Annotated in this window: 71 protein-coding genes, 2 tRNA genes and 1 riboswitch; of the genes, 39 read left to right on the top strand and 34 right to left on the bottom strand. The window is 46.8% G+C overall.

Features of this window, described 5'->3' with window-relative positions:
• Nucleotides 1-280 precede the first annotated feature (280 nt).
• Entirely contained in the window at nt 281-469 is a 189-nt protein-coding gene (locus tag QUB25_RS16475; protein ID WP_333184274.1) for a hypothetical protein, read from the bottom strand.
• 515 nt (nt 470-984) lie between these two features.
• Here QUB25_RS16475 and QUB25_RS16470 point away from each other — a divergent pair.
• The 6 genes from QUB25_RS16470 (at nt 985) to QUB25_RS16445 (ending at nt 8658) form a co-directional block, all read left to right on the top strand.
• Nucleotides 985-1266, top strand: a complete 282-nt coding sequence (locus QUB25_RS16470; RefSeq protein WP_333063655.1) for a 4a-hydroxytetrahydrobiopterin dehydratase — start codon at nt 985-987, stop codon at nt 1264-1266.
• Nucleotides 1267-1425: 159 nt separating this feature from the next.
• Nucleotides 1426-3075 carry an HD domain-containing phosphohydrolase gene (locus QUB25_RS16465; RefSeq protein ID WP_333184271.1) on the top strand — a complete coding sequence of 550 codons (1650 nt, stop codon included), beginning with the start codon at nt 1426-1428 and terminating at the stop codon, nt 3073-3075.
• A 292-nt stretch (nt 3076-3367) separates the two neighbouring features.
• Nucleotides 3368-5566, top strand: coding sequence for an iron uptake porin (locus tag QUB25_RS16460; RefSeq protein ID WP_333184269.1), 2199 nt, complete (start codon nt 3368-3370; stop codon nt 5564-5566).
• A 401-nt stretch (nt 5567-5967) separates the two neighbouring features.
• Entirely contained in the window at nt 5968-6408 is a 441-nt protein-coding gene (locus QUB25_RS16455; protein WP_333040796.1) for an Rrf2 family transcriptional regulator, read from the top strand.
• Between the two features lie 58 nt (nt 6409-6466).
• Nucleotides 6467-7429: a cysteine synthase A gene (cysK, locus tag QUB25_RS16450; protein WP_333184265.1), complete on the top strand. Its 963-nt coding sequence runs from the start codon at nt 6467-6469 to the stop codon at nt 7427-7429.
• Nucleotides 7430-7977: 548 nt separating this feature from the next.
• The gene (locus QUB25_RS16445) at nt 7978-8658 is read left to right on the top strand and encodes a J domain-containing protein (protein ID WP_333184262.1); all 681 of its coding nucleotides are present in this window, start codon (nt 7978-7980) and stop codon (nt 8656-8658) included.
• Between the two features lie 105 nt (nt 8659-8763).
• Here the strand turns inward: QUB25_RS16445 and QUB25_RS16440 are convergent, their stop codons facing one another.
• Nucleotides 8764-10263, bottom strand: coding sequence for a cyclic nucleotide-binding domain-containing protein (locus QUB25_RS16440; protein ID WP_333184260.1), 1500 nt, complete (start codon nt 10261-10263; stop codon nt 8764-8766).
• A gap of 180 nt (nt 10264-10443) precedes the next feature.
• Complete coding sequence (locus tag QUB25_RS16435) at nt 10444-10578, bottom strand: hypothetical protein (protein WP_333184258.1); 135 nt, start codon at nt 10576-10578, stop codon at nt 10444-10446.
• 102 nt (nt 10579-10680) lie between these two features.
• Between QUB25_RS16435 and QUB25_RS16430 the strand changes: the two genes are divergently transcribed.
• The gene (locus QUB25_RS16430) at nt 10681-11553 is read left to right on the top strand and encodes a 6-carboxytetrahydropterin synthase (RefSeq protein ID WP_333184256.1); all 873 of its coding nucleotides are present in this window, start codon (nt 10681-10683) and stop codon (nt 11551-11553) included.
• A gap of 158 nt (nt 11554-11711) precedes the next feature.
• On the opposite strand, the gene QUB25_RS16425 is transcribed toward QUB25_RS16430, so the two are convergent.
• Nucleotides 11712-11837, bottom strand: coding sequence for a hypothetical protein (locus tag QUB25_RS16425; RefSeq protein ID WP_333184254.1), 126 nt, complete (start codon nt 11835-11837; stop codon nt 11712-11714).
• A gap of 31 nt (nt 11838-11868) precedes the next feature.
• On the opposite strand from QUB25_RS16425, the gene QUB25_RS16420 reads away from it, so the two are divergent.
• Together QUB25_RS16420 and QUB25_RS16415 are read left to right on the top strand one after the other, a co-directional pair.
• Nucleotides 11869-14142 carry a tetratricopeptide repeat protein gene (locus QUB25_RS16420; RefSeq protein ID WP_333184252.1) on the top strand — a complete coding sequence of 758 codons (2274 nt, stop codon included), beginning with the start codon at nt 11869-11871 and terminating at the stop codon, nt 14140-14142.
• 149 nt (nt 14143-14291) lie between these two features.
• On the top strand, nt 14292-17099 hold the full coding sequence (locus QUB25_RS16415; RefSeq protein ID WP_333184249.1) for a hypothetical protein: 2808 nt from the start codon (nt 14292-14294) through the stop codon (nt 17097-17099).
• 160 nt (nt 17100-17259) lie between these two features.
• Here QUB25_RS16415 and QUB25_RS16410 read toward each other — a convergent pair whose 3' ends face one another.
• Nucleotides 17260-17424: a DUF4058 family protein gene (locus QUB25_RS16410; protein WP_333184247.1), complete on the bottom strand. Its 165-nt coding sequence runs from the start codon at nt 17422-17424 to the stop codon at nt 17260-17262.
• A gap of 225 nt (nt 17425-17649) precedes the next feature.
• A riboswitch (TPP riboswitch) is annotated at nt 17650-17746 on the top strand.
• 7 nt (nt 17747-17753) lie between these two features.
• On the opposite strand from QUB25_RS16410, the gene thiC reads away from it, so the two are divergent.
• Both thiC and QUB25_RS16400 read left to right on the top strand, forming a co-directional pair.
• Nucleotides 17754-19127: a phosphomethylpyrimidine synthase ThiC gene (gene thiC / locus QUB25_RS16405; RefSeq protein WP_333184244.1), complete on the top strand. Its 1374-nt coding sequence runs from the start codon at nt 17754-17756 to the stop codon at nt 19125-19127.
• Between the two features lie 158 nt (nt 19128-19285).
• Nucleotides 19286-19879 carry a Uma2 family endonuclease gene (locus QUB25_RS16400; RefSeq protein ID WP_333184242.1) on the top strand — a complete coding sequence of 198 codons (594 nt, stop codon included), beginning with the start codon at nt 19286-19288 and terminating at the stop codon, nt 19877-19879.
• A 235-nt stretch (nt 19880-20114) separates the two neighbouring features.
• Here the strand turns inward: QUB25_RS16400 and QUB25_RS16395 are convergent, their stop codons facing one another.
• Together QUB25_RS16395 and pyrE are read right to left on the bottom strand one after the other, a co-directional pair.
• The gene (locus QUB25_RS16395; RefSeq protein ID WP_333184239.1) at nt 20115-20567 is read right to left on the bottom strand and encodes a hypothetical protein; all 453 of its coding nucleotides are present in this window, start codon (nt 20565-20567) and stop codon (nt 20115-20117) included.
• Nucleotides 20568-20959: 392 nt separating this feature from the next.
• On the bottom strand, nt 20960-21535 hold the full coding sequence (gene pyrE, locus QUB25_RS16390; protein ID WP_333184236.1) for an orotate phosphoribosyltransferase: 576 nt from the start codon (nt 21533-21535) through the stop codon (nt 20960-20962).
• Nucleotides 21536-21619: 84 nt separating this feature from the next.
• Between pyrE and QUB25_RS16385 the strand changes: the two genes are divergently transcribed.
• The gene (locus tag QUB25_RS16385; protein WP_333184234.1) at nt 21620-22147 is read left to right on the top strand and encodes a hypothetical protein; all 528 of its coding nucleotides are present in this window, start codon (nt 21620-21622) and stop codon (nt 22145-22147) included.
• A gap of 181 nt (nt 22148-22328) precedes the next feature.
• On the opposite strand, the gene QUB25_RS16380 is transcribed toward QUB25_RS16385, so the two are convergent.
• Complete coding sequence (locus QUB25_RS16380; protein ID WP_333184231.1) at nt 22329-23072, bottom strand: pentapeptide repeat-containing protein; 744 nt, start codon at nt 23070-23072, stop codon at nt 22329-22331.
• Nucleotides 23073-23092: 20 nt separating this feature from the next.
• Nucleotides 23093-23737 (bottom strand): hypothetical protein, encoded by a 645-nt coding sequence (locus QUB25_RS16375; RefSeq protein ID WP_333042577.1) that lies wholly within the window; start codon nt 23735-23737, stop codon nt 23093-23095.
• Between the two features lie 322 nt (nt 23738-24059).
• Here QUB25_RS16375 and QUB25_RS16370 point away from each other — a divergent pair, with 322 nt between their 5' ends.
• Nucleotides 24060-24371: a WGxxGxxG family protein gene (locus QUB25_RS16370; protein ID WP_333042574.1), complete on the top strand. Its 312-nt coding sequence runs from the start codon at nt 24060-24062 to the stop codon at nt 24369-24371.
• 398 nt (nt 24372-24769) lie between these two features.
• Here QUB25_RS16370 and QUB25_RS16365 read toward each other — a convergent pair whose 3' ends face one another.
• Nucleotides 24770-30124, bottom strand: coding sequence for a PAS domain S-box protein (locus QUB25_RS16365; RefSeq protein WP_333184228.1), 5355 nt, complete (start codon nt 30122-30124; stop codon nt 24770-24772).
• A 183-nt stretch (nt 30125-30307) separates the two neighbouring features.
• Here QUB25_RS16365 and QUB25_RS16360 point away from each other — a divergent pair, with 183 nt between their 5' ends.
• Together QUB25_RS16360 and QUB25_RS16355 are read left to right on the top strand one after the other, a co-directional pair.
• Nucleotides 30308-31111: a creatininase family protein gene (locus tag QUB25_RS16360; RefSeq protein WP_333184225.1), complete on the top strand. Its 804-nt coding sequence runs from the start codon at nt 30308-30310 to the stop codon at nt 31109-31111.
• Nucleotides 31112-31192: 81 nt separating this feature from the next.
• On the top strand, nt 31193-31948 hold the full coding sequence (locus tag QUB25_RS16355) for a DUF561 domain-containing protein (RefSeq protein ID WP_333184220.1): 756 nt from the start codon (nt 31193-31195) through the stop codon (nt 31946-31948).
• Nucleotides 31949-32231: 283 nt separating this feature from the next.
• On the opposite strand, the gene QUB25_RS16350 is transcribed toward QUB25_RS16355, so the two are convergent.
• Nucleotides 32232-32909 carry a calcium-binding protein gene (locus QUB25_RS16350; protein WP_333184218.1) on the bottom strand — a complete coding sequence of 226 codons (678 nt, stop codon included), beginning with the start codon at nt 32907-32909 and terminating at the stop codon, nt 32232-32234.
• Nucleotides 32910-32989: 80 nt separating this feature from the next.
• Between QUB25_RS16350 and QUB25_RS16345 the strand changes: the two genes are divergently transcribed.
• The 3 genes from QUB25_RS16345 to dprA all read left to right on the top strand — a co-directional run bounded on the left by QUB25_RS16345 (nt 32990) and on the right by dprA (nt 35813).
• Nucleotides 32990-33637 (top strand): DUF2301 domain-containing membrane protein, encoded by a 648-nt coding sequence (locus QUB25_RS16345; RefSeq protein WP_333184216.1) that lies wholly within the window; start codon nt 32990-32992, stop codon nt 33635-33637.
• 146 nt (nt 33638-33783) lie between these two features.
• Nucleotides 33784-34437, top strand: a complete 654-nt coding sequence (locus QUB25_RS16340) for a YdcF family protein (protein ID WP_333184213.1) — start codon at nt 33784-33786, stop codon at nt 34435-34437.
• Nucleotides 34438-34661: 224 nt separating this feature from the next.
• Complete coding sequence (gene dprA / locus QUB25_RS16335) at nt 34662-35813, top strand: DNA-processing protein DprA (RefSeq protein ID WP_333184211.1); 1152 nt, start codon at nt 34662-34664, stop codon at nt 35811-35813.
• A 168-nt stretch (nt 35814-35981) separates the two neighbouring features.
• Here dprA and QUB25_RS16330 read toward each other — a convergent pair whose 3' ends face one another.
• The 5 genes from QUB25_RS16330 to QUB25_RS16310 all read right to left on the bottom strand — a co-directional run bounded on the left by QUB25_RS16330 (nt 35982) and on the right by QUB25_RS16310 (nt 54837).
• Nucleotides 35982-42938 (bottom strand): DUF4347 domain-containing protein, encoded by a 6957-nt coding sequence (locus QUB25_RS16330; RefSeq protein WP_333184209.1) that lies wholly within the window; start codon nt 42936-42938, stop codon nt 35982-35984.
• Between the two features lie 500 nt (nt 42939-43438).
• On the bottom strand, nt 43439-51313 hold the full coding sequence (locus QUB25_RS16325; protein ID WP_333184207.1) for a DUF4347 domain-containing protein: 7875 nt from the start codon (nt 51311-51313) through the stop codon (nt 43439-43441).
• Between the two features lie 332 nt (nt 51314-51645).
• Nucleotides 51646-52524 carry an inositol monophosphatase family protein gene (locus tag QUB25_RS16320; RefSeq protein WP_333184205.1) on the bottom strand — a complete coding sequence of 293 codons (879 nt, stop codon included), beginning with the start codon at nt 52522-52524 and terminating at the stop codon, nt 51646-51648.
• A 98-nt stretch (nt 52525-52622) separates the two neighbouring features.
• On the bottom strand, nt 52623-53747 hold the full coding sequence (locus tag QUB25_RS16315; RefSeq protein WP_333184203.1) for a cupin-like domain-containing protein: 1125 nt from the start codon (nt 53745-53747) through the stop codon (nt 52623-52625).
• Nucleotides 53748-53979: 232 nt separating this feature from the next.
• On the bottom strand, nt 53980-54837 hold the full coding sequence (locus QUB25_RS16310) for a sugar kinase (RefSeq protein WP_333184201.1): 858 nt from the start codon (nt 54835-54837) through the stop codon (nt 53980-53982).
• Nucleotides 54838-54908: 71 nt separating this feature from the next.
• Between QUB25_RS16310 and rsmI the strand changes: the two genes are divergently transcribed.
• Nucleotides 54909-55760 carry a 16S rRNA (cytidine(1402)-2'-O)-methyltransferase gene (rsmI, locus tag QUB25_RS16305; protein ID WP_333184199.1) on the top strand — a complete coding sequence of 284 codons (852 nt, stop codon included), beginning with the start codon at nt 54909-54911 and terminating at the stop codon, nt 55758-55760.
• Nucleotides 55761-55889: 129 nt separating this feature from the next.
• Nucleotides 55890-57107 carry a glycosyltransferase gene (locus QUB25_RS16300; protein WP_333184196.1) on the top strand — a complete coding sequence of 406 codons (1218 nt, stop codon included), beginning with the start codon at nt 55890-55892 and terminating at the stop codon, nt 57105-57107.
• A 191-nt stretch (nt 57108-57298) separates the two neighbouring features.
• On the opposite strand, the gene QUB25_RS16295 is transcribed toward QUB25_RS16300, so the two are convergent.
• Nucleotides 57299-58282: a DNA cytosine methyltransferase gene (locus tag QUB25_RS16295; protein WP_333184194.1), complete on the bottom strand. Its 984-nt coding sequence runs from the start codon at nt 58280-58282 to the stop codon at nt 57299-57301.
• Between the two features lie 78 nt (nt 58283-58360).
• Between QUB25_RS16295 and QUB25_RS16290 the strand changes: the two genes are divergently transcribed.
• From QUB25_RS16290 to QUB25_RS16280, 3 genes are all read left to right on the top strand, one after another.
• A complete protein-coding gene (locus QUB25_RS16290; RefSeq protein ID WP_333184191.1) occupies nt 58361-59620 on the top strand; it encodes a folylpolyglutamate synthase/dihydrofolate synthase family protein in 1260 nt (419 codons plus the stop codon).
• A gap of 235 nt (nt 59621-59855) precedes the next feature.
• The gene (locus tag QUB25_RS16285; RefSeq protein WP_333184189.1) at nt 59856-60143 is read left to right on the top strand and encodes a hypothetical protein; all 288 of its coding nucleotides are present in this window, start codon (nt 59856-59858) and stop codon (nt 60141-60143) included.
• Nucleotides 60143-60595: an Imm30 family immunity protein gene (locus QUB25_RS16280; protein WP_333184186.1), complete on the top strand. Its 453-nt coding sequence runs from the start codon at nt 60143-60145 to the stop codon at nt 60593-60595. The genes QUB25_RS16285 and QUB25_RS16280 overlap by 1 nt, the downstream gene beginning before the upstream one ends.
• Before the next feature lie 158 nt (nt 60596-60753).
• Here QUB25_RS16280 and QUB25_RS16275 read toward each other — a convergent pair whose 3' ends face one another.
• Together QUB25_RS16275 and QUB25_RS16270 are read right to left on the bottom strand one after the other, a co-directional pair.
• On the bottom strand, nt 60754-61329 hold the full coding sequence (locus tag QUB25_RS16275; RefSeq protein ID WP_333184184.1) for a Uma2 family endonuclease: 576 nt from the start codon (nt 61327-61329) through the stop codon (nt 60754-60756).
• A 392-nt stretch (nt 61330-61721) separates the two neighbouring features.
• On the bottom strand, nt 61722-63005 hold the full coding sequence (locus QUB25_RS16270) for a sugar ABC transporter substrate-binding protein (protein ID WP_333184182.1): 1284 nt from the start codon (nt 63003-63005) through the stop codon (nt 61722-61724).
• A gap of 448 nt (nt 63006-63453) precedes the next feature.
• Here QUB25_RS16270 and pilM point away from each other — a divergent pair, with 448 nt between their 5' ends.
• From pilM to QUB25_RS16230, 8 genes are all read left to right on the top strand, one after another.
• Entirely contained in the window at nt 63454-64548 is a 1095-nt protein-coding gene (gene pilM, locus QUB25_RS16265; protein ID WP_333062549.1) for a type IV pilus assembly protein PilM, read from the top strand.
• 406 nt (nt 64549-64954) lie between these two features.
• Nucleotides 64955-65854: a PilN domain-containing protein gene (locus tag QUB25_RS16260; RefSeq protein ID WP_333184180.1), complete on the top strand. Its 900-nt coding sequence runs from the start codon at nt 64955-64957 to the stop codon at nt 65852-65854.
• Nucleotides 65851-66651 (top strand): pilus assembly protein PilO, encoded by an 801-nt coding sequence (locus QUB25_RS16255; RefSeq protein ID WP_333184178.1) that lies wholly within the window; start codon nt 65851-65853, stop codon nt 66649-66651. The genes QUB25_RS16260 and QUB25_RS16255 overlap by 4 nt, the downstream gene beginning before the upstream one ends.
• A gap of 370 nt (nt 66652-67021) precedes the next feature.
• Entirely contained in the window at nt 67022-69409 is a 2388-nt protein-coding gene (locus tag QUB25_RS16250) for an AMIN domain-containing protein (RefSeq protein WP_333184176.1), read from the top strand.
• A 715-nt stretch (nt 69410-70124) separates the two neighbouring features.
• Nucleotides 70125-70433 carry an HU family DNA-binding protein gene (locus QUB25_RS16245; RefSeq protein ID WP_278187376.1) on the top strand — a complete coding sequence of 103 codons (309 nt, stop codon included), beginning with the start codon at nt 70125-70127 and terminating at the stop codon, nt 70431-70433.
• 15 nt (nt 70434-70448) lie between these two features.
• The gene (locus tag QUB25_RS16240; protein ID WP_333184174.1) at nt 70449-71714 is read left to right on the top strand and encodes a threonine-phosphate decarboxylase; all 1266 of its coding nucleotides are present in this window, start codon (nt 70449-70451) and stop codon (nt 71712-71714) included.
• Nucleotides 71715-71880: 166 nt separating this feature from the next.
• On the top strand, nt 71881-73356 hold the full coding sequence (locus QUB25_RS16235; protein WP_333184171.1) for an NAD(P)/FAD-dependent oxidoreductase: 1476 nt from the start codon (nt 71881-71883) through the stop codon (nt 73354-73356).
• 621 nt (nt 73357-73977) lie between these two features.
• Nucleotides 73978-79452 (top strand): AAA family ATPase, encoded by a 5475-nt coding sequence (locus QUB25_RS16230; protein ID WP_333184169.1) that lies wholly within the window; start codon nt 73978-73980, stop codon nt 79450-79452.
• 410 nt (nt 79453-79862) lie between these two features.
• On the opposite strand, the gene QUB25_RS16225 is transcribed toward QUB25_RS16230, so the two are convergent.
• The 3 genes from QUB25_RS16225 to QUB25_RS16215 all read right to left on the bottom strand — a co-directional run bounded on the left by QUB25_RS16225 (nt 79863) and on the right by QUB25_RS16215 (nt 83310).
• Nucleotides 79863-79949: transfer RNA gene (locus QUB25_RS16225), tRNA-Ser, on the bottom strand.
• A gap of 60 nt (nt 79950-80009) precedes the next feature.
• Nucleotides 80010-82619, bottom strand: a complete 2610-nt coding sequence (locus tag QUB25_RS16220) for a ComEC/Rec2 family competence protein (protein WP_333184166.1) — start codon at nt 82617-82619, stop codon at nt 80010-80012.
• Between the two features lie 211 nt (nt 82620-82830).
• Nucleotides 82831-83310 carry a DUF4079 domain-containing protein gene (locus tag QUB25_RS16215; RefSeq protein WP_333041247.1) on the bottom strand — a complete coding sequence of 160 codons (480 nt, stop codon included), beginning with the start codon at nt 83308-83310 and terminating at the stop codon, nt 82831-82833.
• 253 nt (nt 83311-83563) lie between these two features.
• Between QUB25_RS16215 and QUB25_RS16210 the strand changes: the two genes are divergently transcribed.
• On the top strand, nt 83564-84610 hold the full coding sequence (locus QUB25_RS16210) for an endonuclease/exonuclease/phosphatase family protein (protein ID WP_333184162.1): 1047 nt from the start codon (nt 83564-83566) through the stop codon (nt 84608-84610).
• Nucleotides 84611-85439: 829 nt separating this feature from the next.
• Here the strand turns inward: QUB25_RS16210 and QUB25_RS16205 are convergent.
• The 4 genes from QUB25_RS16205 to QUB25_RS16190 form a co-directional block, all read right to left on the bottom strand.
• The gene (locus QUB25_RS16205) at nt 85440-85778 is read right to left on the bottom strand and encodes a DUF1815 family protein (RefSeq protein WP_015176985.1); all 339 of its coding nucleotides are present in this window, start codon (nt 85776-85778) and stop codon (nt 85440-85442) included.
• Between the two features lie 317 nt (nt 85779-86095).
• On the bottom strand, nt 86096-86827 hold the full coding sequence (gene radC / locus QUB25_RS16200) for a RadC family protein (protein ID WP_190736147.1): 732 nt from the start codon (nt 86825-86827) through the stop codon (nt 86096-86098).
• A gap of 122 nt (nt 86828-86949) precedes the next feature.
• On the bottom strand, nt 86950-87573 hold the full coding sequence (locus QUB25_RS16195) for an excalibur calcium-binding domain-containing protein (protein ID WP_333184161.1): 624 nt from the start codon (nt 87571-87573) through the stop codon (nt 86950-86952).
• Nucleotides 87574-88019: 446 nt separating this feature from the next.
• Nucleotides 88020-88262 (bottom strand): hypothetical protein, encoded by a 243-nt coding sequence (locus QUB25_RS16190; RefSeq protein ID WP_333041917.1) that lies wholly within the window; start codon nt 88260-88262, stop codon nt 88020-88022.
• Nucleotides 88263-88502: 240 nt separating this feature from the next.
• Between QUB25_RS16190 and QUB25_RS16185 the strand changes: the two genes are divergently transcribed.
• From QUB25_RS16185 to QUB25_RS16175, 3 genes are all read left to right on the top strand, one after another.
• Nucleotides 88503-89519 (top strand): succinate dehydrogenase/fumarate reductase iron-sulfur subunit, encoded by a 1017-nt coding sequence (locus QUB25_RS16185; protein ID WP_333184158.1) that lies wholly within the window; start codon nt 88503-88505, stop codon nt 89517-89519.
• A gap of 94 nt (nt 89520-89613) precedes the next feature.
• Nucleotides 89614-89802, top strand: a complete 189-nt coding sequence (locus QUB25_RS16180) for a chlorophyll a/b-binding protein (RefSeq protein WP_333062505.1) — start codon at nt 89614-89616, stop codon at nt 89800-89802.
• Between the two features lie 139 nt (nt 89803-89941).
• Nucleotides 89942-90796, top strand: a complete 855-nt coding sequence (locus QUB25_RS16175; RefSeq protein ID WP_333184156.1) for a leucine-rich repeat domain-containing protein — start codon at nt 89942-89944, stop codon at nt 90794-90796.
• A gap of 205 nt (nt 90797-91001) precedes the next feature.
• Here QUB25_RS16175 and QUB25_RS16170 read toward each other — a convergent pair whose 3' ends face one another.
• The 5 genes from QUB25_RS16170 to psbX form a co-directional block, all read right to left on the bottom strand.
• A complete protein-coding gene (locus QUB25_RS16170; RefSeq protein ID WP_333184154.1) occupies nt 91002-91619 on the bottom strand; it encodes a pre-peptidase C-terminal domain-containing protein in 618 nt (205 codons plus the stop codon).
• 132 nt (nt 91620-91751) lie between these two features.
• On the bottom strand, nt 91752-93203 hold the full coding sequence (locus QUB25_RS16165) for a DVUA0089 family protein (protein WP_333184152.1): 1452 nt from the start codon (nt 93201-93203) through the stop codon (nt 91752-91754).
• 109 nt (nt 93204-93312) lie between these two features.
• Nucleotides 93313-94437 (bottom strand): redoxin domain-containing protein, encoded by a 1125-nt coding sequence (locus QUB25_RS16160; RefSeq protein WP_333184150.1) that lies wholly within the window; start codon nt 94435-94437, stop codon nt 93313-93315.
• A 352-nt stretch (nt 94438-94789) separates the two neighbouring features.
• Nucleotides 94790-95599 (bottom strand): Ycf66 family protein, encoded by an 810-nt coding sequence (locus QUB25_RS16155; protein ID WP_333184148.1) that lies wholly within the window; start codon nt 95597-95599, stop codon nt 94790-94792.
• Between the two features lie 281 nt (nt 95600-95880).
• Entirely contained in the window at nt 95881-96000 is a 120-nt protein-coding gene (gene psbX, locus QUB25_RS16150) for a photosystem II reaction center X protein (RefSeq protein ID WP_333041933.1), read from the bottom strand.
• A 124-nt stretch (nt 96001-96124) separates the two neighbouring features.
• On the opposite strand from psbX, the gene QUB25_RS16145 reads away from it, so the two are divergent.
• The gene (locus QUB25_RS16145) at nt 96125-96409 is read left to right on the top strand and encodes a YggT family protein (RefSeq protein WP_006634856.1); all 285 of its coding nucleotides are present in this window, start codon (nt 96125-96127) and stop codon (nt 96407-96409) included.
• Nucleotides 96410-96513: 104 nt separating this feature from the next.
• Here QUB25_RS16145 and accC read toward each other — a convergent pair whose 3' ends face one another.
• Nucleotides 96514-97869, bottom strand: coding sequence for an acetyl-CoA carboxylase biotin carboxylase subunit (gene accC / locus QUB25_RS16140; RefSeq protein WP_333184145.1), 1356 nt, complete (start codon nt 97867-97869; stop codon nt 96514-96516).
• Between the two features lie 228 nt (nt 97870-98097).
• On the opposite strand from accC, the gene QUB25_RS16135 reads away from it, so the two are divergent.
• The 3 genes from QUB25_RS16135 (at nt 98098) to QUB25_RS16125 (ending at nt 98686) form a co-directional block, all read left to right on the top strand.
• A tRNA-Leu gene (locus tag QUB25_RS16135) sits at nt 98098-98181 on the top strand.
• Between the two features lie 84 nt (nt 98182-98265).
• Nucleotides 98266-98442 (top strand): hypothetical protein, encoded by a 177-nt coding sequence (locus tag QUB25_RS16130; protein ID WP_333184142.1) that lies wholly within the window; start codon nt 98266-98268, stop codon nt 98440-98442.
• 31 nt (nt 98443-98473) lie between these two features.
• A complete protein-coding gene (locus QUB25_RS16125) occupies nt 98474-98686 on the top strand; it encodes a helix-turn-helix transcriptional regulator (protein WP_333184139.1) in 213 nt (70 codons plus the stop codon).
• Nucleotides 98687-98754: 68 nt separating this feature from the next.
• On the opposite strand, the gene QUB25_RS16120 is transcribed toward QUB25_RS16125, so the two are convergent.
• Both QUB25_RS16120 and QUB25_RS16115 read right to left on the bottom strand, forming a co-directional pair.
• The gene (locus tag QUB25_RS16120) at nt 98755-100209 is read right to left on the bottom strand and encodes a hypothetical protein (protein ID WP_333184138.1); all 1455 of its coding nucleotides are present in this window, start codon (nt 100207-100209) and stop codon (nt 98755-98757) included.
• 53 nt (nt 100210-100262) lie between these two features.
• On the bottom strand, nt 100263-103249 hold a 2987-nt coding region (locus tag QUB25_RS16115), incomplete at its 5' end, for a CHAT domain-containing tetratricopeptide repeat protein (protein ID WP_333184136.1).

Here is a 103249-nt window from a genome sequence, read left to right as displayed (position 1 = left end):
CGTGCTTGGATGGCTCCTACGGACCAACCCCACGAAAACTTCATCTTCCCTGAAGAAGTTCTGCCTCGCGGTAACGCTCTCTAATCAGCGCGAAATATCAAAATTTCCAACATTTTAAAAGGGTAAGATAAAGCAGTTTAGGCTTTACCCTTAATTCTCAAAAAGCTCCCGCCACCAGGCAGGAGCTTTTTGTTTCCAGGATTCGATCGAATTAGCACCCTAAAAAAAGTTGATTTTGTACAAAAACCAACTCTGCCTGTAGCTAGAACAACTTGTGTCTTTATATCTGGCTAACTCTCCTATCTGGCAAGAAATCGTTCGGCCTTTCCCCGCCGCCAGAGTTTCCATGCACCTGATAACCGCACAGCCCGGATTCTGAAGAAAATATAGGCAAATGGCTGAAACTGCGATCGCCCGCTTGCTGTAGAGATCGATCGAAGACCTTGCAGCAGCAGTAATTTGCCATCATTTTACAAAAATCTCAATTTGCATCCCCCCACTTCTAATTCCTTGTGTTATTCTAATAATTGTGAATACTAGAATGATACTCAGAACGCAAGTTCTTCTGGTAATGCTGGCAATGGCTAGCGCACAAATCATCACCTTAAATCTTGTATTTAGGTGATGTGCGTTCCAATATTAAGCCATTTAGCTAAACTGGAGGTGATGCCCATGATAGAAAGTAGTAAACGCATGGGTCATCAGATTGGAAACTACCGGCTGTGCGCCGGGGCCGCTCACTAGCAGTCAGCCGTCGTCTCCAACGGGAAACGACTTCCACGGGGAACCAGGCTGAGCTAGGGATTCTCCCGGCAGTCAGGTTCTAATCTGAAGACCCGCTAGACCGCTCTCACCTCAAATAGTGTTAAATCTTGAGTGTTAAAACTTGAGGCTAAACGCTATTGGTGAGAGCGGATAGTTTTTGGTCAGGGTTTCTACACGTGGGCAGTTAATCTGCCATTGCTAATCCCAAAGAAAAAAATTATGGCTGAGCTAATTAACCATAGTGAAATTCAAGAGCGCGCCAGTCACTTGTCAGGTTGGACAATTGAAGGTAAAAAACTGCGCTCTACCCGTTTATTTAAAGATTTTATCGAAGCGATCGCCTTTGTAAATAAGTTGGTCGCTCCCTCAGAAGCCGCAGGACATCACCCCGACATAGAAATCTCCTACAACAAAGTAACAGTTAACTTGACAACCCACGATGCCGGAGGCTTAACTGAGAAAGACTTTGCCCTAGCCCAAGAGATTTCTGCGCTAGATTAAAAGAGTGCCAGTTGACCCAACAATAGTCCTGGATCTAGCCACAGTCCCCGATCGCGGAAAGCTCGCAAATAAAAAATCGACTTGGGGTTAAAATCGGGTGTGAAAAAGTCGAGAGGCCCAACGTTCAATGTATAAAAGGCTATTCCCCATCATCCGACCATGATCGTATTTGAAAAGCCAGAGTTCAGGAACGAGTCTGCAGCAGAAAAAACCGATCTTATAGAAAAGCTTTTAGATATTGGCGCGGCTCTGTCGAGCGCCCAAGATTTGGGCGACTTGTTAAACTTAATTTTATCCAAAAGTAGGGAAATTACCTACAGCGATGCTGGCAGCGTTTACTTAGTAGATCACAGCGACGAAACATCTAAGCTGCTGTTCAAGGTAGCCCAAAACGCTTCAAAACCGAGCCTGTCGTTTAAAGAGTTTGCTCTGCCCCTGACAGACAAAAGCTTGGCAGGATACGTGGCAATTACAGGTCAAAGTTTAAACCTGTCTGATGCCTACGACTTACCCCCCGGCGTACCCTATCGGCTAGATACCAGTTTTGACAGGGATATTGATTACCGCACTTGCTCGGTAATGGTACTGCCGATGCAAAACCGACAGGGGGATACAATAGGTGTACTGCAACTGATCAACCGCAAAACAAAGGCAGAGACGGTGCTGACAGCAGACAATGCCTGGGAATCAACGCAGCAATATTCGGAGTGGGAAGAAAGGATAGTTCGATCGCTCGCTTCTCAAGCAGCAATCTCGATCGAGCGCAATCAACTCCAAGATAGCATAGAAAATTTGTTCGAGGGCTTCGTGAAAGCCTCGGTGCAAGTCATAGAAGCCAGAGACCCCTGTACCTACGGCCATTCAGAACGAGTAGCAGCCCTGACAGTACGCCTTTCAGAAGAAGTAAACACCGTCAGCAGCGGACAACTGCGCTCTATTTACTTTAACAACCGCCAAATTCAAGAACTTCGCTACGCCGCCCTGCTGCACGATTTTGGCAAAATAGGAGTGCCCGAAGCAGTTTTGACCAAACAGAAAAAGCTCTACCCCGCACAGCTAGAAGTCATTCGCCACCGCTTTGGCTTAGCTCAACGGACGATGGAAATGGAATGCGTCCAGTCTAAATATAAATACTTGCTGGAGCATTCAGCCTACCGAAAACACTCGAGCCAGGAGCCAGAGTGCGCTCAATGCCAGGAAATCGAACAGCTAGACACTAAGCTAGCAGAGGCGAAAACCAGATTAGCAGAATACTGGGAAGTGCTGCTAGAGGCAAACGAGCCTCACATTTTGGCAGCAGAACCCCTAGCTCAACTGCGAGAAATTTCTCGACAAACTTACAGAGACATAGATGGGGCAAAGAAACCCCTGCTGAACCCAGACGAGATCGTGCAGTTGATGGTGTCCAGGGGCAACCTGACGGCGGAAGAACGATCGGCAATAGAATTTCACGTAACTCACACTTACGAGTTTCTAAAACAAATTCCTTGGACAAAGGATTTGAAAAATGTTCCAGACATTGCCTACGGACATCACGAAAAACTCGACGGCACAGGCTATCCGCGAGGCCTAAACAAGTCAGAAATTCCAATTCAAGCACAATTGATGACGATCGCGGATATTTACGACGCCCTGACAGCAGGCGATCGCCCCTACAAGCGAGCTCTGCGAACAGAGGCAGCGATGAAAATTTTGCGGCAAGAAGCAGCTCACAATAAAATCAACGCCGATTTGTTAGAACTGTTCGATTACCGCCAAGTCTTTAGCGTCCTGGGACACAGCTTGAGTGTTAAAGTCGAATCAGCCTAGACGAGTCGGGCGTGCTGTGCTAAAAAGTAAATAGGCAATCAGGCGCTATCAAGTCTCAGCAGTCAAATCAATTCACAGCCCAAGCCGGGTCTGGTTTTGAGGCAGTTGAGTACAGGTTGAAAAACAGGCTCTCTGCAGCCGTCAGTGACATCTATATACTCGGTCAGCCCAAAAGAATCAAAAGAAAAAGTGAATTTTAGGTCTCTTTTTAGAGTATGCTAGTTGAGCAACGACTGACCACATAGAAGACTAGAAAAGTTTCTCTGTAATCGGTGTGAGGATGAGAGTGAATATGTCGAAATTTTTGTGGAGTTACTTACTAATCAGCCCAGCAGTCTTAGGAGCTACCCTAGTAGTTTCTTCGAGCGCGATGGCAGCAGACGCTCAGCAGGCTGCTGATGCGGTCAATCCCGCTGTCGCAAAAGCTGAAACCGCTGAAACCTCCGAAGCGAAACTAAATGCTTTAGCTGCTGTTTCCGAAACAACCGCAGCCTCCGAGCCAGTAGAAGAAATTTCCCAAGTCGCTGGCAGCGAAACCCACGCAGCGATTGAAGATTTGGCTACGCCTGCAACTGAAAGTGCGATCGTGGGAGCCAACACAGCCCCTGCTGAGGCAGAGCCCCAAGCGGCATCACAACCTACAAGTGAATCTTTAGCCGCAGTTGAGCCAACAGTCGCTCAACCAGTAGAAAATTCGGCCCCGGCAGCCCAACTAGAAATTCCAGCCCCGGCAGCTACCGCTCTCCCAGAGCAAATCGGTGCAGTTCAATTAGAAACTCCAGCCCCGGCAGTGGCAGAGTCGCCAGAACAAAGTTTGCCACAACCGGCTGAATCTTTAGCCCAAACTGCCGCACCACAAGAGCAAAACCCAGCCGCCACATTAGAACAGCTCAACCAGTACACCACCGAAGGTACGGCCGGCAGCGAAACTGAAGGTCAAGTTACCTCAGTTTCCCAACTTTCCGACGTGCGGCCTACAGACTGGGCCTTCCAAGCACTGCAATCCCTAGTCGAGCGCTACGGCTGTATTGCTGGTTATCCCGACGGAACTTTCCGCGGCAACCGGGCAATGACCCGCTACGAATTCGCAGCCGGTTTAAATGCTTGCTTAGACAAGGTGAGCGAGCTAATTAGAGGCGGCACTGGCAACTTCGCTACGAGAGATGACTTGGCAGCCCTCCAACGGCTCCAAGAAGAATTTGCAGCGGAACTGGCAACCCTGCGCGGTCGCGTCGATGCTTTGGAAGCTCGGACAGCCGAACTCGAAGCCAACCAATTCTCCACCACTACCAAGCTGACTGGGGAAGCTATTTTCGCCCTCAGCGACGACTTTAGTAGCGACGTTAGCGTTTTTGGCAGAGACGGCGAAAGAATCGGCAGCAACAATAACGAAGCTGTCTTCCAACAGCGGGTGCGTCTCAATTTAAATACGAGCTTCACCGGCAGAGACTTGCTGCTGACCAGGCTTCAAGTCGGCAACGGTCAAAGATTTAACCTTGGGGCTACCAGCGAAGGCACTCAAACTTGGAATTTTGTCGGCAGAACCGACAATGTTGTTGCCCTCGACACCTTGCTGTACAAGTTCCCCGTCGGTCAGCGACTGAACGTTAGCCTGATAGCCAACGCTGGCGTTTGGGACGACATTCTGCCGACTGTCAACCCTTACTTTGAAGACTTTGACGGCGGCAACGGGTCATTGAGCACCTTTGGACAGCGGAACCCGATTTATCGCTTGGGCGGTGGGTCAGGTATCGGCTTTGACTATGCCTTCGGTGGCAGGGGCTTGCTGGGCGGCGTGTTCGGCCCCACTTCTCTGTCCTTCGGTTATTTGGCGTCAACAGCAGCCAGTCCCGCTAGGGGTGCAGGCTTGTTGAACGGCGACTACGCGGCGATGGGTCAGTTGACTTTTACCCCCGGACGCAACTTGCAAGTTGCTTTCAACTACAACCACGGTTACTTTAGCAGAGGTAACTTTGGGTTTGACAATGGTTTAGCGAATGGGCCAGACAGTCTCGGCGGTTTCACCGGTACGGGCGTGGCTAATTCTCTCAACGGCTTGAGCGAGGGTTTTGAGGGCTTCGGCGCTCGAAAAGTTGTCAGCAACTCCTACGGTGCTCAGGCTTCGTTGCGACTGAGCCCGAGGTTTATCCTTGGCGGCTGGGCTGGTTTAACTAATGCCCGCATTATCGGCATCGGCGATGCGAAAATCTGGAACTACGCTGTGACCTTGGCTTTGCCCGATTTAGGGAAAGAAGGCAACTTGCTAGGGTTCGTGGTAGGTCGTGAGCCTTACTTGGATAAACTTGAAGCTTCCAGGAGTTTGCGGAGCTTCCGCAACGATGATTCCTATCACGTTGAAGGGTTCTACAAGTTTCAGCTCTCGGACAACATTTCTGTTACTCCGGGCGTGATTTGGGTGACTAATCCTAATCAAGATGACCGTAATGATGACATCATCATTGGTACTCTGAGAACTACTTTCACGTTCTAAGAGCGGGTTAGACGAGGCAGGGGGGTCATACCCTCTCTGCTGGCAACTCTAGATGCCAAATTTAGCCCTGCCTGCTGCAGGGCTTTTTTTTGGGGGGACGAATTGGGCGCCCAGAATCTATTAAAAATTAAAAAATATTAGTCATAGACGCAGAAACCCAGTTTCTTGAGGTAAGGCAGTCGTGGAAGCGGAGGGAGTCGAAACTAACAACTGGGTTTCACACAAGCGAGAGTGCCGATCGTCCTAAAGATGAAGTGATGAAGTGATGAAAGTCGATTAAGTTCAGTGGAAAACCGGGGTATAATAAAAGGTAAAGTTAGGAGTTAGAGTTGGAAACTCAACATTGAGGAGAATTTTAACATCTGACTTCGGAGTTGATAATTCAGATATTTGAAGCAATTATGGTAGAACTCTCCTGTAAAAGCGAATACGCAATCTTAGCTTTGCTGGAGCTTGCCGATTGCTACGAAGAAGGCGAGCCTCTGCAAATTCGCCAGATAGCGGCTCAGCAAAATATTCCCGATCGATATTTAGAGCAGTTGCTGGCTACCATGAGACGCTGCGGGCTCATTCGCAGCCAGCGAGGAGCTAAGGGAGGTTATATCTTGGCGAGGGAACCATGGAAAATTACACTCCTAGAAATTATCAACTGTCTCGAAGGCTCAGAGTTCGATAGATCTGAAAAAGACTCGCCCGCTCAAACTGTAGAAAGTGCGGTGATTTGGGAAGTTTGGCAAGAAGCTCGATCGATTGCCAACTCAGTTTTGCACAAATACACGCTACAGGATCTGTGCGAAAAGCGCAATGGCAGACGGCAGCTCGATATCATGTATTACATCTAGTTAAAATATTGCCAACTAGGAATTAACATTTACTTTCAACCACAAACTGACAAAGATTATGCGTATTGCTGGCGACATTACAGAATTAGTAGGGCGGACCCCTCTGGTGCAACTCAACCGCATTCCCCAAGCCGAAGGCTGCGTGGCTCGGATTGTGGTAAAACTCGAAGGCATGAATCCGGCATCATCGGTGAAAGACCGCATCGGTGTCAATATGGTCAATCAAGCCGAGGCCGAAGGGCTGATTAGTCCCGGGAAAACGGTTTTAGTGGAACCGACTTCTGGCAATACCGGAATTGCTCTGGCAATGGTGGCGGCGGCTAAGGGCTACCAGTTGATTTTGACCATGCCGGATACGATGAGCACGGAACGCCGATCGATGCTGCGAGCTTACGGGGCCCAACTAGAACTGACTCCGGGAATAGAGGGCATGAGCGGCTGCATCCGCCGCGCTCAAGAGATTGTGGACACAACTCCCAATGCGTATATGTTGCAGCAGTTTCGGAACCCAGCGAACCCGCAGGTTCACCGTTCGACAACGGCTGAGGAAATTTGGGAAGATACAGAGGGCGAGGTGGATTTCCTGATTTCGGGAGTAGGCACGGGCGGTACGATTACAGGTGTCGCAGAGGTGATTAAGTCGCGGAAACCCGAGTTTAAGGCGATCGCCGTTGAGCCGGCCAATAGTCAGATACTGTCGGGCGGAAAGCCAGGGCCTCACAAAATTCAAGGTATCGGTGCTGGTTTTGTGCCGCCGGTTCTGAATGTGGATTCGATCGACGAAATTATAGTTGTTACGGATGACGAGGCGATCGCCTACAGCCGGCGCTTGGCCAGAGAAGAAGGAATTTTGTCCGGTATTTCCAGCGGTGCAGCACTATGTGCGGCGGTGAAAGTCGGCCAGCGTCCGGAAAATGCAGGGAAATTGATTGTGATGATTCAGCCTAGCTTCGGCGAACGCTATCTCAGCACTCCCTTGTTCCAAGATCCAGAACTCAATCTGGCGATGGCCCTCAACTAGGTCAGCCTCCGACCCAAGTCGCAGAAATAGAGAGCAGGGCGTAGACTGTACGCCCTGCTTGGCTTTTTAGTAGATTAAAGAATAGCGATATATTTTAGCTCCCTGGGTCGCGATCGATGGGGAAGTTGTCAAGGGCCTTTTTTTTTGAACGAACCGCTTTCAGCGCGTTAGGGAAAGGGCGCGTAAACGCTCTTGTCGGGAAGGAAGACAAGAGAAGGAGGTAACAATTGTTGGGAGAAGCGCTAGAGGAGTCTCAAATGAGTCGTAAATTTTTTACCCCACCCCAACCCTCCCCTGGGTAAGGGGAGGGAGTAAGAAATTCACAAATGATTTAGGATTGCTATATAAGAGTCCCCAATATCGATCGGCTTGCCACTTCAAAAGCCTCAATCTTTTTCTAAAATAGATTTATGATAATTTGAAAACTGACGTTTTCAACTTACACTTTTTGGCATTTATATCAGATAAATACCTAATAAATTAGCAAATAATGATATTTTTGTCAAGCTTTTTTTCGCAGATTATCCAGATTTCAAGGAAATAACAGCGTGTCTTCCGTTACCAATCACTACAAAACCTTAAAGATTAGCCCAACCGCAACACAAGCCGAGATTAAACAAGCATACCGCCGTTTAGTCAAAATATTTCATCCAGACAGCCACAGCTCCAAAGCCGATCATGAAGAGATTGTCCGCCTCAATGCAGCCTATGAAATATTAGGAGACGCCCAGCACAGACAATCTTACGATCGCCAATTTTCCGAGCACACCGAACAGCAATCACCAGTGGCACCAAACGTCAGCCGTCAGCAAACACAAACAGCACGGGACGCTGACGAACAAATGGAACAGTGGCTGATTAAAGTATACAAACCCGTCAATAAAATGCTCAACAGCATCTTGAAGCCGCTTAAAAAGGAAATAGACGAGTTGTCTGCAGATCCGTTTGATGACGAACTGATAGAAAAGTTTCAACTTTATATCGAAACCAGCCGCGAGTTTCTCAAAAAAGCTCATAACTTTCTTACATCGATGCCCAATCCCTCTAATGTAGCCGGAGTTGCGGCCTATCTCTACTACAGCATCAATCAAGTCGGAGACGGAATAGAAGAATTGCAGCTATTTACCCTCAATTATGACGATCGCCACTTGCACACAGGTCAAGAACTGTTTAGAATTGCCGCTAGACTGCGGCGGGAAGCGCAGGATGAATTAAAAATTAAAAGTTAAAAAAGCAGATTGTTCCCTCTTCCCTCTTCCTTCTTCCCTCTTCCTTCTTCTTTCTTTCCTCTTCCCTCTTCCTTCTTCCTTCTTCCTTCTTCCTTCTTCTTTCTTTCAAATTCCAAAAAGAACTTGAATTCGCTTGCGAATTTTAATAAAAGGAGTTTGTTCCAGAGAGTCGCCATCTAACAATCCCAAATCTCTCAAAGCTTGCTGGCGTTCCGACAATTTTTGAGCAATCTGATCGGCTAAATTGGGTTGTTCTCTTAAAAGTTTTTGCAAATCGTGACGTTCCACCACAAACAAAATTGCATCTTCGCTAGTTTTAACAGTCGCCGTTCTCGGAGTACCCAACAGCAAAGATATTTCCCCAAAAAACTCGCCCTCGTGAAGGGTAGCAATATACTGACCGGCTTTTTGAGAAAGAACTTCTACAGTACCTGAAAGAATAATATAAAAAGAATCGCCAGGGTCATTTTCCTTACATACAACCTGTCCCGCTGGAAACAGTTGTCGGTAGCCGTATTCAATTAACTGTCGCAGTTCTAAATCCGTACACTGTTCAAAATAAGTTACTCGCCGCAACAAATCTCGCAGCGTCCAATTATTGGGGGATTTAGGCGCTGGATTTTTAGGTTCAGAAACGGTAGAATTAGATTTTAACTCTGCTGAATGTTTGGCATTCTGCGGAAAAACTTTTCCGTTGGAATTCTCGTCTTTGTTATTGTGAAAAAGTTGAGTTAACTCTTGCGGGTTTCGCAGCCACAAATCCCGCTGGGGAAAGGGAATTTCGATATTTCGGTGGCGCAATTCGTAATCTATTAAAAAATTTACCGCGCTTTTAATAGCATCGCTTTCCTGCGGCTGGTCAATCCAAACTAAAAGTTCAAAATTTAAAGCGTTATCTCCAAAACCGTGAAACCATACTTTAGGAGAAGGATGGGACAAGACATTCGATTCCATCCGTGCCGCAATTAACAGCGCTTCCGTAACTATTACTGGGTCTGATCCGTAAGCAACACCGACGGGGATGTGGAGGCGACATCTGGGGTCTCTGTAACTCCAGTTAATAATGTTAGTTTCGACAAACTTAATATTTGGTATGATTACAAATAGACCGTCAATTGTTTTAATAATTGTAGAGCGGATAGAAATTGTTTCTACTGTTCCTAATAACTTGTCTATTTCAATAAAGTCTCCGACTCTAATTTGGTGTTCAAATAGCAGGGTGAGACCGCTGATAAAGTTGCTGGCGAGATTTTGCAAGCCGAAGCCGAAACCAATGCCAACAACCCCAGCTAAGACGGTGAGAGAAGTGAGGTTGATGCCGGAACCTTGCAGGACGAATATACAGCCAATACTGGCTAAAATATAGCTAATGATCGTAGAAATTGCTTCTCGACTGCCGCGATCCAATCCCATCCGAACTAGCAGGCTGCGCTTGATTCCTTCACTGATAATCTTAGCTATAATCAAGGCAAATATAGCTAAGATTATCAGTTTGACGATCGCACTGATGGACAGATGAGTGTCCCCGATATAAAATAGCGGGGTTGTCATCGCACCCGATAAATGTTCAAAAAAGCGATCGGCTCGTGCAGTAATCGAATTCATTAATATTGGGTAATGGGTAATTGGTGATTAGTTTTGAGCGCAACTGAACTGCCAACGGCTAACTATTGCAGAGCTTAGGCGAAAAACTCGAACTCTGGAGTGTCCTGTGTGGCAAAAAAGTCGATTCCCTTGGGAATAGCTCAGCTTCACCCACTCTCTCAAAGACTCGTAACTGATGGGTTAGTAACTGATGGCGAGAAACTGTTTTGTAGCGGTATTTTCTGCCGGATATCTGTGTTGTGGCGTAAAATGGGCCCGGCGGCGCGATCGAACAGCGACTTGTTGCCAATATCTGGAAAATTGGTATAAATTCATTTACAGCACCCCCAAATTATTGAAAAATTCCAGCAAAAATTAGTTTATCCTTAAGAAGTAAGTCCTTTACAGAACTTAACAAGCTTACCCTACTTGACTTTTATGCAGTGCATCATCAATCGTCGGGCACAGTTTTCGGCGAGTCACCGGTACTGGCTGCCGGAGTTAAGCGAAGCCGAGAACTTTGAGCGGTTTGGCCCAACTGCCCGCGCACCGGGACACGGACACAATTACGTCCTTTACGTTTCCATGATAGGCGAACTCGACGAGTACGGCATGGTGCTCAACCTGTCTGATGTCAAGCACGTCATCAAGCGGGAAGTTATCAAGGATCTCGATTTTTCCTTTCTTAACGAAGCGTGGCCGGAATTTGAGCAAACTCTGCCAACTACGGAAAACATAGCACGGCAAATTTGGCTGCGGCTAGCCCCTCATTTGCCTGTGAGCAAAATTCAATTGTTTGAACATCCCGAACTTTGGGCTGAATATTTAGGAAACGGAATGGAAGCTTATTTAACTTTGTCCACTCATTTTAGCGCGGCCCATCGGTTGGCTCGTCCCGATTTGAGCTTTGAAGAAAACTCGGAAATTTACGGCAAATGTGCTCGTCCCAACGGTCACGGTCACAACTATCATTTAGAGGTGACTGTTAAAGGGGAAATTGATGCGCGGACTGGCATGATTGCTGATTTGGGAGCTTTGCAAAAAGCCGTTGACGATTATGTTGTTGAACCCTTCGATCACACTTTTTTAAATAAGGATATTGCTTATTTTGAGAACGTTGTGCCGACTGCGGAGAATATTGCTGTTCGGATCGGGCAATTATTGCTTGCGCCCGTTCGGGAATTGGGCGCAGAGTTGCACAAGATTAAACTGATTGAAAGTCCGAATAATAGCTGTGAAATTTTCGGCGCTGATTTAGAGGAAGTGGCGGTTGAACATCAGCAGCCGGAAGCGATTTTAGCTAGGGTTTAGAGTTAAAAATCGGGTCGGTTGGAGGGGGTTCACCCGGAGAGTTGGCTAATCGTGCAGATTGGTGAACCCCGCCCTACCAGCCTAATGATGATTCCGAGAGTTATCCAACCGCATCAGGCGCGAGAATATATTCTTGCACCAAAGTTCCCCAGCCAGAATTACTGGCAGTTTTCCTGAAAAGTCAGACTCAGCGCGTATTTTGGAGATAGTAAGTCAGCATTCCTCATGTCAGCTATTCTAACTGCTGAGACGATGAGGTCGATCGCCCGATCGCTGACAACCAAGCACTAATTTCTCCTAAATGAGTTGACGTTTATGCGCGTCTCTAATCTAGCTCTCTTGACTCTGGCCGCCCTTGCATCCCAGAATTTAACTGCTAATACTAGCACCAATCCTGCTGCACCTTCTATTTCTCCTCAGACACCGCAAGCTAGCAACTTTGTTGATGCCGTAAATAATACTGAATCGCGTCCGGCTGAGTCAATTAGTGAGCCTGAGACGATCGCCCACGAACAATTTTCTCCAAATACTACCCTATCCCGTCGGGCTGAGTCAATTAGCGAGCCTGAGACGATCGCTCACGAACAATTTTCCCCCAATACTACCGTATCCCGTTGGGCTGAGTCAATTAGCGAGCCTGAAACGATCGCTCACGAACAATTTTCCCCGCGAATTGCTGTAAAATCGCCCACAGGTTTGCTGGTAGCGGCCGCTCAACCCGATTTATCTGCTAGTGCAAAAACCAAGGCGAATACTCCTGCTGCATACGGCGATGAACTAACAAAATCTTTACAAGAAACCTGGCTGGCTAAATTAATCGAAACCGGGGTTAAAAGCAATCCTCAAGTTCGCGAGGTTGTCGCTTTTATCTCCCCGTCTAGTGGCAGTTCTGAATCAGGATATGGTTTTAATAGTACCATAACTCTGCTCAATATTTTACTAATTCTTGGTACCGTATTTCCACCGGTGACAATTGCATTTTTTTGGATGATGCGACGGCTGATAATCAAACAGTTGGTTGCTGATGCCAATAAACGATTGCAGGGCATTGGTGTATTGGAATCCGAGCTCCTAAATTCTAGCCAACTGACTCAAAAGTTGAGGGATGAATTAGAAGCGCAAATGGGTGCAGCTAAACAATCTCTTGATTTTTTAACTAGAGAAACTGAACTTTCCAAATCTTCTGTCGAGCAAATTGAGACTCTCAAATCTCAATTTATCATGCACCTGCAAGTTTTGCTGAAAGAAGTTGACGAGAAAAAATCTCAAATTGTTCAAGAAATTTCCCAAGTTCCCGAAGTTGTTGCCAAAGAAGCTCTCAAAATCGCACCTCAATCGGCCTTAAACAATTCCCAAAATTCTAAAACTGCACCTGCTAGCAACGAAAATTTGATTGCTGACGATTATATCAAGCAAGCCGAAGGGCTTTATTTTCAAGGCAATTATGATGAGGCATTAGCCTGCTTGGAAAAAGCTATTTTAGCTAATAATAATTTGGATGAGGCTTGGTATTGGCGCGGAAATGTGTTAATAAAATTGCAGCGCCCGGAAGAAGCACTCGCCTGTTACGACCAAGCAATATCTATTAAACCGGATAACTACGAATTGTGGTATAATAAAGCGCATTTGCTAGGCAAATTGCAGAGGTACGAAGAGGCGATCGCTTGTTACGAGCGAGCAAGTTCGAGCGAATCTCGAAAATACGGTTGTTGGCACAGTATAGCGGCTTTGTTGGGTCAATTGCAGCATTACGAAGAAGCGATCGCCAGTTACGATCGCGCCCTCGCTATCAAAGCAACGGACAGCGAAATTTGGCACAACCGAGGTGCAATGCTGGCCAGAGTACAGCAGTACGCAGCAGCAGTTGATTCTTACGATCGCGCTCTTGAACTCAATCCCAAGAGATATGAAACTTGGTACAATCGAGGCAATGTGCTGTGGAGACTGCTCCGCTACAGTGATGCTATTGATTCTTACGATCGCGCGATCGGCATCCGGCCCGATAAATACGAAGTTTGGTACAATAGAGCCGCTGTGTTCGGAAAAATGCAGCGATATCAAGAATCGATCGAATCCTACGACAAAGCAATAGCCCTTAAACCGCAGGATTTTGAAGTGTGGCACAACCGAGGCGCAGCTTTCGACAAACTGTCGCAGCACGAAGCAGCAATTGCCTCTTACGAATCAGCAATTACCCTTAATTCCGAGTGTTACGAAGCTTGGTTTGGTAAAGGCGAATCTTTGGCCAAATTGCAGCGCCATGAAGAATCGATCGCAGCTTATGAGAAAGCGATTGCTATTAAGCCAGACTCCTACGATGCTTGGCGTCATCTGGGGATAGTTTTGTCTGAATTAAAGCGCTATGAGGAAGCAATGGCAGCTTACGATCGAGCTATTGCCATTAAACCAGAAAATGCCGAAGCTTGGCGCGATCGAGGCGCAATTGTATCAGAATTAAAGCACGATACAGACAAAATTGACTCCGGGGAAAAAGAGACTGAAGCTAAGCCAAATTCCGGGGAATCGTCTGCTATTTCAAAGACCTCTGATAGCAAGGTCGATCGACCTACTTCAACAGCTTCGATGTAAGCATTGATGATTACATAGCACTTTTGAGTAGAGTGAGGTACGCCTGGAAATTGGAATGCGATCCGGACGTAGCTCACTTACTTGAGAACCACTATATAAGTGTATTGAACGATTACAACAGAGTATTAGGATTTTAAGGGGGTAGTTAAATGATGCCAAGTACCGCGCCGTCGGAGTCAGGTGGTGATTCATCGAAGAAAGTCGCAATTATCGTAGTTCACGGTGTCTCTGATCAGCAACCTTATGATTCTGCCCGTAGCATCGCTAATCTTTTACTCCATACCAATAAAGAGCAGCCTCCACCCCCTACCAATGAGAAGCAGTCTCCACCCCATGCCAATGAGGAAGAGTCTCGATATGAAGAGCGTCGATATTCTGCTTGGCATGAACAACTTATCGGAATTCCCGTTCGACGAATCCCTCTATGTAAACCAACTGAGCTTTTGCAACATAAAGTTACTGGGAGCGAAGGGCTTTTGCGTCGGCTTTTTGATCTACTAGAGCTAGATGAACGAGGAAAACGCATTCGTCGTTACCTTGATTCAAAAGATACGAGTACCGCAAATCAAAATATTGAGGAAAGTATTGAGGAAAAAGCGCACGCTTTCACTTGTGATTTCTTCGATTCCTACAGTCCCAAAAAAGACCTGAAAGCCAGCTTTTATGAAACTATTTGTATTAAAGCCTGTCGAGACGATCAGTATGAGGTACATCTCTATGAAATGTACTGGGCAGATTTGTCTCGTGTAGGAAGAGGTTTCTTCCAAGTCTTCAGCGAGTTTTATCAGATTCTCTTTCATTTGAGCGCTTTGGGACGACATACGCTCGACATGGCAGCACTAGAACATCCGGAGAAATTCAAGTGGAGGTGTTATCCCAGCTTACATGGTTGGGCAGGAAGAATACTCTCCATTCCGATTCCTTTATTGAATCTCTTTCTACTGGTAGCTGCCTTGCTGAATCTAGTGGGTAATATTCCAGATTCTTACTCATCCTATTTGGCATCCGTCATCCTTAGTCTTTTGGTAATTTTCGTCCTTGGAAAATATATATGGAAGAATGCTATGAAGCTACCCTTACCTTGGCTATTTTTGCCTGGAATAGTGGCATTGGCAATTATAGGGTCTAGCTGGTGCAGGGAATTTAGGTATCTACTTTTGGCGTTTGAATGGCTCGTCGTGTTAGCTATCCTAGTTGGTATGCTTATTCACCAATATTCTCTGCGCCGCCCTGGTGCTGATAAGGTTGCGCTCGGATTAGGATTACTCTTGGCAGTTTTCCCCGGGTGGAATTTATTTTTTGAACTCGAAAATTCACCTGTGGGAATTACAAAACTCAGCTTTAAGCTGATTGAAGTGATTTATTCCCTTTTGGTCTTTTTCTGGCTCTTATTTTTTTTCCTCTACTTCGTTGTACTAATTTGGGGATGGTTTGCCCAATGGGGGCTGACTGATGCTCAAGCAAAAGAACGCGCCAAACGTGCAAGCTGGACAGCCATTGTTTCACTGTGGATTCCTAGCGTTTCGTTTAGTTCGGTCACCCTAACGCTGTGGGCTGTTTTTGCCAAAGTTGGTGAATCACTACTACCAAAAGACCATGGTCTGTATTGCGAGAAAGCATCATTACTACCAAACGATTATGGTCCGTATTGTCTAGCATCACCACTGCCAAAAGACTATCCGTATCGTCCAACTGACTGGTTCAGAAATTGGTTGTCACTTAAAGACACCTACGATGCCCCATCTGATTTTATTAATGAACTCATTGTCGATCCGGTCCTTGGCATGGCTATATGTTCGATTGTAATTGTACTCCTGCTAATGGCATGGTCGTTTTTGCCCTCGGTCTTGGCAGAAGTTCAACCGCCTGAGTCTACACCTCAAACAGACAAGTCTAACGCAGAAGTTCAACCGCCTGAGTCTACACCTCAAACAGACAAGCCTAACTCCGATGAAAAGTTGTCGCTTAAGTTTGGAATATGGCTAAACAACGGGTATAGAACAGTGCATTTTTTTTTACCGGCGATATCTGCACTTTTTATTATTTCGGTCATCGCATACTTGATCTCAATCCCTATCAAAAACCCATGGATTGCTAATAATATTGATCTCTCTCAATCCATCAAAAAAATCTTCTCCTTCATAGAAACGTTAGCAAAGTCTCTTGCAGTAATTTTAACCGCTTCTACTACTAGCATTTTGGTGCTTGGTAGGAGGCTGCAACAGCTTTCTTTGGGGATAGGAAACGTTATAGATGTCATTTTGGATGTAGACAACTACCTACGGCTGCACCCGAAGAAGGACAATCCACGTGCTCGCATCTTTTCTCGCTATTACTCCTTATTGCGTTATCTGTGCGAGCAGAAAGATTCGCAAAATCAACCTAAATACGATGCACTTATCCTTGTGGCACATAGCCAAGGAGCGGTGATTACAGCAGATTTACTTCGGTTTATTAAAAAGGAAGAACCCAAAGGTTTAGAGCGGCTATTCTCTTCTGACTCCCCAAAGAAACTTCCTGTCTACTTTTTCTCGATGGGCAATCCCCTGCGTCAACTGTACAGTGTTGGTTTTCCTCATCTTTACGAGTGGGTGATAAATTATAACGACCCCGATGCAAATGGACATAACGACTACGATGACAATGGGCTGGGCGATAAGCCAAAACCAGAAGATTTGGGATTAGAGCAGTGGGTCAATACATATAACAGTGGTGACTATGTGGGACGTTATCTCTGGCGAAAGAGCAAGAGCGAGGTTAACGAAAAGAAACGGGCTAGGGAAGAGAAACTATTTAAACCCAGCTCTTCTGTTGAAGATAAAGATAATATTTCAGAGAAGGGTAAATACCGGGAGTGTTGTTTAGGAGCAGGTGCACATACCCACTACTGGAATGCTACAACCAATCGAGTAGCAGATGAAATTAATCGGTTAATTGACAAAGCGACAACAAGTTAATCGGTTTAGCTGTGTAAACCGATTATTGAAAGTTGATAGGAAGCTGAGTAGCAGTGAAATGCAAGATTCGACATCCGACTCTTGCATAAGTTCTATTTGGAGGAAACAATGCTTTTACCAGAGAGAATTTCTTCTACGATTCCATCAACGATCGCACCCACTAAAAATCACCCTCACTCAACGGCGGAACAGGCTGCACTGAATAATCGATCGCAAAATCTAGAGTCGCCTCCAAATAAACTTGTCTCAAAATCTCAGATAAATTCACAACAGGTTCTTCATCTCCTGACATATCTTTAACTTTATCGTCTTGAAAAAGCTTCAAAACAAAAACAACGCGCCGATCGCCTAGCAGTCAAATTGCGCGAAATGGGGATTAATCCTGATGAGGTGTGATGGTTTTTAGATTGTTAAAGGGGGTACGATCGCACTTTTTAAACACCAGAAATATCAGAAGCCCCAAAAGGGCGATCGCTCCCCTCATCTATATCTCAATATTAAGATTTCCTTAGTTGCTGGCGTCGCGCACAGAAATCGGTGATACAATCAACAGCTTAGCTAGGGGTGCCCGAATATCCGGGCTGAGAAAACACCCTTAGAACCTGAGTCTGGGTAATACCAGCGGAGGGAAGCTGTTTATCAAGGAAATTAAATATGCGTACCGAATGGATCGCTAAGCGTAGCGGGCACACCAATGTATCTCAGATGCACTACGCCCGCCAAGGTGTAATTACTGAGGAAATGCACTTTGTTGCTAAGCGAGAAAATCTCCCGCCAGAACTTATCCGCGCCGAAGTAGCGCGGGGACGGATGATTATTCCCGCTAATATCAATCACACGAATTTAGAACCGATGGCGATCGGCATTGCGTCTAAATGCAAAGTCAATGCTAATATCGGTGCATCTCCCAACTCTTCCAATATGGAAGAAGAAGTTGACAAGCTTAAACTAGCAGTGAAATACGGCGCTGATACCGTGATGGACTTGTCCACCGGCGGCGGCAATTTGGATGAAATTCGCACTACGATTATCAAAGCTTCACCGGTGCCGATCGGTACTGTACCAATTTACCAAGCACTAGAAAGCGTTCACGGTAATATGGAAAGTCTGACGGCGAATGACTTTCTTCACATCATTGACAAACACGCTCAACAAGGTGTTGATTACCAAACAATTCACGCCGGAATTTTGATCGAGCATTTGCCGTTGGTGAGAAATCGGATTACGGGGATTGTCTCTCGCGGCGGCGGCATTTTGGCGCGGTGGATGCTGCATCACCACAAACAAAATCCTCTCTACACTCACTTTAACGACATCATTGAAATCTTCAAAAAATACGATGTTTCGTTTAGTTTGGGAGATTCTCTGCGCCCCGGTTGTACTCACGATGCCTCGGATGAAGCTCAATTAGCTGAACTCAAAACTTTGGGACAATTAACTCGCAAAGCTTGGGAACATGACGTGCAGGTAATGGTGGAAGGCCCAGGCCACGTGCCGATGGATCAAATTGAGTTTAATGTCAAGAAACAAATGGAGGAATGTTCCGAAGCACCCTTCTATGTTTTGGGGCCGTTGGTGACAGATATTGCGCCTGGGTACGACCACATTACCTCAGCAATTGGGGCGGCGATGGCTGGCTGGTACGGTACTGCAATGCTGTGTTACGTGACACCGAAGGAACACTTAGGATTGCCGAATGCCGAGGATGTCCGAAACGGGCTGATTGCTTACAAAATTGCGGCTCACGCTGCAGATATTGCGCGCCGGCGTCCGGGTGCGCGCGATCGCGATGATGAACTCTCGAAAGCGCGTTACAATTTCGATTGGAACCGTCAATTTGAGCTGTCATTAGATCCAGAACGGGCAAAGGAATATCACGACGAAACTTTGCCGGCGGATATCTACAAAACTGCTGAATTCTGTTCAATGTGCGGGCCTAAGTTCTGTCCGATGCAGACTAAGGTTGATGCCGATGCTTTGACGGAACTAGAGAAGTTTTTGGCTAAGGAACCTGTAGCCCAAAGCTAATAGGATTAATTCGTAGGGTGCTGATAGCGCACCTTACTTAATCCTAAAGCTGTTTCGTTTCTTGGGGGGCGGGCATCCTGCTCGCCCAAAACTATGGTGCTGATGGCGTACTTTACTTAAGGTTATATTAAAAGGAGTTTCCAAAAAGGAGAATTGCGATGTCCGTTCAACTTCAAAAACGCCTTTTTACGGTGAAAGAATATCATTTAATGGGTGAGACAGGGATTCTTTCTGAAGCTGAGCGCGTCGAACTCATTGAAGGAGAAATTATTCAAATGGCTGCTATTGGAACTCGTCACGCAACTGCTGTGAGACGACTTAACCGACTTTTTCACCGATTACCAGAAGATAGAGTTATTGTTGATGTCCAAAACCCTGTTCAGTTAAGCGAACGTACTGAACCGCAACCTGATGTAGTATTGCTCCAATTTCGCGATGATGATTACGAGACAGCACATCCAGTTCCCTCAGAAGTGTTGCTTTTGGTAGAAGTCGCTGACAGTACAGTGGATAATGACAGAAATGTCAAAATTCCTATTTATGCCCGATCGCTCATTCAAGAGGTTTGGCTGGTTAATTTGGTGGAAAACAGCTTGGAAGTTTACCGCCAGCCAACACCAAACGGTTATAGTTTAATACTAAACTTGTACCCTGGTCAAGAGGTGGCACCGATCGCATTTCCTAATTTTACAGTCAGTGTGGATTTGATATTGAGTGCGGGCGATCGTACTTCCTCAACCGCAGAACAATAAATTTGCTGCTTGATGCTGATTAAACTGCATTTTTCAAAGGCCTTTGCTTTGCAGAGGATAAACACTTCTGGATTACTTCTAGACCAACAGCTTCAACTACATTAATACTTAAATACTCACCTAGATATTTATTACCATGCTCTGCCTGGTAACGAGAAATTTTCAATTTGTAGGGTGCGTTAACGCCGTGTAACGCACCGCCAGCCTAATGCACCATTTGAGCTAGGTAAAAGATTTACCTGGATATGTTAGCTCGCCCTGTCTGTTGGCACGTTGAAAGAATGCGCCGATCGTTTGAGCTAATTGTGCGAATAGAGTGCAGATTGGTTAGCTGAGTATTGATTTCAAGTATTTGAATTTTTCCGGCTGAGATTGCCTTCCCGGATAGTGTATTTCCCTGTATTTTACCAGTGAAGCACGCAAAGTCCGATCGCGGCGCGTAAATTGCACCAACGACGCGATCGTTCTGGCGTTGAAACACGATATAGTTTTGAAGAACTTGGTTGGGCTGTGGCGAATCTCCGTACAGGTAAATACCATCTGGCAAAGCAGCAACATTAGTCTTAGATGGATTTTGTTGTGCTTGAAGCGGTTGTTGCTGAATCCCAACACCAATTAGTGTCAGAGGACAAATAAAGGCTGTTGCCAGTAGTTTCCATTTCTGTTTAATAGATGCAGGTAAAATCATTACTGCTTCTCCTTGCGCCAGGTCATCTAATCATATTAAAACAGTCTTCTCTAGTTAATACCTCACTCAGGTTATAAATTCGCTCTGCTAAAATCTGCCTATTGGTAGAGGCTCTGAAGCTGAAGCTTGCGCTTGCTTAACACCGAAAACTTTATTTGCCATTGTCCTCCAATTACCTGAGCTGATTTTGCTAAAATTAGAGCGGGCATCGTTTCTAATCCCACCCAAAAAAACACCGATTTCCTTTAGCAAATGGAGGCATATCCTCTAGATATTCATTACCAGGCAGAGCCTGGTAACGAGAAAAAAACATCTTGAAAACTCTTGTGGAAGAAGCCCGAAAGCCGGTTCAGGAAAATGGTAATCTTCGGTCAGTTAGATCGCACTTTTCCCTATTTTTTGCTAGCCATCCACTTTTGAAGATCGTTAATCGTAAAAACTGTTTCAAAGTTTAATCCAACAGAGCGATAAAACTCCGCACCACCTTGCTCTCTGTCAATCAGCGACAACACGCGATCTACTTTATAACCCGCACCTCGCAACCGTTCCACCGCCTGCATCGCCGACTTACCCGTCGTCACCACATCCTCCAAAACCGCCACATTCGTCCCCTCTGGCAACAGCGGCCCCTCAATATAGGCCATTGTCCCGTGTCCCTTCGTCTCCTTTCTGACAATTAGCGCCGGAATCGATCGACCTTCCAGAGCCGAAACCACACTCACCGCAGTTACAATCGGGTCAGCACCCAAAGTCAAACCGCCCACAGCTTGCACCTCCGAAGACAACATCGACAACAACAAACGTCCCGTTGCCAAAGCACCTTCAGCGTGCAGCGTCACCGGTTTGCAGTTAATGTAATAAGAACTTTTCTGCCCCGAAGACAGCACAAAATCGCCTTCACGATAGGCAAACTGGCACAACAAATCTAGAAGTCGATCGCGCAACACCTTTAAATCCGCAGCATTCATAACTCACACCGTGTAAAAAACACAAATAATCCGTCGATAATCAGTTTATATTGGAATCGGAATTAATTAAGGAGGCCCAAATATATGAGTCACAAGTTAAAAAGCCTGAGCGGCGCGTTGATTCTCGCTGTCGCCTCTGCCGCAATGGCATCCGTCAAACCAGCTCAAGCACAAACAGAGCGATTTCACCCAATTGCCGACGACTTCAACCGACAATTTTTTCAAGCTTCAGGAGACTTTTACCACAACGTCAGCTTGCAAGGTTACTTGGGCGACTATTTAGGCATCGGTTCCCCCAGCGGCGTCGTTGCCTTTCCCGAAAAAGAAATTGAGCGGGATGCCAGTCGCGTCAACGGCTTCTACCGACGAGTAATGCAGCGGCAAGTTTCCAGCGACCCGATTCTCCGCGTCCCAGATGCAGTTAATCCCTTCGATGCCTCAGTCATGGCACTGCCTCCAGCTTGTCAGCTAGGACCTCAACCAAGCGGCTGTTTCCCCAGTCCCGCCGGACTCCAAGATCAGTATACGCTTCCAACACAGCAGGAAGGTTCACCGACTGATGCAGGGCCCGTTAGAGGACTTTATCAAGTATCGCCCCCTGGCCAAAATTAATCGATCGACAGTTGCGAGTTTTGAGCCTAGGCGGGTTTACTCAATCTCTGATTTGTATTCAAGAGAAAGCCTCAACCCGCCGCAAAAGCTCATATTTGGGCAATCGTTGCGGTAAACGCGCAACTGACTTTTTTGTAACTATTGCGGTTATTTTACAGGAATAAATATTATCCAGTATTTATCAAACAATGCTGCCGTCAGGCATGATTGTTCCTTTCAAAATAGCTTCGCCCAGATTAGCTCCCCCCAATTTCGCTCCCCTGAGATTTGCCCCGGTCAAATTCGCCCCTCTCAAATCAGCTTTGCCAAGGTTTGCCCACCGGAAATCTGCCGCGCTCAACTCTGCAAAACTGAGATTTGCCCTAAAAAGATATGCTGCAGTGAAGTGAGCTTCCGCGAGGTTAGCTTTAGAGAAATTGGCTGCATAGCAATGTGCTTCAATCAATTCGGCTTGAGTGAGATTGCCTTGACTGAGATTAGCAAAATTGAGGTTCGCGCCCATCGCATTAACTCCAGACATCACCGCACCGATTAAATTCGCATCACCGAAATCGGTTTGTTGGAGATTAGCAGCGGTGAGGTCAGATCCAATTAAATTAGCACCGCTCAAATCAGCTCCCTTGAGGTCGGCCGCTCGGAGGTTTGTTCCAGTTAAATTAGCTTTAATTAAATTAGTTTCGAGCAGTTGCGCTCCCGCAAGATTTGCTAAACTAAAATTAGATTCGGCGAGGTTTGCCGAAATTAATTTAGCCTTAAACAAGTCTGTTTTAAAAAGGTTTGATCGCCAAAGATGCGCGCCTCTGAGATTTGCTTCCACGAGGTTAGCTTCGCTGAGATCCGGTTCTATATTTGGGTTGAGACTTCTCCATTCAATCCAAGTAACTGCACCTTTTTTTAACAGCGCTAAATGATGTGTATTTGCCATAATTGCATCTCCTTTAACGGCTATTCCTTGCGACCAAAAATTGTTGGATTTTCTCGACCCGTCACGTTTTCCACCGCCGCAATTGCTGCCTGGGAACCTGCTATAATATCTCGTTCTGCGCCGCCGAGGTAAAGCCGTCCGAAACTGCCTACAGCCTGAACCTCTAAGATGTTAATAGATGCGCCTTTTTCTGCTTCATTGGCCGCCAGCGCTGCATAAGCAGCGGGTTCTACTTCTAAAACGTAAAGCGTTTGTCCCGCCAGCAGCAACTGTCCGCGGCGGGTGCGGTTGATTAATTGTGTTTGGTGAGGGTCAATGTTGCGAATAATTTGACTGGAAATCACTCGCGGTTTGATACCTTCTTCTCTGCGGACTCCCATAAATTCTAGAATTGCTTTGCCTGCTGCCCGCGTTTCCCCCTGCTGACCCGAGTGTACTTCCAGAAGGCCGTACAAGCGTTCGACTATTTGCACTCCCGGGCGCACGGAGGCAGATTTGAGGGCGACATCGGTAATTCGGTTAATTTCGATACCGGGGGAGATTTCTATCCACAGCGACGCATCCCCTGGCAGCGGCAAGAATCCGGCGGCGATGGTGCCGATGTATGCTGCGTGCTGCGGCTGCAAGTTGTCTAGAAATACGTAGCTGCGTAGCTCTATACCCAAAAGTTTTTATCTCCGTCGATCGAGTTTAAACACTTATCTGTGCAATATCTGAGTTTACCTTTTTTTGTCAGCAACACCTTGTCTATTGTCGAGAGTGCCGGAGTGCCTCACAACCGAGTCAGGTGTCAGACCCGCGATTTCTAGTGCTGGAGTGCCTCTGCGAGCAATCTTTAATTTTGTGCGCCTGCTAAAAATTTGATATCAATCTCTAGTTATAGGTGGAACATAACCCTCTTTACTGCTAGAGGTGGATTTAATTTTAAAAGCCAATCGATATAGTTTTGATAGTTAAAGATTTTAGCCAACAGAGAGCATTTGAATTATGAAACGTTCTGATTTATCCAAAGCAATCGGTGCAGGTATTATAGCTGCTGGGTTAGCCCTAGCACCAGCTCATCTGCCTGCTTCAGCTCAGACAGATACAACTGGCGGTACTAACAACACTACAACCACCACCACTCCTCGCTCCGATGTCTACAATGCTGAGACCGATCGCGATTTTGATTGGGGATGGTTGGGATTGCTAGGCTTGTCTGGTTTGTTGGGCTTGATTCCCCGCAAACGCGAAGAAAATGTCCGCTATACAACTACAACGAGTGATCGAGAGCCCGCTGTGCGTAGTGACTACCGCTAAGAATTGAGTCTTAGGGCTGTGGGCATCATGCAGGGACAGGATGTTTTAACCTGTCCGGTCAGCACCAATAATCATCAAAAAACCTCCATATGTGAGGTTTTTTTATTGGACATGATGCGCGATCGAACGACAATAAAATTGGTTACATCTAATATCTTGTACCATTTTCCTGAATAGGCTTTCCGGCCTGCTCCAAAACAGACGAATTTTATTGTGCGCCATTGCTCCTACCCCGTCAATAAAACGCTGATTGAAAAGGGTGCAATATCTCAGATGTAACCGGAATTGAGATGATTAACTTCTTCCCTTCTTCCTACCCTTCGGGAACGGCTTCGCCGAACGCGTTCTTTGCGCCTTTGCGGTTCATTAAATAAAGACTTTTCCGACAAAAAAACACTTTAAATAATGTTTTTGCCCGATCGATCAAGTACCTCCCCAATCGCCTGCACCAACTTGTCGGGGTCTAAAGGCTTAGAAATGTGGCGCTGGAACCCCGCAGCCAGGGCCTGCTGATAGTCAATCTCTCCAGCATAAGCTGTGAGGGCGATCGCCGGAATCCGTCCCCCTTTGTCGGGCGCCAGAGCCCGAACCTGTCGCATCAACATATAACCGTCGGTGTCGGGCATTCCAATATCGCTCAACAGCAAATCCGGCACAGACTCAGTTAAAACCGCCAAGGCATCGGCGGCGCTAGCAACTGCTGTAACACTTGCCCCACAATCCTCAAGCAGAAAAACCAATAAATCTAGCGCATCGGCCTCATCATCCACCGCTAACACGCTGATACCGCTCAAATTCAAGGATTGATCCGGCGCCGCAGTTCCCGCAGGACTTGTCTGAGATGGCACCGGCATCAGAGGTATCCTGACGGTCAAGGTTGCACCTTTTCCTTCGCCGGGACTGTCGGATTTCACCGTGCCGCCGTGGAGTTCGACGAGATGGCGGACGATCGCCAATCCTAAACCCAAACCGCCAAACTTGCGCGTCATCGAGCTGTCAGCTTGTCGGAAGTAGTCGAATACATAGGGCAGAAAATCAGGTTCGATACCTTTTCCCGTATCAGTTACAGTAATTTGGGCCTTGGTGTCCACCCGATCGAGAACGACTTCAATTTTGCCTCCCGGCGGGGTGAACTTGACGGCATTTGACAGCAAATTCCAGACTACCTGCTGAAGTTTGCCCGCATCGCCCAACACCGGACCGAGATTCGGTGCAAATTGAGTGCTGATTTGAATCGACTTAACTTCGGCCGCCAGACGCACCGTTTCAATAGCAGCGCCGATCACCCCAACTAAATCCACAGGTGCAATATTCAAGCTGACCTTACCTTGCAGAATCCCCGACACATCGAGCAAATCTTCGATAAGCTGGGTTTGCAGTTTGGCGTTGCGCTCGATCGTCTCTAAGGCATAACGCTGCTTTTCCGGTGTCAGAACGTTCGATTGAAGCAGCTTCGCCCAGCCCATAATCGGGTTTAAGGGAGTCCGCAATTCGTGGGACAAAACAGCCAAAAATTCGTCTTTGACGCGGTTAGCCTGTTCTGCTTCTTCCCGCGCTGCCTTTTCCCGTGCTAGAAGGCGTTCCCGTTCCGCTTCTGCAACTTTTCGATCGGTAATGTCAGTGTTAGTGCCACACCAGCGCAGCACCTTGCCTTGCTCGTCGCGGATCGCCACGGCGCAAGAGAGAAACCAGCGGTACGATCCGTCTTTGCCGCGCAAGGGGAAAGTATCTTCCCAGAGTTCGCCTGTTTCAATGCAGCGCCTAAATTTTTCGACAACGCGATCGAGGTGTTCCGGGTGGTGTACCAGTTGCCAGCCCCAGCCTAGCATTTCTTCTAGCGTTGTGCCCGTGTACTCAAACCAGCGCTGGTTATACCATAAACTCCCGCCAGTGGGATCTGTGATCCAGGCCAACTGAGCGATGTTGTCAGCTAGAGCGCGGAACCGAGCCTCGCTTTCGTGCAGCTCATGCAGGGCTCGCGCGTGCAGGATCACCGTCCAGAGGCGAGCCACCACTTCTTGCATCAGCCAAACTTCATCGGGCCGCCAGTGCCGAACCACCTTTGATGCCACCAACAAAAGAGCCACCCAGCGGCCTTCCTGAAGGCAGGGAACATCGACCAAAGCGCGAATCGACACGGCACCGTAGTTATCGACCAAATGCGCTGTATAGGGGTGATTAGCGATATCTGAGATGACAACTGTTTGACCTGCGATAGAGAGAGCTTTAAGTTCTGGCATCTTAAAGTCTGAGATTTTATAGATGCCGACGGTGCTGGCAAGGTCGGACTGGTGCCAGTCTTGCTCGACAATTGCCCGATCGGCTTCTAGATCGATTTCGTGCCATATGCAGCGATCGACTTTTAAATATTCTCCTAGACTTTTCATGGCTTCCCACAACATTTCTGCGGGGTTGATGCGCTGCCGCAAGCGGACTTCGAGATCCGAGAGAAATTGCTCGTTGAGTTGGGCTTGTTTGCGATCGTGAATATCGGTATTCGTGCCGATCCACTCGACAATCTGGCCCTCCGCGCCGCGAATTGGCACGGCGCGGGACAAATGCCAGCGTTCCATTTGGTCTACTGCCCGCCGCAGGCGCAGCTCAATTTGATAAACTTCTCCGGTGATTAGACATTCTTTCCAGCGGGCCCAAGATTCTGCCAAATCCGAGGGCGGCACCAGGGACTCCCAATTGTTTTGAGCGGCTTCCTCGTAAGACATTCCCAGATATTCCGACCACTTTTGTTGATTGGTAAAACGAATTTCGCCGGCGGAGTCTACGTTCCAAATCAGGTGGGGCAACGACTCAGCCAGAAAACGGAAGCGGCGATCGCTTTCTGCTAAGCTTTCTTCTGCTCGTTTGCGATCGTCAATATCAATCCCGATTCCCGCCCATTGCACCACCTGTCCCTTCCTGTCTTTGACGGGTACAAGTCGCGCTAGATGCCAGCGGTAAGTACCATCAAACCTGCGTACCCGACACTCAAATTCGTAGGCTTCCCCTGCTTCAATCGCCTTGGTGCGCGTGCCGACAACTGTTGGCAGATCATCAGGATGAAATAATTGCAGCACCGGTGCAGCCAGCGGCAATTCTGCTGGCCTGATGCCCGTGTAGCTTTGCCAGTGCTGGTTGCAAAACTCTAACCTGCCGTCGGCGGTATTGATCCACATTAATTGCGGGACGCCATCGGCGAGGGTGCGGTAGCGATTTTCGCTTTGCCGCAGTGCTTCTTCTATTTGCCGGCGCTCGGTTTTGTCCTGCATGATTTTCAGGAAACCTTGCACTTCGCCTCCTGCGTCGCGCAGGGGCATCACCACTCCGCTGCCCCAAAAGCGGCTGCCGTCTTTGCGGAGGTGCCAGCGCTCGTTTTCTGCTTTTCCCTGAGTCAGGGCGATGTGCCTTTCTGCTTCCGGCTTTCCGGCAGCAGAGTCTTCTGGGGTGAAGATGATTCGTCCGTCCTGCCCGACGATTTCAGCTTCGGTATAGCCCAGCAATCTCTCCGCGCCTGCGTTCCAACTGGTAACGTGTCCGTCGGTGTCGATGGTGAAGATGGCGTAGTCTTTGGCGCTGTCGAGAATCAACAGCAGGCGGGTTTCACGATCGCGCAGTGCAGCTTCTGCTTGTTTGCGCTGGGTAATGTTGCTGGTGAAGCCGACTATTTTGGTCACTTCACCTTGCTGGTTGCGGATCAAACAGCCGCGTTCCCAAACATCTATCCAGCGCCCGTCTTCGTGCCGGACTCGGTACTCGACTTCGTAGCGCTCGGCACTTAAGATTGATTGCCCCCCGGCTTGGATGCGTGCCACATCGACGGGATGGATGCGTTCTCTCCACCACTCTGGTGTTGCCGGTGCATCCTCTGGGCAGACACCGACGATCGAGCACAGTCCCTCGGAACGGTAAACGGAGTTGGCTGCCAAATCCCACTCAAACACCAGGCCGTCGATCGCCCTTGTAGCTAATTGGAAACGGTTGTAGCTTTCTTGCAAGGCGAGTTCGGCCATTTTGCGAGCGGTAATTTCCTGTACCACGATATGAATCCCGACAATCTCTCCGCCCCTGTCTCTGAGCGGCCACCAATTCTGGAGCCAAGTGCGAATAACAGTGGGTTGAGCCCTAGTTTTACCCGTGAGTTCAAAATTCCGGATCGGTTCTCCGGTGGCTAGAAGGTGGCGCAACAAAGGTTCGGCTGTGTCTGCCCAGTCGGGGACAATTTCGCGCAGGGTGCGGCCGATGTGGTTTTCTACTGCCAGGCCGTTCATTTGGGCAAACCGTTGGTTGATCCGCACGAACCGCAAATCTGTGTCTAAAACGGCCAAACCCACGGGAGTTGTTTGGTAGAGCGACTCTATCTCTAGAAGTTGACGGCGCACGGTTTGCTCGCTCTCTTGCAGGGCGAGTTCGGCTTTTTTGCGATCTGTAGCATCAAATAATACTCCGATAAACCGCACTGCTTCCCCTGCCTCGTCGTAGAGATAGCGCCCGAACGCGCTCAACCAGCGGATTTCTCCGTTGTCGGCGCGGATGATGCGGTATTCGGGGGAGTAGAGCGATCGCGTTTCCCGAGCTGTTTTGGCTGCTTGCATGACTTGCTTTAAGTCGTCTGGATGCACGCACTTTTGCCACACAGCCGCGCTTGCTTCGCTGCCTGGTACCGGTTCGCAGCCCAAAATGCTGAAATGGGTCGCCGACCAAATTACTCGGTTTGTTCGCACGTCAAAATCCCAGGTTGCCATGCCTGAGCCTTCGATGGCGACGCTCAAACGTTCTTCGCTTTGTTTCAAGGCAATTTCAGTTTGTTTGCGATCGCTGATATCTGTCAGGGAACCTACGGCCCGCAGGGGATTGCCTGACTCGTCCCAAATTGCTCGCCCTCTGGCTAAAACCCATTTGTAGCGCCCGTCGGAACAGCGAACGCGGTACTCGCAGCAGTAATGTGAGATTTCTCGATGCAAGTGCTGCTGCCAATTGCTTTGCATTATCTCCAAATCATCGGGATGAATGTAGCTCAAAAATTGGCTGAAGTTTTTGACTTCTTCGGGCCGGCGTTCCAAAATCTCTAAAAAGCGATCGCTTACTACACAGCAATTGGTTTGCAGGTTGTGATCCCAAATGCCGTCGTTGTTTCCCTGCAAGGCTAGCTGCCAGCGTTCTTCGCTTTCTCGCAAAGCTTCTTTGGTTTGATTGGCGCGATCGATTTGTACGGCGGCAACGGCAAAGTCTGCTAGGGCGATCGCGATCTGCAAGTCTTCGGCATCGAATTGGCGAGCGGAATCGTGAGATACAATCCATATTGCCCCCAGCGGTTGATTTTCTGCTTGCAGTGGCACGACTAATGCTTCGGCGATCGGCAATTCTAGCTGTTGCAAGTCGGTAAAATATTGTTCTGGAGCGAAGTAAAGCTGAGGAGTTTGGCGATCGATCGGGGTTCCGGACAAACGCAATTTGCGGGGTGTGTTTCTATGTTCTACTGATTCCCACGCTCCTGCCAAGGCTTCCCAGCGAAATATTTGTTCGGAAGTTGCATTTTCTTCCAGCAAGCAGACTCCGACGCTTCCGGCGTCGCACAAATCTTTAGCGATCGCAACCAGTGTTTTGAGCAGCCTGTGCGGTGAGGTTGCCAATTGTCGAGCCAGCGTTTGCAGCGCTCGGTTTTCTGCTTTTTGATCGTGCGATCGAGGGAGGCGGTGCGACAGTTCATCGGCGATCGGAATGTCGGTTAAATTAGTTTGTGGGGTTTGCCAAGCTTCCATCAATTAGTCATCTCTACGTCTTTCGGTCTGAGCTGGCGAGCGTCTATCACCACGCTGTTAAAGCATCTGCTATATTTCTATATTATCTACCCACATACAGAATATGTGAGCTATCTTGGAAATTACTTTTTAGTTTTCAGGCTAGTTGATTGCCTTGGTTGCCTCTCCTCTTGCCGCCACAATATGCACAATTTTATTCCCGCATCGCGCTTTTTTCCATATCTGACTTGGACTGAAATTCAGTCTATGCCGGATAAGGAAAATACTGTGATAATTCTGCCGCTAGGTGCGATCGAACAGCACGGCCCCCATTTGCCTTTAATTGTAGATGCGGCAATTAGCGCGGCAGTTACAGGCCAAGCCCTGGCAAAGTTAGACGCAAATATTCGCGCATATGCTTTACCACCTTTGTACTATGGCAAATCTAACGAACACTGCCATTTTCCCGGTACAATTATGCTCAGTGCTCAGACAATTTTAGCAGTAATCAGTGAAATTGCAGACAGTATTTATCAAGCTGGATTTCGGAAATTAGTGTTAATGAATGGTCACGGCGGACAGCCACAGGTGATGGAAATTGCGGCGCGGGATATTCATCAAAAATATCAAGATTTCTCAGTGTTTCCGCTATTTTTGTGGCGGGTTCCGAATGTGGCTGCGGAATTATTAACTGCGAAGGAGGTGGAGTTTGGGATTCACGCGGGTGATGCAGAAACGAGTTTGATGTTGTCAATTTTACCCGAACAGGTGAAAATGGAACTGGCTGTTTGCGAGTACCCGCAGGGTTTACCAACAGACAGTTTGCTGAGTATGGAAGGGAATTTGCCTTTTGCTTGGCTGACGCGAGAGTTGACTGAAAGTGGTGTATTGGGCGATGCGACGGTGGCGACGAAAGAAAAGGGAGCTCGTATTCTCGAATCTCTCTCTGACGGCTGGGCACAAGTTATCAAAGATGTTTACAAATTTCGACAGCCGCGTAGTAATTAAAAATTAAGAATTAAAAATCAAAAATTGTTCTAATTCGTGTCAAAATGAGTCTAAGAAATTTTTTGAGTTGGAAAACTAACGATGAGTGTAAATTCTAAATTGCAGCGCGCTTTTGAGCAAGGTCGCGCCCTGAAAATTATCAGCGGTTTAAATAATTTTGATGCCGCCAACGTTGCTGCTGTCGTCAAAGCAGCGGATCTCGGCGGTGCTTCCTTTGTCGATATTGCTGCCGATCGAGATTTGGTATTGATGGCAAAACAGTTGACAAATTTGCCAATTTGTGTATCGGCTGTGGAACCGGAAAAGTTTGTGCCTGCGGTAGAAGCTGGCGCTGATTTGATTGAAATTGGTAACTTTGATGCTTTCTACGCAGTAGGCCGCCGCTTTGAAGCCGAGGAAGTTTTGCAGTTGACTCGCGAAACTCGATCGCTATTTCCAAACATCACTCTTTCTGTGACAGTTCCCCACATTTTGGCACTCGACAAACAAGTGCAGTTAGCAATTGAATTAGTCAAAGCTGGGGCTAATATCATCCAAACCGAAGGTGGCACCAGCGCTCAACCAATTCACCCTGGCACCTTGGGATTAATTGAAAAAGCAGCGCCTACTTTGGCCGCAGCCTTTGAAATTTCCCGCGCCGTATCCGTCCCCGTACTCTGCGCTTCGGGTATCTCCAGCGTCACCGCACCGCTCGCTATTGGAGCCGGTGCTGCGGGTGTTGGTGTCGGTTCTGCTGTTAGCCAACTTAATAGTGAAGTGGCGATGATTGCGGCTGTTCGCAGTTTGGTTGAAGCTTTGGCTTTGGTTTCGCGATCGCACTTGCCAGCTTCCATTTAATTAAGAAGGAAGTTCGGCAACGGATTCGCTTTCTTCGGATGTAACGGATGTTAGGGAGAAGAGAGAAGGAAGTTCGGCAACGGATTCGCTTTCTTCGGATGTTAGGAAGAAGGAAGAAGGAAGTTCGGCAACGGATTATGTAACGGATGTCAGCAAGAAGGAAGAAGGAAGATTTTTCCCATCCCCCACTCTCCCACTCTCCCCTTCTGCCCTTCTGCCCTTCTGCCCTTCTCCCACTCTTCCCCTCTTCCCCTCCCCCACTTTTCCACTTTTCCACTCTTCCTTAATAATTGAGAAACCACACGGCATAATCATCTAATAACTGATTGTTGCGGGAGATTACATCAACTGATTCTAACTCTGATAAAGGCAACATAAACTTTTGGCGATCACCGACGCGCTGCACTTCCACAAATATGCCTTCTTCCTGAACCACCAAATCCTCCAACCGATTAATTGTGAATCTATCAGTATAAGAAGGTTGAGTTTTTTTGAGCCGTGCATATTCTTTTTTGCTGCCCGAACCCATTGTATATTCTTCTTCCCATTCAAACTCTTCTATGCCGGTAACGTAGCACGGTAGTTGAATATTTTGCTTGATGTAATCTAGATATTTGACTGAATTTTTTAGGCTGAAATCAATATTTTTTGAACCCAAAATCTTGCTAATTTTAGTTTCAAATTGCTTGGCATTAAATGGGATATTTTCCTCGATATGCGCTAAAATTTCTGGATCGAACCCCGATCTCAATTCGGATAATTCCTCCAGCAGGCGCTGGAAGTCGTTTACCGGTTTGGGTCTTCTGCCTGCTACAATGGTTTCATCAAGCTGAACTGGAGGAAGGTCGGATGGTGAAGAAAGGGATTTGCTTTGATCTGGGCGATCGTCAAATTTAGATTGGTTAACTTTAGACTTGTTAACTTTAGGCTGGTTAAGTTTAGGCTTGTTAAATTTAGGCATAGCTCGGTCTCGCTGGCTCGGTTTATCAATAAAGTATATCTTGGCAGAAGTACATTCGTGTCTAATAGGAGGAAGCTATTATGCAACTACTGAAATCACCTCATGAATCGCCAGTCTATCAAGGACAATTCGGCGAATTTACGATTACTCAAAACGATCGCACGGGAGTGTTGATTTACCGCGCTGGATTGGGGGTGGCGGCGCTGTGTTTTGCGATCGGCACTACTCTGGTTCTACAACAGGGCGACAACCCGATGGCAATCCAAGCTGTAACGCCTGTTTTTGCTTGTTTCTGGATAGCTTTAGGCGTCAGCTTGGCAACTATTCACATTTACATGATTGCGTTACACCGCACACTACAGGCCTTTTGGGCGATCGGCGGCGCGGCAGCATTGTTTGTTGCCCTACAAAGCAGCCAACCTCTAGCTTTAGCAGTGTACGAACATCCAGCCACGTTGTGGGGAATTGGCTTTACTTTTGCCGCCTTAAATGGCATTTATTTTAAGGAAGCATTCTGCTTTAATCGCCTAGAAACCAAGTTTTTGACTCCCGGAGTTCCTCTTTTAATTTTAGGACATATTTTCGGCTTTTTGTCAGCAGAAAATGAACAGTTTTTGCTTGCTATTTGGGCGGCTTTGTTTATCATCTTTGCTGTACGCAAGTTTTTTCAACCGATGCCGCAGGATATCGGGGATAAAAGCGTTTTTGAGTATCTGAAACACAAATAATTTGGGAATGGTGCATAGGGAATGGGACATGGGGCCGAAAAGCAATTTGATCGCTCTCTCACTGTCCCACTATTTCCATTTTCCTGAAACCATTGGTATTGTGGCTTCTTCCATCTTCATATCGATTTTCTTCCTTATACTCTAAAATGAGAATTCGTTTAATCCGTCGTCGAGAAATCTGGGCAATTACTAGGGAAGGTTGGGTAATTGCAAGCGCGGGGTTGATAATTTTAATGCTCTTAATTATTACAAATATCCATCTATTTTTGGCGGTAAATGCTCCGATTAAAGCAGATATATTGGTTGTAGAAGGCTGGTTGCCAGATTATGCGATCAAAAGTGCGATCGCTGAATTCAAAAAAGGTGAATACCGCCAATTAATTACCACAGGAGTTCCTTTAAGTAAAGGCTACTATCTGGCTGAATATAAAAATTATGCGGAACTGACGGCAGCAACTTGTATTGCGCTAGGATTTGATAAAAACCAATTAGTAGCAGTACCCGCCGCTAATGTTTTGAAACACCGCACGGCTGCTTCTGCGATCGCACTTCGGGATTGGTTTTCTCCTTCAGGTTTAAAAGTTAACTCAATTAATCTTTATTCCTTTGGCCCTCACGCCCGCAGAAGTTGGATTGTATTTAAAGAAGTGCTGAATCCTGAGATTAAAGTCGGCATTATAGCGGCGGAACCGCAAGATTACAATTCCCAAGAATGGTGGAAATCTAGCGAAGGTTTTCGGACAGTAATCGGAGAAATTATTGCTTATATTTATGCCCGTTTCGTAGATTGGAAAACCTAGCCAGTAATTGTCAACCTCCCTCTTAATTCCCTTCGCGTTATTAGCGCCTTCGCGGTTCGTAAAAAAATTTATATAGCAGTTTTACATCCGTGTAAATACACGACACGGCAGTGCCGTTTCCCTACCCGGGCATCTGTGGAAATACAGAACACGGTAGTGCCCTTTCCCTACTATATTCAACCAAAAATGATAAAATTATTCTCAGATAAGTGGAGGGCAACTCGTTGGTAGAAGAACGCGCTTACTGGTTAGCATGGTCGCAAATTAACGGTATCGGGCCGATTTTGTTGCAAAGATTGCAGCAAAATTTCAATAGTTTGGCAGAAGCTTGGACGGCAAAATCAGTAGATTTAATGCGAATCGAAGGGTTTGGCAAGCAGATAATTGAAACCATTGTGCAAGAACGCAATAAACTCAATCCTGAAGAATTTATCGAAAAACATCTTATAAAAAATCCCTGTTTTTGGACGCCTGCCGATCCAGATTATCCCCGCTTATTATTGGAAATTCCCAATCCGCCACCAGTGTTGTATTATCGCGGTTTAGTTGATATAAAAGAGAATCACGGAATTACGCCGACGGTGGCAATGGTTGGTACTCGCAGCCCTTCGGAATACGGCAGAAGGTGGGCTCGCAAAATTAGTACGGCTTTGGCTAGAAGCGGTTTTACTGTGGTTTCGGGATTGGCGGCTGGCATTGATACAGAGGCTCATACAGGCTGTTTGGAGGCGGGAGGAAGGACTTTTGCAGTGGTGGGGACGGGAGTAGATATTGTATATCCTAAACAAAATGAGAGGTTGTGCGATCGCATTTTGCAGCAGGGATTGGTAATTAGCGAATATCCGGCGGGTACTCAACCGAATAAAACTAATTTTCCCCGCCGAAATCGCATAATTGCTGCTTTAAGCCGCGCTACAATCGTGATAGAAGCTCCGCATAAATCTGGTGCTTTAATTACGGCTTATCAAGCGAATGATTTTTGCCGGGATGTGTATGTTTTGACGGGCAGATTGGATGATGAGCGTTCTTTTGGTTGTTTGGAGTTGCTGAGTAAAGGTGCTCATCCGATTCTGCCGAATAGCGATCGAATGTTAAGCGAAGACAGGTTGTTGGAAATGCTCGGAGCTATGCCAAAATTGGATAATGCCCAGCAGTTGTCGCTATTTCCCCCAAATCCGACGGTTGATAAGCAAGGGCCGCCGTTGGAGCCGGAATTGGCTAAGGTGTTAAGTGCGATCGCATCTGGGCCGATTTCTTTTGATGTAATTGTAGAAGCAGCGGGATTAGAACCGGGGAGAGTTTCTAGTATACTTTTGCAGTTGGAATTGTTGGGATTAGTTTCGCAGTTACCAGGAATGCGATATCAGCGATGCTGATGTGAAAAGTTAGGTTAAAGCGGGTTTTATCCCCTTGATTATTCGGCGGTTGAAACCGCGTCTACACAGACTAAATCCGCGCAGGCGGATTGAAGATTATTCGGCGGTTTCAACCGCCGAGTGAATATGGCCAGGGGATAAGGGATTGCTCCCCCGGCGCATTCAATCTCAAAGCAATCCGAAATTAACGGCATTAATATTGCTAGCAGAAACACCATTGAGAGAAGCTAAAATCTCCCCGGTTTGTGCCAACCGGATTAATGTCGCACCGCTATCTTGAGCGATCGCCAATTGCGAGAAACTCAACCCGTTACCCAATACTAACAAGTCCTTACCGACTTCAAAATCAGTAATCGTATCAGTACCGGAATTCGTAGAGAGTAAGAACTTATCTACTCCCATTCCTCCTATCAAACTATCAATTCCCAAACCGCCATTCAGCAAATCATCTCCCTTACCTCCGTAAAGAATATCATTACCATCATCGCCATTCACAATGTCAGCACCGCGGCCGGCAAACAAGGCATCATCACCGCTACTTCCCAGGATTGTATCGCTACCTTTGCCACCGAAAACTGTGTCATTTCCCAGAACTCCATCGAGGGAATCATTGCCCCTCATCCCCATCAACACATTATTCGCGCTGTCGCCCGTCAGGATATCGTCGCCATTGGTACCGAGAATTGCATTGGGGGAATTGCTGCCCAAATCAGCATCGCCACTGACAACAGGAGTCGCAATCCCAGTCGGCAATACTACCGCTTCAACTCTGCTATCTAAAGTAGTACCAGTATTGTCAGCAACTACCTGGGAAATTGGTTTATTTCCTGTACCAACTTCTTTGAATTCTTGAGTTGTTGGGCCCAAGGCTACTTGTTGGAGGCGGGCAAGTGATTCAGGAATTGAGGTTGCTGTTGGGTTGGAGACAGCCGCATCAATGCGCTGATTGGCTGTTGCCATTACTGTCGCGGATTGCGAGGTAATTTGGCTGACTTGTTGAGAGTTGAAACTGGGGTCTATTTGCTGGATTTTAGCTGCTGCTTGCTGAATGATTGGTTCTAAGGCTGCGGCATTGCTGAGGTTTAAGACTGTACCGGATTGAATTTGAGCCGTAATTGAACTGACAACAGCTTTGACAATATCAGTATTGACTGCACTGGAAGCACCGTCAATCAAAGCGCTGGTTTGGGTGATGAAGTTTTGGACTTTCACCATTGCGGATAAGACTTGGACTCCGCCCGGTACGTTGTTGTTGGTAGCTGCTATTGGGTCTAAGCTAGTTAGGTCAACATCGGCGGGGAGAGAAAGGGCGGCTTTGACTAAAGATTGTGCTGATTCTGGTGCAATTCCTTTGTCGATTAAGTCGGCGATTAAGGTGGTTAGGAGGGTGACTACACTCGCATCTGGGGGTGCGGTGACTGGTGTTTCTAGGGGTAAGCCGGTGGCGGTGTCAATGCCTCCTATGGCTACTAGATTGCCTTCTGATGGGTCGATTTCTCCGTTTTTGTTGGTATCGAATGTCTCGAAGGGGATGTTGAGATTAAACTCACCGCTGCTGTTAGTTGTGGTGGATGGTTCGTTGGTATCGAGGACGCCGTTTTTGTTGGCGTCTAGGAAGAGAGTAGCACCGGAGATATAACCGTCAATTACGATGCCCTCAATGGCATTGAATCGCAGGTTAAATTCGTCGCTGACACTGGCACCGGCATTGTCCGTTGCTGTCACCTTAATTGGGAAAATGGTGTTTGAGAAGGCTTTTGCCGCATCGAAATTCACGCTAAAGGTCCGCGTATTCGGGTCGAACTTAAGCCAATCGGGTGGAATGATGGTGCCGGTATTGGGGTCGAAGGTCAGCCCGGGGGGGAGGAAGTTCGGGTTTAGATTTATCGAGTACGAGTAAGTGAGGCTGTCACCTGGATCGGGATCAGTAAACGTGTCTGGAGCAAGAGTGAAATTGAAGTTGCCGCGGGGATTGGAACGAAGTTGATCGCTGATGAGATTATACCGCTGCGGCGCGCGGTTGTAGAGTATAGATTCAGCATCGATAATTTTCAGACTGGCAGTGTTTTGGGTGCCAATAATGGCATTATCCCGATTGGTGATCTGAAACGCAATTTCTTCTGTTCCCTCCAGTTGAGCATCCGGAAGAACGTCAATTGTGAAAGTTTTGCTATTTTCGCCTGGGTTAAAGGTGAGTTCAGGAAAGAAATTGGGCGGAACGTTCCAATCTGTTCGGAAAGTCGCTGAACCAGTAGGAGGTTCTAGGTACACCCTGGAAAAGTTGTTTAGATTCCCACTGCGAGTGAGGGTAATTTGTTTCTGAACGACTCCTGTGCGACTTTCATTGACTTGGTAAGTAGCTGGGGAGAAATTAATTGTAGGAGGCCCCTGAGCATCCAAAATTTGCAAAGTAGCAGTGTTTTGGGTGCCAATAATGGCATTATCCCGATTGGTGATCTGAAACGCAATTTCTTCTGTTCCCTCAAATTGACCATCCGGTAAGATGTCAATTGTGAAAGTTTTGCTATTTTCGCCTGGGTTAAAGGTGAGTTCAGGAGAGAAGTTGGGCGGAACGTTCCAATCAGTTCTGAAAGTCCCTGAACCAGTAGGAGCTTCTAGGTACACCCTGGAAAAGGTGGTTAGATTCCCAGTGCGAGTGAGGGTAATTTGTTTCTGAACGATTCCTGTGGGACTTTCATTGACTTGGTAAGTAGCTGGGGAGAAATTAATTGTAGGAGGCCCCTGAGCATCCAAAATTTGCAAAGTAGCAGTGTTTTGGGTGCCGATATTGACATTACCCCCCCCATTGGCGATCCGAAACGCAATTTCTTCTGTTCCCTCAAATTGACCATCCGGAAAAATGTCAATTGTGAAAGTTTTGCGGTTTTCGCCTGGGTTAAAGGTGAGTTGAGGAGAGAAATTGGGGGTATTCCAATCAGGTCCCCAAGTCGCTGAACCAGTAGGAGGTTCTAGGTACACCGTGGAAAAGTTGTTTAGATCCCCAGTGCGAGTTAGGGTAATTTCTCTCTGAACGACTCCTGTGGGACTTTCGTTGACTTGGTAAGTAGCTTGGGAAAAATTTACCGTGGCAATACCAAGAATCTGATTGTTAGGTTGCGCTATTGGGAAGGGAGTTTCGTTAGAGTTCGGTAATCCGATCGGGAATATGTTTGGGTTGCCTGTTCCTGTAGTGACTGGCGGTTGCGGATTGACGATGACTGGTGGCTCGACTACTGGCGGCTCGACTACTGGCGGCTCGACAGGCGGCTCGACTACTGGCGGCGGCTCGACTACTGGCGGCTCGACTACTGGCGGCTCGACTACTGGCGGCTCGACTACTGGCGGCTCGACAGGCGGCTCGACTACTGGCGGCTCGACAGGCGGCTCGACAGGCGGCTCGACAGGCGGCTCGACAGGTGGCTCGACAGGTGGCTCGACAGGCGGCTCGACAGGCGGCTCGACAACTACTACCGGATCGACAGGCGGCTCGACAACTACTGGCGTCGGCGGTACATCGTTATCAGTAATCGCCACTGTCACGCCCGGAATCGGGATCGCACTATACTTACTATCAGCACTCTGGGCCGTATGAGAAATACTGCCTGTATGATTTCCTTCAACAACCGCATCGTCTGTAGCCGTTACAGTCACTGGTTTCGCGACATTCCAGTTAGTAGAGTCGAACGTAACATCAGCGATCGCATTAATTTGACTGCCATTGGCGAAACTAATCGTCACAGGCGCCGTGGGCACAGAAGTTAGTTGAACGCTGTAAGTGCCATTCGCACCACCTTCGGTAGCAGTTATGTTCGTAGGTGAAATACTCACGCCTGCGGTATCGTTGTCAGCAATCGTGGCAGTCACAGGAGAAATTGTCAGCGCATTATACTTGGTATCCGTGCTGGCAGAAGTGTGAGCGATCGTGCCGCCGTGGGTTCCTTGGGCTATGCTGTCATCGATCGCACTAACAGTGACAGTCTGATCCACATTCCAGTTAGTGCTGTCAAAAGTAATTGGGGCGATCGCATTTATTTGATCCCCTGTAGCGAAACTAACCGTCACAGGCGCGAGCGGCTCGGATTTTAACTTAACGCTGTACGTGCCCGCAAATCCTTCGGTAGCAGTTGTACTCGTCGCTGAAATAGTCACGCCTGCGGTATCGTTGTCAGCAATCGTGGCAGTCACAGGAGAAATCGCCAGCCCATTATACAAAGTATCGGTACTGACAGAAGTGTGAGCGATCGTGCCGCTGTGGGTTCCTTGGGCGATGCTGTCCTCGATCGCACTAACGGTCACATTTTGAGCAACATTCCAATTAGTGGGGGTGAAAGTCAGAGGTGCGATCGCACTAATTTGACTGCCTGCGTCAAAATTAATCGTAACGTTGGCAGCAGGTGCGGTAGTCAAAACCACGCCGTAGGTAGCAGCCGCTGCAGCGCCTTCAGCAATATTTGTACTGCCTGCCGATTGCACGATGGAAACACCGGGACTATCGTTATCAGTAATCGAAGCCGTAACATCGGGCATCGCTTTGGCGTTATAACTGGCATCGGTACTGGTAACTGTGTGAGCGATCGTGCCGCTGTGGGTTCCTTGTGCTACACTGTCGTCGATCGCACTAACAGTGACAGTTTGATCGACATTCCAGTTTGTGCTGTCAAAAGTAATCTGTGAGGCGATCGGGTTAATTGCATTGCCAGTATTAAAGCTAATATTAACCGGTGCCGTCGGTTCCGAAGTTAGCTTGACTTTGTAACTGCCAGTTGCGCCGCCTTCTGTAGCAGTGATGTTCGTAGGTGCAATGCTGAAACCTGCAGAGTCATCATTTGTGATGGTAGTTGTAGCAGTTGCAGCAGTAAAGGTAGGTGTCGGCCCTGGTGCTACAGGATTCGACAGCGTAATTTCAACTGTTTCGTCGGGTTCTACTAATCCGTCGCCTACCACATTTAATGTAATAGTTTTAGATGTTTCCGCTACCGCAAAATTGATTGTGCCACTAATACCCGTTGCCCCAGAAGTGCCGCCGATGTTGTTGTAATCGCTGACGTTTGTAGCAGTTCCTCCAATTGCATAATTGACGCTACTTGCTGCACCAGTGCCGTCGCTGCGAGTCACGGTAAAAGTCAGAGGAGTTGTGCCGCTATTACCTTCGTCCATGCTGGCAATATCGGCTGCGACAGCGTAAGAAACACTACCGTTAGCTGCAATGTTTAATGTTGTTTGTTTGGTTGTACCTGCAACGCCACCAGTGATTGTGCCAAAGTTGAGAATTGCGGTTTCGGCGTTTTCAGGGAGATTGTCGGGTTTGATAGTAAATGCAACATTCTGGGTGAGTGCGGCACCTGTTGCACCTGCGGGGAATGTAATTGATGTCGGCGAAAAGGTGTAGTCTGAATTTTCGGTGGCTGTGCTACTGGGGTCGAGGACAATTGGTACTGTTACAGCAGCGTCAGGAGTGCCGCTGATAGTAACGGGAATATTGACTACTGTATCCGCAGTTCCTTCTGTACCGCTGTAACTTGCAGCCCCGAAATTTACCGCCGGGGTTGTATTCAGCAGAATTGAGGTGTTTTGACCGCCAAAGTTGGCCGTAGCTAAATCGGATAAGCCATCTTTGTTAAAATCGCCTACAACAATACCTTGGGGATTGGTTGCCACAGGAAAATTAATGGCAGTCCCAAAGCTGCCATTGCTACTTCCAAACAAGACGGAGACATCGCCCGATCCATTGTTGGCTGTGGCTAAATCAAGCTTTCCATCTGCATTGAAGTCGCCACTAGCAATAGCAAGGGGTTGTGTTGCAACGCTAAAGTTGGTAGCTGCACTAAAGTTTCCTGTGCCATCTCCTAACAGTATTGATACGTCGTTTGAGCTTTCATTGCTGGTTGCTAAGTCAGGATTATTGTCCCCGTTAAAGTCTCCTATAGCAATGTAATTAGGGCTATTTCCAACGGTAAAGTTAGTGGCGGTACCGAAAGTGCCATCAGCATTCTGCAACAGGACGGATACGTCGTTAGAACCGGAGTTCGCTGTCGCAAAGTCAGACTTGCCATCCTTGTTAAAGTCGCCGACAAGCACAAAATAGGGAGTTGACCCCACGCTCAAATTAGTAGCTGTGCCAAAAGTACCATTACCATCACCCGGCAAGATGGAGACGTTGTTAGAGATTTGATTGGCTGTAGCTAAATCAGAATTGCCGTCCCCGTTGAAGTCTCCCACAGCGACGGTATAAGGGCTTGACCCCACACCAAAGTAGGTGGCAGTACCAAAAGTGCCATCGCCATTCCCTAACAGGAGAGAAACGTCGTTAGTAAAATTATTAGCCGTAACCAGGTCAGAATTACCGTCTTTGTTAAAGTCGCCTACAGCGACAGACCAGGTACCGAGATCGCTCGGCGAGTCGGTGTTAAAATAAGTGGCAGCGCCAAATTTGCCTGTGCCATCTCCCAATGCGATCGAGACCCTGTTGGTTCCAGTGCTGGCCAAGGCTAGGTCAAGGTTGCCGTCTTTATTAAAGTCCCCAGTGGCAACTTTACGGAGACTTGAGGTTATGGGAAAATTAGTCGCAGCACCAAAACTATTCAAAACATACTCGTAACCTGCTAATACTTCGGGTTCAAATACCAGCGGCGTTTCAATTTTCCCGGTACTCACTTCTAATTCCCAGTCCCCGCCCTTTGCTACACTTCCGGTGAGGTTTTGGGAAGCTGCAACTCTTGCCCCGGTTAACTCACTCAAGCGTTTGACAAATGCTTTACCTATCTCGCCTGCTGCTACAGAGCACCCGTAGAGGAGGATATTAGGTCGAGTGTCGCCGATTGAGTCGGTTTGTGGCGAAAACCACTGCTGTAGATCCTGCCGATCGCACTCTATATCATCTAAACTAAAGCGAACGTCGCCGAGTTGCAAGCTACCCGGAGCTCCGTGAGAAACGATGTGAATGCTGTCAATATTGGTCCGAAGAGCTAAAACTTGAGTAATTTGGTTGATCGCATCCCGGTTCCCATCCAAAACGACTACTTCCGTACCCGGTGTTACCCCAGCGACTAAACTTTGATAGTTTTCAACTTTCGTATCTATAAAGGCGATCGACTTTATGGAAACTTGATTATTTAAATTTGGCATACTGCACCTACTAATAGCTAAAAAAAGACAATGATTCCCCTGTTTCGCGACTTGCATCGGAAACTCTTTCTGAATGTTGTAGTAACAATAACTGTTTTTTGAGAAAATCTATATAAACTTTTCTTTATAAACACTTTTTTAATTAAAGTTTTGATAAAGATGGGGAAATTTATTAAGTAACATTACGGTTGAGCCAGCGCGAGGTGGCTCACCTAACACAAAAACCGTTCAATAGCAAGTGTGATTAGACTGAAATATTAAGAGCGGAATTTTTGGTACAGATCTGCGATCCGGTTCCCCCCTTCGTTTCAACCCCTGGCGGACTTTCGGGCGGTGGGGGCGGGTTTACGAGATAATTGGTTTTAGGCAATTATTTCTCGTAAAACCGCCCCTACAAGTTATTCGTTAGACTCTTTAAGGGCGATTCCCTACGGGATAGCTTCGCACGCGCGGACTTACTTCCAAGTCTCACAGAACAAATGCTTGAATTCAAATCGCTCTCAAAGCAATGCGAAATTAACCGCACTAATATTGCTAGCAGAAACACCACTGAGAGAAGCTAAAATCTCCCCTGTTTGGGCAAACCGGATTAAAGTTGAACCGCTATTTTCGGCAATTGCCAATTGCGAGAAACTCAACCCGTTACCCAATACTAACAAGTCTTGACCGACTTCAAAGTCATCAATTGTATCAATACCAGAATTTGTAGAGAGTAAGAACTTATCATTGCCTACATCCCCTACTAATGTATCATCCCCCAAATCGCCGCTGAGGAAATCGTTACCCTCACCTCCTAGCAGAATATCATTGCCTTGACCGCCGTAGAGAGTATCGTCGATCTTTTCACCAATTACGATGTCTTCACCTCGATTGCCAGAAAGGAAGTCACTGCTGGCACCACCAGTCAAAGTATCAAAACCCTTTCCGCCATAAAGCGTATCGTCCCCAATTCCACCATCTGTTAAGTCGTTCCCCTGATTGCCATTCATCCAATCATTGCCATCAAGGCTAAACAGCAAGTCATTTCCTTTTTTACCGCGCAATATATCATCGCTAGCGCTGCCCGTCAGGGTATCATCGCCATCGGTGCTGTCGCTAGTATTTTCCCCATCTTTAACTAATTCAATACCGCTGCTGGGGAATGGTTCTTCGGGCGTAGATGGTGCGCTAGAGCCATCAGTATCTAAGGTATTGCGGACTGTTGGGTTGTTAGCTGTCGCCACCTGAATTTTGGTATTTAAAGATGCACCAGTATTTTCGGAAATGGCCGACTGAATCGTCTTATTTCCGGCTGCGACTTGCAGTAAATCTTGGGCTACTTCTCCTTGTGCAACTTTTTGTATGCGGGCGATTTCTGTCGCGGCATCTGAGGGCGAGGAATTGCTGAAGGCGATCGCGCTAATTCGCTGATTTCCCTCGGCAATAATAGAGGCAGCCTCCGAGGCAATACTAGATACTTGCGGTACTTGCAGTTGACTCGTCGCCGACTGAATAATCGCCTGCAATTGCGTTGAATTGCTTAAATCGACAGTGCCAGATTTAATTTGATCGGCAACGGCTGCAATTACGCTCTTGGCAATCTCATTTTTCGCGGTAGTTGAAGCACCGCTAATTAAATCTGTGACTAAAACAATGGTATTTTGCACGCTCGCGTGTGCTGCATAAACCGCCAAAGCGTTCGGGTCGTTTTGAGTAATTGCCTGTAGCGGATCGTAGCTAGTCAAGTCAATTGCTGACGACACTCCCAGTGCAGATTTTACCTGAATTTGCGCCTGATTAGGGTCAGTACCTTGCTCGATCAACTCGCTCAATAGGGTAGTTAACGGAGTGACAACAATAGCATCAGGTGTGGCAAAGAGGGGGGTTTGCTGCGGCAAATAAGTAGAAGTATCGATGCCATCGGTAAGGACAATTTTGCCTTCATTTGGTTCGATATCACCACTGTTATTTTTGTCGAAATCGTCAAGAGAGACATCTAAGTCAAAGCTGCCATCGGCGTTAGTAATGGTGAAGGGTTCGTTATCATCTCGGATACCGTTAAAGTTGCCATCAAAGAAAACAGTAGCCCCGGCCATGTAACCGTCAATTGCTCTGCCCCTAGTGCTAGCACTCGGCCCCAAACTAAAGTTAGCTAACTCAAATGTGGCCAAGTTATTATCGTAGACTGTTGTGTAATCAAATCCGCAAGGATAAGGTATACGGAAGCGCTTACCAAATATTTTGAAACTTTTCTCACAGAATTTGACTGAAATTACCTTAGCTTCAGCACCCAAGAAAGCATTAACTTGTCCTGTGACATCAAACAGTACCGAGGGTTGGCTGATGCGCGAAGTGATTTCCGATGTTCGGATTTTTCCGTCGCCGCCTTGTTTGGGCTGGAATTCTCCAATATCTATCAAATCGATGCCGACTTTTCCTTGAATTCCACCTTTGACATAACCCTCGACAATTTTCGCATCTATCCCTGCACCCACCGCAATACTAGCGTCAAGACTGAGCTCGTCAACATCTGGCCCTGTACCATCAGCATTTTCGCGATCGCTCACATAAAACCCATTCAAAACTTGGTCAGCAGAGTCCGCAGCAAAATTCGAGTTTTTCCACTCATTTAATCCGTAGGTATCGTACCCAAATCCTAGATGAGCTGAAGCACTAAAATTTCCTTCCAGTAAACCCTCAATCGGCCCCCAGATTGGAAATTTTTGCTCGATATTAAAGTCAAATGCCAGTTTGGGCATCTGATAGCTGAAGACCGGAACATCCGGTTTACCTATCAGCAATTGAATCGCGGTTTCTGGTTTCGTCAATAGTGGCAAATCAAAGCCATCAATATCTTGTAAAGCATTTAAGAAGTCCTTGATATTGGCGCTTGTTTGGGAGTTAATTTGTTGGTTAGCCGTTTGCTGTACAGCATTTGTTGGAACTGGTAAAGCCTTCTGAAGATTAGCACTTGGGTCGGCAACATCTATATTACCCAGAGTGTAGGAACCCAAGTCAATTTTATCGGGAGAATTTGCTATTTGGTTTGCCAAATCCACAACTTTATCAACCTTCGCAACCGCCTCTAAAAACCGAGTATCGATATCGCGACCAGAGATTTTTGCTGCCAGTTCTAGTACACTGACTATGCCATCCCCATTTTTATCAAACGGCCCCGCTAGACCGATTTGAGACAGTAACTTGGTGTCGGCATTGAGGAAGTTGATAACTGGTCGGAATGGTTTAATGACATCGGAAATTTTACCGATAATTGGTTTGGCAAAATTATTGACAAATGTTCCCAAATCTAGTTGCATATTGTTAAATGCAACTGCGGGCTTTTGCGGCCCGGTGAATTGACCGTTAGCGTAATTTAAAATGGGCCAATCAACTGCTAAGTCGAAGTTATACGAGGGGAATGCAGCATTGCCGTTGATGCTGGTTTTTGCTGTGAGACCGAGATTAGCCTCGCTGCTTAAGCTGGCGTTGAATAAGTCTTGGAACTGATAGTTGCCTTGCAGTTCTGGCAAGGTGAGGCGTGATCCATCATTGGGGCCGCCGAGATTGTCTAAGTCATTGAGCTTGACTTCGAGGTTGGCATCGACTTTAGTAGGGTTGCTGGTATCGTTTGCCAGGTCAACTTGGAAAAAACCTAAGTTGCCTTTAGCCTTGAATTGGTCATCTAGACCCAAGTCAATGTTGGCGGTTAACTTGGTTTGGTCAGTATCTATGTAGCACCCCAAATCTTTACTAACACCAACTCCTAAGGACAAGTTGTAGTTGTATTTTGATTGGGCTTTTCCATCTACATCTAAGCTTAATGCCGGCACTCCTAAATTTTGCGAGAGATTGAGATCGGGAAACTGATATTGCTTGCCAAGAGTAATTACCAAGGTACTTTCATCAGCACTGGAATTCTCAGTTAGAGCAACATTGAAGTCAGAGCCCAGTGCAGTGCGGAGGCTACTTTCTAACTGACTCAGACTTTGATTTCCCTGATTTTTAATCGTATCGACTAACTTAGTCTTGAAGTCGCCAATAAAATCTGGGGAAATGTCCTTGAGGGGGCCGACAATCGGCAGGTTAACTGCCTGTAATTGGTCGTCAAGAATTTTCTCAAGTTTATCCAATCCAGCTTCTACGCCACACCAATTCTTCTGTGTGTCGATGGTACCACCAGGCGTTGGCGGTGTCGGTGTCGGCGTTGGCGGTGTCGGTGTCGGCGGTTCTGGTGTCGGTGTCGGCGTTGGCGGTGTCGGTGTCGGCGGTTCTGGTGTCGGCGTCGGCGTTGGCGGTGTCGGCGTCGGCGGTTCTGGCGTCGGCGTCGGCGGTTCTGGTGTTGGCGTCGGCGGTTCTGGCGTCGGCGTTGGTGGTTCTGGTGTCGGCGTGGGTGTAGTGTCGTTATCTGCGATCGCCACTGTCACCCCTGGAACCACAACCACATTATACTTAGCATCAGTGCTAGTCACACTGTGAGTAAGATTAGCGCTGTGTCCCCCTTCCACAATCGTATCGTCAACAGCCTGCACTGTAACTGTTTGAGCGTCGTTCCAATTATCCGCAGTGAAAGTCACAGGGGCGATCGCCTGAATCTGCTCGCCTGTTGTGAGAGTGATCGTAACAGGGGCGATCGGCTGCGACATTAATTCGATCCCATAACTGCCATTCGCACCGCCTTCTGTAGCAGTTGTTTGCGTGGGAGTAATAGAAATACCAGCGGTATCATTGTCTTTATTGGTAATGGTAACATCCGCTAGATCTCGGTTGTTATAATTCACATCTGTACTAACAGCAGCCGCCGTGACTATTTTGTAGTCAATATCGCCGTCAGCACTGCTATCCTCAACCCCTGTTACTGTAATCGGCTGCGGTGTATTCCAGTTAGCCGGAGTGAATGTTAAACTATTAGTCGAAACAGTTCCCTCGGCAACATTATCCGCGTTCAAACCGACAGTCACATCAGCAGTCGGCTGAGTATTTAGAACCACAGAAAAGTTAGCCTTGGTGCCCTCTTCCCCAGTAATTAATCCCGCCGTCGGATTAATTGTAATTCCCGGAGTGTCATCGTCACTGTTGGTGACAGTGACATCATCAGGATCGAGGCTATTGTAATTAGCATCGGTACTCACAGCAGCAGCCGTGACAATTTTGTAAGGTAGAGGGCCATCAGCTACCAAATCGTTAACACCAATTATCGTTATTGTTTGCGGTTCATTGTAGTTAGCGGGAGTGAAAGTTAAGCTATCAGTCGAAACAGTTCCTTCGGCAACATTGTCACTCCTCAAACCGATGGTAACGTTAGCAGTTGGTTGAGAATCGAGTTTGACTGTGAAATCTGCCTTGCCGCCAGCTTCTGTTGTTGATCTTGCTTTTGGACTGACAGTGAAACCGGCAGTATCATCATTAGTAATAGTTGTGGTGGCAGTAGCAGTGGTAATTGTCGGTGTAGAATCTAATTTCGAGGGATTTGACAGCCTAACCTCAAGGGTTTCATTGGCTTCGCTCGCCGCATCGCCTAAAACATCCAGAGTAATGGTTTTCGATGTCTCGCCCGCTGCAAAATTAATCGTACCAGTCGCAGCAGTTGCACCGGATGTGCCACCGATGTTGTTGTAGTCGCTGGCGTTTGTAGCAGTACCTGCGATCGCATAATCTACTGTGCTCGCCAAGTCAGTGCAACCGCTGCGGGTAACAGTAAAAGTGGCAGCAGTTGTACCGGAGTTGCCTTCAGTAACGGTTGCAACACCAGCAGTAATCGCGTAGTCGATCGGATTAAGCAGAATTGTCACCTTGCTAGCACCCGATCCGATGCGATCGCCTGGCCCGGAAATCACTCTGTTAAATCCGGCGTAAATCTCGGAATTGACTGGCCCCGTAGCATCAGCTTGACCGTTGAGGGCGTAAAGATACGGCGAATTCAAGCTATTTTTTAGCCCGCTTTTGTTATCCCACGCAAGTTGTTCGTTGCTGACTTCTAACTCGACGCTCGAAGCGTTAGTCACAAAGTTAGGCACATTTGCTGGGGTAAGTTCTCCGCCAGGAGGTGTATTGTAGTCATTGCCGAAAACGCTCATATTGCCGTTAACAATGTTCATCTCGGCATCGCGGCTTTGAGTGCTGCCATCCCCTCCATAGCCGTCGTTTGACCCTGAGTCGCCGAGATTTACCGTCCATCCTGACGGGGTTTGGTCGTATTCAACGATGAATTTGGCTTTCTTGATGTTGCCGTCAAAATTGATTTTGGCTACGGCTTCTAACCAACTGTCGCCGTCTGAGTCTTCCGGGGTATTTACTAGAGAAATAAACTGGTTTTGCCCACCGGTAATTGTGCCTGTTTTGAGGTCTATTTGGTACGGACTCAGGCTTGAAACAGTACCGTTGGCTTGAATAGTTAATGTGGTTTGAGCGGTTGTATCGGCTATGCCACCTGTAATTGTGTCAAAGTTGAGGATTGCGGTTTCATCGTTTTCAGGGAGATTGTCAGCTTTGATAGTAACTGCAACATTCTGGGTGAGTTCCACACCTGTCGCACCTGCGGGAAATGTAATCGATGTAGGGGAAATGGTGTAGTCAGAATTTTCGGTGGCTGTGCTAGTGGGGTCGATCGCAATTGGTACAATAACATCAGCAAAAGGAGTCCCGCCGCTGAGAGTAACGGGAATATTAACTACTGTGTCTGTTGTTCCTTCTGTACCGCTGTAAGCAGCCGCACCGAAATTAACTGTATTGCGTGTATTCAGCAGAATAGAGACATCTTTAGAGGTAAAGTTCGGCGTCGCTAAATCCAACTGGCCGTCAGCATTAAAATCTCCCGCAGCGATCGAACGGGGAACAGTTCCTACACTAAAATTGACTGCTGTACCAAAACTGCCAGTACCCCCCAACAAGACTGAGACATTGTTATCTCCGCCGTTAGACGCGGCTAAATCGGTTTTGCCGTCGCCATTAAAGTCGCCCGCAATTACAGATTCGGGAGATGAGCCGACACTAAAGTTGGTAGCAGTACCAAAATTACCCGTACCATCCCCCAACAAAACTGAAACGTTGTTAGAACCAGTGTTCGATACGGCGAGATCAAGTTTGCTGTCGCCATTAAAGTCGCCTGTAACGACAAAGTGATTCCCTGTCCCCGCACTAAAGTTAACGGGGGCGCTAAAGTTCCCCGTACCATCTCCTAACAAAACTGAGATATTGTTAGTGGCGCTATTGTTCGATGTGACTAAATCGAGTTTGCCATCGCTGTTAAAGTCGGCTGTGGCAATAGTAAGAGATGCTGCGGTATTAATAATGGTAGCGGGATCGCTAAAGCTACCAGTACCGTCTCCCAAAAGAATTGAAAGGTTGTTGCCACTCAAAGGGGCTGTGGCTAAATCTAACCTGCTATCTCCATTAAAGTCGCCTGCAGCGATCGATCGAGGATTTATCCCTGAACCGAAGTTGGTAGGATTGCCAAAAGTGCCAGTACCTGTCCCCAGCCGGATGGAAACGAAATCGCCGTTAGCGGCACTAATAGGATTGGCTACAGCTAAATCGAGGTTGCCGTCTCCATTAAAGTCGCGCACTGCAATGGAATTAGGAACCTCGTTGCCGGGATTAAATAAGTTAGTAGCAGTACCAAAGCTGCCCGTACCTGTTCCCAACAATATGGAAATATCTCTAGAACCCAAGTTTGCCACGGCTAAGTCGGGGAAACCGTCGCCGTTAAAGTCGCCCGTATCAATTGAAAGAGGAGTTGCCGTCGGCGAAAAGCCCGCATTAAAGTTAGTAGCCGTACTGAAGCTGGAGAGAACGTGGCTGTAAGCCGCCAGCACTTCTGGCCGAAATGCTAAAGGTGTTGCTATTTTCCCTGATGTTACTTCTAGGAACCAGTCGCCGCCTTTTGCGGCACTTCCGGTGAGGTTTTGCGAAGCAGCAACCGACGCGCCGGTTAACTCACTCAGGCGTTTTATAAATGCTTTACCTGTCTCGCCTGCTGCTACGTTGCACCCGTACAAAAGAATGTGAGGTCGATTGTTGGGGATTGAGTCGGTTCGTGAGGAAAACCACTGCTGTAGATCGTGCCGATCGCACTCTATATCATCTAAACTCAAGCTAGCGTGGCCAAGTTGCAAGCTGCCTGAACTGCCGTGAGAAACTATGTGAATGCTGTCAATATTGGTACGAGCGCGTAAAATATCAGTAATTTGCTCGATCGCATCCCGGTTCCCATCCAAAACGACTACTTCCGTACCCGGTATTACTCCAGCAATCAAACTTTGATAATCTTCAACTTGAGTGTCGATAAAGGCGATCGACCTTACTGAAACTGGAATATTTAAATTTGGCATAATCCACCTGACTGCGGTTTCAAAAAAATACAAAAATTCCGCTATTTCGTGACTGGCGTCCGAAACCATCTATCAATTTTTATTTATACAGACACACCCTTTATCCGTAAAAACCCGGTGAGTTCTCATCTTTTGTCCTAAAAATAACAGTTTTTTTACGGAATATATGTAAATTTTTCTTAAAAAATACCTGATTAATTAAAAGTTTGATAAATACACGGAAAATACTTAAGTATTATTACTGTAAAAAATGCGATGTTGATTTACCACACATATTTATGAAACGTAAGTGCAATTGTACAGAAATTTCAAACTCAGCTATTTTGATACATATTTTAGGGTGCGTCAGCAATTAGTCGGGCAGAAAATACAGTCTTCTAACGCACCTACTAAACTTTTTACTACCGCAAGCTCCCATCTATCCCCGCTAAAATCTGCTCGGCTTGCCCGCACAAAGCAGCATGACAGCAACCGTTACTCGCCAACAATCCCCCCCACTGACTCACATCTCCCCGGTTATACTGCAAAGTAGAACCGTCAAAACGAGTAAATCGACCGCCCGCTTCAGTCAAAATTAATTCCGGTGCCGCTAAATCCCAATCTTTCGGTGCAGACTTTCCCGAAAGAGCAATATAAACATCAGCCTTTTGTTCGACAATTGTCGCAATTTTACAGCCGATACTACCGACAGCTATTTGATTTTGACAAGGTAGTTTTTGTAACAATTGATTAAAGCGATCGCCCCGGTGACTGCGGCTAGTTACTATAGATAAATCCGCCACTATGTTTCGCGCAGAAACCTGCAATTTGACCGCAGAACCGTCCCGACTTTCCATAAAAGCGCCAGCATTTTGCACCGCGTAATAAATCTTTTGCTGCTGGGGCCAAGCCACAACTGCTAATACTGGTCTTCCCTCGAATGCTAAAGCAATGTGAACGGCAAATTCACCTGTCCTGTCAATAAAATCTCGCGTTCCATCCAAAGGGTCAATAATCCAAACCCAACTTTGAGATAAGGGAATTTGACCGTTTTTTTCTAAATAAGATTTGTAAGTTTCTTCGCTGAGATAGCCAAATTCTGCATTCCCTAAAGCCGACTGCAATTCGTCGAGAATGTAAGAGTTGACAGCGACATCGGCGGCGGTGACGGGGCCATCTTTTTTCTCTTGGATGTCAAGGTTAGGAGTGTTGGAATCCTGGCGATAATAGGATTGTAGGATATCTGATGCACTCCAGGCGATCGATCGGGCAATTTCGCTGATTTCTTCGAGAGTTTTCATGAATTTCTTTTTTGTGAACCGCAGATGAACGCCGATTAACGCAGATTTCTGTAGGGGCGGTGCCCCTGTGCCCGCCCCTGGAAACCATACATTAGCAATTACCAATTAATATGAGGATATTTCCATTCATAATAATTGGGAAACACAAAATTAGTAAACGAAACCGAAATACTAACCTCCAATGATTTTACATGATGCCACCAACCGACAGGAATAAAGATAGCTTCTCCCGGTTCTAAAATTACTTCAATAATTTTCGCATCTCTGTAAAGCGGGTATTTGTCATAATCAGGATTTTCGCCGTCCACCTTGCTGAAAACTCCGACGTGATTGTAAAGCAGAGGTGTTTGTTGCGGAGAAATCAATTTAATTAGTTTGCGGCCACAAACTTGAGCCAAAATTAAATTAACTGGGTCATGGTGCAGCGGTGTAATCGTGCCTTTCGGGCCGAACCAAAAGAAAACTCGGCCTTTTGTGTCCGTTGGATTTAGGTATTCTGGGAAAATTTCAATGTCGTCGAATAGGGGTTTAAATTCCTCTCTTTCCAGAGTTTTGTTATTAGCAACCATGTAGTAGTCGTTGCTAGGCCCGCCCTTGACCACCATCTCTACATATTTGCGGAACAAAACAATTTTTTTGTGATTTTCTATCTTAATTTCGTAATTCGGGTCTGAGTTGCGGTTAGCTTGAATTTGTACCTCTGCATCGCCATATTTTTGCTGTAAATACTCCGGCGTCCACAACTGCAACGCTTTCCAGTTGTGCATAATATTGGTAATAATTACTGGAGTATTTTTGGCATAGTAATTTTCGAGAAAATACTCTCTGGAAAGGCTGCTTTTGCGTTCGATTGTGCCAAACTTGGAAGACAATGCAGCTAATTGATTGTTAATCCTGAGATGCGATTCTAATTTCTGCAATAACTGTACGTAATGGCTACCTGCTTGAAAGTAGGGATGAGAGGATATTTCCCTAACTTCTGCCGTGGCTGTTTCCGCATCTATGCCCGTACTTATTAGGGCTTGAATGATTTCTGCGTCTGGTTGATTTAATAATTTGTTGGCCGCCACCCACTGTTTCATATTGTCGGGGACTTCTTGTTTGCTTGGGGTGAGTAGATTTGGCAAGTTTTGTGTCAGCCATTCTAGGTTAACTTGCTGTTGTTCTGTTAGGGTAATCCGCAAAGGGGGAAGGGTGATAGTTAGGGGTTGGGTGTCAGACATGATTCGGGTATGTTGTTTTGGGAGTGTTTTGTGTGACTTTAACTTGTCTTACTAATATAGCAATTTTGTTAACGAACCGCGCAGGCGCTAAGGGCGCGAAGGAAGAGAAGAGGGAAGTTCACAAATTTTTTCGAGGTTGCTGTCAGGATTTTAACTCAGCAAGTGTTCCTAGTTCAAGTTTTCTAGCTTTGAGCGGTTTTAACCGGATAGTTTGGTTAATTTTAATTTAAAATTAACTCTTATTCATCCAGGCGCGGGTTCCGAAGTTGTTGCAGGAATGGGAAGCGATTTTAGCCGCTGCGGCGAGAGTATCGATAAAGTTATTTTGCAATATGTAGTGACAGAAAGCCCCGTGAAAGATGTCGCCAGCGCCTAAAGTGTCTGTGGCTTGAATTTGAGGTACTTCTACAGTGCCATAACTGCCATTGCTGAGGTATAAAATTGATTTTTCACCGCGAGTGATGGCAATATGGGAAATTCCGGCTGCTGACAGGTAAGCAAAGACTTGTTCTGAATTGTCGCAGTCTGGGGGATGAAAATTCTCGGAACATACCGCCCATTCAACGAAAGGCAATATTTCCTCTAATCCGGGCTTCCAACTGCCGCCGTCGAGGACAATTGGAATCTTTTTTGAGTTAGCAAGTTGAGCAATTTTTTGGCTTGCTGCGATTTGATGTCCGTCAAGCAGTACAATATTAACTGATGTTAAAATATCCGGGTTAATTGTTTGACTGTCAACTTGCGATTTCGTAGCATTGATGGAAATTACCGATCGATCGCCCGTTGCTTCAGTTACAATAATCGAGGACACTGGTGGCGAGTGCGATCGCCCGGGTTCCAAATCAATTATCCTGACATTATACTCCGCTAAGTCTGCACGAATTAATTGAGCGATCGCGTGAGTGCCTAAAACGCCCGCCCATACCGCCGCATTCCCCAAATAGCTAAAAGTGACCGCAGCATTGGCCGCCGGCCCGCCCGCAGCAATGGTACAATCAGAAGCAACAACTTTCTGATTTTCACCCGGAGGCTTCTGGGCCAAATAAATTAAATCTAAAGTTGCCAATCCCAAAAACAATCCGGTTTTCATATCTTCTTAAATATGTGGCATGGGCGTCCCGCCCGTGTCCCATCTGCGGTTAAAAACTTCAAAATATCAAAATGCAGCCAAATCCCAATACAGGAACACTTTACATCGTAGGAACCCCGATCGGCAACCTCGAAGACATGACATTTCGCGGCATCCGAATCTTGCAAACAGTAGACTTCATCGCCGCCGAAGATACCCGCCATACAGGCAAACTCTTGCACCATTTTCAAATCAAAACCCCCCAAATCAGCTATCACGAACACAACCAACACCAGCGACTTCCCGAACTCATCGACAAACTGCATTTAGGCAAAGATATCGCCCTCGTCACAGATGCCGGAATGCCTGGGATTTCTGACCCCGGTTCCGAGTTGGTCAAAGCTTGCGCGGATGCTAATATTAACATTATTCCGATTCCCGGCCCGACCGCCTGCATTGTTGGCATAACTGCATCAGGATTACCCACAGAGAGATTTGTATTTGAAGGTTTCTTACCCGTGAAAGGTCAAGAACGCCAACAGAGTTTAGAAGCTTTGCAAATAGAATCTCGCACTATAATATTATACGAATCTCCCCACCGATTGCGACAAACTTTACAAGATTTAGCAAATATTTTAGGAAGCGACAGACCGATTGTGCTGGCGAGAGAGTTAACTAAAATGCACGAAGAGTTTTGGCGTGGTAGTATAGAAAGTGCGATCAATCTTTACACCAATCGCGAACCCCAGGGAGAATTTACCCTCGTAATTGCCGGCATCCAAACAGCCGCACCAATCTTTTCCGAAGACGCCATCAAAGCAGAATTGCAAACATTAATTGCAGAAGGCATAAGTCGTTCCCAAGCCAGCCGCCAGCTAGCGCAACAAACATCCCTCCCCCGCCGCCAAATCTACCAACTCGCCCTGACACTAGACGACAGTTAATGATTATAATAGACGGAATGCACGCCACCGATTTTGACACGCATACACGGATTAATTATTGACCACAAGTCAGTAGTCAGAAAGAAGACCGAAGTTGAAGTAATACTTACAATCATACTATAAAAACCTATGGCACGCGGCAACTACGAGCGACACAAACCATATTTACGCAACCCCCACGTCAACAAACCAATCGCCGAGATTTATGCAGACTTAGACGCCTTTACCTGGGAGATATTTGAGGATCAACCCCACCGCTTCGAGACCGTCAGTTTTTACGTCTTGCTTCCCCCATTGATGTACGAAGGAAAATTCATCAAAGGAATTTACTTCAGCGAAGCAGTCGAACTAATCAACAAACTATTTCCCGGATTATCATCAGTCTTTCATTCCTTTACCTATGCCCCCTGGATTGGATATTCTTGGGCACCGATAGCCGATGCTTACTCCAGCTTGTACAAAAACCCGCAACGGGATAAATGGTTTCGCGAAACTTATCCCGATCGCGCGCACAAACCAACTATACCCTTACAAGACTGCGACTTCATCAACGAATACTGGATTTCCCCCAGGAATGTCCCTGAAAAAGACATCGATTTACTCGCCGTCGCCCGAATTTCCGAAGAAAAGAACTTGCCAACAATTGCCAAAGCCTTAAAAGTTTACCGCCAAAAATACCCGCAAAAACCGATAAAATTAACAGTTATCACCGGACACGACTTTGATCCTAGCAACCTGAACACTCTCGACGAATGCGCCTTAAACGAATGGCGACAAATCGAGACAATTTTAACCAATCCCCAGGACTACATTAACTTATTACCGAGAGTAGACTACTACAGCGAAATGCCCCTGTATTATTCGCGAGCAAAAGCATTTGTACTCGGTTCTCTCCTCGAAGGAAAAAACCGATCCATCATGGAAGCCATGAGTTGCAACGTACCAGTAATTTGTTTCCAAGAATTCAATCAATACGCCAGAGGAGACTCGCCCGTTTTCCCCGAAGGTGCAGGGCTTTATGCTAAATTCAACCCAGAATCTCTCGCCGATACTATATATACAGTATTGGAAAATCGGACAGAATTCAGACCACGATATCAGTATTTAAAGCATTCCGGGCGCAAAAACTTTTTTAACACTTGTATAGACAGTTTTCCTTACTATCAGCACAACATTCCCGACTACAAGCCCGGAGATGCGATTAACAATTTGTGGCTAGATTTAGCAGTTCAGCAAAATTATCAAGTCAGCTTGAATAGCTTTTTGTACGGAGGTTCACCCATTTCTCACCTGCGCGGAATCAATGCGATTCAGCACAATCTCGGCGAGTTAACAAAATTTTTGTGATAATCTGTACAGCAAACTAGACTTATTGCATCAATCTTTGATTGATAGGGAAACCGCAGATAAACGCAGATAATTTTTAGTAAAACTCGGTGGTTGAAACTAATCCTAAACAAACTTTCGGCCACCTAAGCGTTGGCTTCCCCCACGCGGAGTAAAAAATCAACATATAGAGATTTGGCGTAAGTGTTGTTTCAGAAGGTCGAAATATCCTCAAAAATCTTACTTGCCAAAACTCTAGCCAAATTCACAGGAACAGCATTGCCGACCATTTTGTATCCATCAGCAATATACTTGTACTTAAAAATAAAATCATCCGGGAAAGTCTGAACTCTCGCGCACTCTCGCACAGAAAGCCGACGGTAAGGCTGAGGCGAATTGGGGTCAAAAATGCGCTTATCTTTGCCAACCAAAATCATTTTACTCGCTTGAGGATGGAGAGGTGCGTGTCGGCCGCTTGCCTGAATTGTAAAAGAAGGTTCTGACCAACTTCGCACTCGATTGCGCGACATATAAATGCTGGAAAACCCCAAATCCGCACATTCGTGATTTGGGACAGAATCGTGATAATTATCTAATTTACCCTTAACTGACATAGGGGCGATCGCCTGCAAATCAAAAATCGCATCTTTCAGCGTCAAAACATCGGTTCCAGGTTCGGGAAACTCAAAACCAAAACCCCGAGTTTCCCTATAGCCAACAACAATCACCCTTTGCCTATCTTGCGGTACACCAAAATTTCTAGCATTCAACAACTTGTACGAAACCCGATACCCGATGTCCTCAAACTGCGATAATATATAAGTGAAAGCATCCTTGTTTCTGGGAGCTAAGATTCCGCTAACATTCTCAGCTAAAAAAAACAAAGGCTGCTTGTCCCGCACAATTCTGATATAGTCCCAGAAAAGTTGACCCCGACTATCATCAATCCCCCGTTTCGCCCCCGCTTCACTCCAACTTTGACAAGGAGGCCCGCCGATAATCCCAATACAGTTGGGAATTTCATCAGAATTAATTTTTCTGATATCTCTGCGATCTAAAATAGTTTCAGGATGATTGAAATTATACGTATCCCAAATAGACTTATCATATTCATTCGCCCAAACCGCATTAAAGCCAGCTAAGCGAAAACCCCAATCCAACCCGCCACAACCCGAAAACAGAGAAATAATATTCATACCTATCGACATCTATCTCCTCTCTTCCTTCGCGCCCTTCGCGCCTTCGCGGTTCGTTAAAAAATCCAATAATCCTCAATGAATGCAGAATCTATCCTTCAATCTTACCAACATTTCGGCGTCCACCTCGGCCTAGAAAGAATTCACCAACTTCTCCAAAAACTAGACAACCCCCACCAACAAGTACCCATTATCCACATTGCCGGCACCAATGGCAAAGGTTCCGTTTGTGCTTATCTCTCTTCCGTACTAACAGAAGCAGGCTATCGAGTAGGACGCTACACATCCCCGCACTTAATCGATTGGGCAGAAAGAATTTGCATCAACCAAAAACCGATTTCCTCAACACAATTGCAGCAATGTCTCGAACGAGTTGTCGCCGCCACCCAAAACAACACCGAAACCCCTACTCAATTTGAAATAATCACCGCCGCAGCTTGGCTGTATTTCGCCGAACAAAAAACAGACATCGCCGTCATAGAAACTGGATTGGGCGGTAGATTAGACGCGACTAACGTTTGCGAAACACCTCTCGCTAGCGTCATCACTTCTATCAGTCTCGAACACTGGCAAATACTCGGTCCCACCGTCGCAGATATTGCTGGGGAAAAAGCGGGAATTCTCAAATCAAAGTGTCCGGCAGTTATCGGAGAATTGCCAGAATCAGCTAGAATAGTAATAGAAAAACGCATTCAAGAATTAGACTGTCCGGCCACTTGGGTAAAACCAGCAATAGATTTAGGACAAGGATTTGCAGAATATCAATTAACTCAAAATGCGGAGAAAATAAAATATCAATTGCCGCTGCTGGGAAAAATTCAACTAATGAATTCAGCACTTGCGATCGCAACTTTGCAAATTCTCCAAAACCAAGGATGGCAAATTTCCCCAACCGCCATCGAAAACGGTATCGCCAAAACCCAATGGCCCGGAAGACTCCAGCAGACAACTTGGAAGAACCGCAAAATATTAATTGACGGCGCGCACAACCCCGCTGCAGCGATCGCACTGCGCGAATATGTCGATAATCTTAACAGTTCCCAACCGATTAACTGGGTAATTGGGATTCTGGCTACCAAAGACTGCGATGATATTTTGAAAGCATTACTCAAAAAGGGCGATCGACTTTACCTAGTTCCCGTACCCGATCAAAACTCATCATCCCCCGCAAAATTAGCCGCCCTAGCTCAAATTATCTGCCCCGAATTAACTCTCTGTCAAGCCTTCCCCGACTTAACAACAGCTTTAGATGCTGCTGTTACAGGCGACAACCTAACAATCCTTTGCGGTTCGCTTTATCTCGTGGGCTATTTTCTGCAACAACAATCCCAAGCTTAAACGCATCCTGCCTTAAGATGAATTGTTCGGGTAAACTAGCAAGAGATGCTTCATAGACACTGGGTTTCTTGTGGTAATATCATGTCCGTTAGCAGCGAATAGGAGAATAGAAATAGCTAATTATACAAACAGACTTCTCCCAGGGGAAGGCGCAGTTGGATGTTACGGAGACCTGCTTAAAGCTGGACGAAGAGGCGATAATCTGACACCACATCACATTCCTTCTAATGGATTTATGGCAGCAAAGGTTCTTGGTTACAGCAGAGAAATGGGTATTGCTATAATGATGGAACACCCTTTGCCCGGTAAAGGAGGTCGTCATCGCCAGACTATCTCTTACGGACAATCTCCGAATCTCAGCTTGTTACCAAGGGAAGCACTAGCTAGAGAAATTAGCGATGCGCGAGCAATTTATCGCCGTCAGGGACTTTACACGCCACTAATTAGGCGCAGCTTACAGCAAGTTATTCAGTCAAATAAGTTAGCTTGGTTGGGCGTTTTTGAAAAGGGAGTAAATAGGTGATGAAGGAGAATAGCTGGATTACCATTTTGGTCGCTAATAAATTAATGCGATCTGCGGAAGAAGTAACAGCTTTTGAAAATGCTTTAGCGGAATTCGCGAAGCATCCTGAGAGTGAACATTTAGCAGATTTACATCTGATTTTAGACGATCGCTGCCAACAGCCGGAGGTGATGTTTAGCCTAATTCATTTTTTAGAATCTTTTGAAATGGAACAGCAGTTACAAGCATTTATCCGTGTCATTCCACAATTAATTGTTGTTGCCTCGGATTGGACAAGAATACTCCACAGTCGCATTTTGAATGATGAGGTTGCCTGCCGCTTGTATAGAAATCTGTTACATTCAATTAATGCTCACAGCCCCCATTTTATTCGACAATTGCTGGAAGAAAGTGCTGCCTATCGATTGACTCATCAAGATTCACCGATTGAGCTAGCTGCACAAGTTCATTAGCGTTTATCTCCACCGCTGATGAATATTTGGAAGTGCGATCGCGTTGAAGGAAAAGCTCGATAAGTAGAGTGGGCGATTCCCTACCGTACCCTACGGGAACCCCTACGGGGAACGGGAACCCCTGCGGGAAGATAGCTTCGCTTCACGCTATTTTTTCTTTAACCTTGTGTTTCTTCCTCAGTAAAGATAGGAGGCCACAATTCCGAAACGGGCAATTCCCAACCGGGAAAAAGTTCTGCGACTGTTAAGATATCGCCATTTCCTAAAACAGTCGGTTCACCTGTAGAGCGATAAATAGTCACTGTTTCTTCATCAGGATCGATCAGAATTCCGACGATCGCACCCAGCTCTATAAACTTCAAAACCTTGGTTTCTATAAGCTTAATGCGATCACTCTGAGATTTAATCTCAACCACCAAATCGGGGACAAGTTCTCCAAAATACCGCGGACTTTGGCGCAAGCGGGCGGCGCGCACAAAAGAAACATCCGGTACTTTGACATTCGTATCCGGCATGATAAAACCGCCTGCGGAGTCAAAAACTCTCCCCAAGCGACGGGGATTTATCCAAGCGAAAAGAAAGGCGATGAGACGGCTACTGATTTCACTGGATACGATGTCTGATGGCCCCATAACTGAAATTATCCCGTCTTCTAGTTCAATTTGGTAATCTAAACCCGCTTCGGAAAAAAGGGTTTGAACTTGGTTTAAATCTTTGAGCGTCATCGCTGGCATAAGAATTTTATCCTATTCTGAGCTGAGCTTTGATTTTAACACGAGTCAAATTTCTGAATATTTGAGGAATTCAGGCTATACTCCTACAAATTATCAATCAAGCTGAATTGATAAAGGCGATCGCACGGGATAAATAAACTCGGTTTCTGGGATGAGCAAGCCTTCTTATCAACAAACATTTACTTCTAAAATATTGGAGATTGTCTTATCCAGAGTTCTCCTCCGACTCCGCCTTGTGAAGAGGCGATAATTTCATCATTCGATAATAACTTAAAAGCTTATATGCTGATATATATGGCGGCACAATTTGCCATTATTTAACAATATTTCAAATTGCCTAAAAAAGCAAGGGGCTAGAGCAAATAAAATCCCGCCCCTGCTGCAATTCAAAACTACCTTTGCTCCCAAGCCTTAGCCGCATCAGCCACAGCCTGTTCTACCGATTTCTCCTCCAACATTGCCGCCTGCAAATTGTCATAAATCGCCTTTTGCAGCTTCTTAACATCCTTGAGAGGCGGAATCAATAGCTCGGCGGAACTCAACCCAGAAGCACTAACAACCCGAGCGCGATCGGCTGCAGGAGCGTCAGCCGGAACGTTCTTAAAATAATCGTCCTTTAAAGCCTCAACCGTAGAAGGCAAAACATTAGCAGCCTTAGCAAAAGCCAACTGATTTTGAGAATTAGTCACGTACAAAGCAAACTTGACAGCATCATCAGGGCGCTTGCTGTCGCGGGGCACAACCAAATTCATCACCGCCACAGTCTTCTTGCCGGTTTCCCCCGTAATTTGAGGCGCAGCAGCCGAAACAGCACCAATACTAGGAGCATTCTCAGCAATCGCCTTCAAAAACTGAGGCCCGGAAGCCAACAAAGAAGTTTCCCCAGCTTGATAAAGCTCGATCGCCCTGCGATGTCCCTGCACCAAAACATCCTGCGGCAAAAGTCCGTTCTTGTACAAATCTACCCAATACTGAAAAACAGCTTTGCCCTTAGCAGTATTAAAAGCCGCCTTGCCTTTAGCGTCAATCAAAGGCACACCCATCTGCACGAAAGATTGCAAAACTTCTGCCGAATCTTCCGGCACAAAAGTCACAAAAAAAGCAAACTTACCAGTCTTTTCCTTCACCTGCTTGGCAACAGTTGCCAACTCGGCATAGGTAGCCGGAGGCTTAGCAATTCCAGCCTTCTTCAACAACTCCGTATTGTAAATAGTTACCCCAGTCGTGAGATACCAAGGAATGCCAAAACTCTTGCCGTCGAGTACGCCAGCTTTCCAGATATTTGGCAGATAGGTCGATCGAACTTGCTGCGGAATCCGAGAATCCAAATCCAGCCAAGCATTGCGTCCCGCCAACAGCGAAGCAAAATCTGGATTTAGGTTCACCACATCCGGCGCAGTTTTCGCCGAAACAGCCCCCAAAATCTTGCTTTCCATCGCCGACCAAGGAACGTCCACCCAGCGCACCTTCACCCCCGGATTTTCGGCTTCAAAACCGGCGATCGTCTTGTTGAAATACTCAGTAAACTGAGGTTGAAGCTGCATAGTCCAGAACTCGATTTCCTGCGTATTATTTGCCTGGGAATTAACAGCCGGCTTGCCGCAACTCACCACCGCAGCCAGCAGCAGCCCCACCAGTCCAAAAACAGCAAACAGTTGCCAAGATTTACGTTTCATAGAATAAAATTTGAGAGTTATCGGAACCGTCAGACAAAAAAGCGTGAAGCGAAGCTATCTTCCCGCAGGGGTTCCCGTTCCCCGTAGGGGTTTCCGTAGGGTAGGGTAGAGAATCGCCCGAATCAAGCGCTATCGAGTCAGTAACAGAGTTTTGTACCTGGGCCCAGGAGCGAGATAGTCTGTTTTTGTGCAGAATCGGCAGGTTTTCGGTCGATTCTGCTGGAATTTATTGACATTCGCAGCAGAATAGCTATTGTCAAGTAAATTGGATAGCATAAAATCGGAACTAGCGATCGCGCAACACAGACGGAGCTGCGTAGCTACGGCGGGATACCGAGATTACAGCACTCTTGCGGCAGTTGGAAACCAACCCTCCAACACCGGGCACGCTGAATCAGGCTGGCCAACAACAAAAGAAAAAAATAGCAATTATCGGCGACCCAATCACATGGTTAACTTTTTCAAAGGTCTACTTTCCCAACGCCAGCCAGGAATCGGGATCGAAATAGCCCCAGACCGCATCAACATCATTCAGCTCGAAAAGAAAGCTCAGGCATTAAAATTAGGCATCCTAGCCTCCATAGAAGTTCCAGAAGACTATGTACAAGAAGGACAAATAGTCGATCCGCCGGGAATGGCAGAACTAATACGTACCGTCCTTGCCGACAACAAAATCAAAGCCAAGCGAGTAGCCACAGCCATTCCCGGCCGCGAAGCCGTCATCCGTCTCATCCCAGTTCCTGCAGAGCTCAACGAAGAAGAACTGCGGGATTACATGAACGCAGAAGCAGGACTGTACTTGCCGTTTCCCAGAGAAGACGCCGACGTAGACTATCAAAAAATAGGCCTTTTTGTAGATGACGACGGAGTAGAAAAAGTGCAAGTCGTGTTAGTAGCAACCCGCAGAGAAGTTACCGACACATACATCGAAACATTCAAAGAAGCCGGACTGATTATAGATGTATTAGAAGTAACCAGTTTTGCCCTAATCCGCACCCTCAAAGAACAACTGCAACAATTTTCCTCCCAAGAAGCAGCAGTTCTCACCGCCATAGAATTTGACAGCACCGAGTTAGCTATAGTAGTGGACGGCATACCTCAGTTCAACCGTACCATCCCGATCGGCACCTACCAAATCCAGACCGCCCTCAACCAAGCCATGAACCTGCCGCCAACCAGAGACACCAGTGAACTGCAAGGCATGACCCTGCCCGTCACAGATACAATGGGCGCATCGGGAGACGCCAATCCGGGAACAAATGCGATGATAAAAGTATTGGGAGAACTAGCAGACGAACTGCGCCGCTCAGTAGACTTTTACCTCAACCAGAGCGAAGAACTCGAAGTAGCGCAACTGCTGCTAGCAGGTCCTGGAGCTGCGATCGGCAAACTAGACGAATTTTTTATGCAAAGATTAAGCTTGCCCGCATCTCAAGTCGATCCCATCGAAACCCTAGGCCTCGAAATCAGCCAAGAAATTACCCCAGAACAGCGAGCAGGTTTAGGAGTCGCCCTAGGTTTAGGACTAAGGGAGGTTATGTGACCTAACAGTTTTAGATGAGAGAAAAACAGATTTGAGAATTTTAGGTAAAAACCCCTTCCAAAAGAAGAAGGCAGAAAGCAGAAGGTAGAATATTGGAGGTAGAAGATAGAAGGTAGAATATATCTGAGGTAGAAGCAGCCCCTTCCTTCAGTAGAAGGCAGAAAGTTGTTTCTTTCTTCCCTAAATAAATCCTTCACTTGTACCAGCAATCTTGGGTTCTGTCTAAAATCTCAAATTTCAAATTTAAATCTATAGCAACAGCCAAGACTGTTAGGACATTCTTAATTCCTGAAACATAAACGCTAGATCACTTTTTCCTTCTACCTTCTACCTTCTACCTCGTGCCTTCTACCTTTTACCTTGTGCCTTCTGCCTTCTACCTTCTGCTATAAAATCGAGTGAAGCCATGTACAGCCTAGATATTAATTTTCTCAACGACCGTCCCGACTACAAACCCGTTGCAACCAAAAGCCCAGCTAAAAAAAGTTCCGGTGGGGCCAAAGACCAACTGCCCATATATGGGGCGACGCTGTTTGCCCTTGGCATCATCGCCGCAGTCATGGGTGCCTGGTGGTGGGCGACTAACGAAAATACCAGCTTGGCCACAAAACAAGAAGCCATCGACCAAGAACTGGCCAAGTTAAACACTCAAGCCAACACCATCAAAGCCATCAACGCCGAAACCGACCAAGTTACCGCGGAATACAAAGCATTAGCCGGAGTATTCGACCAAATTAAGCCTTGGTCGGCGATGCTGCAAGACCTCAGTGCTCGTACTCCGGCGGGAGTCCAAATTGGCAAAATCGAGCAAATCGACCCAAGTCCCTCCCCCGTTGCAGCAGCACCCCCACCCCCTGCTGCAACTCCCGCAGCCTCCCCAGGGGCGAGTCCGTCTCCAGCAGCTAGCCCCACCCCGGCAGCACCTCCCCCCGCCGTCGTCCCGCAGCAGGCATCAAAAGTACAAATTTCAGGGATAGCCAGTACCTTTGCTCAAGTTAACGACTTTATGTTGCTAGTCCAGCGCTCTCCTTTCTTCCTTAACACCGATACAAAACTGATAGCGGCCACATTAAAAAACAACCCCGCACAATTACAAGTGCGTAACGAAAACGCAGCACCAGCAGAACTTCCCAAACTGCGACCGGTGGTGGAATATAAAATTGAAACGACACTCAGCCCGACGGGGGCCTCCGAGTTGCTCCCCGAGCTGCGAAGCAAGCAAGCAGACGGCCTAGCAATACGGATAGAAACACTTCAAGAAAAAGGAGTGCTAGAACCACAAAAACCAGAGGTGAAAAAACAATGACAGCAAATCAGTTTATTCCCAGCGGCGCACAAGCAGAAGAGACAGGGGGTCAGGAACTATTCGGCATTAAGCTGACACCCCAAGTCCAAGCAATCGGCATCGCGGTTCTCGGCCTCGTCATTGCCGGTGGCATTGGCTACCAGTTCGTACTGCCCGAATTCCAAAAAAGAGACGCATTCAAGCAAAAACTTAGCGAAAGCGAGCAAACGCAACTGCAATTGCAAACTCAAATTCAAAAAAAGGCAGAAGCAGAAGCAAAGCAAGAAGAAGCAAAACAGCGCCGGGCAAACGTGACGGCAATGTTTGCCAGCGACGCCAGCGCCAACACGCTTTTGCTTGACCTGACCCAACTCGTTAATAGAATCAACGCCGGCGTGCAAGGAGATGACCTCAAGGCTAAAATTACCAAATTTGAGCCGGATATGCCCCCAGCAGCAGCAACCGCCGCGCCGGGAGCTCCAGACCCTGATATTCTGGCAGATACCTCCTTCGGGCCGTCCCTGGCTGGCAAGCTCAGACGCAAAAAATTTAAGGTAGAGTTTGAAGGCACTTTCGCTCAAACCCGCAATTTTATGCGTAACTTGGAGTTGATGCAGTCGCTGTTGGTAGTTAGGAATTTGAAATCTGAATTGCTAGCATCAAATGAGCCAATTGAAGTTGACTTTTTGAAAGGGAAAATAGTTCCTGTGGAGCAGCCGCCAACTAAAATTAAAACTGCTTTTGACTTGCACGCGCTGCTGCCGTTAAAGCAAGAAGAAAAACCGCCAACTCCGGCTCCGAGTCCTGGTGCTAAGTAGCGGTTGTTGGGCGGATAGATATTAGCTATTGTTCCCAACTTGCTTTTTCACAAACAAAGAGAAGGCAGAAGGTTTAATTTTGAAGATTGAAGGTAGAAGTAAAAAAATATGAATGCCACAAAAAAAAATTATATGGCAATCAAAAATTTGCTCTAGAACCTACTTTCTTCTAATACCAAGTTTCCCAAAAAGGGAACTGTAGGATAGTTTCTAACCATTATGTCAGCGGTTATTCCCTCGAAAATATAAAATCGAAAAGGGCATAACTTCTGCTTTTAAATAGACTCGAAGCGAGAATCTTTCAGTCAGTTTAGCAGCTAGCGACAAAAGACTGCGAACAAAAAATACAAATTGTAGTTGAGGAGAGAACGTGAAACAGCATCTACGGTTAAGTGGAGGACTCTTATGCAGCGTTGCAGGAGTTCTGATCGCCCAAGCCCCCGTCTTGGCAGTGCCGACTCAAGTCACAGGAGTGCAAGTAAGTCAAGGTAATAATGGCGTAAATATTGTCATGGCGACAGAAAAGGGCGATCGCCCGCAAGTTTTCGCCATCAATAACGGCAATACTTACCAAGCCACAATTATCAACACCCAGCTTCGCTTGCCACAAGGCAACAGCTTCCGTCAAGATAACCCCGCTCCGGGAATTTCTTCAGTAGAAATCAGTCAGGTAGAGGCTAACAGCATCCGCGTTGTTGTAGCCGGCACCAACGGAGTTCCCAACGGACAAATTGTGCCGGGACAAGGCCAAAGCATCGTCCTCAGCGTTGCCGGACAGGGTGGCACAGTACAGTCTGCCCAAACTCCACCCCCGCCCCCTCCGGGACTGCCGCTGACCCAAACAGCTCCCCGGCCGGCTCCCCAAGTCCGCACCTCGCAAAACCCAGGCGTGCTGCTGCCAAATCCCGAAGTTAGTGTTACCAGAAACGATCGCCCGCCCCTCCCCAGCGAAATTCAATCCCAGAGCAATCAGGCTGCGCCTTTCCAACCCAGGGCAGTTGCTCCGCCCTTGGGAGATATCGCAGTGTCTAACATCGCCCCCGGCGCGGGAAATATTGAACTGAGTTCGGGAGAACGCATCCCCCGCTTGGTGCTGCGGGATGCCCCAGTCCGGGACGTTTTGGCTCTGCTGGCCCGCGCTGCTGGATTGAACATCGCTTTTACAGGCGGTGCGGCCCCTGGTCAACCGGGTCAGCCCGCAGTGCCTGGTCAGCCAGGAGCCTCCGGTTCAGATGAAGGGCCGAAGATTTCTTTGGACATCGAAAATGAGTCGGTGCAAGATGTCTTTAATTACGTGCTGCGGCTCAGCGGACTGCAAGCTAACCGCCAGGGGCGGACGATTTTTGTAGGGACTAGCTTGCCGATCGACTCGCGCAATATTATCATTCGGACTCTGCGGCTCAATCAAGTTCGCTCTACGGATGCAGCTAACTTTTTGAGCGCTCAAGGCGCGGAAAGTCAACTGCCGATTACTCGGGTGACTATTCAAAGCGTGGGCCAGGGAAATGCGGCGCGGGATGTGGAAATTCGGGAACCCGACATTAAGGCGATCGGCGCTACCCAAGGCACGGGGCCGCTCTTGCTGAGGGGACTGTCGGTGCTGGCGGATGCGAGGCTCAATTCCATCACTTTGGTGGGCGACCCGCGCAAAGTTGACATGGCTGTGGCTTTCTTGACACAGCTAGATTTGCGCCGCCGTCAAGTGGCTGTCAACGTCAAGGTGATCGATATCAACTTGTTGGGAGACAACAGAACTAACAGCAGTTTCTCTTTCGGAATTAATGACAGTTTCTTTGTCAATGACAATGGGGCGGCCACTCTCAATTTTGGCGGCATCAATCCGCCCAATGCAAACGCTCTCGATGGGAGCTTGACCGGTAGGCCGATCATCGGCAACCCTTTAGGAGACCTGGAGCCTTTCTACGATGCGAACGGCCGGCGTATCGTGCCGTTTACAGGTCAAGGTCTCGATGGCCCCGCCAAAGGTGTGTTCCTCCAGCCGACAGCCCCAGTTACTAATGACCCTACGCGAGTTGGAATTACGGATTACGAGCCTGGATCGAGGACAACTTCGGGAAGTGCAGAGTTCGCCCTGTTCCCGGCGTTCCAGTATCCCAGGAGGTTCCTGTCGGCGTTGCAGGCCACTATTCAGAGCCAGAATGCCAAAATCCTGACCGATCCGACTCTGGTGGTTCAAGAAGGAGAAACGGCGAATGTGAATATTACTGATGAGGTGATCACTAACATCACGTCCCAAACCCAGAGTACCGGCAATACAAGTACCACAACGGTGACGGCTGTCAAAGACAGGGCTGGTTTGCAGTTGGGGGTGGCGATCGACCGGATTGACGATAATGGCTTTGTCTCTCTGCGGGTGAATCCGATTATCAGGACACCTGGCGGCGAGCAAAACCTGGCCACGGGCGCGAACACCAATACTATCAGGCTGCTGGGCGAGCGCTCGTTGCAATCGGGGTTAATTCGCCTGCGGGACGGTCAGACTTTGATTGTTTCGGGGATTATCCGCGACGAAGAACGGGTTACAGCGAACAAGATTCCGATTTTGGGAGATTTGCCGATTATCGGTTCGCTGTTCAGGAGTACCAATAAGGCTAACCAGCGGGCGGAGTTGATTGTATTGCTGACTCCGCAAATTTTGGATGATAGCGATCGATCGAACTTTGGCTACCAAAACAACATTAGTCCCGACGCGCGCCAACTGTTGCAGCGCAGTCAGCCGGTCCAGCCGAGACAGTAGGAACAAAGGAAAAATGCCTTGCTGTCAACTTTCCACGCTCTTTCCCCTGAGTCCGACAGTCCTACAGTCCGACAGGGGTTGAAACCCCTGCCTCAAAGCTTTAGTCCTCTAAAAGAGGACTAAAGCACTCATTAGTCCTATGCAAGAGGAGTATAAATCACTCTTTCAGTCGTCTTCAGACGACTTCAGCTATGAGACAGGGACTTCAGTCCCTGGCGGGTTTCGAGAGAATGAAACAGCCCGACCCCACGGGGGCAAGAAAGAGGGGAAAGGAAGAAGGAAGAAGGAAAAAAATTTTCCTTTAGCCCTTGACAAATTACATTTTATTCCTTCTATTTCTCCTTTTTTAAGGCTTTCAAATCCACCGAGGCGAGAAATCTTCTCTCCAAGGTGGTATTTTTTTACCTAAATTTTGGGATTAATTAAAAAAATTGTCCAAATCCATATAAATTAAAGGTTCCACCGATCCATAACGGTCGGCAAGACTTTAGAATAATGCAGTGAAAATTAGATGCTGTGGGGTTTTCAGCAGTTAGAAACAAAAATTCCTTTTCTGACCAATTATCCTAGGGTAATTGGTATTCAGCAGGAGTTGTGATTCGGGGAAGCGGACGGGAGCAATCGGGAACCACCCAAACCTCCCAATCCACACCTCAATCGAGTTGATAACTCACGGCTAATAGTTGAACTAAGTCTGTTTAACGTAATTTTGCAAATCCAGAAGGAGTTCGCAATGAACAAAGGTGAATTGGTTGATGCAGTCGCGGAAAAGGCTAGCGTGACGAAAAAACAGGCAGATGCTGTTTTGAGTGCCGCCCTCGAAGCAATCATGGAAGCTGTCTCCGATGGCGACAAGGTGACGCTTGTCGGTTTTGGCTCGTTTGAGTCGCGGGAACGCAAGGCTCGCGAGGGTCGCAATCCCAAAACTGGCGACAAGATGGAAATCCCGGCAACCAGAGTTCCTGCATTTTCCGCAGGGAAGTTGTTTAAGGACAGAGTTGCACCCCCGAAAAACGCAGAATAGCTGGCGAACTGAGTCTTGATTAGACCTGTACACGGTGGGAATTTAGCTTGGGCAGCCGCACTGGCAGGCTGCCCTCCCTCTGCTATTCTCGATTTTTCTGCGAGTATCAGTCCTTTGGGCCCTCCTGAGTCGGCCCTGGCTGCGATTCAATCAAACTTGAGCAGTCTGACGGCTTACCCAGACCCGGATTATGGGGAGCTCAGGACTGCTTTGGGGGAGGCTTTGAATGTGGACCGGGATTGGATTTTGCCAGGGAATGGTTCGGCGGAATTGTTGACTTGGGCGGCTTGGGATTTGTCGAAGCTGGAGGCGACTTATTTGGTGACTCCGGCTTTTGGCGATTACTGGCGGGCTCTTTCGGCTTTTGGCGCGCAGGTACTCAAATGCCATTTGGATCTTAAATCTTGCACCATTGTCAAGAACGAGCAAGATGCCCATTCCACAAAAGATGAATTTTCTTGTGGAACAGGCAAGATGCCTGTTCCGAAACAAGTAATTGAGAAGGGTGCGACATCTCAGTTGGATCTGAAATCGTTGGACGCGGAGGCTGGAAGCCGGTTAGTAACTGATGATTTGTCGGTTTCTAACCCTTCCCTTATCTCCCCTTCTCTCCGTCTCCCGGTTCCTCTTGCTCTTGATGCCGATCATCGACTAGGTTTGCTCCTGAACAACCCGCACAATCCTACGGGTTTGCTATTTGGTAGGGAGGCGATTTTGCCTTATTTGAAGCAGTTAGGTATGGTGGTGGTGGATGAGGCCTTTATGGACTTTCTACCGCCTTCTGAGCAGGAAACTTTGATCGATGCTGTTGAGGAGTTTCCGAATTTGGTGATTTTACGATCGCTCACTAAATTCTATTCTCTGCCGGGACTGCGGTTGGGCTGCGCGATCGCCCATCCCGATATTCTGCGTCGCTGGCAGCAGCAGCGCGATCCTTGGCCTGTAAATGCTTTGGCTGCTGCTGCTGCTGCTGCTGTGGTGCGAGATACTGTTTTTGAGCGGCAAACTTGGGATTGGCTGCCTGTTGCTCGCCGAGAGCTATTTGAGGGTTTGGCTAATTTGCCTGGTTTGCAGCCTTTTGCAGGGGCGGCTAATTTCTTGTTGGTTGAGTCGTCGATGTCGGTTTCTTCAATTCAAAAAAGTCTGTTGGAACGACACCGGATTTTGATTCGGGATTGTTTGAGTTTTCCTGAGTTGGGCGATCGGTTTTTTCGGGTGGCTGTGCGCTCAAGGGCGGACAATCTGCGGCTGATTGCTGGACTTGCCGAAGTTATTCGTTAGCTGACAGTTGACAGTTGACAGTTGTCAGTTGTCAGTTGACTCTTTACAATAAATAACAAATAACTCATAAATAAATAACAAATAACTCATAAATAAATAACAAATAACTCATAAATAAATAAATAACAAATAACTAACAGATAGCTAACAACTGACTTCTTTATTTATGCTTGACTATGATTTAGTGATTATTGGTGGAACTCCGGCCGGACGTTATGCTGCTTTGACTGCAACTAATTTCCCGGCTCGCGTTGCTTTGGTGGAACCGCTAAGTAATTCCCAAGATTCGCCGACTGGGGGGAAAGAGTCGATCGACCTTGGTTTGAGATACAGCCAAACTTTGAGGGAGGCTGCTCGTTTTGCCCAGCAGATCAGCCGCCAGCAGTTGGGGGTGCGTTGGGAAGTCGCGAATTCCTCCATGCCGCTCAAATTGCGGTTTGAGGGGGTTCTCAAGTGGGCAGATGATGTTGTTTCTAATTTGTCAGAAATTGATTCTCTCGGCCTTTTGGCTGCTCGCGGGGTCGATGTTATTTTTGGCAACGGCGAGTTTGTTGCGAAACCGGATTTGGCTTTTGTTGTCGGCGGGCGTTCATTGCGATCGCTCTGTTATTTGCTGGCTTGTCCAACTCTGCCGACGATTCCTAATATTGAAGGACTTTCATCTGCTGGCTTTTTTACTTCGGAAACTGTTGGGGAATTAGCAAAACTTCCACAGTTGCCTAAAAGTTTGGTTGTAATCGGCGCAGATCCCAGCGGTGTTGAAGTGGCTCAGACTTTTGCTCGGCTGGGGGTTGCTGTCACTTTGGTAGTGAAAAGTTCGCACATTTTGGCTAAAGAAGACCGGGAGGCTGCTGGGTTGGTTCAAGCTGCAATGGAAGCTGAAGGAGTGCGAATTCTGACTGCTACTGAGGTGACTCAAGCGAGGGTGATTGATGGTAAGAAGTGGATTCAAGCTGGGCCAAGGGCGATCGAAGCTGAGGAGATTTTTCTGGCCGCCGGTAGAGGACACAATTTTTCATCGTTAAATCTCGAAGTGGCTGGGGTTAAATTCAGCGATCGGGGGGTGATTTTAAATGAAAAGCTGCAAACAACTAATCGCCGCATTTACGCGATCGGCGATCTTGCTGGGGGTTATCCGTTCCCTCACATCGCTAATTGCGAAGCTGCGGTTGCTGTGAAAAATGCTTTGTTTTTGCCGATGTTTCAAATAGATTATCGCGGGATTCCTTGGGCGATTTTTTCTGACCCGCAATTGGCGAGGGTTGGCTTGACTGAAGCGCAAGCAAGGCGCCGTTTTGGAGACGATCTCATTGTTTGTCGGGAATATTTCAAGAATGTTGAAAGAGCTCAAATGTCCGGGGATACAACTGGTTTTTGTAAGATTGTCGGGCGTCGCAACGGGGAGATTTTGGGAGCGAGTATTGTGGGGCCACAAGCTGCTGAGTTGATTCACGCGATCGCCTTGGCTGTGCGTCACGGGATGAAGGTTGAGGCGATCGCCGAACTTCCTTATATTTGGTCGAGTTTTTCGGCAATTAACGGTCAAACTGCTGCTGTTTGGGAGTCGCAGCGCTTGGGCAGCAATACTTTTATGCAGAATTTGTGGGAGAATTTGTTTCACTGGCGCAGGTATTGGAAGTGAAACAATCAAAGGGGTAATTTGTAATTTGTAATTGGTAAATATGTGAGTGGCAAAATATAATTGATTTGGGCTAATTCCATAGTCTAGTTACGAACTTTTGCATTTAATGCCTGATTCACTTATTAGATTGGGCCAGCTTGTTGTGGCATCTCGACAAATAATTCTGCTGGCGATCCCATGAATCCCAATTTATCCCAAATTTGACACACAAACTCAATTTTTTCTGCTTCCGGCTTTAAATTCCGCTGCGATCCAATTGTATTAATGACATTAAATTATCACCTAAACTATACATTAACATTTAATAGGCGATCGCATACAAGCATTGGTGTCAAAAATACTCTTAAGTACCTGATTAGTCTCTTAAATTCCTCTTCTATCAACTGCTGTCCTTCACTCAGCCGTAGCCTCCTTCATTTTCTACTTAGTCTTAACTCAAGTATAAACAGCTCTTACATAAACAATTCAAGTATTGTTTTAAACTCGTGCTTTCATAAGTTGAACCACAAAGTATATTAAGAAAAATGTAATACACTGAATACCACAGCAGATAGAGCGACAATAGTAGATATCAACTCTCAGAAACTTCAGGCTTTATAGAAGTAGTAGGAATACGTAGGTATGACTAGCATCACAAATCTTGTTCTAGGATATCACATAAACGAGCAAATATACGCAGGTAATCGAACTCTAGTTTATCGTGGCATTCGCTCGGAAAATGGGCAGCCAGTCGCGATCAAACTGCTGCGAAATGACTTTCCCCGCTTCAACGAACTGGTTCATTTCCGCAACCAGTACATCATTGCTAAAAACTTAGAGATCCCTGGCAGTGTTAAGGCATACAGCCTGGAGACTTACCAGAACCACTATGCTCTGGTGATGGAAGACTTTGGCGGAATTTCCTTAAGTAACTACCTTGCTAGCCTCGCATCCGATAGCAACGAACCTCTAGAAGGCTTGCCCGTTAACGAGTTTCTTCCCATTGCCATTCAAATTGCCAACGCCCTTGACGGACTTTATCGCCACCACGTCATCCATAAAGACCTCAAGCCCGCCAACATTCTAATTAACCCCACGAGCAAAGAAGTGAAGCTGATTGACTTCAGCATCGCTTCCCTGCTGCCTCGCGAAACCCAAGAAATTCAAAATCCTAACGTCCTCGAAGGCACTTTACCCTACATATCTCCAGAACAAACTGGCCGGATGAACAGGGGTATTGACTACCGCACAGATTTCTACTCTCTAGGAGTAACATTCTACGAATTACTAACAGGAAAGTTACCATTTCAAACAGATGATCCAATGGATTTGGTACACTGTCACCTCGCCAAACAACCTATCCCAGCCTCAACGATCAACCAGAGTGTTCCATTGGTGCTGTCTGAGATTGTCAGCAAACTGATGGCGAAGAATGCTGAAGCTCGGTATCAAAGCGCCCTAGGACTCAAGTTTGATTTGGAAACTTGTTTATTCCAGTGGCAAGAGACAGGGGCGCTGACTAACTTTAAAATAGGGGAGCGAGATTTGTGCGATCGCTTTACTCTTCCAGAAAAATTATACGGTAGAGAAAGCGAAGTATTCTCCCTGCTAGCGGCCTTTGAGCGCGTCAGTGGGGGAAGCACCGAAATGATGCTCGTTGCCGGTTTCTCCGGCATTGGCAAAACCGCTGTTGTCAACGAAGTTCACAAACCAATTGTGAGACAGCGAGGCTACTTTATTAAAGGCAAATTTGACCAATTTCAACGCACCCTTCCCTTTTCAGCATTTGTCCAAGCTTTTCGCGATTTAATGGGACAATTGCTGTCAGAAACAGATGCTAAAATTGAAGAATGGAAGTTGAAAATTTTGGCAGCTTTGGGCGATAGCGCTGGGGTGATAGTTGAAGTCATTCCCGAACTCGAACGTATTATCGGCTCGCAACCGCCAGTCCCAGAACTTTCTGGCAGTGCCGGGCAAAATCGCTTCAATTTGTTGTTTGAAAATTTTATTCAATTATTCACAACAAAAGAACATCCTTTAGTGATTTTCTTGGACGATTTGCAATGGGCAGACTCAGCATCGTTAAAATTAATTCAATTGCTGATGAGTGCTGCCGATAACTGCTATCTCTTATTAATTGGAGCTTATCGAGATAACGAAGTGTTTCCAGCACATCCATTGATGCTGACCTTAGCAGATATTCAAAAAACTGAAGCAAAGGTGAATGCGATTACCTTAGCTCCGCTCGCTCAAGCAGACGTAAATTGTTTAGTGGCCGATACTCTAGCTTGTTCTACAGCGTTGGCTCTGCCTTTGACAGAACTCGTTTATCAGAAAACCCAAGGCAATCCATTTTTCAGCACACAATTCCTTAAATCTTTGCATGAAGATGGGCTAATTAAATTTAATTTTGAAGAGCGGTATTGGCAGTGCGATATTGCCCGAGTGCGAACCTTGGCACTAACAGATGATGTAGTAGAATTTATGGCACTTCAGTTGCGAAAGTTGCCAACCCAGACACAGGAAGTTTTAAAGTTAGCTGCTTGTATTGGCAATCAGTTCGATTTAGGTACTTTAGCAATTGTTAATGAAAATTCGCCCGTAGAAACCGCAACCGCTTTATGGAAGGCACTACAAGACGGGCTAATTTTACCCATTACCGAAGTTTATAAGTTTTATCAAGCAGAGGGGAATAGCGAATCGGTAATCGGTAATGGGAAGGAATCTGACCAATTATCATTGACCCATGACCAATTACCCAAATATAAGTTTTTACACGATCGCGTCCAACAAGCAGCCTATTCTCTCATTCCTGAAGACCAAAAGCGCTCTACTCACTTAAAAATAGGTCAACTGCTGTTAAAGAATACGCCAGAAGCCGATCGAGAAGAAAGAATTTTTGATATTGTCAATCACTTAAATGTGGGAGTTGAGCTAATTACCCCGGAGGCAGAACGGGAGCAATTAGCAAGATTGAATCTGGTTGCTGGAAAGAAAGCCAAAGCTGCTACCGCTTATGCTGCTGCGGTTGAATATTTCAAGATTGGCAAGGAATTACTGACAGCCAATAGTTGGGATAATCAATACGAACTAACTTTAGGGCTGCATACCGAAGCAGCAGAAGCGGCATATCTCAGCGGTGACTTTGACGGGATGGAAGAATTAGCCTCAGTCGTGGAAAGCTGTGCCAAAATACTACTGGACAAAGTGAAAGTATATGAAGTACAGATAGAAGCTTGTATGGCGCAAAATAAGTTACAGGAAGCGCTGAATACGGGACTACAAGTTTTAAAACTGTTGGGGGTAGAGTTTCCCTCGGAGCCAAATCCGTCTGATATTGGGCAGGCATTAGGCGAAACTGCGGCAATTTTGAACGAGAAGCGAATTGAGGATTTAATTGAGCTGCCTCAAATGAAGGAGCCCTATAAACTAGCAGCCATAAGACTTTTATCAAGTATCTTTGCTACTGCATACCTTGCTGCTCCTGCACTGTTGCCTTTGACTGTATGCAAACAAGTACAATTATCCGTCCAATATGGGAATGCTTCCGTTTCTCCCTTTGCTTACGCCAATTATGGTTTTCTTCTTTGTGGAGTTGTGGGAGATATTGATTCAGGTTATCAGTTCGGTCAATTGGCTTTAAGTCTAGCGTCAAAGTTAAATTCTCAAGAAATCAAAGCCAAGACAGCTTTCGTAGTAAATTTCTTTATCCGACATTGCAAAGAGCATCTCAGAGAAACCTTAGAGCCTTTGGTGTCAGCTTATTCTAGCGGAATGGAAACAGGAGATATAGAATATGCAGCCTATAATTTATTACAGTCTTCCTGTTCAGCTTACTATAGTGGCAAAGAACTCGCTCTCCTTGAAAGAGAGATAGCAAGAAACAGAGATGCTATTGATAAAATTAAGCAAAAAAAGCCGCTTAATTATATAGAGATTTATTGGCAGGCTAGCTTGAATATGCTGGGAAAAAGTAACAATCCCTGCATTCTAAAGGGTGAAGCCTACGATGAGGATATCAAGTTGACAGTTTACCAGCAAACAAATGACCAAATAGGATTTGCATACATATATTTACACAAGTTTTTACTTTGTTATTGCTTTGAAAAATACTCAGAATCGATTGATAATATCGCTCTAGCAGAGAACTATTTAAATGCAGTAATAGGAATGCCCGTTGTTCCTGTTTACCATTTCTACGATTCTTTGGTGCGGTTAGCGGTGTATTCTGACACTCCACAGTCAGAACAAGAGAAACTTCTCGACAGAGTACAAGCTAATCAAGAAAAAATGCAAAAATGGGCACATCATGCCCCCATGAATCATCTGCATAAATTCTATCTAGTGGAGGCAGAACGGCATCGGGTGTTAGGCGAAAAAATAGAAGCGCTTGAGATGTACGACAAGGCTATTGCTCTGGCCAAAGAGAATGGATACCTCAACGAGGAAGCACTGGCTCACGAACTAGCAGCCAAATTTTATTTGTCATGGGGCAAAGAAAAAATTGCCAAACCATATTTAATTGATGCTTACTATGCTTACGCTCGTTGGGGAGCAAAAGCAAAGATTGACCATCTAGAACAGCGCTATCCCGAATCGCTTGCTGTGATCCTGCAACAAGAGCGAACTCGCCAGAATTCGAGCGAAACAATTCACACATCCACCCATAGCGAATCATCCATATCTAACACGAATAGAACAATTATCGGTAGCACCAGCAGTTGGGGCTTAGTAGATTTGCCGACAGTTATCAAAGCTTCTCAAGCTCTATCTAGCGAAATTAAACTCGATCAATTGCTCACTACCCTCCTGCAAGTGGTGGTGAAGAATGCCGGAGCACAAAGCGGAGCATTAATTTTGAATGAAGAGGGAAACTGGAGGCTCAACGTCCACTGCACAAACCGTCAAGACTGCCTTCTGCAATCAATTCCGGTTGAGGAGAGCGAAGTAATTCCTCTGAGCCTGCTCAACTACGTCAAGCGTACAAAAGAAACCCTGATTTTTGATGATGCTAGCAATCAACCAAGATTTGCATCTGACCCCTACATAATCCAACACCAACCTCAGAGCCTGCTTTGCACTCCCATCAGCGAGCGAGGGAAAATGATGGGGATTTTGTATTTGGAAAATAATTTAGCAACAGGGGTATTCACGGGCGATCGCGTCGCCATCCTCAATATCCTGTGTTCGCAAGCAGCAATTTCCTTACAGAACGCCCGACTGTATCAGCAATCCCAGGAATATGCCCAAAAACTAGAGCAGTCTATCCACGATCTCAAACAGATGCAGTTGCAATTGGTACAGGGTGAGAAAATGTCTGCTCTGGGAAATTTAGTCGCAGGGGTAGCCCACGAAATTAACAATCCCGTAGGCTTTATCGCCGGCAACTTGCAACCGGCTCAAGAATACGTCGGGGATTTATTCAACTTGATCGATCTCTATCAAGAAACATTTCCCAATCCGGGAGGGGAAATTGAAGCAGAAATTAAGGATATGGACTTGGAGTATTTGCGAGAAGATTTGCCCAAGTTAATTGGCTCAATGAAGGAAGGAGTCGATCGCATCCGCAATATCAGTACGAGTTTGAGAACGTTTTCCAGGGCAGATAGCGATCGACCCGTTTCTTTCAATATTCACGACGGACTCGAAAGCACTCTGCTGATTCTCAAGCACCGTTTAAAAGCCAGCGAGTTCCGCCCTGCCATTGAAGTTGTGAAAGAGTATGGTAACTTGCCCCTAGTGAAATGTTTTCCCGGACAGTTAAACCAGGTATTTATGAACGTACTGGCAAATGCCATTGACGCTCTGGAAGAGTCAAATAAGGAGCGCAGTTTTAAGGAAATTAAAGCCCGACCTAATCAAATCACGGTTCAAACTGCTCTGAGCGAAGATAACAATCAGGTTTTGATTCGCATTAAGGATAATGGAGTGGGGATGTCGAACTCAGTCAAGGAAAACATCTTTAACCACTTATTCACCACCAAATCTGTGGGTCAAGGGACTGGATTAGGATTGTCTATTGCCCACCAAATTGTTGTGGAAAAACATCGAGGTACGTTACTCGTGAATTCCTCCCTCGGTCAGGGTTCGGAGTTTGTGATTTCTATTCCGGTATGAGCAGTTTGTGCGAGGCTTTAACGCATAGAACACCGCCTCCCAACTCGGAACCCCGTTATTAGAAGAAAGAGGACACGGGGAACGGGCAACAGGCTCTCTTGCTCTCAGGCTAGGAACTAGCGGCTACAAACTAGGGAAACAAAGAATCTAGACTAATTCCCCCATCCTCCGCCCGCACCTTATTCGTGATTGAGACAGCGGTTTGGAACCGCCCGCTTTACCTAACACTCTTCCCTTTTTTTGTGCCCTGTTTTGAGTTAAGAGTTTCCTTGAGATTTTAAGCCTCTACCTTACCGAAATGAAAGCAGCTATCATGCTACTGAGATTGTGGAGTTAAACTTCATAATATGACAAGGCGCGCGCACCCTAGGTTAATAAGGTGCGCGCTTGACGCTTGACGCTGAGATGTACGGAGAGGGTGGGATTTGAACCCACGTTAGAGTTACCCCTAAAGTAGATTTCGAGTCTACCGCATTCAACCGCTCTGCCACCTCTCCAATTGATTTGAGATGTGAGCTAAAACTATTTTACCGCACAGTGCGCCAGATTGTAAATCTTTATAAAAAAGAAGTTTGATTTTCTTCAGATTCCAAAGTGGTCTTAAATCCCCCTGCTGGAGTCCACTGGAGGGCTCCGTCGCGCCCTGTCCAGAATATCTGAGTTTTGCTTTGGCGCAGTTGGGCTGCAGTTTCTGGGTCGATTTCGTCAGCAGATGCGATCGCCACTTGCGGCCCAACTGCGCCCAATAACTCAGCCGTCAGGGCTTTTCCCGACCACCACAGCACTTGAGCCGGCTTCAAGGTTCCCGTTGCGACCAATTGTTTTTGCGCCTCCGGTGTCATTTCACCGACGAGCAACCAAGTTCGATTTCCCACCAGGAATTCTACCACCGGAATCTCCGCATTCACCAACTGCAACCGCGTCGAACCCAGATCAACTGTACTGTTAGTTTCTAAAGGAAAGTAAACGCCTTGGCGAGATTGCACAGCCGTCATAAATTCCTGATTGTTGCCACGGTGAATTTGTTTCGGATCCTTGTTATCATAAAATGTTTTAATTGGCAAGCCTTCTAGTAATTTTCCCCAACCAGTGCTCAAACCTAAATGACCGTGAGTGGCGATCGCAAAATTCACAGAATTAACTCCTTGCTGCTGCAAAAAAGGCAACACTGTAAACCTTACGGTATTTTCATCACCGCTATTAATTAGCGCCACTTTTCCCCTATCTTGAATTACTAAAACAGGTTCGCCAGATGTCGCCAGCAAAGTAACTTGAAATAAAGATGCTTGAACGTGCCAAGCTGGCAAAACTATGATACTTATTCCCGCCACCAGCGCCAGCGGTAAAATCCAAGCCGCAGAAAAAATCGGCAGCGCAATAACTCTGCTTTTCCCCTTCTTCCCTTTCCCTTTTTCCTGGTTTTTCCCTCTGACTGCTTCCGGCTTCCGTCTTTTTTCTTCCTTCCTTTTTCTATCCGTTACATCCCCTACATTGCTCGTTGCCGAACTTCCCCCGATCCAAACCCAGCAAATTAAACTGTAAAGCGCTATTAGCTGAAACACCGATACTTGACCGACAGCTACCGAATTACCCGGTAATTGCGAGAAATATTCGGCGATCGCAATTAACCCCTTTGCCGGATAATCCAGCAGTTGCGCTAAAATACTGCCAGCGGGCGGAAAAATCAATCCAGCTAAAGCGCTAACCATCCCCCCAATACTCAAAATCCACAGCAAAGGAGCCGCAATAATATTAACTAAAATGCTGTAAGGTGATACCACACTAAAAACATAAAGTAACAGCGGCAGCACCCAAACTGAAGCGGCGATCGGAACCACAACAATCGAAGCGATCGCGGGAGGCATCCAGTCCAACTTTGCCATCAGCGGAGGCGTTGTCACGATTAACCCCAAAGTCGCCAAAAAACTCAGTTGAAAACCTAAATCCCAAATCCACAAAGGGTTAACCAGCAGTAAAATAGTAGCAGCGATTAACAGCAATCCCAGCGGCTTAACTTGGCGGCTCAGCACCAAAGCAAATAATGTTCCAAATCCCATCAAAGCAGCGCGGCATACTGAAGCTTCAAAGCCAGTTAAGCCCACGAGCAAAAATAAAGCACCGACGCCAAAACTAAATTGTAATTGTTTGGAAAAACGTCTGGTTAAACCTAGAACTAAAGCCAAAACCATCGAAACTTGAGTGCCGGAAGCTGCGATCGCGTGGGCCAATCCAGCCTGCACAAAATAGTCGCGGATATTGTAAGGTAAATCTACTGCTTGTTTGCCGAGGGCGATCGCACTGATTAAGGGCCCTTCGGGAACATTCAACTGCGATAGTTGCGATCGCACGATCCGCTGCCGCATCGCTTGAATTTTCGATGGCTGCATCCCGCTGGGCTCCAAGAAAGCAGCCGTTTGGCTGTTAACTCGATTTACATCCGCAATCGCCTTTTCTCTCGTCCAGTCAATTTGACGACCTTTGAGTCCGACAAAAGCCCCTTCTCTGGCTAAATATGCTTGAAAATCAAAAGCCCCTGGATTCGACGGCGGCTGCGGTTTGTACAAGGAACCCACAACTGCGATCGTATTGTCGGCGTACAAACCCGTAGCTTGCAGCAGGGGAACTGTAACGTAGAGTTTGCCGGATACTGGGCGGTTTACAACTGCTCCTCCCTCGCCGCCGTTGATTTCGCTAACTAAATCTGTTTCTAGCCAAAATTGCGATCGACCCGATCGAGTCAATCGAGGCGTACTGACAACTCTACCGCGAACTGTCACTGCCACTTCCTGAGTGTTCCCGCCAGCCGGGATCAGTTTGCTGATGTCATCTACTGCCGGTTGGGGCGATCGAACTGCGAAATAAATGCTAGCTAGAAATGCCACCAAGCCCGCCACTGCCCACACCCATTTCGCTCTCGGCAGCCTTTCCAAAAAATTCAACTCTTCCCTCGTATCTAAGGCCTCTTCCAGAGAATTTTCTTTTTGTCGGCTGCGTCTTTTCTTAGTAACTTTTACAGAATTTAGAGTAAATTTTCGCAACAATTTCGGCATGGCGATCGCCACCGCTATTCCCAAAGCAAGTATCCCGTATCTCCCCCAAGGAACCGCTGTAGAAATCAATCCCAAAATGTAGGCAAGACAGAAAATGGCACCCGTTACTTGATTCATTAATTAGTAATTTAGAGGGGGAATATTTCAGGGAAGCCTATGCGGGACGTATGCACTCCTTACCAAAAAAACCGGGTTTTTAAACATAGATAAAAAGCTAAACGCTGTGTATTTAGATAAAAAACCCAGTTTCTGGCTACCCGTGCGTAAGTTAGGGCAAAATTTCTTTCCTTACATTCTTTCCCTTCCCCTTCCCCTTCCTCTTCCTCTTCTAAATAGACAGCCCCAATTTTAAACCGAAAGCCGCGTGCAGCACCATAAGTGCAAGGGCTGTCGTGCCTAAATAAGCGTGAACCGCGCGCAGTGCCAGCTTATTGCCCCCAAAACCCGTTAGCGAAATCAAGCTGCCAACAGCCAGTAAAACCAGCACTGCCGAACCCGTCCAAAAATGCGGACTTTCCATGACAGGCTGGTGCTGCATCACCAGCGACAGCAAGCCGCCTGTATAGCCCAAAGCTAGAAACAGAAACATCCACGGTGCAAGCTTGCGGTGATCCGAGCGACTTTTGAGTGCGACATCTTTATCGGCGGCCAAACGTCCCTGCCATCCCGTATACCCGACAAAACTGCCCATCGCCACCACCACTATCCCCATCATTACAGGGTGTCCCCAATGGGTAATTGGTTCGGGAATTCCCAGACTGCGAAATTGACTGGCGATGGGTTCTAGTAGTTCGCTGAGATTTATCATTTGCTTGAGATTCCTAACTTCGCGATCGCTAATTTTGATTTAACCAACAACTTACGCTAAATAGCAATATTATCGATCGCGATTTTCCATCACTGTTTCCAGCCAGAAGTCTGTATAAAATAAAAGAGCCGGACACAGGAGAAGTGTATTCCCTAGCCTCAGCAGGGGAGCGGCCATTTCAGTTAATTAGAGCTGAGCAGTATCCAGTTTTTTGTCCCCACACCCGTAAGAGGATGCTATTGCAGACGGCGCTATGATTAAGCCTTACCGATTTTTGCAGCGAATTGCTCAACTGCTCGCCTACGCTTACTCCGCACTGATTGTCAGCTATCTGATTCTGAGACTGATCTTTTGGGACAGGCTGTGGCCGATTGCCTTGATGGGGGATTTTGTTCCTTGGATTTTCTTGCCAATCTTCCTGCTGCCAATTCTAGGGTTTTTTATCATAAAGAAACGCTGGTTCGCGATTGTTTCCTCTGTCGCTGGCATCTGTTTGCTGGGTTGGCTACACGTCACCTACTTTTCTCCCCAGCAGACGAACATCAGTGATTCCCAGCCAACCCTCAAGATTTTTTCTCTCAACCTCGGCTGGCATCACAAATCCCCACAAGCTTTGGTCAACCTAATTGAAGAAGAAAAACCAGACCTCATTTGTTTGCAAGAAATTAAGGAGGATTACGCCAAAGAAGTATTCTCTAAGTTGGCCGCATTATACCCGCACAACCTGGGGCGCGGATACCATGTGATTCTCAGCAGATATCCCATTCGCTCTTTCCAAAAGTTAAAGCTAGCCGGTGGGAACGAACCACAGGAACGAGCTATTATCGCAATGAACCAGCAAGATGTAGTTCTTTATAACATTTCAACCACCCCACCGTGGTTTCGCCAGCATAAAATTTTGCCTTTCCTCAAAATCCCAGTTTACGAGTACGGCGACCGACCGGCACAAATTCAAGATTTAGTGCGGCGACTCCAGAAAGAAACGCTGCCGACTATTGCTGCCGGGGACTTTAATCTGACTGACCAATCTCAAGACTACTATTATTTGAGAGCCGTTATGCAAGATGCTTTCCGAACAGCAGGAGTGGGTTTTGGCTTTACTTTTCCGCACGGGTGGGATCTGAGTTTACTGGTTAAACAGTTAAACTGGAAATTAACTTTTCCCCTGGTGAGGCTTGACTATGTTTGGTATTCTCACCACTGGGGGGCAAAATCAGCCAATGTTTTACCGCCAATTGGTTCAGAGCATCTGCCGGTGTCGGCCCAACTGCGGATGCAACCGAAATTTGGACGAGTGTAGGGGGTTGGCAACACTTTGGTGGGGCAACCACAAGGGCATTGGTATCAATTTAAGCTCCGCGCCGTGATGCTGTTGGCGAATCCGTGAAGGGTGACACCTCACATTTGCTCCCGTCGCACCCCTCTTAGAGCGTGCCCGGATAATTGCCCGCAATTAATTTTTCTATCCTTCTTCCTCTTTCTTCTTCCTTTTTGGCGTAGTTGGCGTCTTGGCGGTTCATTATTAAACCCCCCAAAGAAACAAAGTATTGATTCGCCAACAGTCTCATGGAATGCGCGACTATACAAACAGGGAATTTTAGACAAATGAAGATGTTTTCAACCAAGCACAGACGAATCGCTCGAATTAAGCCTTACTGGCTTTGCACTTGACTGCTGAATCGCCCGTATGCCATAGCCCTGGGTCTGCGCTTCACCCAATCTTCACAGCCTCATTCTCACTCTGGATGTTAAATCGTACCTGCCTGCTCAAAGTTAATTTCAATTCCTTGACTTTTGAATGCCAAAGTTAGAAATTAACATCGCAGCCGACGAACACTCCCACTTCTACATTTTGCTAATCGCTCTCAAGGGAGAACCAAGTCCTGAAAAAAAAACTAGAGGTTCCAAGTTTGAGACTTCTGGCATAAAGTATGCCGTCTGCCCAGGCTCACTTCGATAGACTGAGCGCTAAACCGTCTGAAGGCACCCTGATAGCACCCTTGTCTGTTGAGCAGCCATCGCTGTGCACCTAAATGAACCCTCTCAACTAACTCGCTGGGGATTCGGTTTTAGCAGACAAGCACCCACTTTCTTGCGTCGCCTTCCTCGGAACCGTGCAATCGCTACAATCACTGCGCCGTCGCTAAAGTAGCTTCCGAAGGTTGGATTTGATACTTTACGAGATTTGCCAGTTCTTGTAACTGATTAATCGCTTCTGCACCTTCTAGTTTCATCAGTTCGCGGTCGTCCCGCATCTCAGTCCAAGTGATACCGTAATCTGACACTAAAAATCGAATCAGATGGTTGTCCGTCAAACTGACCATAAATGAGGCACTGTTCATCTGACCCCCGCAAGTGTAGCAGGATGCCAGATAACCCCGATGCTCTAGCACGATCGCTAAAGCTTGAAGGTTCATTACCAAATCTTGAACGAATTTACGGTGTTGTTCTGCAAGTCTCAGAAACACAGTTCTCCTCCTATCACCACACCGTGTATTTTACATCCCATTTAATAATTTCTTAATAAGTGGGTATTTAGGTGCTGGTTCAGTATACGTTTAGTATGCTCAAAAAAAATCGGATTAGCGACCTCTTCAGCCTACCTATACTAGATTAACCGAGTTGTGATCGAAACGAAGTATCAGCAGCGACATTCAGCCAAAACAGGCTCTAGCGGGGTACTCCAGCCGGAAAATTTGCCTGCTGTCACGGGTGATTCAGCCGTCGGAGAGCCCAAAGATACAAATAACTAATGATAGTAATGAAATTAGTTAAGTATAAGAGTTCAATCACCCTGCGGGTACTCGTCCCAAAGCGTCGTCGTCTGCCGCAAGCTCCGAAAATCGCCATTCCCCAAAATCAAGTGATCCAGCAGCGGAATCGACAAAAACTGCGCTCCCGCCAGCAACTGCCGCGTCAAAGCAATATCCTCCGGGCTGGGTTCCACAATTCCCGATGGGTGATTGTGCGAGATAATCGCCCGCGTCGCCCCCTGGCGGATCACCTCGCGAAAAATATCCCGTGGGTGAGCCAAAGTTTCCGTTGCTGTGCCGATCGTAATTACCTGAGTACCCAGCAGCCGATTTTTCACATCCAGCAACACCACAGCAAAACGTTCCTGAGACTGCCACATCAAATCCTGACTCAGGGCATCCGCCGCCGCTTGCGGAGAGTCAACCACAGCCATTTCCGGCGGCCGCGACTGAAACACCCGCTTCCCTAACTCCACCGCAGCCAAAATCGAAGTTGCCTTGGCAGGGCCAATCCCGTGAATCTGCGTCAACTCCTGAACGCTAATAGTGCGTAGCACAGCCAAAGGATCACGGTGGTGCAAACTCAACTGATTTAAAATATACTGTCCGAGCCCGACGGCGGAAAGCTTGCCGGGTCCCTGACCAGTACCCAGGAGAATCGCAATCAATTCTGCAGTCGCCAAACTTTTCGGGCCACCCGCCATCAACCGTTCCCGTGGCCGTTCACTCGTTGGCAAATCGACAATTCTCAAGCTGTAAGTCATAGCTGCACCCGCACCGCAAGCTCAACAATTAGACAATTTTAGCCGATCGATTTGCGTTCTTCAATTCGTACAATCACCCAAAAAAGCCTTCATCATTAACCGAGGCTGTTGGCAGAGCAAATCTAACCTAGCGTTTCGCAAGCGATCGAGTCTCGATCTCGATCTAGCTTAAAAGGATCGCCCGGATATGCTTCTAAAACTCGCTGCGCTTCGGCCCGAGTCGCAAAGTCAGAACAGTTGCAATCCGAGTTAACGCAACTCGGAAAATCGGCACTTTTAACCTTCGGTTTAGAAGACTCGTAAATAACTTTCTTGGTATCTTCCTTTGGCTGCTGTGCATCAAGAGCAATCTCTGCGGTTCGCTCAACAGATTTGACTGAAGATGGCAATTTGCGATCGGGCCTTGGTTTGGCAAGTGCAGGTACCTTCGCAGAAATTGCAGGTTTCGGTGTTGGTGTCGGCGTTTTCACAGTCTCCGGCTTCAGTGTCGGCGCTGCCGAAAGCGGTGACGGCTTAGCGGTTTGAGATGATACTAACGGATCGCTTGGGGCCGAAAGCGCCACTGAAACTTCCTGAGACGGAGGGGGTGCGGTGACGCCAACAAGTACAAACGAAGGCGCCATCAACCCGCCGTACATCGCGATCGATCGCTTGCGGGTTGGTGCGCCCACCCATTTCGGATTAACAATACCCAGAAAGAAGGCAGGTACCGACAATAGAAAGCTTAAGACGAAAAAATTAAACATCGCAACTTTTAACAGTAAAAAAGAGAAGTAATCCAGGACGCAGAAACCGGGTTTCTTTTCCCAAAATCCGAGGTGAAGCACGAAGGATATCTGTTTAAACAACCCGATTTCTTTAATTTCTGTGCGTAAGTCCTGAGAAGTTAACTTCCTTATTTATCAGCAGACAACTCACAAATCCGTAGGATTTACTTCGTAAATATAACCCTAGACACCGGACGCTGGTGAAACTCGGTTGGTGAGTGTATTTTTCCTTACTAAACCCACGATTTTTTCCTACAGTTCGCGAGCGCACTCCGACGCCTATAAACCGGGGTTTTTAATTGCAGTAAATGAGTAGAACCAAGTATTTTTATTAAAAAACTACGTTTCTCGCCCCAACCGGGCGTAAGTCCTGGTAAAATTTCTCGTAATGCTGGCAGAAAAGTGAGATGCATACCCAGCTACGTTCAGCGCAAAGGTGCGCTTACCCTAAATTCTGGCCATTCAGTTGAGGCCAGCAGCCCCGAGGAAACTGGTTGCGGCGGCTTAGGTGCTGTAACTCCAAGCAAAAGGAACGAAACTGCCATCACTCCGCCGTACAAGGCAGCCGAGCGCTTGCGATTTCCCTGTCCCACCCATTGAGGATTTAGCAGACCCAGACAAAAAGCCGGCGTTGAAAACATGAAAGTTAATACAAACAAGCTGGACATAAGGCACCTCCGACTCGCAAACTGCAGCGATCAATTACTGTTCTCTCCACTTAACATCTCAAAAAATCCGCTAAAAAAAGTTATAATTTAGAATTTATGACTTTGGACTTATTGCCTCTTATTAAACAATAATAAAACTGCTTAAATCTCTTACTTTAGATAGTGGTTTAAAAAAATAAGAGCTTTTTACAGAACCCGAAAATTCAGCTTAAAATAGAAACTAAATTCCTCACTCAAAATATGAAAGTCCGCTTTAACGTAGTCCGCCAAAATCAAAACGAGGCTCCCCGGGTTCACACTTACACCCTAGACGTTGAAGAGAGCAATACTATCCTCGACTGCCTCAACAGTATTAAGTGGGAACACGACGGCACTTTAGCTTTTCGCAAAAATTGTCGCAATACAATTTGCGGCAGTTGTTCTATGCGAATTAACGGTCGAGCGGCATTAGCTTGCAAAGAAAATGTCGCCAGCGAACTCGCAAGACTGCAAAAAATAGCGGATTCCAGCTCAGCAGAAAAGCCGGCCGATTTCATCCCAGAAATCACCGTCGCCCCAATGGGAAATATGCCGGTAATTAAAGATTTGGTTGTTGACATGACCAGTTTTTGGGACAACCTAGAAGCAGTTGAACCCTATGTGAGCACAGCCTCGCGAGCAATTCCAGAACGCGAATTTCTGCAAACTCCAGAAGAGCGATCGAAACTCGACCAAACCGGCAACTGCATCCTCTGCGGCGCTTGCTATTCGGAGTGCAACGCCCGCGAAGTCAACCAGGAATTTGTCGGCCCCCACGCCCTCGCCAAAGCTTACCGCACGATCGCCGACTCCCGCGACAGCGAAACCGAAAATCGACTGGAAAAATACAACGAAGGCACCGCAGGCGTTTGGGGATGCACCCGCTGTTACTACTGCAACTCGGTTTGTCCGATGGAAGTTGCGCCGATGGATCAAATTGGTAAGATTAAACAAGAGATTCTCGATCGCAAAGACGACCAAGCCAGTCGATCAATCCGCCACCGCAAAGTTTTAATCGATCTCGTCAAAGAAGGCGGCTGGATAGACGAGCGCAAATTTGGCATCGAAGTAGTAGGAAACTACTTCCGCGACGTTAAAGGTTTGCTGAGTCTGGGCCCCTTGGGTTTGAGAATGATCGCTCGCGGCAAGTTCCCACTGTTCTTTGAACCTTCAGAAGGTACTGAAACCGTGCGAAATCTGATCGAATCGGTTCAAAGTTTAGAAAAGTCAGCAGATTAGTGATCGGCTGTCATTTTCCTGGTAAATTACAAGTTGTGCGATCGCAAAGCTTCCCCAAAGCCATCACTCAAAACACGAAACTCAAAACTTTTAAATGACTGCTAAAACTCCTCCATCCCCAAAACCGACAACCCCAAATACCCCAAAACTAGAACCAGCCTTTGGGTGGAATGCCTATGCAGAACAAATCAACGGAAGATTTGCGATGGTGGGGTTCGTGGGACTTTTGCTGCTAGAATTCTTCACCCGTCAGGATTTTTTTACCTGGCTGGGCCTGCGTTAAATTAATCAAAATCAATTAAAAAAGGAAGCTGAAAAATTATCTATATTTCAGCTTCCTTTTGATTTTTAAGAGTTATTTAAAATACAGTTAATCAAATTAAATGTACAATATTATAACATTTATAGTGGCATAAAAACATATGAATTTACACAAGTGGATAGTAGTTGCTTGTAGTGCGATCGGTCTAACATTATGTGGAAATGGACTTGGAGCGTTAGCAGCAGAAACGCAACCGGGAAACAGTGGACGAACATTTACTGATTGGTGTCATGAAAAAGCTTCTTTGAGTCCTGAAGCTAAACGTACTGTTGAGGTACTGTTGAAGACAGCAGGGACTACTGAGTGCGATGCCGCTAATCAGAGACTTTCGACTCTCACGAAACTCGACCTCAACGGCAATCAAATCAGCGACATCAAACCGCTAGAATCTTTGACTAACCTGACTTGGCTCGACCTCAACGGCAATCAAATCAGCGACATCAAACCGCTAAAATCTTTGACTAACCTGAATTATCTCTACCTCTATAAAAATCAAATCAGCGACATCAAACCATTGCAATCCTTGACTAACCTGACTTCGCTCATCCTCGACGACAATCAACTCAACGACATCAAACCGCTAGAATCCTTGACTAACCTGGCTTGGCTCTCTCTCACCAACACTCAAATTAGTGACATCAAACCGCTAGAATCTTTGACTAACCTGAATTATCTCTACCTCGATAACAATCAAATTAACGACATCAAACCCTTGCAGTCCTTGACTAACCTGACTTTGATCGACCTCAACGGCAATCAAATCAGCGACATCAAACCGCTAGAATCCTTGACTAAACTGACTTCGCTCACCCTCAACAACAATCAAATCAGCGACATCAAACCGCTAGAATCTTTGACTAACCTGACAAAACTCTATCTCAGTGGAAATCCGATCGCTCCCAAAACTTGCCCTCTCAAGCCAGAGTCTATCTGTAATTGGGAACCCTTAAGTTAAATGCCAAATGTTTACAGTTCCGAAATTTAGAGGCACAAGATTATGATGCTTATAGTTACAGACAAATAAATAAATTTAGTTCATCGGTATAGTAAGCAGCGTGTTGTAGAAGTAATTCGGTCGATCGCAGTTACTTGTAGTGCGATCGTCCTTAAATTATAGGGACACGGCAATGCCGTGCCCTGACTCCGAAGTTTCGTTCAAACTAATTTCCAGTTGTTTCACGGACGGTCAAACTGTACTTGCCTCTACCTTTTGGAGGCGGATCGTAAGCATTGACAATGACGCGATAGCGACCGTTGGCAGACAAGGTAACAGTAAGCTCTGAATTGGAATTTTGCTGCGTTGCATCATCATTTTCTCCAAGTAGCTCGCCCTGGGAGTTAAAAATAGCGAGATAAGTATCAAATTCGCTACTTTCTACGGTAATAATCACTTTTTGACCCTGAGTGCCTTCAAAGGTATACTCGTCGTACAAACTGCTGTCCGAGGGCAGTACAGAAGATTTAGCAGGGCTGAGTTCTCCGTTTTGCTCTAAAATGACTTTAGATGAACCCGCATCAGGACTCGGTGGAGGTTCTACAGTGGGGCTCTGAGTTGGCGAACTTTGTGGTGATGGCGACGGGTTGGGACTTGCTTGAGCTAAAACACCCTTTTCAGCAGGCTTCGCATCAGTTAAATTTTGAGGAAATTCTGCGGAAATGAGGGTGGAACTGCTGTTAGCAACACCTGAATTTGAAAGTGACAAGGACAGAGCCGGCTTGCCAGAAAAAGTAGCTACCAGAGCAATTGGCGCGATCGCCCAAAATCTAACTTGACGCATGAATTACCTCGGTTTGCAACGAAGAAGGAAGGAAGAAGTCAGTAGCCAGTAGTCAGTAGTCAGTAGTCATGAGTTATTTGTTAGGTGCTACCAATGCCCAATGCCCAATGCCCAATGCCCAATGCCCAATTTTCACCGGACAGTTAGAGTGTAACGACCCCGGCCAGAAGCATCGTAAGCATTAACAATTACGCGATAGCGACCCGTAGCGGGCAAAGTAACGGTCAGAAACGCATTTTTAGTCGAATCGCTCTCATCGTCATTTTCTGCCACTAATCGGCCGTTAGGGTCAAAGATAGCGACATAGGGATCGAAATCTGTACTTTCGAGGGAAATGGCTACAGACTGACCCGATCGACCTTCAAAAGTATACTCGCGATACAGACTGTTGTCAGACGGCAATACTGGGCCGCCTGCGACTAAAGCGCCTTCTTCTTGCAAAATCGCCCGAGAAGGCGCGGTAGGAGCACTCGCTTTCAGTTGTAACGTATAAGCCCCTGACTGCTTAGCTTGGTATGAATTTGCCACTAACGTGTAAGTCCCGTCTGCTGGCAGCCTGACTGTAATTCTGGCGTCTTTACTGCCTGCCCCGTCATCGTCTTGCGCGATTTCGCGCTGGTTGGGCCCGAGCAAAATTAAATAAGGGTCAATTTCTTGACTTTTCATTTCTATTGTGATTTGCTGGCCCGCTTTTCCCTCAAAGGAGTAGAGGTCAAAAAAGCTGTTGTCGGTGGGCAGAACGCTAGACTTGTCGGTGAGGAGGCCGCTAACGGCGGGCCCGTTTAACGCAACTTTTTGAGGTGATTTGTTGCCACCAAAGGGCGATCGAGCTTGAGCCACGCGGGGGGCTCGCCCTTCTCGCACGGCTGTCAGGAAAGCTGGTACTTTGTCTGCTGAAATTGCAAAACCGATACCGATACTGCCACCGCCCCGACCGCGAGTAAAAATAGAAGTATTGACGCCGATTAATTCTCCTGAACTGTTGAGAAGAGGGCCTCCTGAATTGCCGGGATTGATGGCGGCGTCGGTTTGAATTAAGCCCCGCTGCTGGTCGATGCGGCTGACGATTCCGACTGTAAAAGTACCTTGAAATTGACCGAAGGGATTGCCGATCGCAAATGCTTGTTGCCCGACTTTCACCGAACCGGGACGGGCTAAAGGAATGGTGGGCAAATTGTTTTGACCGCGAATCTTCACCACGGCTAAGTCTAGACCTTCTTCGCCGAATCCGATGACATCGGCGACAAGTTTTCTGCCGTCTGACAAAATGATATTGACGGTACCGCCTGCCGAAACAACGTGGGCGTTAGTTAACACCATGCCGTCGGGGCTGATAATTGTGCCGCTGCCGTTAGATTTATCTGTATCGACGGTAACAACCGCCGGACTAGCCTTTTCGTAGACTCGAATATTGGTTTGTTCTTCGACATTTTGGGCGATCGCACCCTGGGAATGCACCGAGTTAAATTCTGTTAAATCTGTTGATTGCCGCACAGGGGATGTCGTAACAACCGCAGTAGCGCTGGTTGCAACCCCAACCGTTAAAATTCCCGATACTGCTAAAGTTAGAAGTTTGAAATTCATGGCGATCGATTATTATTTAGCGATCGGTAGCTAGGAATTAGGTTTTGTGGCTAACCGCTAACTACCTTCTGTAATTATTTTAGGACTTGCACCAGGGTAGTGACCTTCCTCACGCCGGTTCTCCAATTCGGGAATCTGAATCAGCAGCTAAATACTTAAAATTAGCTTCTCGTACCGCAGCGTCCTCATTGCCGTAGAAAAAAGACAGCAAAGCAAAGCGCTGACCACTAATCACGGTAGTGGCTTCATGCAGCAAGGAACACGAAAAAATAATCGCCGTGCCAGAATCGCCTTTATAACCGTGCGGCGCGTACTCTGGAAACCGTAAAAATCCCCCCGTGTACTCTCCCACATTCAAGTTTAGCGTCATCGCAAACCTGCGGTGCAGGGTAGCTTTGCTAGTGTTGTCGCGGTGCGGCCGAAAATAACCGCCGCTGTCAGCATCGTAACAACCTATCAAATACCGTTCAAACCTGGTAATTGTAAACTGAAAAGCTTTCTCTACTTCCGGCCGCACCCGGCGCAGAATAATCGCATTCAATTGTCGCTGGAAATCCTCGTCTTGAATAAAGAAATCTCGGCGCTTCTTAAAAGTGTCGTCGTGCAGACCCACTGTTTTCCCGCCTATTTGCCTCATAAAGCCCGAAGGACTGCCACCGTGACTTTTGTACATATCGATTAAACTGCGGCAAGATGCTTTGTCCAAAACGTTAGGAATTACCAACACCGGGGCGTGGCGAGTGGCTGCTCGGGCTTGCTCAATTGGGGGCAAAGTTTTGAGAAAATCTAATACTTGTTGGGCGTGTTGGTGCGGTTCGCCCATGGGCAAAATATTAATTACCTGAAGGTTTTCGTTGAGAACAAAAGTTTGTGGTGCATAGTGAACTCCGGCAACTCCATTTTCTTCGACATCTCGGAAAACAGCGTACTGCTGACTGACTTTTTTATCTAAGTCCCAGAAAAAGATGAATGACGGAGCAATTGTTGTTGGTCTGTTTAGTTCTTTGTCTGCTGGGTCAACGCTGACTCCGAACCTCGGTACTTGCAAGCTTCGGAATTCTTCTGAGAGCTCTTGAAAGCTTTTGAGGATAACTTGGATTTGTTCAAAAGCTGCGCTGGCAAAGAAAAACAGGACGACTCGCCGGCCGCCAACAGTCGGGAAATGAAATAAGGGGTTATTTGTAGAAGGAATGGAAAACCAGGGAGCCGGATCTCCTATTTCGAGTAATGGCATCTTGCTGATTTAAGATTGGGGATTTTATATTTAGATTATTATGCTGTCGATTAGTTCCACAGGTTCGGTATGTCAAAATAATTTTAAAAAAAATTAGCTTTTATATCATTTCCGGTTACACCGCAATGATGTTGACTGTTGACTGTTGACTCGAATTTACTATTCCGATGCTAACGGATTTGATATTATTTGTGTATATCTCCGTTGGTTGGGGGTTTCACCCTCGAAATTTAGAGTCTTTTTAATCACTTTCATATCTGAGAATAAGTAGATGGGCATCAATAAACGCAACTTATTTTTTTGCCTGCGGGCACGAGAAAAGTTTAGTTTCACCCATCTACTTAGTGTTTGCCTATTTGTCGAAACTGGGGGAATTATCCGGTTGGTCTTCCGGGTATTCTACAGGTCGATACTCCACGTAATCTGACGGCGGTGCTTCCACGTCGCGGTTGCTGGGGCGAGACCTCGATGATTCCGTAGGACGGGGTTTTTTGGTTCTCGGCGGCGTATCGGAACTGCGGTTTTCCGAAGCCGGGGGGCGACTGCTGCGGCTGCGGGTCGGTCTTTCTTCGGGGTTGTCTGAAACATCCCAATTGTCAGACTCTTGAGTGGGCGGGGCTTCTGGGCGAGAGGGACGTTTGCGCGAGGATCGATCGGGCGAGTCGGGCCTGGAGGTGTTAACGCTGCCGTTGCGATTCGAGGGGCGGCGGCGGGGTTCGTCGTCGTAGGCTTCCCGGGAGGAACGGTAGTCTTGGCTACCTCTAATCCGTGGACGCTGGGGATAGTCTTCCTCTGGTTCTAGCTGTTCCATTTCGGCATCGTAGCCGTCGTAACCATAGGCGTTGCTGACCGGTCGCTCTTCATCTACGTATTGGGCGCGAGTTTTAGCTTGGGCTGTGGTCGCTCCTCGCAGTTTGATGCTTTCTGTTGCAAAAAATATGGCGGTACCGCTGAGCAGAAATTGACCGAATGCCAGAATTGGGTCAAGCCGCCATCCTTGAAATAACAGAATACCGCCGCACAGCAGGCCGACTGCTGCAAAAAAAATATCGTGGTCTCGGGCTAGTTTGGGACGCCACGATCGCAGAAAATACAGTCCTGCCCCTGCTACTGCTAGGATAATCCCTAACAGGCTGCTCCAGTTCAATCCTAAATTGACCATTAGCCTATCTCCTATGTCTTTCCTATGTTAGCGAGTTAGATTTTACATCTATCATTAAGTCTGTCAGCCCGACTGTGCTTTCTGGGGCAGCGTCCGGTCAGGGTTTCAGCTTGGGAAGTGAGTATAATAATGAGTTTAACGGGAAAAAACCTCAGCTTGGCAGTCAACTGAAGGTTTTGCCTTGACAGTTGCTGGCAGCCGAGGTTTCTCGAATCGGGGAAATGCCCGACTTGTAGCCCAAAATTGACTTACAGCGCCGGACTTAGAAACCCGCTGACTTTTTAGGTGCGCTTGATTTTGTCTTTTTGGCTGATGAAGATCAGGGCGATCGTTGCTGGAATCACTACCACTGTCACGCCCACCAGCAGGCTGTACAAAAAGTTCGCGAGAGAAGGAGTCATAGATTCAAAGCCTTTGTTACAACAATTTGATTTTTATTAATTTTATACTTTCGATCGCACCTGTCAAACGGTTAAAATTATGAATGGCAGACTTAACAAAACTTAAAATTTCGAGATAAGACCCATGACTGGTATTACCGTTGCAAGTTGGATTCTGGGCTCTGTCCTAGTTGTGATGACCTTGCTGTTTATTTTTCGGATCGTCTTGACTTGGTATCCCGAGGTGAACCTGAGCAAGTTGCCGTTGAGTCTGATTGCTTGGCCGACGGAACCTTTTTTAGCCGTAACTAGAAAGATTGTACCGCCGATCGGCGGAGTGGACATTACGCCGATTATTTGGGTGGGTATCTGTAGCTTGCTGCGAGAAATGATTCTCGGTCAGCAAGGGCTGCTGACGATGATGATGTAATAGTCAGTTGGCGGGCATCGGGCATCGGGCATCGGCCAAACAGGGCATCGGGCATCGGTCATGGATTAGTTGCCACCCACTGCCAACTGCCAACTGACTACTGACTAATGACTGTTTTGGTTCAAGAACTGTTCGACGAAATTCGTGTAAACTTCGCCGTTGAGAAACTCGGGGGAATCGAGAATTTTTTGGTGGAAGCTGAGGGTGGTAGGAACGCCGGTGATGGCGCACTCCCGCAAAGCCCGTTTCATCCTGCGGATGGCTGTCGGTCGATCGCGCCCCCATACAATTACTTTACCGATTAAAGAATCGTAGTAAGCGGGTATTTCGTAATCGGTGTAAACGTGAGAGTCCATCCGCACGCCGGGGCCACCGGGAGGCAAATAACCGCTGATTCTGCCGGGATGGGGTCGGAAATTGCGATCGGGATCTTCGGCATTGATGCGGCACTCGATGGCGTGGCCGTTGAGAATTACTTGGTTTTGCTTGATTTGCAGCTTTTCTCCTTGGGCAATGCGGATTTGTTCGGCTATCAAATCGAGGCCTGTAATCATCTCGGTGACAGGATGTTCTACTTGGATGCGGGTGTTCATTTCCATGAAGTAGAACTTGCCCGATTTGTCAAGCAGAAATTCGACTGTGCCGGCACCCGTGTAGTTGATGGATTTGGCTGCGGCAATGGCGGCGTGACCCATTTGATCTCGCAGTTTCTGGCTGAGGGCAGGGCTGGGGGCTTCTTCGAGGAGTTTCTGATGTCGCCGCTGAATCGAACAATCTCTCTCGCCGAGGTGGATGACGTTACCGTAGTTGTCGGCGAGGATTTGGATTTCGATGTGCCGGGGTTTTTCGATGAATTTTTCGAGGTAAAGTCCGGGATTGCCGAAGGCTGCATCGGCTTCGCCTTGGGCTGCGGAGAATAGTTTGGGGAGTTCGGATGCTTCTCTAACTAGCCTCATCCCGCGGCCTCCACCGCCGGCGGTGGCTTTGATCATCACAGGATAGCCGATGTCGCGGGCGATCGACAAAGCTTCGCGATCGTCCGCCAGCAATCCCTCGCTACCGGGAACAGTGGGGACTTTCACCCGCTGCATGGTTTCTTTGGCGGTGGATTTGTCACCCATCGCCCGCATCGCCGCAGGAGAAGGGCCGATGAAGGTAATTTGATGGTCGGCGCAGATTTCCGCAAATCTGGCGTTTTCGGCGAGGAAGCCGTAACCGGGGTGAATGGCTGCGGCGTTGCGCGTCAGGGCGGCGGCGATGATGTTGGGGATGTTTAAATAGCTTTTGCTGCTGGTGGGGGGGCCGATGCAAACGGCTTCGTCTGCCAACTGGACGTGCAAGGCGTGTTTATCTACGGTGGAGTGAACGGCGACCGTGGCAATCCCCATTTCCTCGCAGGTGCGCAGTATGCGGAGAGCTATTTCTCCCCGATTAGCGATTAAAATTTTCGAGAACCCCATCTTCGCTGCTTAATTCACTCAATATTCTGTACAATAATGCCTTTCGGTATGTTCTGGATAATCGTTTTGCAGAAATTGTTCACAAAAATTTATTTTACATTTGGCTGGTAGTGGTGCTATGATTGTAAATCGGCGGTGCAAAAGGGCAAGTCACAAGTTAAATGTCAGGAACCTCAACCTGTGAATCTTTAACTCGTAACGCAAAAATCCCGGAGATTGCCAGAAAGAGCGGATGTGGCGGAATTGGTATACGCGCACGCTTGAGGTGCGTGTGGCATTATGTCCTTGCGAGTTCGAGTCTCGCCATCCGCATAGAATATATAAAACAACTGTTGACGGTTTTGGCTGTTGGCAGTTGTTTTATTTTTGATGGGTGGGTAGCCAGAAACCTGGTTTTTGCGAGAATATTTGGTTACAGGCGAAGATTTGGTGAAAAACCCGGTTTCTTTGATTGTGGGCGAGTACCGTAGGGTGCGTCGGCATCAGATATCTTTAAGTGCGATCGAACTTCTGACTGATCCGCACCATACAAAATACTCTTTAACTGTCGATCGACAATTGTGTTTGAATTAAAAACATAGATACTTATCGTTTGTCAAGTAGAATGGGGTTAGTTAGGTTCGGAATCCGAGAGTTGGCTGACGAAAAAGGATGGACGCTAAAGGATGTTGCCGAGCGATCCGAGGTTCCGTACAGCACAGTCAGGCACTATGCTCGTTCGGAAGGACTAGCAACGGTTGATATCACATCCATTCAAAAGATAGCTCGCACCCTCGATGTTTTGATTGAAGAGTTGATGGATGTTGTCCAAGAGTAAACAGATTTATCAGTAAGTCGCGAGAATATGACTGCGAAAATGTAATTAACAAAGAAAGCAGAGGGCGATTACACATCCCCAGAGGGAAGTTGATTTTGGGGACTAGGTAAACTTGTCTGCTGATCTGATGATTTAGCGTTGAGGTGGCGTTTAGTGAAAAACCAAGCCAACCATCCCAAGCCTCCACCGCCTAAACAACTAAGTACAACGGCAATAATGAAGGGATGCGGGGGAAGCAGAGGATGTTGGGGAGAAGGGAAATCCCAAGGTTTTTCCATTAAGGGGTAGCCGGCTGCTAAGATTCCGGCAAAGCCGACTCCGACACCGATGCCGGTACCGACTGCTTGAATCGTGTTTTGTAAATTGCGATCTTTTTCTTTTTCTTTTTCCTCATTTTTCTGTAAAGTTTGTTGCAGTTGGCGATCGGACTTGGCTTGTTCTATTTCCACCAAACCCCGCAATGTATTGATAAATTCGCCGATCAAGTCTTTACCCGGCTGGATATAACTGAGGTAGGTTTCTATTTGGTCGAGATAGCGCTTGCAGGTATTTTCGCCAAACTCTCGCCAACTGGGAATATCGCCCGATCGCCAGAATTGTTGCAAATAGTTTTGATAGTTTATCTGATTGGTTTTAATTGTGGTATAATGCGCTTGCAGATTTCTCAGTTGCCGTTGATACTGCATTGATAGTTCTGGCATTGATTCCAGAAGTTTTTGCAGTTCTTCTAAAGGCAAATCTTGCTTGAATTCTTTAATTTTTGCTTCTAGTTCGCTATAAAATTTTCGGGCTTTTTTATAACTTTCTCGCCCTTGTGGGTAGACATATTCTATTTTGTGGCGAGTCCATAGCGCGCCAAATAAATTGTCATAAGCTGAGGTAAAGTCTGGATTGATGGCTTGATTATTAATCCAGACTAAAATCTTATAGAGTTTATTGGGCTGATTTTCTTGTTTAATTTCATATTCAAATAATGGAACATTCAGTAATTTACCTTTACCTTCATCGACTAATCTAGCTGTAAATTTAGTGTTTTTCAGAAAATTTGTCACCAATGTATCGGCTGCATCTTGACATTCTGCATCACGTACTGGTGTTTCTCCGTAAAACCAGATGGTTTCACCGAGGGTGTTTTCGGAACCGTCTAAAAAGAGGCTGCTGGGTTCAAATAAATAGAGTTCTTCTGGTGCGATGTCTCGATCGGGATTTTCGGGATATAAAGCTAAGTCGAAAGCGTAGGTATCGTTCAATAAAAAGGGTTGCAGCTTCCCGCCGATCGCTAATCCATTTTGGTTAATGGCAGTAAGTTCGATCGGCTGTTGTTCTTTGGTCAGCCAGAGATTGATTAAATTTAATGATTCTCCTTTGTGCTGGAAAACATTTGATTCGGAATCGAACTCATAACACGCTAATTTTGATTTCAAATCTTTTAGTTCAGTGAAAGGCAGTTTTTCGCTGAGTTTAATTAGATTTTCCCAAATTAAATCGGCTTGCGGTGAAACTCGATCGAGAGGTTCATTCAAGGTCTGATTTAGATGGAAAAAACAAAGGCTGATACTAAAGTTTTTCATGGAAACTAGGGCGTATCTTTATTTGGTTCGGGAGGTTGTTCTGGGGCGACAATAAGATTTTCTATGATTTCCTTCAATATTTGGCTTTCTTTTCCCGGCTTGGTAGGTGATTGCGCTCTATTGCCTAATTTATCTCCCGCGTTCATTAACTTAGTATTGTATTTTCGCCTGATTTCTGGTTTGTCTTGCAACCAACTCTCAATAATTTTGATATTCTCTTCATCATTGTCTGTTAATTGACCTTTGAGAGAAACTAGGGCATCTCTCAGGTTAACAAATAAATCTGATTCTTTAATTAATTCCTGGAAAATTTCTAGTTTGCTGGTGCTATTAGCCATGTTTTGCTCTCCTTTGCCAGCGGCACAGAAGCCGGCCCAATGATAGGGGTTTTGATAAATTTTAGCACTAACTCCTTGAGTTTCTTTCTCTTCTTCCAAGCAGTCTTGTAAGATTTGCCGCCAATTACCGTCTAGCAGGTGACATTGGTTTGTCCAGTCGAGGAAGCCTTGGATGTCGGTGTCTCGTACCCAGATTTGGGCCTGATTTAATGCTAGGGCGAGTTTACCGGGTTGGTGGTAGAGGTTTTCGTAGGTTTTGATCAGTAAAATTGCTGTGGAAAATGCATTTACTGACCACAGGCTAACGTATAAACTGGGACTGCCCGCCAACAGGAAACCGCTGGTGAGGCTGATGTATTCGTCGGTGTTGTCGAGTTGGACTTGTCCGGTTTCGCAGGCGGAAAGGGTGACGAGGCTGCATTCGCTGAGGTTGAAATAGCGGATGATTTCTTCTAGGGTGAGAGTACCGTCGGCTAATTGCAAACCAGATTGTAGCGGTTCGTTGGGGTTGAAGGAACCGTGACAAGAAAAGAACAGATGGTGGCTGTCGGCGACTTTTTCGGCGATTTCTAGTGTTTCCTTTGATTTTGCGCCTTTTTTAGCATCTTGGCTGGCTAATATTTCTGGGTTGGGGAAGATGTTTTTGATGGTTTCTACTTCCATGTCGGCAGCCATCAAGTCATCTGTGGGATTTTGAATGGCGAAGAATTTATCGAATTTACCCCGTTTGTATTTTTGGACTTGGTGGAGAATTTGGCAACTGGGGGCGTAGGAAACTCCATTGTCGAAGCAGTCAACGAGACAGGGATTTAGAGGGCAATTTTCGTTGTCGCGGTGAAAGCGCTGCCAAATTTCCCCGCTGACAGGGAGGGCGTGAATCGGGAATAAATGCAGGTGGCGGTGGGGAATCAGGATTAGTTTATCGCAAGTTTCGGGAATGGCTGCGAGTATTTCATCAATGTGGAGAATGTGCGCGAGGTTTGCTAGTTTGGTTCCGAGGCTGTTTTGCCATTGTTGGCAGTTGCTGTAATAATCTCCTAAATATTCATTTATCCAATCAGTTAACCGTTTTAAATCTGACTCGTCGGTAAATGAGAAAAATTGTGGTTGGGAGTTGTTCTTGGTGAGGGTAAAAGCACAAAAACTATTATTCAAAATGTACCATTCAACAATTGATGTTTTTTCACCTGCTAACTGCTGAATCTCACCAAATTTGAGAGGTGTATAGGGATATTTTGCTGCTAAATCTTGGCGAAGTTGGTTGATGGTGTCGTAGTTTTTCTCTTCAGCTTGTTTTAACCGTTGATTTTCCTCAGCAATTCTCAGCCTTAACTGTTGCAACTCTTGGCGCACTTCTGGAGGGATTTCTCCTTGGGGATACAAATCTTTTACCGATAGCAACTCGATTAAGTTTTGCGCCTTGGAACGTTCCGCATATTCCACAGCTTCGGTGTAGCGTTTCAGTTCGATGCAAACTTCTACCATGCCAACGTAAAGTTGATGCCATGCTTCGGCTAATTTCTGTTTGTTTTCATCCCCAGATTCCTCACCCCGTAAAATTTCTACTGTTTCAATCGCTGGGGCGTAATTATCATAGGCTAGTTGCCATTGCTGGTTGCTTCGGTAAAGATCGCTTAAACAATATAAAGTTTCTGCATGATTTTGCGGGAAAGCCTCACGAGTTCTGATTGTTAAAGCAGCCCGATAAAACTCGATCGCCCTTTCCAGATTATCAGCCCGCGAACCGTTGATTCTGTATAAGTAGGCAATAGCTAGGTTATTTTGAGTCCCTGCCCAATCTTCGGGGAAATCCTCAAGGGTACGAACAGTTAAAGCAGCTTGATAAAACTCGATCGCCCTTTCGAGATTATCAGCCCGCGAACCGTTGATTCTGTTTCTGTACGCTTCCCCTAGGTTATTTTGAGTCCCTGCCCATTGTTCAGGGAAATCCTCAAGGGTATAAACAGTTAAAGCAGCTTGATCAAACTCGATCGCCCTTTCGAGATTATCAGCCCGCGAACCGTTGATTCTGTATAAGTAGGCAAGGGCTAGGTTATTTTGAGTCCCTGCCCATTGTTCGGGGAAAGCCTCAAGGGTATAAACAGTTAAAGCAGCCTGATCAAACTCGATCGCCCTTTCCAGATTATCAGCCCGCGAACCGTTGATTCTCTTACTGTAGGCAAGGGCTAGGTTATATTGAGTCCTTGCCCATTGTTCGGGGAAATCCTCAAGGGTACGAACTGTTAAAGCAGCCTGATAAAACTCGATCGCCCTTTCGAGATTATCAGCCCGCGAACCGTTGATTCTGTTAAGGTAGGCATTAGCTAAGTTATTTTGAGTCCTTGCCCAATCTTGGGGGAAATCCTCAAGGGTACGAACTGTTAAAGCAGCCTGATAAAACTCGATCTCCCTCTCCAGATTATCCGCCCGCGAGCCGTTGATTCTGTTATTGTAGACAGCAGCTAGGTTGTTTTGAGTCATTGCCCATTGTTCGGGGAAATCCTCAAAAGTATAGACTGTTAAAGCAGCCTCATAAAACTCGATCGTCCTCTCCAGATTATCAGCCCGCGAACCGTTGATTCTGTGACTGTAGGCAAGGGCTAGGTTATATTGAGTCCCTGCCCATTGTTCGGGGAAATCCTCAAAAGTATAAA

This window comes from Microcoleus sp. B3-D7, from assembly GCF_036705305.1.
Classification (GTDB): Bacteria; Cyanobacteriota; Cyanobacteriia; order Cyanobacteriales; family Microcoleaceae; genus Microcoleus.
Note: the sequence above shows the minus strand (reverse complement) of the source record. Positions and strands in the feature narration are given on the sequence as shown.

Bases quoted from the DNA above. Each gene is read 5' to 3' on its own strand.
- QUB25_RS16125 (WP_333184139.1), top strand. From the start codon at position 98,474: ATGGGGTTAGTTAGGTTCGGAATCCGAGAGTTGGCTGACGAAAAAGGA.
- QUB25_RS16190 (WP_333041917.1), bottom strand. From the start codon at position 88,262: ATGTCCAGCTTGTTTGTATTAACTTTCATGTTTTCAACGCCGGCTTTT.
- QUB25_RS16300 (WP_333184196.1), top strand. From the start codon at position 55,890: ATGGCACGCGGCAACTACGAGCGACACAAACCATATTTACGCAACCCC.
- QUB25_RS16275 (WP_333184184.1), bottom strand. From the start codon at position 61,329: ATGCCAGCGATGACGCTCAAAGATTTAAACCAAGTTCAAACCCTTTTT.
- QUB25_RS16170 (WP_333184154.1), bottom strand. From the start codon at position 91,619: ATGCGTCAAGTTAGATTTTGGGCGATCGCGCCAATTGCTCTGGTAGCT.
- radC (WP_190736147.1), bottom strand. From the start codon at position 86,827: ATGACTTACAGCTTGAGAATTGTCGATTTGCCAACGAGTGAACGGCCA.
- QUB25_RS16310 (WP_333184201.1), bottom strand. From the start codon at position 54,837: ATGAAAACCGGATTGTTTTTGGGATTGGCAACTTTAGATTTAATTTAT.
- QUB25_RS16145 (WP_006634856.1), top strand. From the start codon at position 96,125: ATGACTGGTATTACCGTTGCAAGTTGGATTCTGGGCTCTGTCCTAGTT.
- QUB25_RS16460 (WP_333184269.1), top strand. From the start codon at position 3,368: ATGTCGAAATTTTTGTGGAGTTACTTACTAATCAGCCCAGCAGTCTTA.
- QUB25_RS16160 (WP_333184150.1), bottom strand. From the start codon at position 94,437: ATGCCATTACTCGAAATAGGAGATCCGGCTCCCTGGTTTTCCATTCCT.
- QUB25_RS16210 (WP_333184162.1), top strand. From the start codon at position 83,564: ATGATTAAGCCTTACCGATTTTTGCAGCGAATTGCTCAACTGCTCGCC.
- pilM (WP_333062549.1), top strand. From the start codon at position 63,454: ATGGTTAACTTTTTCAAAGGTCTACTTTCCCAACGCCAGCCAGGAATC.
- QUB25_RS16470 (WP_333063655.1), top strand. From the start codon at position 985: ATGGCTGAGCTAATTAACCATAGTGAAATTCAAGAGCGCGCCAGTCAC.
- QUB25_RS16180 (WP_333062505.1), top strand. From the start codon at position 89,614: ATGACTGCTAAAACTCCTCCATCCCCAAAACCGACAACCCCAAATACC.
- QUB25_RS16430 (WP_333184256.1), top strand. From the start codon at position 10,681: ATGCAGTGCATCATCAATCGTCGGGCACAGTTTTCGGCGAGTCACCGG.
- QUB25_RS16325 (WP_333184207.1), bottom strand. From the start codon at position 51,313: ATGGTTTCGGACGCCAGTCACGAAATAGCGGAATTTTTGTATTTTTTT.
- QUB25_RS16270 (WP_333184182.1), bottom strand. From the start codon at position 63,005: ATGAAACGTAAATCTTGGCAACTGTTTGCTGTTTTTGGACTGGTGGGG.
- QUB25_RS16355 (WP_333184220.1), top strand. From the start codon at position 31,193: ATGAGTGTAAATTCTAAATTGCAGCGCGCTTTTGAGCAAGGTCGCGCC.
- QUB25_RS16475 (WP_333184274.1), bottom strand. From the start codon at position 469: ATGATGGCAAATTACTGCTGCTGCAAGGTCTTCGATCGATCTCTACAG.
- rsmI (WP_333184199.1), top strand. From the start codon at position 54,909: ATGCAGCCAAATCCCAATACAGGAACACTTTACATCGTAGGAACCCCG.
- QUB25_RS16415 (WP_333184249.1), top strand. From the start codon at position 14,292: ATGATGCCAAGTACCGCGCCGTCGGAGTCAGGTGGTGATTCATCGAAG.
- QUB25_RS16235 (WP_333184171.1), top strand. From the start codon at position 71,881: ATGCTTGACTATGATTTAGTGATTATTGGTGGAACTCCGGCCGGACGT.
- QUB25_RS16280 (WP_333184186.1), top strand. From the start codon at position 60,143: ATGAAGGAGAATAGCTGGATTACCATTTTGGTCGCTAATAAATTAATG.
- QUB25_RS16435 (WP_333184258.1), bottom strand. From the start codon at position 10,578: ATGAATTTATACCAATTTTCCAGATATTGGCAACAAGTCGCTGTTCGA.
- QUB25_RS16345 (WP_333184216.1), top strand. From the start codon at position 32,990: ATGCAACTACTGAAATCACCTCATGAATCGCCAGTCTATCAAGGACAA.
- QUB25_RS16385 (WP_333184234.1), top strand. From the start codon at position 21,620: ATGAGTCACAAGTTAAAAAGCCTGAGCGGCGCGTTGATTCTCGCTGTC.
- QUB25_RS16350 (WP_333184218.1), bottom strand. From the start codon at position 32,909: ATGCCTAAATTTAACAAGCCTAAACTTAACCAGCCTAAAGTTAACAAG.
- QUB25_RS16330 (WP_333184209.1), bottom strand. From the start codon at position 42,938: ATGCCAAATTTAAATAATCAAGTTTCCATAAAGTCGATCGCCTTTATA.
- QUB25_RS16285 (WP_333184189.1), top strand. From the start codon at position 59,856: ATGGCAGCAAAGGTTCTTGGTTACAGCAGAGAAATGGGTATTGCTATA.
- QUB25_RS16215 (WP_333041247.1), bottom strand. From the start codon at position 83,310: ATGATAAATCTCAGCGAACTACTAGAACCCATCGCCAGTCAATTTCGC.
- QUB25_RS16400 (WP_333184242.1), top strand. From the start codon at position 19,286: ATGTCCGTTCAACTTCAAAAACGCCTTTTTACGGTGAAAGAATATCAT.
- QUB25_RS16465 (WP_333184271.1), top strand. From the start codon at position 1,426: ATGATCGTATTTGAAAAGCCAGAGTTCAGGAACGAGTCTGCAGCAGAA.
- QUB25_RS16340 (WP_333184213.1), top strand. From the start codon at position 33,784: ATGAGAATTCGTTTAATCCGTCGTCGAGAAATCTGGGCAATTACTAGG.
- QUB25_RS16380 (WP_333184231.1), bottom strand. From the start codon at position 23,072: ATGGCAAATACACATCATTTAGCGCTGTTAAAAAAAGGTGCAGTTACT.
- cysK (WP_333184265.1), top strand. From the start codon at position 6,467: ATGCGTATTGCTGGCGACATTACAGAATTAGTAGGGCGGACCCCTCTG.
- QUB25_RS16420 (WP_333184252.1), top strand. From the start codon at position 11,869: ATGCGCGTCTCTAATCTAGCTCTCTTGACTCTGGCCGCCCTTGCATCC.
- pyrE (WP_333184236.1), bottom strand. From the start codon at position 21,535: ATGAATGCTGCGGATTTAAAGGTGTTGCGCGATCGACTTCTAGATTTG.
- QUB25_RS16230 (WP_333184169.1), top strand. From the start codon at position 73,978: ATGACTAGCATCACAAATCTTGTTCTAGGATATCACATAAACGAGCAA.
- QUB25_RS16185 (WP_333184158.1), top strand. From the start codon at position 88,503: ATGAAAGTCCGCTTTAACGTAGTCCGCCAAAATCAAAACGAGGCTCCC.
- QUB25_RS16455 (WP_333040796.1), top strand. From the start codon at position 5,968: ATGGTAGAACTCTCCTGTAAAAGCGAATACGCAATCTTAGCTTTGCTG.
- QUB25_RS16440 (WP_333184260.1), bottom strand. From the start codon at position 10,263: ATGAATTCGATTACTGCACGAGCCGATCGCTTTTTTGAACATTTATCG.
- QUB25_RS16220 (WP_333184166.1), bottom strand. From the start codon at position 82,619: ATGAATCAAGTAACGGGTGCCATTTTCTGTCTTGCCTACATTTTGGGA.
- QUB25_RS16260 (WP_333184180.1), top strand. From the start codon at position 64,955: ATGTACAGCCTAGATATTAATTTTCTCAACGACCGTCCCGACTACAAA.
- QUB25_RS16290 (WP_333184191.1), top strand. From the start codon at position 58,361: ATGAATGCAGAATCTATCCTTCAATCTTACCAACATTTCGGCGTCCAC.
- QUB25_RS16175 (WP_333184156.1), top strand. From the start codon at position 89,942: ATGAATTTACACAAGTGGATAGTAGTTGCTTGTAGTGCGATCGGTCTA.
- QUB25_RS16255 (WP_333184178.1), top strand. From the start codon at position 65,851: ATGACAGCAAATCAGTTTATTCCCAGCGGCGCACAAGCAGAAGAGACA.
- QUB25_RS16360 (WP_333184225.1), top strand. From the start codon at position 30,308: ATGCACAATTTTATTCCCGCATCGCGCTTTTTTCCATATCTGACTTGG.
- QUB25_RS16365 (WP_333184228.1), bottom strand. From the start codon at position 30,124: ATGGAAGCTTGGCAAACCCCACAAACTAATTTAACCGACATTCCGATC.
- QUB25_RS16320 (WP_333184205.1), bottom strand. From the start codon at position 52,524: ATGAAAACTCTCGAAGAAATCAGCGAAATTGCCCGATCGATCGCCTGG.
- QUB25_RS16155 (WP_333184148.1), bottom strand. From the start codon at position 95,599: ATGGTCAATTTAGGATTGAACTGGAGCAGCCTGTTAGGGATTATCCTA.
- psbX (WP_333041933.1), bottom strand. From the start codon at position 96,000: ATGACTCCTTCTCTCGCGAACTTTTTGTACAGCCTGCTGGTGGGCGTG.
- QUB25_RS16165 (WP_333184152.1), bottom strand. From the start codon at position 93,203: ATGAATTTCAAACTTCTAACTTTAGCAGTATCGGGAATTTTAACGGTT.
- QUB25_RS16195 (WP_333184161.1), bottom strand. From the start codon at position 87,573: ATGTTTAATTTTTTCGTCTTAAGCTTTCTATTGTCGGTACCTGCCTTC.
- QUB25_RS16395 (WP_333184239.1), bottom strand. From the start codon at position 20,567: ATGATTTTACCTGCATCTATTAAACAGAAATGGAAACTACTGGCAACA.
- accC (WP_333184145.1), bottom strand. From the start codon at position 97,869: ATGGGGTTCTCGAAAATTTTAATCGCTAATCGGGGAGAAATAGCTCTC.
- QUB25_RS16315 (WP_333184203.1), bottom strand. From the start codon at position 53,747: ATGTCTGACACCCAACCCCTAACTATCACCCTTCCCCCTTTGCGGATT.
- thiC (WP_333184244.1), top strand. From the start codon at position 17,754: ATGCGTACCGAATGGATCGCTAAGCGTAGCGGGCACACCAATGTATCT.
- QUB25_RS16295 (WP_333184194.1), bottom strand. From the start codon at position 58,282: ATGAATATTATTTCTCTGTTTTCGGGTTGTGGCGGGTTGGATTGGGGT.
- QUB25_RS16370 (WP_333042574.1), top strand. From the start codon at position 24,060: ATGAAACGTTCTGATTTATCCAAAGCAATCGGTGCAGGTATTATAGCT.